The sequence below is a fragment of the Sphingomonas sp. P4_G2 genome, from assembly GCF_056401155.1.
Map to the genome: position 1 here is coordinate 963,265 of NZ_JBFUJY010000001.1, position 115,343 is coordinate 1,078,607.

Annotated in this window: 100 protein-coding genes, 1 tRNA gene and 1 pseudogene (2 of these 102 only partly in view); 49 read left to right on the forward strand and 53 right to left on the reverse strand. The window is 64.8% G+C overall.

What is annotated here, in order from left to right:
* Positions 1-867 carry the 5' portion of a sigma-54 interaction domain-containing protein gene (locus AC1DRD_RS04465; RefSeq protein ID WP_478028434.1) on the reverse strand. It extends 108 nt beyond the left edge of the window, so the window shows 867 of its 975 coding nt (coding positions 1-867); it begins with the start codon at positions 865-867; its stop codon lies off the left edge, out of view.
* Positions 868-1,454: 587 nt separating this feature from the next.
* Positions 1,455-2,612 carry an aldose epimerase family protein gene (locus AC1DRD_RS04470; RefSeq protein WP_478040462.1) on the reverse strand — a complete coding sequence of 386 codons (1,158 nt, stop codon included), beginning with the start codon at positions 2,610-2,612 and terminating at the stop codon, positions 1,455-1,457.
* Between the two features lie 319 nt (positions 2,613-2,931).
* Here AC1DRD_RS04470 and araD1 point away from each other — a divergent pair, with 319 nt between their 5' ends.
* Positions 2,932-3,912, forward strand: a complete 981-nt coding sequence (gene araD1 / locus AC1DRD_RS04475; protein ID WP_478040463.1) for an AraD1 family protein — start codon at positions 2,932-2,934, stop codon at positions 3,910-3,912.
* Between the two features lie 128 nt (positions 3,913-4,040).
* Here araD1 and AC1DRD_RS04480 read toward each other — a convergent pair whose 3' ends face one another.
* The gene (locus tag AC1DRD_RS04480; RefSeq protein WP_478028439.1) at positions 4,041-4,790 is read right to left on the reverse strand and encodes a FadR/GntR family transcriptional regulator; all 750 of its coding nucleotides are present in this window, start codon (positions 4,788-4,790) and stop codon (positions 4,041-4,043) included.
* Between the two features lie 153 nt (positions 4,791-4,943).
* Between AC1DRD_RS04480 and AC1DRD_RS04485 the strand changes: the two genes are divergently transcribed.
* The 4 genes and pseudogenes from AC1DRD_RS04485 (at position 4,944) to AC1DRD_RS04500 (ending at position 11,358) form a co-directional block, all read left to right on the forward strand.
* On the forward strand, positions 4,944-6,131 hold the full coding sequence (locus AC1DRD_RS04485; RefSeq protein ID WP_478040464.1) for an arabinan endo-1,5-alpha-L-arabinosidase: 1,188 nt from the start codon (positions 4,944-4,946) through the stop codon (positions 6,129-6,131).
* A 4-nt stretch (positions 6,132-6,135) separates the two neighbouring features.
* Positions 6,136-7,173: pseudogene (locus tag AC1DRD_RS04490) on the forward strand (glycoside hydrolase family 43 protein); the annotation flags it as partial.
* Positions 7,174-7,593: 420 nt separating this feature from the next.
* Positions 7,594-10,308, forward strand: coding sequence for a TonB-dependent receptor (locus AC1DRD_RS04495; protein ID WP_478040465.1), 2,715 nt, complete (start codon positions 7,594-7,596; stop codon positions 10,306-10,308).
* A 135-nt stretch (positions 10,309-10,443) separates the two neighbouring features.
* Positions 10,444-11,358: an arabinan endo-1,5-alpha-L-arabinosidase gene (locus AC1DRD_RS04500; protein WP_478040466.1), complete on the forward strand. Its 915-nt coding sequence runs from the start codon at positions 10,444-10,446 to the stop codon at positions 11,356-11,358.
* 195 nt (positions 11,359-11,553) lie between these two features.
* Here the strand turns inward: AC1DRD_RS04500 and trmB are convergent, their stop codons facing one another.
* The 3 genes from trmB to lnt form a co-directional block, all read right to left on the reverse strand.
* Complete coding sequence (trmB, locus tag AC1DRD_RS04505; RefSeq protein WP_478040467.1) at positions 11,554-12,234, reverse strand: tRNA (guanine(46)-N(7))-methyltransferase TrmB; 681 nt, start codon at positions 12,232-12,234, stop codon at positions 11,554-11,556.
* Positions 12,235-12,342: 108 nt separating this feature from the next.
* Positions 12,343-13,554, reverse strand: a complete 1,212-nt coding sequence (gene metK / locus AC1DRD_RS04510) for a methionine adenosyltransferase (protein ID WP_478028446.1) — start codon at positions 13,552-13,554, stop codon at positions 12,343-12,345.
* A gap of 80 nt (positions 13,555-13,634) precedes the next feature.
* Entirely contained in the window at positions 13,635-15,185 is a 1,551-nt protein-coding gene (gene lnt / locus AC1DRD_RS04515; RefSeq protein WP_478040468.1) for an apolipoprotein N-acyltransferase, read from the reverse strand.
* Between the two features lie 94 nt (positions 15,186-15,279).
* Between lnt and AC1DRD_RS04520 the strand changes: the two genes are divergently transcribed.
* Together AC1DRD_RS04520 and AC1DRD_RS04525 are read left to right on the forward strand one after the other, a co-directional pair.
* Positions 15,280-15,696 carry a VOC family protein gene (locus AC1DRD_RS04520; RefSeq protein WP_478040469.1) on the forward strand — a complete coding sequence of 139 codons (417 nt, stop codon included), beginning with the start codon at positions 15,280-15,282 and terminating at the stop codon, positions 15,694-15,696.
* Between the two features lie 22 nt (positions 15,697-15,718).
* On the forward strand, positions 15,719-16,021 hold the full coding sequence (locus tag AC1DRD_RS04525; RefSeq protein WP_478040470.1) for a polyhydroxyalkanoic acid system family protein: 303 nt from the start codon (positions 15,719-15,721) through the stop codon (positions 16,019-16,021).
* 9 nt (positions 16,022-16,030) lie between these two features.
* Here AC1DRD_RS04525 and AC1DRD_RS04530 read toward each other — a convergent pair whose 3' ends face one another.
* Together AC1DRD_RS04530 and AC1DRD_RS04535 are read right to left on the reverse strand one after the other, a co-directional pair.
* Complete coding sequence (locus AC1DRD_RS04530; RefSeq protein ID WP_478028452.1) at positions 16,031-16,522, reverse strand: hypothetical protein; 492 nt, start codon at positions 16,520-16,522, stop codon at positions 16,031-16,033.
* A 195-nt stretch (positions 16,523-16,717) separates the two neighbouring features.
* Positions 16,718-18,097, reverse strand: coding sequence for a PQQ-dependent sugar dehydrogenase (locus AC1DRD_RS04535; RefSeq protein WP_478040471.1), 1,380 nt, complete (start codon positions 18,095-18,097; stop codon positions 16,718-16,720).
* Between the two features lie 227 nt (positions 18,098-18,324).
* Between AC1DRD_RS04535 and epsC the strand changes: the two genes are divergently transcribed.
* Both epsC and AC1DRD_RS04545 read left to right on the forward strand, forming a co-directional pair.
* Positions 18,325-19,302, forward strand: coding sequence for a serine O-acetyltransferase EpsC (epsC, locus tag AC1DRD_RS04540; protein WP_478040472.1), 978 nt, complete (start codon positions 18,325-18,327; stop codon positions 19,300-19,302).
* A complete protein-coding gene (locus AC1DRD_RS04545; protein ID WP_478040473.1) occupies positions 19,299-20,600 on the forward strand; it encodes a dicarboxylate/amino acid:cation symporter in 1,302 nt (433 codons plus the stop codon). The genes epsC and AC1DRD_RS04545 overlap by 4 nt, the downstream gene beginning before the upstream one ends.
* A gap of 101 nt (positions 20,601-20,701) precedes the next feature.
* Here the strand turns inward: AC1DRD_RS04545 and katG are convergent, their stop codons facing one another.
* Positions 20,702-22,912, reverse strand: a complete 2,211-nt coding sequence (gene katG / locus AC1DRD_RS04550; RefSeq protein ID WP_478040474.1) for a catalase/peroxidase HPI — start codon at positions 22,910-22,912, stop codon at positions 20,702-20,704.
* A gap of 283 nt (positions 22,913-23,195) precedes the next feature.
* Here katG and nagZ point away from each other — a divergent pair, with 283 nt between their 5' ends.
* The 6 genes from nagZ to tatC all read left to right on the forward strand — a co-directional run bounded on the left by nagZ (position 23,196) and on the right by tatC (position 27,226).
* The gene (gene nagZ, locus AC1DRD_RS04555) at positions 23,196-24,203 is read left to right on the forward strand and encodes a beta-N-acetylhexosaminidase (protein ID WP_478040475.1); all 1,008 of its coding nucleotides are present in this window, start codon (positions 23,196-23,198) and stop codon (positions 24,201-24,203) included.
* Between the two features lie 96 nt (positions 24,204-24,299).
* Positions 24,300-25,046, forward strand: coding sequence for a segregation and condensation protein A (locus AC1DRD_RS04560; RefSeq protein WP_478040476.1), 747 nt, complete (start codon positions 24,300-24,302; stop codon positions 25,044-25,046).
* A complete protein-coding gene (scpB, locus tag AC1DRD_RS04565; RefSeq protein WP_478040477.1) occupies positions 25,043-25,648 on the forward strand; it encodes an SMC-Scp complex subunit ScpB in 606 nt (201 codons plus the stop codon). Before AC1DRD_RS04560 ends, scpB begins: the two co-directional genes overlap by 4 nt.
* 30 nt (positions 25,649-25,678) lie before the next feature.
* Complete coding sequence (locus tag AC1DRD_RS04570) at positions 25,679-25,912, forward strand: twin-arginine translocase TatA/TatE family subunit (protein WP_478040478.1); 234 nt, start codon at positions 25,679-25,681, stop codon at positions 25,910-25,912.
* 24 nt (positions 25,913-25,936) lie between these two features.
* Positions 25,937-26,446, forward strand: a complete 510-nt coding sequence (locus AC1DRD_RS04575) for a twin-arginine translocase TatA/TatE family subunit (protein WP_478040479.1) — start codon at positions 25,937-25,939, stop codon at positions 26,444-26,446.
* Between the two features lie 3 nt (positions 26,447-26,449).
* On the forward strand, positions 26,450-27,226 hold the full coding sequence (gene tatC, locus AC1DRD_RS04580; RefSeq protein ID WP_478040480.1) for a twin-arginine translocase subunit TatC: 777 nt from the start codon (positions 26,450-26,452) through the stop codon (positions 27,224-27,226).
* Between the two features lie 21 nt (positions 27,227-27,247).
* On the opposite strand, the gene AC1DRD_RS04585 is transcribed toward tatC, so the two are convergent.
* From AC1DRD_RS04585 to AC1DRD_RS04595, 3 genes are all read right to left on the reverse strand, one after another.
* Complete coding sequence (locus AC1DRD_RS04585; RefSeq protein WP_478028469.1) at positions 27,248-27,382, reverse strand: entericidin A/B family lipoprotein; 135 nt, start codon at positions 27,380-27,382, stop codon at positions 27,248-27,250.
* Positions 27,383-27,680: 298 nt separating this feature from the next.
* Positions 27,681-29,267 (reverse strand): sensor histidine kinase, encoded by a 1,587-nt coding sequence (locus AC1DRD_RS04590; RefSeq protein ID WP_478040481.1) that lies wholly within the window; start codon positions 29,265-29,267, stop codon positions 27,681-27,683.
* 3 nt (positions 29,268-29,270) lie between these two features.
* On the reverse strand, positions 29,271-29,360 hold the full coding sequence (locus AC1DRD_RS04595) for a NepR family anti-sigma factor (RefSeq protein ID WP_478028472.1): 90 nt from the start codon (positions 29,358-29,360) through the stop codon (positions 29,271-29,273).
* A 297-nt stretch (positions 29,361-29,657) separates the two neighbouring features.
* Here AC1DRD_RS04595 and AC1DRD_RS04600 point away from each other — a divergent pair, with 297 nt between their 5' ends.
* The 3 genes from AC1DRD_RS04600 (at position 29,658) to AC1DRD_RS04610 (ending at position 31,556) form a co-directional block, all read left to right on the forward strand.
* The gene (locus AC1DRD_RS04600; protein ID WP_478028473.1) at positions 29,658-30,458 is read left to right on the forward strand and encodes a response regulator; all 801 of its coding nucleotides are present in this window, start codon (positions 29,658-29,660) and stop codon (positions 30,456-30,458) included.
* Between the two features lie 188 nt (positions 30,459-30,646).
* Positions 30,647-30,781 carry a hypothetical protein gene (locus AC1DRD_RS04605; RefSeq protein ID WP_478040482.1) on the forward strand — a complete coding sequence of 45 codons (135 nt, stop codon included), beginning with the start codon at positions 30,647-30,649 and terminating at the stop codon, positions 30,779-30,781.
* 88 nt (positions 30,782-30,869) lie between these two features.
* Positions 30,870-31,556 (forward strand): sigma-70 family RNA polymerase sigma factor, encoded by a 687-nt coding sequence (locus tag AC1DRD_RS04610; RefSeq protein WP_478028477.1) that lies wholly within the window; start codon positions 30,870-30,872, stop codon positions 31,554-31,556.
* Between the two features lie 139 nt (positions 31,557-31,695).
* On the opposite strand, the gene AC1DRD_RS04615 is transcribed toward AC1DRD_RS04610, so the two are convergent.
* Positions 31,696-31,893: a hypothetical protein gene (locus AC1DRD_RS04615; protein ID WP_478040483.1), complete on the reverse strand. Its 198-nt coding sequence runs from the start codon at positions 31,891-31,893 to the stop codon at positions 31,696-31,698.
* Positions 31,894-32,031: 138 nt separating this feature from the next.
* On the opposite strand from AC1DRD_RS04615, the gene AC1DRD_RS04620 reads away from it, so the two are divergent.
* The 9 genes from AC1DRD_RS04620 to AC1DRD_RS04660 all read left to right on the forward strand — a co-directional run bounded on the left by AC1DRD_RS04620 (position 32,032) and on the right by AC1DRD_RS04660 (position 40,184).
* Positions 32,032-34,716 (forward strand): bifunctional [glutamine synthetase] adenylyltransferase/[glutamine synthetase]-adenylyl-L-tyrosine phosphorylase, encoded by a 2,685-nt coding sequence (locus AC1DRD_RS04620; RefSeq protein ID WP_478040484.1) that lies wholly within the window; start codon positions 32,032-32,034, stop codon positions 34,714-34,716.
* Entirely contained in the window at positions 34,703-35,170 is a 468-nt protein-coding gene (locus AC1DRD_RS04625) for a peroxiredoxin (RefSeq protein ID WP_478028481.1), read from the forward strand. Before AC1DRD_RS04620 ends, AC1DRD_RS04625 begins: the two co-directional genes overlap by 14 nt.
* A gap of 47 nt (positions 35,171-35,217) precedes the next feature.
* On the forward strand, positions 35,218-36,024 hold the full coding sequence (locus AC1DRD_RS04630; protein ID WP_478040485.1) for a ferritin-like domain-containing protein: 807 nt from the start codon (positions 35,218-35,220) through the stop codon (positions 36,022-36,024).
* A gap of 118 nt (positions 36,025-36,142) precedes the next feature.
* On the forward strand, positions 36,143-37,327 hold the full coding sequence (locus tag AC1DRD_RS04635) for a M23 family metallopeptidase (protein WP_478028484.1): 1,185 nt from the start codon (positions 36,143-36,145) through the stop codon (positions 37,325-37,327).
* Positions 37,328-37,440: 113 nt separating this feature from the next.
* Entirely contained in the window at positions 37,441-37,779 is a 339-nt protein-coding gene (gene erpA, locus AC1DRD_RS04640) for an iron-sulfur cluster insertion protein ErpA (protein WP_478028485.1), read from the forward strand.
* A 69-nt stretch (positions 37,780-37,848) separates the two neighbouring features.
* A complete protein-coding gene (gene xth / locus AC1DRD_RS04645; RefSeq protein WP_478028487.1) occupies positions 37,849-38,619 on the forward strand; it encodes an exodeoxyribonuclease III in 771 nt (256 codons plus the stop codon).
* A 40-nt stretch (positions 38,620-38,659) separates the two neighbouring features.
* Positions 38,660-39,442, forward strand: a complete 783-nt coding sequence (locus AC1DRD_RS04650) for a transporter (RefSeq protein ID WP_478040486.1) — start codon at positions 38,660-38,662, stop codon at positions 39,440-39,442.
* 190 nt (positions 39,443-39,632) lie between these two features.
* Complete coding sequence (locus AC1DRD_RS04655; RefSeq protein ID WP_478040487.1) at positions 39,633-39,881, forward strand: hypothetical protein; 249 nt, start codon at positions 39,633-39,635, stop codon at positions 39,879-39,881.
* A gap of 48 nt (positions 39,882-39,929) precedes the next feature.
* Positions 39,930-40,184, forward strand: coding sequence for a hypothetical protein (locus tag AC1DRD_RS04660; RefSeq protein ID WP_478028492.1), 255 nt, complete (start codon positions 39,930-39,932; stop codon positions 40,182-40,184).
* 90 nt (positions 40,185-40,274) lie between these two features.
* On the opposite strand, the gene AC1DRD_RS04665 is transcribed toward AC1DRD_RS04660, so the two are convergent.
* Complete coding sequence (locus tag AC1DRD_RS04665; protein WP_478040488.1) at positions 40,275-41,429, reverse strand: N-acetyltransferase; 1,155 nt, start codon at positions 41,427-41,429, stop codon at positions 40,275-40,277.
* A gap of 172 nt (positions 41,430-41,601) precedes the next feature.
* Between AC1DRD_RS04665 and AC1DRD_RS04670 the strand changes: the two genes are divergently transcribed.
* Complete coding sequence (locus AC1DRD_RS04670; RefSeq protein WP_478040489.1) at positions 41,602-42,693, forward strand: fatty acid desaturase family protein; 1,092 nt, start codon at positions 41,602-41,604, stop codon at positions 42,691-42,693.
* 123 nt (positions 42,694-42,816) lie between these two features.
* Here the strand turns inward: AC1DRD_RS04670 and lptG are convergent, their stop codons facing one another.
* The 8 genes from lptG to obgE form a co-directional block, all read right to left on the reverse strand.
* A complete protein-coding gene (lptG, locus tag AC1DRD_RS04675) occupies positions 42,817-43,917 on the reverse strand; it encodes an LPS export ABC transporter permease LptG (RefSeq protein ID WP_478028496.1) in 1,101 nt (366 codons plus the stop codon).
* Entirely contained in the window at positions 43,914-45,143 is a 1,230-nt protein-coding gene (gene lptF, locus AC1DRD_RS04680) for an LPS export ABC transporter permease LptF (protein WP_478040490.1), read from the reverse strand. The genes lptG and lptF overlap by 4 nt, the downstream gene beginning before the upstream one ends.
* 100 nt (positions 45,144-45,243) lie before the next feature.
* Entirely contained in the window at positions 45,244-47,190 is a 1,947-nt protein-coding gene (locus tag AC1DRD_RS04685) for an ATP-binding protein (protein ID WP_478040491.1), read from the reverse strand.
* A 49-nt stretch (positions 47,191-47,239) separates the two neighbouring features.
* A complete protein-coding gene (gene spt, locus AC1DRD_RS04690) occupies positions 47,240-48,502 on the reverse strand; it encodes a serine palmitoyltransferase (RefSeq protein WP_478040492.1) in 1,263 nt (420 codons plus the stop codon).
* A 23-nt stretch (positions 48,503-48,525) separates the two neighbouring features.
* Positions 48,526-48,771 (reverse strand): acyl carrier protein, encoded by a 246-nt coding sequence (locus AC1DRD_RS04695; protein WP_066809585.1) that lies wholly within the window; start codon positions 48,769-48,771, stop codon positions 48,526-48,528.
* A 60-nt stretch (positions 48,772-48,831) separates the two neighbouring features.
* Positions 48,832-49,737 carry an SDR family oxidoreductase gene (locus AC1DRD_RS04700; RefSeq protein WP_478040493.1) on the reverse strand — a complete coding sequence of 302 codons (906 nt, stop codon included), beginning with the start codon at positions 49,735-49,737 and terminating at the stop codon, positions 48,832-48,834.
* On the reverse strand, positions 49,734-50,852 hold the full coding sequence (gene proB / locus AC1DRD_RS04705) for a glutamate 5-kinase (RefSeq protein WP_478040494.1): 1,119 nt from the start codon (positions 50,850-50,852) through the stop codon (positions 49,734-49,736). The genes AC1DRD_RS04700 and proB overlap by 4 nt, the downstream gene beginning before the upstream one ends.
* Before the next feature lie 49 nt (positions 50,853-50,901).
* On the reverse strand, positions 50,902-51,948 hold the full coding sequence (obgE, locus tag AC1DRD_RS04710; RefSeq protein ID WP_478040495.1) for a GTPase ObgE: 1,047 nt from the start codon (positions 51,946-51,948) through the stop codon (positions 50,902-50,904).
* Positions 51,949-52,078: 130 nt separating this feature from the next.
* Here obgE and AC1DRD_RS04715 point away from each other — a divergent pair, with 130 nt between their 5' ends.
* The gene (locus AC1DRD_RS04715) at positions 52,079-53,086 is read left to right on the forward strand and encodes a helix-turn-helix domain-containing protein (RefSeq protein WP_478040496.1); all 1,008 of its coding nucleotides are present in this window, start codon (positions 52,079-52,081) and stop codon (positions 53,084-53,086) included.
* Positions 53,087-53,295: 209 nt separating this feature from the next.
* On the opposite strand, the gene AC1DRD_RS04720 is transcribed toward AC1DRD_RS04715, so the two are convergent.
* From AC1DRD_RS04720 to rplU, 4 genes are all read right to left on the reverse strand, one after another.
* The gene (locus tag AC1DRD_RS04720) at positions 53,296-53,892 is read right to left on the reverse strand and encodes a TetR/AcrR family transcriptional regulator (RefSeq protein WP_066809548.1); all 597 of its coding nucleotides are present in this window, start codon (positions 53,890-53,892) and stop codon (positions 53,296-53,298) included.
* A 105-nt stretch (positions 53,893-53,997) separates the two neighbouring features.
* A complete protein-coding gene (locus AC1DRD_RS04725; protein ID WP_478040497.1) occupies positions 53,998-54,543 on the reverse strand; it encodes a GNAT family N-acetyltransferase in 546 nt (181 codons plus the stop codon).
* A 169-nt stretch (positions 54,544-54,712) separates the two neighbouring features.
* On the reverse strand, positions 54,713-54,982 hold the full coding sequence (rpmA, locus tag AC1DRD_RS04730; RefSeq protein ID WP_066585833.1) for a 50S ribosomal protein L27: 270 nt from the start codon (positions 54,980-54,982) through the stop codon (positions 54,713-54,715).
* A gap of 17 nt (positions 54,983-54,999) precedes the next feature.
* Positions 55,000-55,380: a 50S ribosomal protein L21 gene (rplU, locus tag AC1DRD_RS04735; protein ID WP_478028512.1), complete on the reverse strand. Its 381-nt coding sequence runs from the start codon at positions 55,378-55,380 to the stop codon at positions 55,000-55,002.
* Between the two features lie 276 nt (positions 55,381-55,656).
* Here rplU and AC1DRD_RS04740 point away from each other — a divergent pair, with 276 nt between their 5' ends.
* Positions 55,657-58,251, forward strand: coding sequence for a TonB-dependent receptor plug domain-containing protein (locus tag AC1DRD_RS04740; RefSeq protein ID WP_478040498.1), 2,595 nt, complete (start codon positions 55,657-55,659; stop codon positions 58,249-58,251).
* 79 nt (positions 58,252-58,330) lie between these two features.
* Here AC1DRD_RS04740 and hspQ read toward each other — a convergent pair whose 3' ends face one another.
* A complete protein-coding gene (gene hspQ / locus AC1DRD_RS04745; protein ID WP_478028515.1) occupies positions 58,331-58,711 on the reverse strand; it encodes a heat shock protein HspQ in 381 nt (126 codons plus the stop codon).
* Between the two features lie 135 nt (positions 58,712-58,846).
* Between hspQ and AC1DRD_RS04750 the strand changes: the two genes are divergently transcribed.
* Positions 58,847-58,934: transfer RNA gene (locus AC1DRD_RS04750), tRNA-Ser, on the forward strand.
* A 598-nt stretch (positions 58,935-59,532) separates the two neighbouring features.
* On the opposite strand, the gene AC1DRD_RS04755 is transcribed toward AC1DRD_RS04750, so the two are convergent.
* The 3 genes from AC1DRD_RS04755 to AC1DRD_RS04765 all read right to left on the reverse strand — a co-directional run bounded on the left by AC1DRD_RS04755 (position 59,533) and on the right by AC1DRD_RS04765 (position 64,010).
* The gene (locus AC1DRD_RS04755; RefSeq protein ID WP_478028517.1) at positions 59,533-60,639 is read right to left on the reverse strand and encodes a Gfo/Idh/MocA family protein; all 1,107 of its coding nucleotides are present in this window, start codon (positions 60,637-60,639) and stop codon (positions 59,533-59,535) included.
* Positions 60,640-60,701: 62 nt separating this feature from the next.
* Positions 60,702-63,710, reverse strand: coding sequence for a glycosyl hydrolase family 28-related protein (locus AC1DRD_RS04760; protein ID WP_478028518.1), 3,009 nt, complete (start codon positions 63,708-63,710; stop codon positions 60,702-60,704).
* Between the two features lie 60 nt (positions 63,711-63,770).
* Positions 63,771-64,010 (reverse strand): helix-turn-helix domain-containing protein, encoded by a 240-nt coding sequence (locus tag AC1DRD_RS04765; RefSeq protein ID WP_478028520.1) that lies wholly within the window; start codon positions 64,008-64,010, stop codon positions 63,771-63,773.
* 217 nt (positions 64,011-64,227) lie between these two features.
* Between AC1DRD_RS04765 and AC1DRD_RS04770 the strand changes: the two genes are divergently transcribed.
* Positions 64,228-65,568 carry a GntP family permease gene (locus AC1DRD_RS04770; protein ID WP_478028521.1) on the forward strand — a complete coding sequence of 447 codons (1,341 nt, stop codon included), beginning with the start codon at positions 64,228-64,230 and terminating at the stop codon, positions 65,566-65,568.
* A gap of 18 nt (positions 65,569-65,586) precedes the next feature.
* A complete protein-coding gene (locus AC1DRD_RS04775; protein WP_478028522.1) occupies positions 65,587-66,264 on the forward strand; it encodes a FadR/GntR family transcriptional regulator in 678 nt (225 codons plus the stop codon).
* 1 nt (position 66,265) lies between these two features.
* On the opposite strand, the gene AC1DRD_RS04780 is transcribed toward AC1DRD_RS04775, so the two are convergent.
* Positions 66,266-66,829 carry a gluconokinase gene (locus tag AC1DRD_RS04780; RefSeq protein ID WP_478040499.1) on the reverse strand — a complete coding sequence of 188 codons (564 nt, stop codon included), beginning with the start codon at positions 66,827-66,829 and terminating at the stop codon, positions 66,266-66,268.
* A gap of 149 nt (positions 66,830-66,978) precedes the next feature.
* On the opposite strand from AC1DRD_RS04780, the gene AC1DRD_RS04785 reads away from it, so the two are divergent.
* Both AC1DRD_RS04785 and AC1DRD_RS04790 read left to right on the forward strand, forming a co-directional pair.
* Positions 66,979-70,026: a glycosyl hydrolase family 28-related protein gene (locus AC1DRD_RS04785; protein WP_478040500.1), complete on the forward strand. Its 3,048-nt coding sequence runs from the start codon at positions 66,979-66,981 to the stop codon at positions 70,024-70,026.
* 138 nt (positions 70,027-70,164) lie between these two features.
* Positions 70,165-73,173, forward strand: a complete 3,009-nt coding sequence (locus AC1DRD_RS04790) for a TonB-dependent receptor plug domain-containing protein (protein ID WP_478040501.1) — start codon at positions 70,165-70,167, stop codon at positions 73,171-73,173.
* Positions 73,174-73,585: 412 nt separating this feature from the next.
* Here AC1DRD_RS04790 and AC1DRD_RS04795 read toward each other — a convergent pair whose 3' ends face one another.
* Positions 73,586-73,882 (reverse strand): hypothetical protein, encoded by a 297-nt coding sequence (locus AC1DRD_RS04795; RefSeq protein WP_478040502.1) that lies wholly within the window; start codon positions 73,880-73,882, stop codon positions 73,586-73,588.
* A gap of 230 nt (positions 73,883-74,112) precedes the next feature.
* Between AC1DRD_RS04795 and AC1DRD_RS04800 the strand changes: the two genes are divergently transcribed.
* On the forward strand, positions 74,113-74,331 hold the full coding sequence (locus AC1DRD_RS04800; protein ID WP_478040503.1) for a helix-turn-helix transcriptional regulator: 219 nt from the start codon (positions 74,113-74,115) through the stop codon (positions 74,329-74,331).
* Between the two features lie 64 nt (positions 74,332-74,395).
* Here the strand turns inward: AC1DRD_RS04800 and AC1DRD_RS04805 are convergent, their stop codons facing one another.
* The 12 genes from AC1DRD_RS04805 to AC1DRD_RS04860 form a co-directional block, all read right to left on the reverse strand.
* Positions 74,396-75,001, reverse strand: a complete 606-nt coding sequence (locus AC1DRD_RS04805; RefSeq protein WP_478040504.1) for a hypothetical protein — start codon at positions 74,999-75,001, stop codon at positions 74,396-74,398.
* Between the two features lie 124 nt (positions 75,002-75,125).
* Positions 75,126-76,109: a sterol desaturase family protein gene (locus AC1DRD_RS04810; RefSeq protein ID WP_478040505.1), complete on the reverse strand. Its 984-nt coding sequence runs from the start codon at positions 76,107-76,109 to the stop codon at positions 75,126-75,128.
* A gap of 62 nt (positions 76,110-76,171) precedes the next feature.
* Positions 76,172-77,143: a biotin synthase BioB gene (gene bioB, locus AC1DRD_RS04815; protein WP_478040613.1), complete on the reverse strand. Its 972-nt coding sequence runs from the start codon at positions 77,141-77,143 to the stop codon at positions 76,172-76,174.
* 178 nt (positions 77,144-77,321) lie between these two features.
* A complete protein-coding gene (locus AC1DRD_RS04820) occupies positions 77,322-77,663 on the reverse strand; it encodes a 2Fe-2S iron-sulfur cluster-binding protein (protein WP_478040506.1) in 342 nt (113 codons plus the stop codon).
* 122 nt (positions 77,664-77,785) lie between these two features.
* Positions 77,786-79,537 carry an allophanate hydrolase gene (gene atzF / locus AC1DRD_RS04825; protein ID WP_478028537.1) on the reverse strand — a complete coding sequence of 584 codons (1,752 nt, stop codon included), beginning with the start codon at positions 79,535-79,537 and terminating at the stop codon, positions 77,786-77,788.
* The gene (gene uca / locus AC1DRD_RS04830) at positions 79,534-83,133 is read right to left on the reverse strand and encodes an urea carboxylase (RefSeq protein WP_478028539.1); all 3,600 of its coding nucleotides are present in this window, start codon (positions 83,131-83,133) and stop codon (positions 79,534-79,536) included. The genes atzF and uca overlap by 4 nt, the downstream gene beginning before the upstream one ends.
* A complete protein-coding gene (locus AC1DRD_RS04835) occupies positions 83,130-83,765 on the reverse strand; it encodes an urea amidolyase associated protein UAAP2 (protein ID WP_478028540.1) in 636 nt (211 codons plus the stop codon). The genes uca and AC1DRD_RS04835 overlap by 4 nt, the downstream gene beginning before the upstream one ends.
* A complete protein-coding gene (locus tag AC1DRD_RS04840) occupies positions 83,765-84,586 on the reverse strand; it encodes an urea amidolyase associated protein UAAP1 (RefSeq protein ID WP_478028542.1) in 822 nt (273 codons plus the stop codon). Before AC1DRD_RS04840 ends, AC1DRD_RS04835 begins: the two co-directional genes overlap by 1 nt.
* Positions 84,583-85,026, reverse strand: coding sequence for a CopG family ribbon-helix-helix protein (locus AC1DRD_RS04845; protein WP_478029014.1), 444 nt, complete (start codon positions 85,024-85,026; stop codon positions 84,583-84,585). The genes AC1DRD_RS04840 and AC1DRD_RS04845 overlap by 4 nt, the downstream gene beginning before the upstream one ends.
* Before the next feature lie 43 nt (positions 85,027-85,069).
* A complete protein-coding gene (locus AC1DRD_RS04850; protein ID WP_478028543.1) occupies positions 85,070-85,867 on the reverse strand; it encodes an ATP-binding cassette domain-containing protein in 798 nt (265 codons plus the stop codon).
* A complete protein-coding gene (locus tag AC1DRD_RS04855; RefSeq protein ID WP_478028544.1) occupies positions 85,864-86,679 on the reverse strand; it encodes an ABC transporter permease in 816 nt (271 codons plus the stop codon). Before AC1DRD_RS04855 ends, AC1DRD_RS04850 begins: the two co-directional genes overlap by 4 nt.
* A gap of 13 nt (positions 86,680-86,692) precedes the next feature.
* A complete protein-coding gene (locus AC1DRD_RS04860; protein WP_478028545.1) occupies positions 86,693-87,778 on the reverse strand; it encodes a putative urea ABC transporter substrate-binding protein in 1,086 nt (361 codons plus the stop codon).
* 236 nt (positions 87,779-88,014) lie between these two features.
* Here AC1DRD_RS04860 and AC1DRD_RS04865 point away from each other — a divergent pair, with 236 nt between their 5' ends.
* Genes AC1DRD_RS04865 through AC1DRD_RS04875 form a run of 3 tightly spaced genes read left to right on the forward strand, consistent with a single transcriptional unit; the run spans position 88,015 to position 92,083 of the window.
* On the forward strand, positions 88,015-89,574 hold the full coding sequence (locus tag AC1DRD_RS04865) for an ATP-binding response regulator (RefSeq protein WP_478028546.1): 1,560 nt from the start codon (positions 88,015-88,017) through the stop codon (positions 89,572-89,574).
* Positions 89,564-90,490 carry a response regulator gene (locus AC1DRD_RS04870; RefSeq protein WP_478040507.1) on the forward strand — a complete coding sequence of 309 codons (927 nt, stop codon included), beginning with the start codon at positions 89,564-89,566 and terminating at the stop codon, positions 90,488-90,490. Before AC1DRD_RS04865 ends, AC1DRD_RS04870 begins: the two co-directional genes overlap by 11 nt.
* Positions 90,491-90,547: 57 nt before the next feature.
* On the forward strand, positions 90,548-92,083 hold the full coding sequence (locus AC1DRD_RS04875; RefSeq protein WP_478040508.1) for a tetratricopeptide repeat-containing sulfotransferase family protein: 1,536 nt from the start codon (positions 90,548-90,550) through the stop codon (positions 92,081-92,083).
* 66 nt (positions 92,084-92,149) lie between these two features.
* Here the strand turns inward: AC1DRD_RS04875 and AC1DRD_RS04880 are convergent, their stop codons facing one another.
* Positions 92,150-92,479 carry a UrcA family protein gene (locus AC1DRD_RS04880; protein ID WP_478040509.1) on the reverse strand — a complete coding sequence of 110 codons (330 nt, stop codon included), beginning with the start codon at positions 92,477-92,479 and terminating at the stop codon, positions 92,150-92,152.
* Positions 92,480-92,591: 112 nt separating this feature from the next.
* Positions 92,592-92,927, reverse strand: coding sequence for a hypothetical protein (locus AC1DRD_RS04885; protein ID WP_478040510.1), 336 nt, complete (start codon positions 92,925-92,927; stop codon positions 92,592-92,594).
* A gap of 290 nt (positions 92,928-93,217) precedes the next feature.
* Here AC1DRD_RS04885 and AC1DRD_RS04890 point away from each other — a divergent pair, with 290 nt between their 5' ends.
* From AC1DRD_RS04890 to AC1DRD_RS04905, 4 genes are all read left to right on the forward strand, one after another.
* Positions 93,218-95,653 (forward strand): TonB-dependent receptor, encoded by a 2,436-nt coding sequence (locus AC1DRD_RS04890; RefSeq protein WP_478040511.1) that lies wholly within the window; start codon positions 93,218-93,220, stop codon positions 95,651-95,653.
* 240 nt (positions 95,654-95,893) lie between these two features.
* Positions 95,894-96,760, forward strand: a complete 867-nt coding sequence (locus AC1DRD_RS04895; protein WP_478040512.1) for a sterol desaturase family protein — start codon at positions 95,894-95,896, stop codon at positions 96,758-96,760.
* Between the two features lie 84 nt (positions 96,761-96,844).
* Positions 96,845-97,753, forward strand: a complete 909-nt coding sequence (locus AC1DRD_RS04900) for a Vgb family protein (protein ID WP_478040513.1) — start codon at positions 96,845-96,847, stop codon at positions 97,751-97,753.
* 134 nt (positions 97,754-97,887) lie between these two features.
* Positions 97,888-98,223 (forward strand): hypothetical protein, encoded by a 336-nt coding sequence (locus AC1DRD_RS04905; protein WP_478040514.1) that lies wholly within the window; start codon positions 97,888-97,890, stop codon positions 98,221-98,223.
* Between the two features lie 53 nt (positions 98,224-98,276).
* On the opposite strand, the gene AC1DRD_RS04910 is transcribed toward AC1DRD_RS04905, so the two are convergent.
* On the reverse strand, positions 98,277-98,465 hold the full coding sequence (locus tag AC1DRD_RS04910; protein WP_478040515.1) for a hypothetical protein: 189 nt from the start codon (positions 98,463-98,465) through the stop codon (positions 98,277-98,279).
* Positions 98,466-98,638: 173 nt separating this feature from the next.
* Complete coding sequence (locus tag AC1DRD_RS04915; protein WP_478040516.1) at positions 98,639-100,768, reverse strand: AsmA family protein; 2,130 nt, start codon at positions 100,766-100,768, stop codon at positions 98,639-98,641.
* Between the two features lie 161 nt (positions 100,769-100,929).
* On the opposite strand from AC1DRD_RS04915, the gene AC1DRD_RS04920 reads away from it, so the two are divergent.
* From AC1DRD_RS04920 to AC1DRD_RS04945, 6 genes are all read left to right on the forward strand, one after another.
* A complete protein-coding gene (locus AC1DRD_RS04920; RefSeq protein ID WP_478040517.1) occupies positions 100,930-101,664 on the forward strand; it encodes a copper homeostasis protein CutC in 735 nt (244 codons plus the stop codon).
* Positions 101,661-102,665: a glycosylasparaginase gene (locus AC1DRD_RS04925; protein WP_478040518.1), complete on the forward strand. Its 1,005-nt coding sequence runs from the start codon at positions 101,661-101,663 to the stop codon at positions 102,663-102,665. The genes AC1DRD_RS04920 and AC1DRD_RS04925 overlap by 4 nt, the downstream gene beginning before the upstream one ends.
* A 139-nt stretch (positions 102,666-102,804) precedes the next feature.
* Positions 102,805-103,329 (forward strand): RNA polymerase sigma factor, encoded by a 525-nt coding sequence (locus tag AC1DRD_RS04930; RefSeq protein WP_478040519.1) that lies wholly within the window; start codon positions 102,805-102,807, stop codon positions 103,327-103,329.
* Positions 103,330-103,365: 36 nt separating this feature from the next.
* Positions 103,366-104,307, forward strand: coding sequence for a FecR family protein (locus tag AC1DRD_RS04935; protein WP_478040520.1), 942 nt, complete (start codon positions 103,366-103,368; stop codon positions 104,305-104,307).
* Positions 104,304-106,748 (forward strand): TonB-dependent receptor, encoded by a 2,445-nt coding sequence (locus AC1DRD_RS04940; RefSeq protein ID WP_478040521.1) that lies wholly within the window; start codon positions 104,304-104,306, stop codon positions 106,746-106,748. The genes AC1DRD_RS04935 and AC1DRD_RS04940 overlap by 4 nt, the downstream gene beginning before the upstream one ends.
* Before the next feature lie 103 nt (positions 106,749-106,851).
* Positions 106,852-110,061: an autotransporter outer membrane beta-barrel domain-containing protein gene (locus AC1DRD_RS04945; protein ID WP_478040522.1), complete on the forward strand. Its 3,210-nt coding sequence runs from the start codon at positions 106,852-106,854 to the stop codon at positions 110,059-110,061.
* A 181-nt stretch (positions 110,062-110,242) separates the two neighbouring features.
* On the opposite strand, the gene AC1DRD_RS04950 is transcribed toward AC1DRD_RS04945, so the two are convergent.
* The 5 genes from AC1DRD_RS04950 to AC1DRD_RS04970 all read right to left on the reverse strand — a co-directional run.
* The gene (locus AC1DRD_RS04950) at positions 110,243-112,297 is read right to left on the reverse strand and encodes an NAD(+) synthase (protein ID WP_478040523.1); all 2,055 of its coding nucleotides are present in this window, start codon (positions 112,295-112,297) and stop codon (positions 110,243-110,245) included.
* Positions 112,298-112,388: 91 nt separating this feature from the next.
* Entirely contained in the window at positions 112,389-114,224 is a 1,836-nt protein-coding gene (locus AC1DRD_RS04955) for an acetyl/propionyl/methylcrotonyl-CoA carboxylase subunit alpha (RefSeq protein WP_478040524.1), read from the reverse strand.
* Between the two features lies 1 nt (position 114,225).
* Positions 114,226-114,678, reverse strand: a complete 453-nt coding sequence (locus AC1DRD_RS04960) for a nuclear transport factor 2 family protein (protein ID WP_478028576.1) — start codon at positions 114,676-114,678, stop codon at positions 114,226-114,228.
* Positions 114,678-115,154 (reverse strand): nuclear transport factor 2 family protein, encoded by a 477-nt coding sequence (locus tag AC1DRD_RS04965; RefSeq protein WP_478028577.1) that lies wholly within the window; start codon positions 115,152-115,154, stop codon positions 114,678-114,680. Before AC1DRD_RS04965 ends, AC1DRD_RS04960 begins: the two co-directional genes overlap by 1 nt.
* A 31-nt stretch (positions 115,155-115,185) precedes the next feature.
* Positions 115,186-115,343, reverse strand: the end of a protein-coding gene (locus AC1DRD_RS04970; protein WP_478040525.1) for a nuclear transport factor 2 family protein. The gene runs 331 nt beyond the window's last position; only the last 158 of its 489 coding nucleotides appear in the window; its start codon lies beyond the right edge, outside the window; it ends in the stop codon at positions 115,186-115,188.

Genomic DNA, 115,343 nt, shown 5'->3' on the forward strand with positions numbered 1-115,343 from the left:
GACCTTGTTCCAGTTGGTCTGGCGTAGCGCATTGACCAACCGCTCGCGCTCGGGCTCACCCGCCGAGCGATTCTGCTCGAACAGGCGGCGGAAGGCGGGGGGCAAATCACCGACCCCGACCGCGCGACCGTCGGGCGGATCGATGAACAATGCCTCGACCATATTGCGCAATTCGCGGACGTTCCCCGGCCAATCATAGCGCCGCATGTGATCGAGCAATGCCGTGTCGGGTCGTCCGACGTGCAGCGACCGGCGGCGGTTCTGCTCGGCGATGAACTGGTCGACGATCGGGCCGATGTCTTCAGGCCGCGCACGCAACGGGGGCATCTCGATCCGCGCGACGTTGAGCCGATAGAAAAGGTCGGCGCGAAAGCGGCGCTCGGCGACGAGCTCCTCCAGCCGCTCGTTGCTCGCCGCGACAATCCGGACGTTCACCGCTTGACGGCGGAGCGATCCGACCGGGGTGACGGTGCGATCTTCCAGCACGCGCAGCAGCTTTGCCTGCGCAGGCGGCGTCATCTCACCGATCTCATCGAGAAACAGGGTCCCTCCGTCCGCCTCGACGAAGCGACCGGGGAAGCTGGACTGCGCGCCGGTAAAGGCGCCCCGTTCGTGGCCGAACATCTCGGATTCGAACAGGCTGTCGGGAATCGCCGCGCAATTGACCGCGACGAACGGCCGGGCCGCGCGCGGGCCCAACCGATGCACCGCACTGGCCACCCGCTCCTTGCCGGTACCCGTCTCACCAGTCACCAGCACCGTGGCGTCGCTTAGCGCAACCTTGGCGAGATAGCCGCGCAATTGGGAGATTGCCGTGCTCGCGCCAAACAGGCCGTCCCGCGCCGCAATGTCCCCCCCCTGAGTCAAGACCAGCCCCATGTTCGGCTGCGCGCTCTTGAGCGCGGCCGTTCCAGAGAAAGCTGCCCTTACCGTCAGGTAAACCTGCGGCGTCGGGTTCTTCCAATGTTCGTGACGATCGGCGTTTTCGCCCTGACAGTCGTGGCTGCGACCTGTCGCTGCATGTTACGGCAAGATCCGCCGAGTCGACAAATCAAATCCGCCCCGAAACGGACGGTTCACCGCCGCATAAACTCGGCCTATCTCAATATTATGGTTACAGGTGAGCCAAGCAAAAACGCAGCGACCGCGACCAGAAAACAAGTGCCGACGCCCGTGCGATCCTCATCCAGCGGCCCGGTCAGGATTTGATTCAGGTCCGACCAGTCTTGCGAACTTGGCGACGGCAAAGGCGAACCTCCGGTCGCCGCTTGGCAGAAGCTGCAACGGGGCAGTTCGGCGTCCTCGGTAATTGACCACCGTTTTCCCACCGAGAAAGCTCCCAGCAGCTTCTCAAGCGAAGGAATGGCAGCTTCGGGGCGCCCCTTCAACGGGTTGAACGCCTGAAATCAGGGCGCAAGCCAGCCTCGGCCGTTATAGTCGGGTCTCTCTGGAACTCAGCGGGCCACGGACACGCGGTAAATCATGCGGTGGTGATAGGGTTGCCCCGGCGCGACGCGCGCCGAACCGAATGAAGGTTGATTGGGCGTGTCGGGGAACAGCTGCGGTTCCATCGCAATGCCGTCACCCATCCGATAGAGATGCCCGCCTTTGCCCACGAGCGTCCCGTCGAGGAAGTTGCCGGTGTAGATCTGCACGCCGGGTTGATCCGACAATAGCTCGAGCACGCGGCCAGAGGCCGGGTCTTCCAGCCGCGCCGCCAGCTTGGGCTCCGCGGTTTTGCCGGCGTCGAGCACAAAATTATGGTCGTAGCCGCGCCCCATCACGATCTGCGGGTCGCGCCCGTCCCGGATCCCGTCCTCGATGATGCGCCCCTTCTCGAAATCGAACACGGTGCCCGCGACCGCCTTCAATTCGCCGGTCGGGATCAAAAGGGCATTGACCGGCGTGTAGCGGCTTGCGGGGATCGTCAGCCGATGGCGATAGATACCCCCGGGAGCGCCTTCGCCGGCCATGTTGAAGATCGCGTGGTTGGTGAGATTGACGATCGTCGGCGCGTCGCTCTTCGCGTCGAAATCGATGGTGAGACTACCCTTGTCGTCGAGGGTGTAGGTCGTCGTCACCTGCAATGTGCCGGGATAGCCCTGGTCGCCCGCAGGGCTGGTGAGCGCCAGGGTGACGCTGGCGACCGGGCCGTTCTTGACCGAGACGATTCGCCACACGCGCTTGTCGAAGCCGACGGTGCCGCCGTGAAGCGAATTGGCCTTGTCGTTCTGGGTCAGCTGGTAGCTTTTGCCGTCGAGCGTGAACTTCCCACCTGCAATCCGGTTCGCATAGCGCCCGATCGTCTGACCCCAGTAATTCGGATGCTCGACATAGCTCCTGGCATCGTCATAGCCGAGCGTCACGTCCGCGATCTTTCCCGCGCGGTCGGGCGCGTCGAGCGCCTGAAGCGTTGCGCCGAGCGTGATGATTCGGGCTTTCACCCCATTCGCGCCGGTCAGCGTCACGGCCTCGATCGCCTGGCCGTCGGGAAGCGTGCCGAACGCCGAACGCTCGGCCGTCGCGGCGAAAGCGCAAGTGGACGCGAGCAGCCCGGACAGTGCCGATAGAATGCCGGCAAGCCGAGTTACCGCGGATGGCGCAATTGCCATGTTCCCCTCCTGATTTGACCTGTAGGTTCTATAGTTTAAACTCAGACAAATTGTAAAGCGGCGGGCGCGCGATTTGCTTTCGGCAACGCCGCCGCTCGAGGAGGGGTTTTTCGGATGCTTTCGGTTCCGGTTTCCATCGCAGCGCCTTCGGGTGGGGCGCCGGCGATCGCGGATCTCCTGCGACCGGCGTGTTTTCCAGAACCTACCCGACCGGCCGCTGCCGCCCGCCCTCCGCAGCGACAATCCCTCTGACGCCGCGCGCCGCATCGATGGCGCGCTGGTGCTGACCTGAACCGCGGGCTGACTTGGAGACGACCTGATGACCCTATCCTTGATTCAGTATCGCGGCGCCGATGGCCTGCGGGGCGTGGCGGCGCTGCGCGACGGCGGTGCGCCGCATATCGTACCGGGCGCCGAGACGACACTGGCATTGGCACGGCGGGCGATTGCCGAAGGCGCCACGCTGGCCGCGCTCGTCGATGCCGCCGGGGAGGGCGAAGCGCTCGACCTCGGCACGGTGGAGCTGCTTGCGCCGATCGACCATGCCGATCCTGCGCATCTGCTGATGACCGGGACCGGCCTCACCCATCTCGGCTCGGCCGAGGGCCGCGACAAAATGCACCGCGCGATCAGCGACGCCGCCCAGCAAACCGATTCGATGAAGATGTTCCTGATGGGCGTCGAAGGCGGCAAGCCGGAGAACGGAGCCGGCGTGCAGCCTGAATGGTTCTACAAGGGCGATGGCTCACAGATCGTCGCGCCGGGCAGCCCGCTGCGGTCTCCCGCCTTTGCCCTCGACGCGGGTGAGGAGCCGGAAGTCACGGGAGTCTATCTGATCGCCGATGACGGTATGCCCGTCCGGCTCGGCTATGCGCTCGCCAACGAATTTTCCGATCACGTCACCGAGCGTGGCAATTATCTGTGGCTCGCGCATTCCAAGCTGCGCCCCGCGGCGCTCGGCCCCGAGCTGCTGCTGGGCGACCTACCCGCGCATGTCGAGGGCACCAGCCGCATCGTTCGCGACGGTGAGACGATTTGGGAGAAGCCGTTCGTCTCCGGCGAGGCCAACATGTCGCACAGCCTGGCCAATCTGGAACATCATCACTTCAAATACGACCTGTTCTGCCGACCGGGCGACGTCCATGTCCATTTCTTCGGCACGGCGACCCTGTCATTCAGTGACGAGATCAAGACGCAGGCCGGGGACGTGTTCGAGATTTCCGCGGCACCCTTTGTGCTCCCGGTCCGCAACCCGATTGCCGCCGCCGAGCCGCGCACCGTGGCCGTCCGCGCACTATAACGGCCATTCGCTGGCCGATCAGCCGAGTCGAGATCGTCTGGCGATCGCGCGCTGCTCGAGTTGGTCGCCAATACGCTCATGCGCTGCCGGCAGATTTCGGTCGAACCATTGGTAGAAAAATCGCCGGCTCAGGCCTGCATCGCGCTCCGGGTGTCCTCGAGCGCGAGGTCGACAAGCACGCGCATCGCGTCGCGGGCGGCGTCGGCGTCCTGCGCGGCGATGGCGTCGTAAACGCGGGCATGGTCGGGTATCGGGTTGCGCGGTAGGGCGCGCTGGCGTTGCTTGAACTGGGTCGTCCACTTGACCGCCGCTCCGACGGTGGCGGAGAGCGCGACGAGGGCGTCATTGTGGGTCGCGCGCAGGATGGCGTTATGAAAGTCGCGGTCGGCCGCGCACCCCTCCTCGGTCGCGAGCGTATGCCGGCGCATCGCAGCCACAGCATCCTTCATCGTCTTGAGCTCGACGCGGTCGCGGCGTTCGGCCGCGAGTGCGGCAGCGGCGGGCTCGACGATTGCGCGCAGCTCGAACAGGGAGCGGACATAGTGGGTGTCGGGCTCCCCCGCGAACGCCCAGGCGAGGACATCTGGATCGAGCAGGTTCCAGCGGTCACGCGGGAGGATGCGGGTTCCCGCCTTGGGTCGGCTCTCCACCAGCCCCTTGGAGACCAGCACCTGCACGGCCTCCCGATAAGCGCTGCGCGAGACATCGAGCGCTTCGGAGAAGGCGACCTCGCCAGACAAAATGTCCCCCGGCACATATTCGCCGGAGACGATCGCGGTGCCGAGCTTGCGGGCGATGGCGCCGTGCAGCCGGCGGCCCGTGCCGCGAGGTTGCCGCGCTCCATCGGGGCGACGCCGCGCTGAATCGAGCGCGGACATTTCATCCGTCATTCTTATCTCCCCTCGCTCCCTTATCAGTTCGACGCTTGCGATCAAACGACGATTGCATTGGCCGTACTACGCTAATATGTCGGAGTAGTTGCCGCAATGGTGACGGTGGAAAGCCGGCGCAGCGGTGATGGGGAGGACAAGTTGACGGTACGGGTCACGACGATGCTGGGTGCACTCGCGATTGTCGTCGTGACGGCGTCCACCGCGACGGCGCGAGACAGCGCCACCGCGACCGTCCGTGCGGATATGTCCCGGCCGATCTACGGCACGCGCACCTTCACCCAATTCGTCGAGCATCCCGGCGATGGCCTTGATGAAGGTCCAAGGGTCGGCCCGGATTCGTCTGCGCGCGCGGCCGCGGTCGCTGCGTCCGCGCCGCCGGGTACGCCGCTCAATGCCCAGTTGACGGGCGACCTTGTGCCGACGCACGATCCGGTCATCATCCGCGAGGGCGATACCTATTATGTCTTCAGCACGGGCAGCGACAATGGGCGCTTCGTTCGCGCAAAGACGTCCAAGGATCTCGTTCACTGGACAGCGGCGGGCGCGCTGATCGATCGCCTGCCCGACTGGGCGACCCGGGCCGTGCCCGGCACGCAGGACATGTGGGCGCCTGACATCTCCTATGTGAACGGACGCTACCGGCTTTATTACGCGGTCTCCACTTTCGGGTCGAACCGCTCGGCGATCGGCCTGTTCACTAGCCCGACACTAGACCCCAAGGCGCAAGGCTATGGTTGGCGCGACGAGGGGCTGGTCGTGATGTCGACCGAGCGGAGCGATTTCAACGCGATCGACCCCAATTTCGTGATCGATCGGAAGGGGCGCCACTGGCTCGCGCTCGGCAGCTTCTGGACCGGGCTGAAGCTTTTTGCGCTCGACCCGAAGACGGGCAAGTTGGCCAAGGAGGGTGAGGCGCCCCGTGCGATCGCGCGCCGCCCGGTGCCGGCCGGCGCGCCCGATCCGGTCGAAGCGCCGTTCATCATCGATCACGGCGGCTTCTACTGGCTGATCGCCAGCTACGACTATTGCTGCAAGGGCGTCGCGAGCACTTATTATACCGTCGTCGGCCGTGCGCGCGCGATCATCGGGCCATATCTTGGCAAGGACGGCAGCGCGATGATGCGGGGTGGGGGCACCATATTGCTGCGCGCCGACCTGCCCGAAAAGGAACGCTTTCGTGGGCCGGGCCATGTTGGGGTGCTGCGCGACCGCGGCACCGATTATCTCGCCTACCATGCTTATGATCGCGAAAAGAATGGCGCGCCGACACTCAGGATCGCACGGATCCACTGGGGTGCGGACGGCTGGCCGCAAGCGGAGGATTGATGTGATGCAAGAGCTTTCCCGGCGTAATTTCCTGGCGGCGGCCGCCGCCACTTCCGCCGTACCCGCCTTCGCCCGAACCTCATCCGCGCCGACGATCGTCAATCCGGTCGTCAGGCAGCGGGCTGACGCCCAGGTGTTTCGCCACCACGATGGCTGGTATTACATGACCGGGTCAGTTCCCGAATATGACCGGCTCGTCCTGCGCCGGTCGCGGACGTTGGAGGGCCTCTCCACGGCACGTGAAGCGGTGCTGTGGCGGCATCTCGCCAGCGGACCGATGTCCGGCTTCATCTGGGCGCCGGAATTACACCTGATCGACGGTAAGTGGGTCATGTATTTCGCCGCAGGACCCAGCGGTGGCGGCGAGGACGTGTTCCGCATCCGCACCTACGCGATCGAATGCGACGGCGCGGACCCGATGACGGGCAAATGGTCGGTGCTCGGCCAACTGCAAACGGCGTGGGATACCTTCACGCTCGATTCGACGAGCTTCGTCCACCGCGGCAGGCGCTATCTCGCCTGGGCGCAGCGCGAGCCGGGGATCGAGACCAATTCCAACCTCTATATCGCGCCCCTCGCAACCCCGCTGACGCTTGCGGCCAAGCCTGCACGGCTATCGGTGCCGACGCTCGACTGGGAAGTGCAGGGGTTCAAAGTCAACGAGGCGCCGGCGGTGCTCGCGCGAAACGGCCGGCTGTTCATGACCTATTCCGCGAGCGCGACCGACGCGCGCTATTGCATGGGGATGCTCTCCTGCCGCGACGCCGCCGACATCATGGACCCGGCGAACTGGACCAAGTCGCCCGTGCCGGTCTTCAAGACCTCGCGCGAGAACAAGGTGTTCGGCCCCGGGCATAACAGTTTCACCGTTGATGAGCGCGGACGCGACGTCCTCGTCTATCACGGGCGCGATTATGAGAAGATCACGGGCGACCCGCTGTTCGACCCCAATCGCCATACGCGGATGCAATATTTCCGGTACCACGCCGACGGCACACCCGATTTCGGCGTGCCGGTCGCCAATGGCCCGTTGCGATCGCGGCGATGATCCTCTCCTCTCGCCCGGCGAGACCCCGGTCGCTTGCGCTGCCCATTTTGCGCTCGGGCGAAGATGTGGCGGATGTCCGACGATTTCTGGGATGAATGGCCGCTGATCGAGGCGCAACTAGCCCTGCGTGGAGAAGTGCAGCGCCTATAGGCCGCTGGCTCGACGCCGACATGCTGCCGCTCGGGCGCCTGGTCCTGCCGAGCGCGACACGCTCTTCACCGCGAATAGCCGAAATGCGCCCATTCGCAGCGCGCTCTAGTCGGAGCGATTAACGTGCGGCGATTCGGCGGTCCGCTCGTGAAACACCGAAAGCCGCAACATTCCGCTTGCGAACCGGCGCGACTCGACTTATTTATGTCGGAGTAATTAGCGTCGTCAGAACGCATCCCATTGCCATCTCTGGGGGAGGATCACGTGGCACCCAAGCCTTTCATCTTAGCATCGGTTTCCATCTTCGCGTTGTTCGCGGCGGCGAATGCCTCGGCGCAAGCGCAATCCCAGCAGCCCGGCCAGGCAGGCACGACCGAAGATCAGACCGGAACCCCACAGGGTGGCGCGGCCCCCGGCGATGCCGCCGCCGCCAACGGCGCTGACAAGGATATCGTCGTCACCGGCGTCCGCGCCAGCCTTCAGGGTGCGCAGGCGATCAAGCGCAACGCTTCGCAGGTGGTCGACTCGATCGTCGCCGAGGATATCGGCAAATTGCCTGACAATACCGTGTCCGACGCCTTGCAGCGCGTGACTGGTATCCAGGTTTCGCGCAGCGGCGGCGAGGTCGGAACGGTGTTGGTCCGCGGCCTGCCCGACATCGAGACGCTGATCAACGGACGTGAGACGTTTACCGGCACCGGCCGGGGCGTCGCGTTGCAGGACATTCCGGCGGAGCTGGTTGCTGGTGTCGATGTCTACAAGACCAACCTGCCCGAACAGATCGAGGGCAGCGTTTCGGGCACGATCGACATCCGGTTGCGGCGGCCGTTCGACTTTGACGGATTGCAGATCGCCGGCGGCGCGCGCGGGATCTATTCGGACCAGCGCGGCAAGGGCAGCTACATCCTCAGCGGCCTGATCAGCGACCGTTGGACGACCGGAATCGGGGAGTTCGGTATCCTGGTTGCGGCCTCGTACAACAATCGCAAGTACGAGGATCAGACCGCTTTCAACTTCGGCTTCAATCCGCTGTCAGGGACGGATCCGACCCGGATTCCCGACACGGTGGGCGGCCTTGTCACCGACGGCAATCGCACCCGCCCGTCCGTCAGCGTCGCGCTGCAGTGGCGGCCGACCCCCAACCTCGAATTCTACCTGGATGGTCTCTATACGGGGTATCGCCAGGACTATGACGTCGACTTCTTCGTCGGGCTGCCCAAGGCCGGGGGCGTGACGGTCACCAGCGTTCAGGATGGTTCGGCCGGAAGCGATACCGGTGGCCCCGTTGCGCACACGATCACCACGGTCAACAACTTTACGATCACCAGCAAGCAGACCTTTCATCAGGTCACCGATGGATATCAGGCGAACTTCGGGACGCGCTACACGACCGGCGACACGGTGCTGTCGGGCGAGATCACCTACAACAAGAGCAAGGTGACCAGTCGGCAATATGTCGTCGATACCGCCTTTGTGGTTCCCCGGATCGACTATAATTTCGACAGCGACCGGACGCCGAGCGTCAATTTCAACGGGTTCGACATCAGGAACCCGGCAAACCTCAACTTCTTCACACTATTCGATAACGCCAATGTCGCGACCAGCGAGCAATATGCGGCGCATGCGGACGTTCTCCACACCTTCAACGGCGGTTTCCTCAAGAACTTCAAGATCGGCGCGCGCTACGCCGAACGCACTGGCAATTCGGCCGGCACGCCGACGGGCGGCTACGGGCTGGGCTTCACGCCGACGGCGAATTACGCGAACTTTTCGACAAATTCGTCGGACAACATCATTGACGGCCGGGTGGGCATCGACGGCTTCGCGTTGACCTCCAGCAGCTGGATCCGCGGCAATATCGACACGTTGCGGGCGCTTGCCGGCCGGCCGGCCGGAGCACCCGCGTTCGACCCCGCGCAGGTCTTCTCGCTGAAGGAACGTGTGTTCGCCGCCTACGCCCAAGCCCAGTTCGGGGCCGATCTCGGATCGATGCCGTTCGAGGGAACGATTGGTGTCCGCGCCGTCAATACGGCGACCGACTTGAACGCAATCCGGGTGACGAACCTGGCCGCCACGCCGACCTCGCCGGCGCAAACCGTGCTGTCCCCGATCAACGGCAAGCGCAACCAATTGGACTGGTTGCCCAGCTTGACGCTCAAGCTGCGCCCGACCGACCAAATCGTTCTGCGGGCGGTCGCTGGAAAGGCGATCCTTCGGCCGCAATTCGCGGCGCTCAATCCAGCGATCAGCCAGGTCGAAACGGGAGCGACGGGCAACCAAGGATTCTACGGCACGGCCTCGGGCGGGAATGCCGACCTTCGCGACGTCAAGTCGACCAATATCGACCTGACCGCGGAATGGTACTTTTCGCGCACGGGCTCGTTCACGGTCGCCGGCTTCTACAAGAAGCTCGATGGCTACATCCAGAGCGACTCCGCGGCGGAGCAGCTGGTCGCCTCGAACGGCACGCTTCAGACCTTTCTGGTGACCCGCCCGCGCAATACCAGCGGTGGTCAGTTGAAGGGTGTCGAAATATCCTACACGCAATTCTATGATTTCCTGCCCGGGCCGTTGAGCGGCTTCGGCGCGCAGGCCAGCTTCACTTATTCGGACGGGCACGTGAACGATCCGGTCACGGGCGTGCGCCGCGACATCGTGCCGCTGTCGAAATATTCCTACAACCTCGTTGCGATCTACGAAAAGTACGGACTCTCGGCCCGCCTCGCCTACAATTGGCGCAGCCGCTATACCGATAGCTATTCGGACGCTTTCGCAGGCGGGCGTGTGGTTGTCTCGCCGGTCGCCTTTCTCGATTTCTCTGCCAGCTACGCGATCAACAAGAACATCACCATCACGGTCGATGCGACCAACCTGCTGGGCGAAACCTACCACGACAATTTCGGGACCACGACCTTCGAGCCCCGCGACACTCGCCAATATGATCGCACTTTCGGCGGCGGGCTGCGCTTCAAGTTCTGACGCGAGAGGTTGGCAATGAGGCGCCTGTCGATCCGGTCGGGCCTGTCATTGGCAACCGTCGCGTTGCTGTCGGTGGGGGCGTCCGCAGCTTTCAGCGCGCAAAAACCCGCGCCGGCTGGCATAATCGCGGACCACATGACCGGCGATATCACTGGCGTACATGATCCGGCGATCATCAAGGCCGGCGACACCTTTTACGTATTCAGCACCACCCGGCCCGATGACGGGGGACAGATTCCGATCCGCACCTCCAAGGATTTGCTCAGCTGGCGGCGGGCAGGAACCGTGTTCGACGCGGTGCCGGATTGGGCGAGGCGGATGATCCCGTCCGCGCGCGGGCTTTGGGCGCCGGACATCTCCTATAGCGGCGGCCAGTATCGGTTATACTACGCCGTGTCGTCGTTCGGCAGTAACGTCTCGGCGATTGGCCTTGCCACTTCGCCGGCACTTGATCCTGCCGCGCCGGGCAAGGGCTGGACCGATCGGGGACTGGTGGTCCGCTCGACCCGCGCCGACGATTTCAACGCGATCGACCCCAACGTTTTCACCGACGGCGATGGCCGATCGTGGCTGACGTTCGGCAGCTTCTGGACGGGGATCAAGATGGTGCGGCTCGATCCTGCAACGGGACTGGCGTCGGTCGAAGACAAGACGGTATATTCCTTGATCCGGCGGCCGAATCCGGACGCGGTGGAAGCACCCTTCCTAATTGCCCGCGGCGGCTATCATTACCTGTTCGCATCCTACGATTTCTGCTGCCGAGGGTCCGACAGCAGCTATTACACCGTGGTCGGTCGATCGAAAGACGTGACGGGGCCGTATCTGGACTATGACGGCAAGCCGATGAGCAAGGGATATGGTCAGATCGTGCTTCACGCCAAGCTCGATCCGAGTGGCCGGTGGCGAGGACCGGGGCACGTCGCCATCCTGGCTGACGGTGGACGCGACTTTCTCGTCTATCACGCCTACGACGCGCGGAATAAAGGTGTCCCGACGTTGAGAATCCAGGCGCTTGGATGGACGGCTGACGGTTGGCCCGTGGCGCACTAGCGTCGGCTGGTCGACTGAGCGACGACGGCTTTCAAGGACGTTTCATGCGGCATCGAAGACCGCGACTGAGGCGCATTGCGGACGGTTAGGTCGACACCCGAGCGATGAAGGGTACTGGCGCCAATCGCGGTGTCGGCTTGCTCGGTTCAACTTTCCCCCTGCTGACAGTCTTCAACCCGCGGTTCTGACAAAATATTACACTCTGATGTACGTGAAATACCAGACCTCATGTCCTTGCCGTCGCGCCTTGCGTTCGTAGCGCGTCTCGGGCCAGTCGTCGGGGCGGGTCAGAAAATCGCGCGGCGCCTGCGCGGTCCAGACGAAGTCGTGGCGGCGGTTCATCACCATCATCGCCCAGCGGCAATAGGTCGGATCGTCGGTACCCAACCGGAATTCATGGCCAGGTTTGAGCTTGGCGGCGATCAGGTCGAGCGGGCCGTCATTGACCATCCGGCGCTTGGCGTGACGCGCCTTGGGCCAGGGATCGGGATGGAGGAGGTAGACGCGGGTCAGACTGGCGTCGGGCAGCCGCTCGAGCACATCGAGCGCGTCGCCCATGTGCAGGCGGACATTCTCCAGGCCCTGATCGCGGATATGGCCGAGCGCGCCGACCACGCCGTTGAGGAAGGGCTCGCAGCCGATGAAACCGTGATCGCGCCGCGCCGCTGCCTGGCCCGCGAGATGCTCGCCGGCGCCAAACCCGATCTCCAGCTCGAGCGGGCGATCATCACCGAACAAGGTGCGCGCGTCGAGCGGACCGGTTTCCGGGACCTCGACGGCGGGCAGCAGCTGTTCAACCAAGGCCGACTGGCCCTGGCGCAATTTATGTCCCTGGCGCCGGCCGTAGAGGCGCCGGATGGTGGTCGGATCGTTCATTGTGGGCCCGCCTAGAACCAGATGTGTCGAAAGCCAATCGGCGCCGCCAACGAAGAAGGGCCGGGGATCGCTCCCCGGCCCTTGCGTGATCCGTTGATCGGATCAGGATCAGGCCAGTGCGGCCTTGAGGTCGTCGACCAGGTCGGTGCGCTCCCACGGGAAGAAGTCACCTTCGGGCTTGCGGCCGAAGTGACCGTACGCCGCGGTGCGCGCATAGATCGGCTTGTTGAGGCCGAGATGCGTGCGGATGCCGCGCGGGGTCAGGCCGCCCAGCTTCTCGATCTTGCCGATCGCCGCTTCCAGCTTGTCGTCCTCGACCGTGCCGGTGCCATGCGTATCGACATAGAGCGATAGCGGCTTCGACACGCCGATCGCATAGGCCAGCTGGATCGTCACGCGCTGGGCGAGGCCGGCCGCGACGATGTTCTTCGCCAGATAGCGGGTGATATAGGCCGCCGAACGATCGACCTTGGTCGGATCCTTGCCGCTGAACGCGCCGCCGCCGTGCGGCGAGGCGCCGCCATAGGTGTCGACGATGATCTTGCGGCCGGTCAGGCCGGCGTCGCCATCGGGGCCGCCGATCTCGAAGCTACCGGTCGGGTTGATGTGATAGACGGTCTCGTCGCTGAGCAGGCCTGCGGGGATCACGTCGGCGACGACCTGCTTCACATAAGCGTGAAGCTCGGCTTCCTTCTCGCCTTCGTCATAGCCCTTGCCATGCTGGGTCGAGACGACGATCGCGGTGGCGGCGACGGGCTTGCTGCCTTCATAGCGCAGCGTGACCTGGCTCTTGGCGTCAGGCTCGAGGAACGGCGCCTTGCCGGAGTGGCGGTCGGCCGCCATCTGCTCGAGAATCTTGTGGCTGTAATAGAGCGTCGCCGGCATCAGGTCCGGCGTATCGTTGGCGGCATAGCCGAACATGATACCCTGGTCGCCGGCGCCTTCGTCCTTGTTGCCGCTGGCGTCCACGCCCTGCGCGATATGCGCCGATTGCGGGTGGAGGTTGTTCTCGAAGCGGAAGGTTTCCCAGTGGAAGCCGTCCTGTTCGTAGCCGATCCGCTTCACGGTATCGCGGACCGCCTTCTCGACCTCGTCGCGAACGCCGGGTGCCCAGTTACCGGCCTCGTCCATGATGCCCTTGCCGCGGATTTCACCGGCCAGCACGACCAGCTGCGTGGTGGTCAGCGTCTCGCAAGCGATGCGCGCTTCGGGGTCTTTCGACAGGAACAGGTCGACGATGGCGTCGGAAATCTGGTCGGCGACCTTGTCGGGATGGCCCTCGGAGACCGATTCGGACGTGAAGAGATAATTGGAACGCATTGAGTTTCCTCTGGGGTCTGGCGGAAAGCCGGGCCGTTGCCATGCCCATATAAAGCTTTCCTTATATGAGGCTGCGGGTCCTAGCGAGCGAGCCGCCGGATGGCAATCGCGCAAATGAGCAGAATCGCCGAGACGATCAGCGCCATCCAATTGCCGAGGCGCGAGAAGAGGGTGGGGGAGCCGCGCATGACGCTGCCCTCGATCGCGCCGGCCTGGCCCATCGGGATGCTCTGGCGGACGGCGCCATCGGGGTCGATGATCGCCGAGATACCGGTCGGCGTCGCGCGGACGATCGACAGGCCTTCCTCAATCGCGCGCAAGCGCGCCTGGGCGAGGTGCGCGGGCGGGCCCAGCGTACCGAACCAGGCGTCGTTGGATGGGTTGAAGATGAAGTCGGGTCGATTGGCCGGGTCGACGATATGGCCGGAGAAGATCACTTCATAGCAGATCAGCATGCCGACTTTGCCGAAGCCGGGGATAGTCATGGTCCGCGGGCCCGGTCCGGGAATGAAATCGACATCGCCGGGGACGAGCCGCGACAAGCCGATCGCCTCGAGCACAGGGCGCATCGGCAGATATTCGCCATAGGGCACCAGATGCGCCTTGTCGTAGCGGCCGTGGAGTTGGGCGTCGGGTCCGATCACCGCGATCGAATTGGTCGCAGCGATCATATTCTCGGTACGCTTGTCGAAATACATGCCCTGCGTACCCGTCAGGATGGCGTCATGGTCGCCAAGTAGCGAGGCCATCCGGATGCGCGCGGTCTGCGCGCTTCCCATCAGGTCGTAGACATAGCGTGGATAACCGTCCTCGACGGGGAAGCGGATTGCGCCTTCGGGCCACAGGATCAGGCGTGGATGGTCGGGATTGGGTTTTCCGGACAGGCGGGCGAGTGCCTGGAAATTTGCTTCGGCGTAATCGGCGGTCGGTTTCGCTTCCTCGGGCAAGTCCGGCTGCACGATGCGGACATTTGCTACGACGGGCGGATCACCTCCAACGAAGGCTGGCGCACAGAATATCAGCGCAAGCAGGATTAACATCGGAAGGTAAGCACGTCGGTCGACGATGACGACCAGCAGACAGCCGCTGGCGACCACCACCAGCCCCGAGAGCGCATAGGTGCCGACATAGGCTGCCAGGTTCGCCAAATGTCCGGCTGACATCCAGGTCGCCGCCAGCGGATCCCACGGATAGCCGGTGAACATGGTCCCGCGCAGATATTCGGTCGCGATCCAGGCAACGCCCGCGACCAGCACGAATGCCGTGTCGACGCGCGGCGCCTGATCGCCTTTCGCCGCCGGGCTCGCGAGCCGCCAGGCGAGGCCGGCGGCAAGCATTGGGAAGAGAGCGAGATAGGCCGCGACCAGGACCACCGCGAGATAGCCGAGCCAAGGCGGCATCGCGTCCTGAAATTCGAACGGCTGTTGAATCCACAAATTGGCGACGGCGAAATGGCCGAGCCCGAACAGCCAGCCCATTCCCAAGACCTGTCTAATCGAGCCGGCACCATGGATGAGGAGCAACCAGACCGCAAACCCGGCCAAGGTCAGCGGCCACCAGTTCCACGGCGCGACGCCGAACGCGGATACGGCGCCGAGCGCGAGTGGCAGGAACGGGAGGAGACGACGCATCGCCTCGCGCTATGGCTGCGAAATGACGAAGCGCGCTAGCCCCAATCGACAAGTCCGGGGTGACGTTTGGCTCTGCGGGCGGTAGCTAGAAGACATGCTCCGACCCTTCCACCTCGCTTTTCCCGTTCACGATCTCGCCGCCGCGCGCGCCTTTTACGGCGGGACGCTGGGCTGTCCCGAGGGGCGCAGTTCGGACAGCTGGATCGACTTCGACTTGTTCGGACACCAGATCGTGGCGCATCTGGATCCCACGGCGAAACCCGTCGTGGTGTCCAACCCCGTGGACGGTCACGACGTGCCGGTGCCGCATTTCGGCGTCGTGCTGACGATGGACGCGTGGCGGACATTGGCCGACCGGGTAAAGGCGGCCGGAATCACCTTCGGAATCGAGCCGCATATTCGCTTCGTCGGCCAGCCCGGCGAACAGGCGACGATGTTCTTCCTCGACCCGTCGGGGAACGCGCTGGAGTTCAAGGCGTTCGCCGATGACGCGCAATTGTTTGCCACATGAACACGGCGGGATTCTTCGCGACATGAGCGATCCGATCGTTGTCGAGGTATCGCACAAATTGGGGCTGGCAGAGGCGCGGCGGCGAGTCGATGCGGGCATCGGCAAATTGTCGGGCTGGTTTCCCGGCGGGGCCGAGGTCGAGCATCACTGGACGGCTGACGTGCTCCATTTCACCGTCGCGGCGATGGGGCAGCGCGTCGTCTCCAGTCTGGACGTGCGCGGCGACCGAGTGATCGCGGCCGTGGACCTGCCGCCGTTCCTGGCGCTGTTCGCCGACCGCATCCGCGCGAAGCTCGCCAAGGAAGCGCCTAAATTGCTTGAATAAACTTGCTCGTCAGGACGTCTGAACCTCGATCACCCCGGCGCGCAGCAGCGCGTCCGCGGTGCGCGAGAATTCGGTGACTAAAGTTTCCAGCAACGGCTCGAGCGCGCGGGTCTGGATGGCGCCGGGCACCACCGTCACGCCGCCGCGCGGATCCTCGATCAACAGGCCCGACTCGATCATTTGCGCGACGTGGCGGCGCACCGTCTCCCTCGCCAGGCCGGTCGCGGCGGCGATCGCGCTGCGCGACATCGGCACGACCCATTCGCGCGGCAGTATTGCGGTTGCCGTATACTCGCGTGGCACGCTGCGTTCGCGCATCAATTTCTGGATGTTACCGACCGATACCGTGCAGTAAATCAGCACGGCCGTGGGACTTTCGCCGTCATGCCCGGTGAAGGTGTGGTGCATCGACAAGAACAAATTGGTCAGCGCGAACATGGCGGTGCGCCAGTGATCGCTCATGCCCTCGGGAACCGTAGCAACGCGGTCGCCAGCAGCCATATGACTCACTCCCGCCCCCGCAGTGACCCATTTTGGGCAGTTAAGATACAATCGTCAACGCATGAATCGGGCAAGTTGGTGTAAAGCAACGGAATCGAGGGAAAAGATACGCGTCGAAGCGTGGACCCTTCGGTGTCGTACGGGTGTGCGGGCTGCGCGGTCGGGGGGCCAGTTGCAGCCCGCCCCTTATAAAACTTAGCGAGACGCTTTCGGAGTCGCCGCCGCGCTCGGCGAAGGCGCCGGAACGGGCGTCGCCGAGCTCACCCGCCAGATGACGTTGCCGACATCGTCCGCCACCAGCAATGAACCCGTCGCATCGAAGGTCACGCCGACCGGACGACCGCGCGCCTGACCCTTGGCGTCGAGGAAACCCGACAACACGTCGACCGCTTTCGCTCCCTTGGTGGGAAAGCCATTATCGCCGAACGGCACATAGATGACGCGGTAACCCGACACCGGCTGGCGGTTCCACGATCCATGTTCGCCGATAAAGGCGCCGTCGGCGAATTGCGGGCCAAGCCGCGCCTCGTCGGCGAAGGCCAGCCCCAGCGCCGCCACATGGGGCCCCAAAGCGTAATCGGGACGCTTCACATATTCTTGCAGCCCGGGATTTTCCGGCTTCACGCGGTGGTCGGGATAGCCGCCCCAATAGAACCATGGCCAGCCGAAATTGTCGCCGGCTTCCACCGCGCTCAAATAATCGGGCGGGCTGTCGGAGCCGAGCAAGTCGCGTTCGTTGACCGCCGCCCACAACGCCTTGGTTCTGGGCTCGAGCGCCATGCCGTTGGCGTTGCGAATGCCGGCGGCATAGATGCGGAAGGTCTTAGTGTCGGGATAGACCTGAAGGATGTTGGCGCGAAATTTCTCCGCGTCCAGGCCATTATCGGCGATGTTGCTCGACGATCCCACCGCCAGGTACAACGTCTTGCCGTCTTCGGCGACGATGACGTTGCGCGCCCAATGATTGCCGCCGCCCGGATATTTGATCACCGTCTCGGGCTTGGCGTCGATCCTGGTCTGGCCCGGGGTGAAGGGATAGCGCACCAGCGCATCGGTATTGGCGACGTAGAGATACGGGCCGAGTAGCGCCATGCCGTAGGGCGAGTTGAGCCCGGTCAGGAACGGTTGCTTGATCTCGGCTACGCCGTCGCCATTCGCGTCGCGCAGCAAGGTGATGCGGTTGGCCGAGGGCACGCCGGCGCCGCCTTTGTCGAGCAGATAGTTCATCACCCAGCCGGCGATCCCGCCGCCCTTGCGTGGCGGCGAATTGGTCTCGGCGACCAGCACATCGCCATTGGGCAGGCGGTAGAGCCAGCGAGGATGGTCGAGCCCGGAGGCGAAGGGGTTGACCTTGAGCCCGGCCGCTGCCGTCGGCATCTCCCCCTGTTTCCACCCCACCGCGTCGGCGACCTTGATCGTCGGCCAGATCTGTGCCCGCGCCGGCGTGATGTCGGGCCGGCTGCCGCTGACCGCCGCGATGCTGAGCCGCGCTTCATCGGGTTGGGCAAAATAGAGATAGAGGCCGCCCACCAGGATGAGGACGAGGGCAAGACCGATCAGGATTCGCTGGCGCATAACGGCAGGATAATGACGGCTGGGGGCGGGGGCAATGTTATCCCATCGCGCGGCGGGACAATCCCCCCACCGCACAAGCGATCCTTGGGCTATGGCAAGCAGAGCTGTATTTCCCATCAAAATACTATGGATTAGGTAGAGGCGGTCCGCTCCCTGGACACAAACTGCGGCCCGGCCGTCCCCTAGCAGCCGGGCCGCTTCCCTTGTTGAACAGTGGTGGCGTTGCGATGGTGGCCGGAAATTTGATCGACGACGTGTCGGCGGAATTCATCCAGGGCGTCGTTGCCGACTTGCGCGATGCGCGGCTCAAATCGCGTGCGCGCCGCCAACCGCCGGCCGTGCGGTTTCCGTCACCCGAAGCATTGGCGCAGGTAATCCGCGATCTGTCCGCAGCCCTGTACCCGCGCCGTCTCGGCGGGTTTCGCGGCGGGCCTGAGCAGGAGGACGCCTTCGTCGCCGCGCGCCTGACGGACGGGCTCGATATCCTGCGACAGGAGATCGACGCCGAAATCGCTTATTGGCAGTTGGAGAGCGCGGCGCCGTTCGACGACGATCATGCCTCCACGCTCATCCGGCATTTCGCGGCGACCCTGGCCGACATCCGGGCATTGATCGACAGCGATATCGACGCCGCCTTTATCGGCGATCCCGCCGCGCGCAGCGTGGACGAGATCCTGGTGAGCTATCCCGGCGCGATTGCGACGCTGCATCACCGTATCGCGCACGAACTCCACACATTGGGCGCGGCGATCGTCGCGCGGTCGATTTCGGAACTCGCCAATGCGCGGACCGGCATCGATATCCATCCTGGCGCCGCGATCGGACCGCGCTTCTTCATCGACCATGGAACCGGCGTGGTGATCGGCGAGACGTCGATCATCGGATCGAATGTCCGGCTCTATCAGCATGTCACGCTGGGCGCGCGCAGCCCGTTATGGGACGCGAGCACGGCGCCGCGCGAACGTTATGCGCGGCACCCGATCGTCGAGGACGATGTCGTCATCTACGCCGGCGCGACGATCCTCGGCCGCGTGACGATCGGCCGCGGCTCGACCATCGGCGGCAATGTCTGGCTGCTCGACGATGTCCCGCCCGAAAGCGTGATCGTCCAGCCGGGCGCCATTCGGCTGCACGGCGCGGAGGCCGATGCGCTCGGCGACGCGCTGGCCCGCGCCCGGCCGCCGGCGCGGAGGGTGGCATCGTGAGCACGCGGATCAAACTCACGTTCGGCGCGCAAGTGCTGATCGGCATGGCTGCCGGCGTGGCGGTCGGCCTACTTGCGCGCTGGCTGGGTAGTGCGGCGATCGGCGAGACGGCGCACACGATCGGCCAGATCTTCGTCCAATTGCTCAAGGCGCTGGTGCCGCCATTGGTGTTCACCGCGATCGTCGCCTCGGTCGCGGCGTTGCGCACGCTGGAAAATGCCGCTGCGCTGGTTTCCCGGACCTTATTGTGGTTCGCGGTCACCGCGCTGATCGCGGTCGCGATCGGCATCCTTCTCGGGCTGGCGATCCAGCCGGGGCTGCATGCATCGGTCGCCGCCGGCGCTGCCAAGGCGCCCGGCACGACCGGATCCTGGCTCGATTTCCTCAAAGGGCTGGTCCCCGCCAACGCGCTGGGGCTGGGCGCATCGACCACGGTGACCGATGGCGTCGCCTCGACTGCGGTGTCGTTCAACGTGCTGCAAGTGATCGTCGCCGCGCTCGCGGTCGGCGCGGCCGCGGTCAGGATCGGCGAGACCGGCGAGGCGTTTCTAGCGTTCAACGCGTCCGCACTGGCGATCTTCCGTCGGTTGCTGCGCTGGGTGATCGCGCTCACGCCGATCGGCAGCGCGGCGCTGATCGCCGATGCACTGGTTCGCTATGGCTGGGATGCGCTATCGTCGCTCGGGGCATTCGCGATCGCGGTCTATGCCGGTCTCGCGATCGTCCTGCTGCTGGTCTATCCGACGATCCTGGTGGCCAACGGGCTCAATCCGCTGCGCTTTTTCGCGGCTGCTTGGCCGGCGATCCAGCTCGGTTTCCTGTCGCGCTCGTCGGTCGGAACCTTGCCGGTGACCGAGGACGTGACGGAGCGGCGGCTGGGCGTGCCGCAAGCTTATGCCGCCTTCGCGGTACCGCTGGGCGCCACCACCAAGATGGACGGGTGCGCGGCGATCTATCCTGCGGTCTCGGCGATCTTCGTGGCGCAATTCTACGGCATTCCGCTGCACCTTGGCGACTATGGCTTAATCGCCTTTGTCTCGGTGATCGGATCCGCGGCGACCGCCGGGCTCACCGGAGCGACGGTGATGCTGACGTTGACGCTCTCGACCCTGGGCCTCCCGCTCGAGGGCGCGGGTCTGTTGCTGGCGATCGATCCTATCCTCGACATGGGCCGCACCGCGGTCAACGTGGCGGGCCAGGCATTGGTGCCGACCATCGTGGCGAAGCGTGCGGGTATATTGGACGAGGCAGCCTTTCGCGGTTTGCCCCTGCCGATCGGCACTGAGGCGGTCGCGTAGGAGCGGCATGTCGTCAAAACAAAAGCCGCCGGCGCCAAGGGGGAGGGGGCACCGGCGGCTCTGTTCGCCCGGCCGATACGGCCAGGCGGGACTGTTTGACCTTAGATAAGGTCGTAGCGATCGGCGTTCATCACCTTGGCCCAGGCCTTGACGAATTCGTCGACGAACTGGTCGCCGGCATCGGCCGAGGCATAGACTTCGGACAGAGCGCGCAGCTGCGAGTTCGAGCCGAACACCAAATCGGTCCGCGTGCCGGTCCATTTGCGCTGGCCGGTATGGCGGTCATTGCCCTCGAACTCTTCGTCGGCGCTGTCGTCGATCTGTCGCCAAGCGGTCGCCATATCGAGCAAGTTGACGAAGAAGTCATTGGTCAGCTGGCCCGGCCGGTCGGTGAACACGCCATGCTTCGAGCCACCATGATTAGTGCCGAGCACACGCAGGCCGCCGACCAGCACGGTCATTTCCGGCGCGCTCAGCCCGAGCAACTGGGCGCGATCGACCAGCAATTCCTCGGTGGGCACGTTGAACCGGACCTGCAGATAATTGCGGAAGCCGTCGACGCGCGGCTCGAGTACCGCGAAGCCTTCCGCATCGGTCTGTTCGGCGGTCGCGTCGCCGCGGCCGCTGGTGAATGGCACCGTCACGCTGCGGCCGGCAGCCCTTGCGGCCTGCTCGACGCCGACATTACCACCGAGCACGATCAGGTCGGCGATGCTGACCTTGGCCGCGCCGCCGAAATCGGCCTGGATGCGCTGATAGACCTGGAGCACCTTGGCGAGCTCGGCCGGCTCGTTGACCTCCCAGTCCTTTTGCGGCGCGAAGCGAATACGCGCGCCGTTGGCGCCACCACGATGATCCGACCCGCGCCAGGTCGAGGCGGAGGCCCAGGCGGTCTTCACGAGCTGCGCGACGCTTAGACCCGAATCGGCGATCTTGCCCTTGAGCGTTGCGACGTCGCCATCGCTCAGCCGCGGACCGGCGGGGATCGGGTCCTGCCAGATCAGATTCTCGGCGGGAACGTCGGGGCCGAGGTAGCGCGCCTTGGGCCCCATGTCGCGATGACACAATTTGAACCAGGCGCGGGCGAAGGCGTCCGCGAAATAGGCCGGGTCGGCGCGGAATTTCTCCATCACCTTGCGGTATTCGGGATCCATCTTGAGCGCCATGTCGGCGGTGGTCATCATCGTCGGCACGCGGACGCCGGGCGTATGCGCCTTGGGCGCCAGCGTCTCTTCGGGATTGCCGACCGGCTGCCACTGTTTCGCGCCGGCGGGGCTCTTCACCAGCTCGTAGTCATGGTCGAGCAGCATGTCGAAGAACGACATGTCCCAGGTCGTAGGCGTCGGCGTCCAGGCGCCCTCGATACCCGAGGTGATGGTATGGTCACCGATCCCGCTCTCATGCCCCGACTGCCAGCCGAGACCCTGTTGCGCGATGTCGGCGCCTTCCGGCTCGGCACCGACCAGGCTGGCATCGCCCGCGCCATGCGCCTTGCCGAAGGTGTGGCCGCCGGCGGTCAGCGCTGCGGTCTCCTCGTCGTTCATGCCCATGCGGTAAAAGGTTTCGCGGATGTCGCGGGCCGACTTGAGCGGATCGGGCACGCCGCCCGGTCCTTCCGGATTGACGTAGATCAGGCCCATCTGGATCGCGGCGAGCGGGCTTTCCAGCGCGCGGCCTTCTTCCTCGTCGATGCGGGTTTTGCTGTTGGCGCTGCCGACCCATTCCTCCTCGGTGCCCCAATAGATGTCGCGTTCGGGTTCCCACACGTCCGCGCGGCCGCCGCCAAAGCCGAACACCGGGCCGCCCATCGATTCGATCGCGACGTTGCCGGCCAGGATCATCAGGTCGGCCCAGCTGAGCTTGCGGCCATATTTCTGCTTGATCGGCCACAGCAGGCGGCGTGCCTTGTCGAGATTTCCGTTGTCCGGCCAGGAATTGAGCGGAGCGAAGCGCTGCTGTCCGGCATTGGCGCCGCCGCGGCCGTCGCCGGTGCGATACGTGCCCGCCGAATGCCATGCCATGCGGATGAAGAACGGACCGTAATGCCCGTAATCGGCCGGCCACCAGGGCTGGCTGTCGGTCATCAGCGCGGTCAGGTCGCGCTTGACTGCGGCGAGGTCGAGCGACTTGAATTCCTTCGCATAATCGAAGTCGTCGCCCATCGGATTGCCACTGATCCCCTTCTGGTGAAGGATGTCGAGCGAGAGATGATTGGGCCACCAGTCGCGGTTGGTTCGGCCGAGCAAGCTGCGCAGCGCCGCGGGTTCCTTGTTCGGATCGCTCAGCGGGCTACCTTCGGTTACAGCATCCATCTCGTTCTTCCTCTCGTTCGCGCCGGTGCGACCGGCGCTGGGACTCTATCGGATCGGGTGCGCAGCCGGCTCGCGGCTCGCTCGGCGGTTGTGGCTTGTGTGGCGAAGCGCTGCAATCATTTATGCGATGAGTTAATCTGATCTCCGCGAGCGGAAAAATCGATCAGTGGAGTCTCGTCACGTCGGCGAAAGCTGCAAGACGGCCTACAATCGGGTTCGGGCATATGGTTGAGCCAGCCTGACCAGCCTTGAACCCCAGGCGCGCGCGAGTAGAAGCACCGCCATGAAGCCCGTGATCTTCGGCCTGTCCGGCCTGACCCTTACCGACGACGAACGCGCCTTCTACAAGGACGCTGACGCCGCCGGGTACATATTGTTCAAGCGCAACATCGAGAATCGCGAGCAGGTCCGCGCGTTGACCCACAGTTTGCGCGAGCTGACCGGCCGCGACGAGCTGCCGATCCTGATCGACCAGGAAGGCGGCAGGGTCCAACGGATGCAGCCGCCCGAATGGCCGCAATTTCCCGCCGGCCCCGATTTCGACCGGCTCTACGACGTCGCGCCGATGAGCGCGATCGAGGCGGCGCGGGTCAATGCTCAGGCGACCGCGCTGATGCTGTCCGAAGTCGGCGTCAACGTCGATTGCTGGCCATTGCTCGACGTCAGCCAGCGCGACACGACCGAGGCGATCACCATCCGTGCGTTGGGACACGAGCCGATGCGCGTCGCGGCGATGGGCAAGGCGATCATGGAAGGACTGCGCGCCGGCGGCGTGGTCGGCGTGGTCAAACATATGCCCGGCCATGGCCGCGCGGTGGTCGACACGCATTTCCACCTGCCGACGGTGACCGCGTCGGAGGAGGAATTGGAGATCGATCTCGAGCCCTTCCGCCGCCTGGCGGACGCGCCGATGGGGATGACCAGTCATATCGTGTTCCAGATCTGGGACCCCGAACGCCCCGCGACCATGTCGCCGGTGATCGTCGAGCAGGTGATCCGCGGCAAGATCGGCTTCGACGGGCTGCTGATGACCGACGATATCGACATGAAGGCGTTGTCGGGGACGGCAGGGGAGAAGGCCGCGGGGGCGATCGCCGCCGGTTGCGATATCGTGCTCGATTGCTGGGGACGGATGGACGAGATGCGCGAGATCGCCTCGCTGCTCAACGACATGCCGGCCAAGTCGCTCGAACGGCTCGACCGTGCGATGGCCTCGGTGCGGGGAGTCGCGCCGCAGGGCGATTTCGCGGAACTGATCGCCAAGCGGGATGAGTTGTTGGCTCTGGCCTAGCACCGGGATGACGATGTGTGGCTTGGCGGGCGTTATCCACAACAGCGCTGACCTCCGGCTTTGGTATCGCGAAAGTCTATGCCTAAAAGCGTGCCTATGGACGCCGCCGACGACACGCTGACGCTCGACATCGAGGGATGGGAAGGCCCACTCGACCTCCTGCTAGCGCTCGCCCGATCGCAAAAGGTCGACCTCAAGCAGATTTCGATCCTGCAACTGGTCGAGCAATATCTCTCCTATATCGAGCATGCCCGCACGCTGAAGCTCGAAGTCGCGGCCGATTATCTCGTGATGGCGGCGTGGCTGGCCTATCTCAAATCGGCGCTGCTGCTGCCGCGCGATCCGGAGATCGAACCGAGTCCCGAGGAACTGGCGCTGCGGCTGCAGATGCGGCTCGAGCGGCTCAACGCGATGCGCAATGCCGGCGCTCGGCTGCTCGCACGCGACCGGATCGGCCGCGATGTTTTCCGCCGCGCCGCGCCCGAAGGATTGCGGACGGTGCGCAAGGCACAATGGCAGGCCGAGATCTATGACCTGATCGCCGCTTATGGCCAGATCAACGCACGCAATCGCCCGGTCTTCCACGTTGTCCATGATCGCCTGGTGATGACCTTGGATGCCGCGCTCGAGCGCGTATCGCGGCTGCTCGGCGAGCATATCGACTGGGCGACGATCGAAAGCTTCCTGCCCGACAGCCTGGACGGTGCGTTTCGCAAGTCGGCGCTCGCCTCCAGTTTCGTCGCGGCGCTCGAACTCGCGCGGATGGGCAAGGCCGAATTGCGCCAGAAATCGGCCTTCGCGCCGCTCTATCTCAAGGCGACCGGCGAAAGGGCGGAGGCATGACGATCGATCCTGACGATCCGGTCCGCGCGGTCGAAGCGGTGCTGTTCGCCGCCGAGGAGCCGCTGACCATCGACTCGATCCGCGCGCATGTCGGCGAGGACATCGACGTTCGCGGCGCGCTGGAGCGGATCGCCGAAGATTATGCCGGCCGCGGGATCGAACTGGTCCGGCGCGGCGATCGCTGGCATTTCCAGACCGCGGGCGATCTTGCGCATTTGCTGCGTCGCGACCGCGAGGAGCCGCGCAAGCTGTCGCGTGCGGCGATCGAGACCTTGGCGATCACCGCCTATCACGAGCCGGTGACTCGCGCCGAGATCGAGGCGATTCGCGGCGTTCAGATCAGCAAGGGGACGCTCGATGTGCTGATGGAGGCGGGATGGGTGCGACCTGCTGGCCGGCGTGAGACGCCAGGGCGGCCGTTAATGTACGCGACGACCGCGGAATTCCTCACCCATTTCGGGCTCGCCAGCCGCCGCGACCTCCCCGGGATCGACGATTTGCGGGCTGCCGGGCTGCTCGATCCGATCGATCTTGCCATGGCCGAGTTATCCATTGCCGGCGAGAGCGAGGAAGAAGTGGAAAATGATGGCGATGCAGACTAGATAGATGTCACGCCTTTGGGAGATTTTGTGATGGGTAGTTTCAGCCTGGTTCATTGGCTGATCTTTGGTGTGATCGCGATCCTGGTCCTTGGTGGTGGCCGGTTCTCGAACATGATGGGTGACGTGGCCAAGGGCATCAAGCAGTTCAAGAAGGGTATGGCGGAAGATGACGATGCCGTCCCGCCCAGCCGGATCGAGGCCAAGCGGCAGACCGATCCAACGGTCGAGGCGACCGCCGAACGCGTCCGCGACGCCGAACGCTAAGCGCCGCCGGAGAGGCATCCGGCCGTGATCCTGGATATAGCCCCAACCGAATTGTTGGTATTGGGGGCGGTGGCGTTGCTCGTCATTCCGCCCAAGGACTTGCCGCGCGCGATGCGCTTCGCCGGGCAATGGGTCGGCAAGGCGCGCGGGCTGGCGCGCCAGTTCCGCTCCGGCTTCGACGACATGATCCGCGAGTCGGAATTCGCGGAGATGGAAAAGAAGTGGAAGGCGGAGAATGAGCGCATCATGCGCGAATTCCCGCAGACCGTGGACATGGCGGCACTGATGGCGCCCAAGCCACAGGACGTGTCGGATGCCGATCCCGCGCCGGTGATGGTCGAGCAGCCGGTGATTGCTCCGGAGCCGGCACCAATCCATGCCGCGCCGGAAACCGACCCGGCCCCGGCACCGCGCAAACCCCGCGCTAAGACGGCCAAGAAGGCGATGTCGCTGGATACCGTCGAGCCAACCGCGCCCAAACCGCGTGCGCGCAAGCCCAAGGCGGCTGCCCCAGTCGAAACGCCGGGCGATTAGGCGATGAGTGACGAGGACGATATCGACGCCAGCCGCGCGCCGTTGATGGATCACCTGATCGAGCTACGCAAACGCCTGCTCATCAGTATCGGCACGTTGGCGCTATTGTTCGGCGCTTGCCTCTATTTCTTCGAACCGATTTTCGCGGTGCTGGTGCATCCGCTGGTCAAGGCCGGGTTTCCGAAGCTCATCTACACGTCTCCCTATGAGATGTTCTTCGTGCAACTGAAGGTCGCGTTCTTCGCGGCAATCATGCTGGCCTTTCCGGTGATCGCCAATCAGCTGTGGCAGTTCGTGGCGCCCGGGCTCTATCGCAAGGAAAAGCGCGCGCTGCTGCCGTTCCTGCTGGCGACGCCGGTGCTGTTCGGGCTGGGGGCGAGCTTCGCGTATTTCTTTGCGGTGCCGGGCGCGCTGCACTTCCTGCTCGGCTATCAGGGCAATGTCGGCGGCGTACAGCAGGAAGCGCTGCCGGCCGCGGACAACTACCTGAAGTTCATCATGCAGTTCCTGTTCGGTTTCGGCGTCTCATTCCTGATGCCGGTGCTGCTGATGCTGGTCGAGCGTGCGGGGATCGTGACGCTGGAGCAGCTCGTCCGCGCGTGGCGCTACGCGATCCTGGGATGTTTTGCGGTGGCGCTGTTCCTGGCCCCGCCGGATGCCGGGTCGATGATCATGCTCGCGCTGCCGCTGGTCGGCCTGTACGTGCTGACGCTTGGCGTGATCTGGCTGACGCATCGCCGTCGCGATCGCCAGCCAGCCCCCGACACCGAAACGGCCTGAACCAGCCTATTTGTGCCCGTCTTATTTGTGTTTGTCGGCGGTCTTCGAGACCGTGCTGCCGACCGAGCTGACATCCCGGCCCACACCCGAAATCGTGTTGCAGCCGGCGAGCAAAAGTGCCGTCGCTGCGAGCGACAGACCGATAATCTTGTTCATCATGAATTCTCCCGAACTTTCTGACTCTGAGTTTTTGCCGATCCCTGGCGGGAATCCCCGGCACGCCAATGATCGAGCCGCCGAATTCGTTCCGGCGGCGTTTCATCTTGGCTATTTGGCTATCCCACTGGACTTTGACGAATTTAGGCCCGGAAGCGCCACCGGGGGGGGAGGGGTTGACGCTTCCGGGCCTATGTCGTGGATAGCGAGAGCGGGGGGGCATAAGGTCGCTATCCGAAAAGCCAAACGCACCTTTTTCGAGGTTGTTCCCAAAAAAAATGCACCGGCCAAAATTTTTTTAATCGCGGCCCGTCACGGCGACCGCGATCTCATAGGATCCGGTCAGCGGGTCATGGTGGAGCGGCGCGCGAAGCTGGCGCGACAGGCCCTCGATCACCCTGGCGTAACGCTGCCCCAACGCCCCGACCAGCGCGTCGCCATCGACTAGCGAGGGGGATGTGACGCGCAGGATCGCGGTGCCGGGCGTTTCCCCCTCGCGTACCGAGATATGGATCTGTGCGTTGGGAATGACGCTGATCGCGAGTTCGATAATCTCGGTGAGCAGGAAGGCGATTGCGATCGCGATGTCCTGGGTGACCAGCCAGGGTTCAACGTCGAGCAGGATCGACAGCCCCGAATGTTCGGGACTGGTCGCGCGGATGTTGGACGCGAGCTCGCCGATCACGGAGCGCAGGCTGAGGCCGCGATTATCCTCCATCTCGGCGAAATGGTGGCGATGGACCACCGCCAGCGCGTCGACGCGTCGTTGGATCGAGGCATAAGCGCGCGCCGCTTCGGCCGCCTGGGCGCCGCGCGCGTGAAGATTGATCAGGCTGGAGATGACTTGCAGATTGTTCTTCACGCGATGGTGGACCTCCCGCGTCAGCCGCGTCTGGCGCACCAGTCCTTCGGCCAGCCCGGCCTCATGCAGGATCAGCGTCCGGCTCAGCGACCGGAACGTCTCGCCGAGTTCGCGGATTTCCTGCGCCGGCAGCGATCGTACGACCGCCGGATCGATCACTTCGCCCGGACGATAGGCGGCGACGCTGGCGCGCAACGTCCGCAAAGGCTTGATCAACAGGCGATCGACGACGAACCAGGCGAAGCCGGCAGCCGCGATCCACATCAGGATCGGAAAGATCAGCGCGATCAGGATCGGAGAGGTCAGCACCTTGGTCCGCATCCGCATTTCAACCGACAGGTCGCCGATTCCCAGTGCCGCGCGGACCGGTACGTACAGATCGAGCGGGTTGTCGCCGCCCAACGACCGCAGCACCAGCCGGTCGGAGCTGCCAGGGCTGCTCAGCGATTCCTCATAATCGGACGCGAAGCCGGACGGTTTGGCGATTTCCGAGAGAAACGCCGCAGGGAAGAAAGCGGCGCCACGCACCTCGCCACCCGGAGCGGCGATCGCCAGCACGATCCCCTTGTCGGGGACGATCCGCGCGGTCGATCCACTGGCGCGCATCTGTTCGGGCATCGCCACCGGCAGGCGCGAACCGCAGAGCAGGCGGTTCTGGCCATCGACGATCATGAACCCGGCGCCGGTGGTCGATGACTGTGCGAACACACCCTGCACGCGCGCGCAGCTCGGCGTATCGCCGTGATCGATCGCCAGCGCCTTCATCGCGGAGGTCAGCGCGGTCATGTCGCCGACCAGCTCGATCGAGAGATTGCGCGAGCTTTCCTGCGCGGCGACGCGCAATTGCGAGGCGGCTTCCTGGCCGGCCTGGCGCGTGGTCGACAGGGTCGCGAAGAAAGCGATCACGGCGAACGGCAACAGCGCCACGCCGAGGATCATGAAAATCTTGGCGCCGGTCGGCATGCGCGCGACGCGTGCGCCCAGCGTACCCGCCGCCCGCTCACCAGCCGTCAGGCCGCCCATGGGCTATCCCAGCTTGTTCAGCAGATCGAGCATCTGATCGGGAACGGGTTCGCTGGCGGCGGCATGATAGACCGAGCGAAGGGCGGCACCCATCGCTTCGTCCCTACCCTTTTTGCCCTTGTCATCCTTGTCGTCGGACTTCTTGTCCCGCTTTGACGACGGCCGGCCAGGCTGCAACGCAATCCCCCTCATATACATGCCGGCCATGCCGGAACAGAAAACGACCCGCAAGAGGGGGTCCCGACACGACGCTTAGAATGCGCCATCATGTCTGTGAAACCAAAAACGATCTCGATTGTTCCACTAGCGAACAGAAAATTTGCCGCGTTGCATTCACCAAGCCGGGCCCCCACTAAAGGCCGGCATCCTATCGGGGAGATTGAAATCGTCATGTCGCTCGGTCAGCAGCTAGCCCCTCATCTACCGTTCCTGCGTCGTTATGGGCGGGCGTTGACGGGAAGCCAGGAACATGGCGACCGCTATGTCCGGGCCACGCTCGAGGCGATCGTCGCCGCACCGGAGGAGTTTCCGCGCGACGTCGAGCCGCGACTCGGCCTGTACCGCACGTTCCAGGCGATCTGGCAGAGCGCCAATCCCGGCGAGACCGAAACGCCCAGCGGCGACAATGTCAGCGGGCAGGAAGCGATTGCGCGAGCCCGGCTGGCGCGCATGACGCCATTGTCACGACAGGCGCTGCTGTTGACGGCGATGGAAGGCTTCACCACCGAGGACGCGGCCTATCTGATCGACGTCGAGAATGACGAGGTCGAAAAGCTCGTCACCGAAGCGCTCGCCGAGATCGAGCAGCAGACGCGTGCGCGGGTGCTGATCATCGAGGACGAGCCGATCATCGCGATGGATATCGAGACGATTGTCCGCGATTTGGGGCATGACGTCACCGGTGTGGCGGTTACCCGCGACGAAGCCGTCGCCGCAGCGATGGCCGATCGCCCCGGCCTGGTGCTCGCCGATATCCAACTGGCGGATGACAGTTCGGGGATCGACGCGGTGAAGGACATCCTCGCGGAATTCCAGGTTCCCGTCATCTTCATCACCGCTTTCCCCGAACGCCTGCTGACCGGCGAGCGGCCCGAGCCGACCTTCCTCATCACCAAGCCGTTCCAGCGGTCGACCGTGAAGGCGGCGATCAGCCAGGCGCTGTTTTTCGACGAGTCGACCGTGCCCGCTTGACCCATGGGTCTCGCTTAACATGCGCTCGGCCGCCGGCGATATCCGACAGGATGCCGCCGGCGGCCGCATTTTGTCGAGCCAAGGTTCGGGAATTCTGTCTAAATACTCAAAGTTCCATCAGTTACGGAGCCAAAACGGGATTTGTGCGTTTTGACATGATGGCTGAACCCACTCCCTCAGAGGCTTCGGTGCACACCGATGCCGAGCATGCACGGGCCGGCGCGACGCCCGGCGTCATGCGCTACGTCCTCGGTATTTCGTTGGTGCTGGCGGTGGTAATCCTGTCGGCGATCGTTTGGGGCCCGGTGCTGTTCCACCAATAATGGAGCGGTCCGGCTTGGCCCTGGCGCCCATGTCACCCTATGTATCCTCTCGGTCGCTCGTTGGCGGCCCCACGTTCGACGGAGTTCCATGAGCAGCACAGCGACCGGCAATGTGGATGACAATGGGGAGGCGATCGAGCACGTCGCTTTGTCGGATCCGGAGTTCAAGGAACAGCTGGGGCAAGTGATCCCGCATCTCCGTGCGTTCGGCCGTTCCTTGTCAGGCAGCCGGGACCTCGCTGACGACCTGGTGCAGGAAACCTTGCTCAAAGCATGGGCAGCGCGGCAACGCTTTCAGGCCGGCACCAACATGCGCGCCTGGACCTTCATCATCCTGCGCAATCTGTATCTGAGCCAGATGCGTCGCGCGCGATTTAAGGGCGAGTGGGACGATCTGGTCGCCGACCGCATCCTCGCCGCGCCCGCCAGTCAGGACAAGCATGTCGAGCTGGGCGACATGCAGCGTGCGCTGCTGCTCTTGCCGCAGCCGCAACGCGAGGCGCTCATTCTGGTCGGCGCGGGCGGTTTTGCCTATGAAGAGGCCGCCGAAATCTGTCAGGTCGCGGTCGGCACGATCAAGAGCCGCGTCGCGCGCGGGCGCGTCGCGCTCGAGGCGATCCTGAGCGGTGGGCAACTCACGTCGCGCCGCAACGCCCCCGATCATCCCGGCCGCACCGCGCTCGATACGATCATGGACGAGGTCGACGACCTGAGCGGTGACCATAGCCCGGCGCCTGATCAGGGCGACGACGATATCGACGAGGACGAGGAATAGAGCGGCTTCGACTTAGGTCGAGGTGCCTCAAATCCATCCTGCTTTTTCGAAGGCCGTCGCAACTGTCGCTCGGAAACTAGGCACCCTGCTGGCTAGTTTGAACTATATTCCGTGTCGGATCGACGCGTGATCAGAGACCCTAATTGTCTTTCGACAGTCGCCTCAGCAATGACGTCAGGTCGTTCGGAAGGCTCGGCGCGCCGGTAAAAATCTGGCGCAGCGCAATGCCCACGCCATCGCTCTCGCGCGGGCGATGCACGACATGGTGGCTGTCGGAATGCGTCGCCTGACTGTGCGGATTGGGCGGGCTCATGCGACGTAGAACGTCGTTTGCCACGATTTGTTGCCACTTTGTCGTCAGTTTAATTGATCTGGATCAAATTGTGCTTTTCGCGCAACGATTGGCGCGCGCGAATGAGTGCTCTAGGGTGTCATCCGCAACCGTTTCAGCCTTTGCTGAAACCATTGGGCCAATATGGTGACTGCGCAGAATTTCGTCGATGCCGTCGCCAGGGCCGAAGCGCACGCGCCGTTCCTACGTCTCGCGCTCGAACAGCAGCCCGACCTCGCCGCCCAATTGGCGCAAGGTGTGGTGCCCGATCCGGCGCCGTTCGATCCTGATCTGCCCGTCAGTGTGGCACTGCGTCGGGCGCGCCGGCGCGAAGCGTTGATTGTCGCGATCGCCGATCTGGCCGGAGCGCTCGACCTGGTCGGCGTGACGCGGCGGCTGACCGACTTCGCCGATCGCGCGCTCGACCTCGCCATCCGCACGGCGATCCACGAGCGGGCGCCCGATGCCGACGTGAGCGGTTTCGCCGGGATCGCGCTCGGCAAACAGGGCAGCCACGAGCTCAATTATTCGTCGGACATCGATCCGATCCTGCTGTTCGACCCGACGACCTTGCCGCATCGCGTGCGCGAGGAGCCGGTGGAAGCGGCGGTGCGGATCGCGCGCCGCGTCGTCGAACTGCTCCAGGCGCGCGATGGCGAGGGCTATGTGCTCCGCGTCGACCTTCGCCTGCGGCCGTCGCCGGAGGTGACGCCGATCGCGTTGCCGGTCGACGCGGCGATTTCCTATTATGAAAGCCAGGCGCTGCCCTGGGAACGCGCCGCCTTCATTCGCGCGCGTGCCTGCGCCGGCGATGTGGCGCTCGGTCAACGTTTTCTCGACGCGATCCGGCCTTTCGTCTGGCGCCGGGCGGTCGATTTCGGCGCGGTTGGGGAGATTCGCGAGATCACGCGGCGGATTCGCGATCACCACGCGCAAGGCCAGGCCTTTGGACCGGGCTATGATCTCAAACGCGGGCGAGGCGGCATCCGCGAGGTGGAGTTCTTCACCCAGATTCATCAGCTGATCCATGGTGGCCGCGATCCATCGCTCCGCGCCCCGGCGACGATGGACGCGCTCGACCGGCTGTGCGCCGGCGGTCGCATCACGAGCGAAGAGGCCAGTGCGCTGAAGTCCGCTTATGTCGCGCTGCGCACGGTCGAACATCGATTGCAGATGGTCGACGATCGCCAGACTCATGCGTTGCCGCGCACGGGAGAAGCGCTTGAGGGCGTAAGCCGGTTGGCGGGGTTCGAGGATAGCGCGGGTCTGATCGCGATGCTGCGGCCGCATGTCGAACGGGTCGGGCAAATCTATGATTCGCTCGATGCGCGCGACGAGGCGGCGCTGGCCAGCGACGCCGACAGCCTGTCGGCGCAACTGGGCGCGATCGGCTTCGACGACGGCGCCAGCGCTGTCCAGATGATCGAGCGATGGCGTGGCGGCTCGTATCCTGCGTTGCGCAGCCCGGCTGCGCGCCAGGCGCTTGAGGCGGTGCTGCCGGGGCTGATGACGGCGCTCGGCCAGGCACCCGATCCGCGCGCTGCTTTGGTCCAGCTCGACACGATGTTGTCGCGGCTGCCGAGCGCGATCAATTTTTTTCGTCTGATCGAGGCGCGGCCGCAATTGGGGCAATTGATGGCGACGATCCTCAGCCACGCACCGCCGCTTGCGGGCGCGTTGAGCCGTCGGCCGGCGTTGCTCGACGGGTTGATCGACGCGACCGCGCTGGAGCCGGTCGGTGATGTCGCCGCGCTTGCCGAGGAGATGCGCTCGGGTGAGGCGGGGGACGATTACGAAGCCGCGTTGCAGCGGGTTCGCCTCGTGGTCGGCGAAAAACGCTTCGCGCTCGGCGCGCAACTGGTTGCCGGGACCAGCGACCCGCTGGAGGTCGCGCATGGCTATGCGCGCGTCGCCGAAGCCGCGATCGAGGTTCTCGGCGCGGCCACAGTGGCCGAGTTCGCGCGTGCGCACGGCCATGTACCCGACAGCGAATTGCTCATCCTCGCGCTAGGGCGGCTCGGGGGCGGAGCGCTGACGCATGCTTCCGACCTCGACCTTATCTATCTCTTCACCGGCGATTTCTCCGCCGAATCCGATGGCCCCAAGCCGCTGGGCGCAGTTCATTACTATAACCGCCTCGCGCAACGCCTGAGCGCCGCTCTGTCGGTGCCGACCGCTGCCGGCGCGCTGTACGAGATCGATACCCGGTTGCGGCCATCGGGGGCGCAGGGCCCGTTGGTCGTGTCGCTCGCCGGCTTCGCCAAATATCAGCAAGAGGACGCCTGGACCTGGGAGCATATGGCGCTGACCCGCGCGCGCGCCGTGTTCGGGTCGCAGCGTGCGCGTCAGGATGTAGCCGCGGTGATCGACGCGGTGCTGACTGCGCCGCGTGACACGGCGAAGCTCATCGCGGACGCGGTCGACATGCGGGCCGAAATGGCGCGGCACAAGCCGCCGCAGGGATCGCTCGACGCCAAACTGTTGCCCGGCGGGCTGGTCGATCTCGAATTCGCCGTCCATGTCGCTCAGCTCTCGCATCCGGGCGTTGCGATCGACCCCGACCTCGACCCGGCGATCGACATGCTTGCGCAGGAAAGGATCGTTCCCGCGTCGCTCGGTGAGGATTACCGCTTCCTGACGCGCATGCTGGTGTTGCTGCGGCTGGTCGCACCGGACAACGAGCCGCCATCGGCCCCGACCCGCGAACTGATCCTGCGCGCGCTCGGCGCCGACAATTGGGACGCGCTGGTTGCGCGTTTCAACGCGACCCGGCAGGAAGTCGCGCGGGTCTGGCAATCGGTGAGTGGAGAGACAAATGGCGGGACTTGATGTCGGCGATACGCTGCCCGACGCGGTGCTGACGGCGCCTGACGGCGCGACGATCAACCTGCGCGATTACGCCGGCAAGCCGCTGGTGCTCTATTTCTATCCCAAGGACGATACTGCCGGTTGCACTCGCGAAGCACAGGATTTCACCGCGCTGTTGGCCGACTTCCACAAGGCCGGCGCGACCGTGCTGGCGGTGTCGAAGGACACGCCGGCAAAGCATCGCAAATTTGCCGACAAATATGCGCTGACCGTGCCGCTCGCGAGCGATGAGACCGGCGTGATCGAAGCGTTCGGCGCCTGGGTGTCGAAGAAGCTCTATGGCCGTGAGTATATGGGGATCGACCGCTCGACCTGGCTGTTCGATGCCTCGGGCAAGTTGACGAAAGTCTGGCGCAAGGTGAAGGTTCCGGGGCATGCCGAACAGGTGCTGGCCGCGGTGCGGGAACTAGGGTGAGCGAGCGGGAAGTTGGCGTGAGTTCACCAACAGGGTAGGCCGCCCGCATGACTTCGGTCGAAACCAGCATCACTATCGCCGCCGCCTGTCGCTCGGTGCTCGAAACCTGCGATCCCGCCGCCAAGGTCAAACGCGCTCGATCAGTCGTGCGCGCCTGGCGCCGGGGCAATCTGGCGCACCAATTCGACGTCGCGATGCCCGATCGGCCGACGCGGCCCGCCGAACCCCAGCTGCTCCCGCCCAATCGCATGCCTCGGCGTGGCAAGGGAGGATCGCAACGCGGCAGGATCGCGCTGATCCACGCGCTCGCGCATATCGAGTTCGTCGCAATCGACTTGGCGTTCGATCTCGCGGGGCGATTCGGCGGCCATTTTCCGCGCGATTTCGTCGACGACTGGCTGTCGGTCGGCGCCGATGAGGCGATGCACTTCGCGCTGCTCGACCGGCGGCTGCGCGCATTGGGTAGCCATTATGGCGCGCTCGCGGCGCATGACGGCTTGTGGGAAGCGGCCGAAGCGACCGCGCACGACCCGCTTGCGCGGCTCGCCGTGGTGCCGATGGTGCTCGAAGCGCGAGGCCTCGACGTCACGCCGGCGACGATCGATCGCTTCCTCGCCGCGGGCGACGAGGGAACCGCTCTTATCCTCAAGCGTATTCTCGCCGACGAGATACGTCATGTTGCGTATGGCGCGACGTGGTTTCGCGCTGCGTGCGAATCAACTGGAATCGCGCCGGAAACGCATTGGCGCGACTTGGTGCGGCGCCATTTTCGCGGCATGATTAAGCCGCCATTCAACGACTCAGCCCGCGAAGCTGCCGGTCTGCCCCGCGAATATTACGCGCCTCTTGCATGAAAACGACATGCTGGCACTTGTCACCGGTAACAACCGGGCGCGGAGGGGCTGGGTCCGGATTAACCATCTTCATGATCGCCGTTAATGCGGGGATCGTCGCCAGGGTCGCCGGGGACGCATGATCAAACTTACGAATTTGCAGGAGGCGTTCGCTCGCTGCCGCCAATTCTTCAAAACACGCGATTTCATTTTCCATGATGGCCGCGATCTTCGTCGTTTCTCGATCGCGGGACGTACGCAGGCCGCGGTTGCTGTCGCGGGTGCCATCACGCTGAGCTTCTCGGCGTATGGCGTTGCACAGGCAGGCGTGAACGCCGTGGCGCTGTCGGGCCTCACCGGAACGCCGCTCACCTCCGAGGCGAAAGTCGCCAAGATGGAGGCGCAGGTCGCCGGCATGCAGGCCAAGATCCAGCAGATCAAATATGTCGCCGATGCCCGCGCCAAGCGCGTCGAGGCACGCCAGGCGATGCTTGCCGCCGCGATCAGCGGGCAGGGCGAGGTCCAGCCGGTCGCCTATCAGCCGATCGATCCCGAGGCTGCTGCCGCTGCCGCCGACGTCGTCGCGCCGCTGGCGCAGGTCGAGCACGATCAGGTGACGCTGGCGATCAAGGCGCGGATCACCACCGAGAAAAAATATATCGCCGCGCTTCAGCGGGCGAAGGCGTTGGGGATCAACCCCAGCCGCTTCCAGACCAAAAGCGCCGCGATGGGCGGCCCGTACGAAGCCGCCGACAGCGCAGAAGCCGCCGCCGACATGGCCGCCGACGCCCAATTCCGTGCTCTGTTCCAGACCTGGAAGAAGCTTGATACGCTCCAGGACGGCCTGATCTCGATCCCGTCGGTTCAGCCGGTCAGCAATCTCAAATTCACCAGCAATTTCGGCATCCGCAGCGACCCGTTCCGCGGCACCGCGGCGTTCCACCCGGGCGTCGACATTCCGTGCGGGACCGGTACCGCGGTCTATGCCACCGCCGACGGCACGGTCGACCGTGCGGAGCGCGCGGGCGGCTACGGCAATCTGGTCGAGCTCGACCATGGCCGTGGCATCCAGACCCGTTATGGTCACTTGTCGAAGATCCTGGTCACCGCCGGGCAGAAAGTGAAGCGCGGCCAGCTGATCGCGATGTCGGGCTCGACCGGCCGCTCGACCGGTCCGCATCTCCATTATGAGGTCCGCATCGACGGCCGCGCGGTGAATCCGATGCCGTTCCTGCAGACCGCCGATTATCTCCAGGCGATCAAGAGCCCGCAGCTCAACGCCGTTCCGGTCAGCACCGCTCCGGCGGCGGACTCGGCCGACTGATTTCTCGAGGGACGCGAGAGGAGGGGCCGTTCCGGGGCAACCGGGGCGGCCCTTTTCGTATCTTGCCGTCCGCATGTGTTGCTGAGCGGGCGGCGAGCGCCTATCTCCCCACCATGGCTACCCTCGCCGACAACATTGCGCTGACTCCCGCCGCCGCCAAGCGCGTGGCGTGGATCGCCGAGCGCCAAAGCAAGCCTGCCATCCTTCGCCTCTCGGTAGAAGGCGGCGGCTGTTCTGGTTTCCAGTATAAATTCGGCCTCGCCGAGGGGCTGGAGGACGGCGACACCGTGGTCGAGACCGATGGCGTCAAGCTGGCGGTCGACGATATGAGCCTCGATCTGGTGCGCGGCTGTTCGGTCGATTTCGTCGACACGCTCGGCGGCGCGCATTTCACCGTGGAAAATCCCAACGCAGCCTCGGGCTGTGGTTGCGGTTCGTCCTTCTCGGTGTAAGCTTTTGCTGATCACCGAACCGCCCTCCGCACGGGGAGCGGGCCGGCCGCAATCGAACGAAAGCACCGCGTGAAGATCGTCAGCTACAACGTCAACGGCATCAGGGCGCGGCTCGAGCGGCTGGTCGAATATCTGTCCGAGCAACAGCCCGATGTGGTTTGCCTGCAGGAACTGAAAGCGGCCGATGACGGATTCCCGATCGATGACATTCGCGCGGCCGGCTACGGCGCGGTGTGGCACGGGCAAAAGGGCTTCAACGGCGTCGCGGTGCTGGCCAAGGGCAGAGACCCGGTCGAGCGGCAGCGGGGCCTAGCCGGCGATCCTGAGGACGCGCACAGCCGCTATCTCGAATGCGATGTCGAGGGGCTCGTGGTTGCCTCGATCTATCTGCCGAACGGTAATCCGCAGCCGGGTCCCAAGTTCGATTACAAGCTGAAATGGATGGAACGGCTGGCCGATCGCGCGCGCGATCTGCTCGCCGAGGAAGTGCCGGTGGTACTCGCCGGCGACTATAACGTCATTCCCAATAATGACGACACCTTCTCGGTTCGCGCGATGGCCGATGACGCGCTGATGCAGCCGGAAAGCCGCGAGCGTTATCGTACGCTGCTTGCCCAGGGGTGGACCGACAGCCTGCGCACGCGCCACCCCAAGGGCGGGGTGTGGACCTATTGGGATTATCAAGCCGGTGCATGGCAGCGCGATGCCGGCTTTCGCATCGACCATTTGCTGCTCAGCCCGGTCGCCGCCGACCGCCTGGCCGATGCCGGCGTCGACAGGGAGTATCGCGGTCGCGAAAAGGCGAGCGATCACGCCCCCACCTGGGTTCGGCTGCGCTAGGCCGATGGCCTTCCATTCCCGGCTAGCTGGCGCAACACTCGTGCTGTTCGCAACGGCTTTGTTCGCTCCCACCGTCGCGCATGCCGGCGATCAGGACCGCGATTATTGCCCCGCGCGGCCGGGGCTCGGCACGCCGGCTTGCACCATGGCGCCGGGCCAGGTGTCGGTCGAAACCTCGCTCGGCGACTGGACGCTCGACAAACAAGGCGGCGACCGCACCGATACGGTGCTGATCGGCGATACATCAGTGCGGATCGGGTTGACCGATACGGTCGAAGCGCAGGTTGGCTGGACTCCCTTGGGGATCGTTCGCGAAAGGGCTGGGGACGCAGTAGATCGTACGACCCGCACCGGCGACGCGACGTTCGGCATCAAGGCCAATCTGCACAATCCAGACGGCAGCGGACTGTCGGTGGCAGTCCAGCCGTTCGTGACGCTGCCGGTCGGCCGCGCGCCGATAGGGGCCGGCGATTGGGGAGCGGGGCTGGTCGTGCCGGTAACCTATGATCTCTCCAAGACCGTGAACCTAGAAATCACGCCCGGAGTCGACGCCGCGGTCGACCAGGGCGGCCGCGGGCGGCATCTCGCCTTTAGCGGCGTGGTCGGCGTCGGTGTCGCGCTGAACGATGCGTTGACCTTCACGCTGGAAAACCAACTGGTTCGCGATGACGATCCGTCGGGATCGACCACGCAGGATCTTGCGTCGGCATCGCTGGCCTGGATGCCGCGCAAGACGCTGCAACTGGATGTCGGCGCCGTCGCCGGGCTCGATCGCAATGCCCCGGATGTCGAGCTTTATGCGGGGATCGCGCGCCGCTTCTGACGTCTGCGTAAACCGCGCCGCGCGTTCCGCCGATCTTTGGTGCGAATTCCCGCGCTTTGGTTCCCTGCGCCAATGTCTACAACTGTAGTCGTCACACAAACCATTGATCTATAACGTTTCTAGTGTTTGGCATACTTAATGCACCAATACACGTGCTGGTCACCCCCGCCAGCTAGTTAGGAGCAGGAAGATGGTCAAATACACGATCGCTGCCGTCGCGGTGTTGGGTGTCCTTGTGGGCGGCCCCGCGCTCGCCTCGGGCAAGGTCAAGAGCGACGCTGGGACCGCGAAGGGTCAGCAAACCGCCGCCAATGGGTCGACGCGCTATTGCTACCTCGTCCCCGCGACGACCGGCACGATCATCGACCGCAAGGTGTGCAAGACGCTCGATCAATGGCGCGTCGAAGGCGTCGACCCGACCAAGCCGCAAAACAACTGAGCAACGTAGAAGCGCGGCATCCGCCGCGTCGTTCCAAAGGATGAAGCTATGATCAAGACCATGATGACAGGGTTCGCCACCGCTGCGGCACTGACGATGATTGCCGGTTCCGCGCAAGCCGCCGAGCCGCGGACCGCTAGCGATGCGACACCCGCAGCGCGCGCTACGCCGACCGCCGAGTCCACGGCGCAACCGAAATATTGCGTGGTCGGCGCCATTACAGGATCCCGCATTGAGCGAAAGATCTGCAAGACTCGCGAAGCCTGGATGCGCGAAGACAATTTCGATCCGCTCAACCGTTGAGCGGTTTTCGGCCCTGGTCGTACACCAATGGCCCCGTGCGGCCAGGGTCGGAATATTGTTGGGACCTGCCGCTAATAGATCGCGGCCAGCTCAAATTCGTTTCTCGTAGATCTGATAGACCTTGTTGACCTTGCTATCGATCGCGTCGGCAATGGCGTTCATGCCCTGATTGTCGTCGAGCACCCAGCCGATCTCTCCTCGCGTCGCACCGTATTTCGAAATGGCGGCGCGGCGGATATATTCGATCATCATGAAGGCCAGCTGGCTCGCCATCCGCGACGCCTGCAATTCCTTGATCACCCCCATCAGCGGGACGCGCATCGTCCTCGCCTGGGGCTTGCGCAGCCACAATAACAGCTTCGCCCAGCCGAACGGCAGCAAATTGCCGTTCAACGGCTTGATCGCTTCGTTGAGGTCGGGGAGCGTGATCATGAACGCGACCGGCTTGCCGTCGAGCTCGGCGATACGGATCAGGTCGTTATAGACGATCGGCTTCAGCATGACGCCGATATCGTCGATCTCGGGCGGGGTGAACGGCACGAACCCCCAATTGTCCGACCAGGCATCGTTGAGGATGTAGAGGATGATCGCCGCTTCCTCGTCGAACTTCGACTTGTCGACCTCGCGAATGCGGATGCGCTCGTTGCGCTCGCCCATCTGGACGATGCGCTGGACGATCGGCGGGAAGTCCTTGGAGATGTCGAGATCATAAGTCATGACCTGCTTGACCGGTTGATAACCGGCGCGCTCGATCCAGCCCTGATATTCGGGTTTGTTGTGCCCCATCATGATCGTCGGCGGATGGTCGAAGCCCTGGATCAGCAAGCCGGGCTCTTCCCAGATCGACGCGCTCAACGGCCCGAGCACGCGGTCCATGCCCTGATCCTTCAGCCACGCTTCGGCGGCGGCGATCAGCGCCTGCGCGATCGCCTCGTCCTCTGCGTCGAAATAGCCGAATTGGCCGCAGCCGGGTCCGAAACCCTGGTCGGCCGGCATTTCGAGCGCCAAGGTGTCGATATGCGCTGAGATGCGCCCGACGACCTTGCCGTCGCGCTCGGCCAGGAACAATTGCTGCTTGGCGTGGCTCAGCCAGCCGTTCTTGCCCGGGATCAGCTTTTTCAGCGCGTCGCCCTTCAGCGGCGGCACCCAATTGGGATCGTCCTTGTACAGACGATAGGGCAGGGCGACGAACTTCTTCAGGTCGCCCTTGCTGTCGATCGGGCGGATGGTCACTTGACCGGGCATCGGCACCTCATGCGCTGGAACAGTCCGCGCGTTAGGCTTTGTCCGTTGCTTCGACAATCCCGGCGGCGTGCCGTTTTACGCATGATGAGGAATTGCGATCACCCTGATCAGCGGCGGCTTCGTCGTTGGAATGCCACCGTGTCGCCACTATGTTCGGCCAATGGCGCTCCCCATGGATACAATTGTGACTCTCGACCGCCGCACCGCCGGCGCGGCCAGCGCCGCGCCCGTGCGCGCGCGGATCGACGACGACAGGGCAATGCTGAAGGCGGCGGCGGATCTGACCCGCGACCTCAACGTGCCCAATCCGCGCATCTACTGGTCCGACATGCTGCTGTCGGCGGCGATCGGCTACGCGGCATTGGCCGGCGCGATCCTAGCGCCGTCGACCGGCTGGGCGATCGCGGCGGGCGCCGTCGCGGTTCTCGCCCTGTATCGCGCCGAAAGCTTCATCCACGAACTCACCCACATCAAGCATTCGGCGGTGCCGGGTTTCCGGCTGGTTTGGAATCTGCTGGTCGGCATTCCGCTGCTGACGCCGAGCTTCATGTACGAAGGCGTGCACAATCTTCACCACGCCCGGACGCGCTACGGCACGGTGGAAGACCCCGAATATCTGCCGCTGGCGCTGATGAAGCCCTGGACGCTGCCGGTGTTCCTGCTGGTGTCGGCGCTGGCGCCGGTCGCCTTGCTGGTCCGCTACGCCATTCTCACGCCGCTCTCTTTGGCCGTGCCGGCGCTGCGCCGTGTCATCGTCGCGCGTTATTCGGGCCTGCAGATCAACCCGTCATTCCAGCGCAGGCCGCCCGAGGGAGAGGCGCGTCGGCTGTGGCACCGGCTGGAGGCTGCCGCCAGCCTGTGGTCGATCGCGCTGATCGCGCTGACCGCGACTGGGGTCATCCCGCTCAAAGCCTTCGTGACCTTCCTGATCGTCGCCTCGGCGGTCGCGGTCATCAATCAGGTGCGGACGCTAGTCGCGCATCTCTGGGAGAATGAGGGCGAAGCGATGACGGTGACCGCGCAATATCTCGATTCGGTCAACGTGCCGCCGCCGGCGGTGCTGCCGATGCTATGGGCACCGGTTGGGCTGCGCTATCACGCGCTGCATCATCTGCTGCCGGGGCTGCCTTATCATGCGCTAGGCACCGCGCATCGCCGGATCACCGCGGCGCTCGAGCCGGACTCGCCTTATCACAAGGGCAATTACAAGGGCCTGCCGCACCTCGCGACGCGGCTGGTGAAGAGCACGTTTCAACCGCGTTGAATTATTGCCCTCCCGCTGGCGGGAGGGGTTAGGGGAGGGCGTGTCGCCTTCCCGAGAATCCCTTTTGGGTAGAGCGGACAACAGGCCCTCCCCCAGCCCCTCCCGCCAGCGAGAGGGGAGCGGCTATTCCTCAGTCCTGATCAGGACTGCCTCGCCGATCATCAGGAACAGCACGAACGGCGCCCAGGCCGCGAGCATTGGCGGATAGGCGCCGAGATTGCCCATCGCGAGCGCGAAATTGTCGACCACGAAATAGGTGAAGCCCAGTGCCATGCCGACCACGGCGCGGATGAAGAGCTTGCCCGATCGCGCGATGCCGAACGCCGCGATCGCGCCCAGCAACGGCATCAGGATCGAGGATAGCGGCCCGGACAGTTTATGCCACAGATCGCCTTCGAGTGCCTTGGTCGGGCGGCCCGCTGCCTTGAGGTCGCCGATCGCCGACCATAATTCGGTGAACGACAGGCCATCGGCATCGACCGTCGCCAGCGTGAACTGGTCCGGGCGCACGCCTTCACCAACCACTACAGCGCCCAGGTTGGTCGCCACACCGCTGGTGACGTCGAACTTCTGGGCCGGCCAGATCCGCCAGCCTTTGCCTTCGCGCCGACCATGCGGAGCGGAAATCGTCGCCTGCAGCTCGCCGGCCTTGTCGCGGTCGTAGAATGTGACGTCGGTCAGGGTTGCCGCGTCGCCGCGACCCTTGACCAGCTTGACGTTGATCAGATCGTCCCCTGACCGCGTCCATATGTTGACGCGATCGCCGCGGTCGATAGGGATCGGTGCATAATCGACCTTTTGCCAGCGGTTGAGCGTGGCAGTCGCCCGGCTCACGATCCGGTCGTTGAACGCGAAGCTGAGAGCCGCGACGCCGATCGCCGCGATGATCATCGGCGCCAGCACCTGATGCGCCGACAGGCCCGACGCCTTCATCGCGATCACTTCCGAATTTTGATTGAGCGTCGAATAGGTGATGATCGCGCCGAGCAGCACCGAATAGGGCAGGAAGCGGGCGATGATCTCTGGCGTGCGCAGGCTGATATAATGCCAGACTTCGGCCTGCCCGTTGCCGGCATGGGCGAGAATCCGTCCCGATTCGCTCAGCGCGTCGAGGAACTGGAGGACGATGACCAGCGCCGCGAGCACCGCGAAGGTGCGCACGAGGAAGCTCTTCGCCATGTACATCGTCACCGTTCGCGACGGGAAGAACTGCATCGAGATCATGCCGGTTGGGCCTCCGGCTCGTCGTCATCGCCGTTGCGGCGTGGCCGCCGGAATGGAAGCCAGCGCACGACTACCTTGCTGATCTTGGCGAAGACGCGTTCCAGCGCGCCGATCGGCTGGCCGCCGGGAACGAACGCGATGGTGTGAAACATCCACAGCACCAGTCCGGCGAAGATCGCGAACGGCACCCACAAGGCGATGAATGGGTCGACCCGACCCAGTCCGCCGATCCCCTCGCCATATTCGTTGACCTTGAAATAGGTCACGATGATCACGATCGACAGGAACACGCCCAGCGCGGACGACGATCTCTTGGGCGGGACCCCGAGCGCCAGCGCCAGCATCGGCAACAGGAACATCGACACCACCTCGGTGATGCGGAAATGGAACGCGGCGCGGCTGGTATCGCGCAGCGGTTCGGGTTGCGTTCGATCGCGGCCGATCTGGGCAAGTTCGGGCAGCGTGAATTCCAGATTGCGCCCGCCGCGCGCGCGGAACGCGCTGGTCGGGGGCAAGCGGATCGGGAAGTTCCATATGTTGAAGCGCAGCACGCGCGGCACCGCGACCTTCGCCTCCTTGCTGACAAGCGTACCGTTGGTCAGCTGGAAGATGATCTCGTCGGGATTGGGCGCGGCGTAGAATTTGCCCTTTTCCGCGGTGACTGCAAACGAGCCGCCTTTGTCGTCGTTGCGCTGGACGAAGATGCCCTTCAGCTCGCGCCCTTCATCCTTGCTTTCCTCGATCCGCACGGTCGGGCCGTTATTCGGGAAAGTGGTGAACTCGCCAACCTTGATCGAGGCGCCGAGCGCGCCGGTGCGCAGTTCGTAGCGCAGATTCTCATAGGCGTATCGCGCCTTGGGCTGGACATAGCCGACGATGAACAGGTTCAGGATCGCGAGGACAATCGTGTACATGTACGGCACGCGCAGCAGCCGCCAATAGCTCATCCCCACCGCGCGCAGGATGTCGAGCTCCGACGAGGTCGCCAGCCGCCGAAAGGCGAGCAAGCAGCCCAGCATCAGCCCGATCGGGATGCCCAGGCCGAAATATTCGGGCAGCAAATTGGCCAGCATCTGCCACACGACGCTGATCGGCCCGCCTTCGGTCGCGACGAAGTCGAACAGCCGCAGCATGCGGTCGAGCACGAGCAGCATCGCCGCGATCACCAGAGTGGAGAATAGCGGCAACGCGATCAGCCGGGCCATGTAGCGGTCGATGGACTTCATGGCTGACGGAAAACGGATCCTTCTCGGCCGGGAGCGGCTAGGGAGATGATCGAACGGCTATAGGGCGGCATTCGGTCCGCGTCAGCCGGAAAAACTGCCTTTATTCGGCGGCCAATTGGTCCGTCGGCGTGGGTCGATCCGCGATCGCATCGGCAATCGCCCGTTCCAGCCCGGCGATAGTGAACGGTTTGCGCAGGACCGGTCGTCCGCCGAAATCGGCCGCCGACCCCTCGCCGGCATAACCGGTGACGAATAGCACAGCGAGATCGGGGCGGCGTCCCAACAATCCGGTGATCATCTCCGGCCCGGTCTGGCCGGGCATCAGCACGTCGGTGATGACCAGATCGAATGGCCCAAGATCGTCGAGGATGCGCGGCGCGTCGAGCGGGTCGGGGCACGGAACGGCACGATGTTTCAGTTCCTCCAGCGCGCCGATCGTGGCGTTGAGGACGCGCGGATCGTCCTCGACCACCAGCACGCCGAGGCCGCGTATCGACGGCACCGCGGAGGGCATCGCCGTATCTGTTTTCGCCGCCACGTCTCCGACGCCAACGTGACGGGGGAGATACAGCGTCACCGTGGTCCCTTTGCCCTCAACCGAGGTGATCGCGATCTCGCCGCCCGATTGACGAACAAAGGCGAAGATCTGGCTGAGCCCTAGGCCGGTGCCCTTGCCGACCGGTTTCGTCGTGAAGAACGGCTCGAACACCCGCTCCAGAACTTCCGGCGCCATGCCGCAGCCGCTATCGCTGACCGCGATCGCGACGTGGTCGCCCGCCAGGCAATGGCCGATCTCATTGGCCGCGAGCGTCCTGGCGCTGGCTCGGATCGTCAGCCGCCCGCGACCGTCCATCGCGTCGCGCGCGTTGACCGCGAGATTGAGGATGGTGTTTTCAAGCTCGTGGCGGTCGGCCCAGATATGCCAGGCCGATCCGTCGTCGCTCGTCTCCACCGTGATCGCGTCCCCCAGCGTGCGGTCGAGCAGATCGGACATGCCCTCGATCGCGGCGATCGGCGTGAGCGGTTCGGGGTTGAGCGCCTCCTCGCGCGAAAAAGCGAGCAGGCGCCGGGTCAGCGCGGCGGCGCGATGCGCGCCCTCGGTGGCGTTGTCGAGATGACGGCCGACGCCTTGCGGATCGCTCTTCAGCGTGCGCCGGGCGAGCTCCAACCCACCCAGAACGACTGCCAGCATATTGTTGAAATCGTGGGCGATTCCACCCGTCAGCTGGCCGACCGCTTCCATCTTCTGCACCTGGCGCAGCTTGGCTTCCTGCGCGCGCAATGCCTGGGTGGCTTCGTTCACCGCATCTTCGAGCACCGCCGACCGTTCGCGTTCGACATCGGCATCGGCTCGCGCCGCGGCGCGCTCGCGCATCACGCCGATCGTCAACCAGCCGAGCACGACCGCCGCGCTCAGGATCAGCATGCCGAACAGCGCAAGGATCATCGCAACGGTGTTGGAGCGCTGGATCGATGCCGCCGCTGCCGCGACGCGCTGGTCAAGCAATCCGTGTTCGGAATCGATGATCGCGTCGAGCTGACGGTCGATATCACGCAACGTTGCCGACTTCCCCGCGGCGTAGAAGCGCGAATAGGCCTGGCTGTCCTTCTTGTACGAGGTGCTGAGCGCGGTGACCGCCAATTCCTTGCCGCGTTCCGCATAGGTGGCGCGCAACTGGTCGATCAAATGCTGCTGCATCGGATTGTCATTGGTCAGCGCATCGAGCCGGTCGATCTGGTTTCCCGCCGAACTCCATTCGTCATAATATTCGCGACCGACCAATTGGTCGCGGCTCATGACGTATCGTCCCAGCGCCGCTTCGGCGTGCGCTATCGTGCCCGACAGCGTGCGCGCCAGGATCATGACGTCATAGCTATGGCTCTGCGCCTTGAGCGCGCGATCACGCTGCGCGGTCGTATCCGACAGGATGACGATCAGCGCGACGACGATGCCGGTGCCGAGTAACGCCATGACCGCCAGGGCAATGCCCCGCCAGACCGTGCGTGCCTGATCGACGAGCCCCGGCTCGGCGTCGTTCCCGCTCATGGCCGTCTTGTACCGAATCGGTTGAATCTAGGAAACCCCGTAGGTTCCCTCAATTTATCGCGCGCGCTGCTCGGCCTGCCGCTTCGAAGCGCTCCAGCACCGTGGCGATCTGGTCGGCCGTGTGTTCCGCGCACAGCGAACAGCGCAGCAGGTAGGTGCCGGCCGGAGTCGCCGGGGGCCGCGCCATGTTCACATAGACGCCGCTGTCGAGCAGCCCTTGCCACATCATCACTGCCTGGGTCTGGTCGTCCAGGATCACCGCGATGATCGCGCTGTCGGGGTTCTCGGTGCCCAGTTTGAAGCCCATCCGGGTCAGTCCGCCATGCAATTGCCTGGCGTTTTCCCACAGATGCGCGCGCTTGTTGTGCGCGTGTTGAAGCTTGCGGATCGACATTGCCGCGGTGGCGACGACCGACGGCGGCAGGCTGGCGGTGAAGATATAGGGACGGCAGGCCAGGCGGATCGCCTCGAACTTGGGGTGGTTGGAGACGCAGAAGCCGCCGACCGTACCAACCGACTTGGAGAAAGTGCCGACGATGAAGTCGACATCGTCTTCGCAACCTTGGGCCTCGTACACGCCGCGGCCATTGGGCCCGTAAAAGCCCATCGAATGTGCTTCGTCGGACAGCACCATCGCATTGTGCTTCTTGGCGACCGCGACCATCTCCTTGAGCGGCGCGACGTCGCCCAGCATCGAATAGACGCCTTCGAGCACGACTAACTTGCCTGGCTCCTTGGGCAGGCGGCCGAGCCGCTTGTCGAGGTCCTCGACATCGTTGTGGCGGAAGCGGACGATCTCGGCATAGCCCTGTTTGCAACCGTCATAGATCGAGGCGTGGCTGTCGGCGTCGAGAATGACGTACTCGCCCTTGCCGGCGAGCGTCGAGATCATGCCGAGATTGGCCATATAGCCGGTCGAAAACACGATCGCCCCGGTCGTCCCGTAGAAATCGCGCAACGCCTGCTCGACTTCCATATGGTCGCGGAAGGTGCCGTTGAGCATGCGGCTGCCATTGGTGCCCGATCCGAACTGGTCGAGCGCGTCCTTGCCCGCCTGGATGACGTCGGGGTCGAAGGTCATGCCCATATAATTGTAGGTGCCGAGCAGGATCGTCTCCTTGCCCTTGATCACCGCCTCGGTCGGTGACTTCACCTGCTCCATCACGATCGCGAACGGATCGGTCACACCGCTGTCGAGCAACGCCTGGCGCTCGGCAATCAGGCCGTCGAACTTCGACATCAGATCGCTTTCGGGGGCGACCGTGGCGGGATGCTCGGGCAGCGCCTCGGCAGTGTCGATAGCGTCGGTCATCGTGTCTTCCTTGTCCACCGTGGTCAGGCGTTCTTCAGCTTCTGGACGGCATCGACCAGTTGGCCGACGGTCTCGATCTCGGCCTGCATGTTCATGGTGATGATGATGTCGAACTCATCCTCGATCGCCGCGACGAAATCCATGACGGTCAGGCTGTCCCACTCCAGATCGTGCTGGAAGGTGGTCGCGTCGGACAGAGCGACGCCCTTCTTGTTGAACGGCTGGATCAGGCCGGTGACGGTCTCGAATATTGCTGCGCGGTCGCTCATTGTCATGTCCTTGTGGTCGCGAAGGCGTTGCCCGCCAAATGCGGCGGCTTTCCGGCAGGGTTATAGCGACCCTTGGGCGCGATACCATTGCGCGGTGGCAGTCAGCGCGGTTGGCGTTTCCTCTTGCGGCGCCCAGACGTCGGTCGGCGGCCGAGCATGGCTGACCCAATCGCGATGGCAGAAATAAGCGACGCGGTCAGGTGTCAGCTTCGCGTTCTTGCCGCGGAACAGGCCGTCGAGCGCGGCGATCGCGTCGAGGATCGGGCGGGGCAGGGGCAACGGCAACACCTTGCTGCCCATCGCAACGCCGATCGCGCGGGCAAAATCGCGATGGTCCCAGCCATCGGGCCTGCCGTCGTCGGGTTCGACGATCTCGCGGATCAGCGCGTTGCTGGTCGGGAGCGCCAGCAACAGCCGGATGAGTTCGCCGACAGCAATCACCGACATTCGTCCGCCGACCGGGGGCAATGGCACGACATGGCGCTTGGCGAGCTTGAACAGCTCGAGCATCTCCTGATCGCGCGGGCCGAAGATTGCCGGCGGGCGGACGATCGTCCAGTCGAGATTGCTGGCGATCAGCAATTTGTCGGCTTCCGCTTTGGACCAGCCATAGAGCGACAAGTCCGGCTCGCGCGCGGTCAGCGACGATACCTGCACGAAGCGGCGGACGCCGGCTGCTTCGGTCGCGGCGATCAGCGCGCGCGTCCCCTCGATATTGCCCGCGGCGAAGCCCGCGCGGTCGGGCGCGTTGATCACGCCGGCAATGTGCAGCACCGCGTCGGCGCCCTGGACCAACGCCGTCAGACTGTCCGGCTTGTCGAGCGCGCCTTCGATCCAGGTGATTCCGGCGCGCTCCGGCTGCGGCCGCCGCGTCAGCGCGCGCAATTGATGGCCCTGGGCCAAAGCAAGTTCGATGAAATGACTGCCGACGAACCCGGTGCCGCCGGTGACCGCGATAACGGTCATGCCAGCACCATGTGGTTGCGATGGACGAGCGCGGCGCGCGGCGCATAGCCCAGAATCGCGGCGGCCTCGTCGCTGCGCTTGCCCGCGATCCGCACGGCGTCGGCCACGTCATATTCGGCGAGCCCGCTCGCGATCACGCCGCTAGGACCGGCGATCACGATCAGGTCGCCACGCGCAAAGTCGCCCTCGATCCGAACGGCGCCGGCGGGCAACAGGCTCTTGCCCTGGTTGAGCGCGGCAACCGCGCCGGCATCGACATGGACCGTCCCGCGCACCGTGAGCCGCCCGCCCAGCCACGCCTTGCGTGCGGGCGCGGCGCGCTGCGCCGGGAACAGCGTGCCATGACCGGTCTCGACATAACGTGCGAAGGGATGATCCACCCGGCCGGAGGCGATCGCCAGCGCGATGCCGGCGCGGGTCGCGATCTTGGCGGCCTGGATTTTCGAGGTCATGCCGCCCGACCCCATGCCGGACGTCGACCCGCCCGCCATCGCCTCGATCGTCGCGTCGATGCGCGGTACGCGATCGATCAGCGTCGCGCCGGGCAGGGTTGGCGCGCGGTCATAGAGCCCATCAATGTCGGACAGTAACAGCACACCTTGTGCGCCCGCCGCCTGCGCGACCCGCGCCGCCAGCCGATCATTGTCGCCGAAGCGGATTTCCTCGGTCGCGACCGAATCGTTCTCGTTGATCACGGGCACCACGCCGAGCCCGAGCAGTCGGCCCAGGGTCGCCGCGGCGTTGAGATAGCGGCGGCGATCCTCTAGATCGTCGAGCGTCACCAGCATCTGCGCGGCGGTCAACCCCTCGGCGCCGAGGCACTCGGCCCAGACCTGGCTCAGCGCGATCTGGCCAGTGGCGGCGGCGGCCTGCGCATCTTCCAGGCTCGCCCGTCCGCCCTTGGTGAGCTTGAGTCGTCGGGCGCCGAGCGCGATCGCGCCCGATGAGACGATCGCGACCTGCTGTCCGCCCCGTGCCGCTGCGGCGATATCGGCGGCGAGTCCCGCCAGCCAGTCGCGCCGCACTTCGCCTTCCGGCGTCACGAGCAGCGACGACCCGACCTTGACGATCAAGCGCGGGCAGCCTGCCGCGGCAAAGGGCGAGGTTTCGGGCATCGCGCTTGCGCTTAGCGGGCGTCGCGCCGTCCCGCTACCGGCGAAACGATTACAGCGGCGACCATTGCACCTCATCCTCGGCGCCGTCGTCGTCCACGGGCGAGTCGTTGGTCGGGATCGCTTCGAGCAATTTGTCGAGCACCCAATCGACCCCGACGCCGCTCGCGCCGGAAATCGGGATTACCTCGGCGCCGGTCGCTTCCTCGAGTTCGGCGGACAAGGCAGCGATCAGCTCGTCGTCGAGCGTGTCGATCTTGTTGAGTGCGACCACTACCGGTTTGTCGACCAGCCCGCCGCCATAGGCTTCGAGTTCGTCGCGCACGATGCGATAGCTTTCGGCCACGTTGGGATCATTGGCGTCGACAAGGTGGAGCAACACGCGGCAGCGCTCGATATGCCCCAGGAAGCGGTCGCCGACTCCGGCGCCTTCGGCTGCGCCTTCGATTAGCCCGGGAATGTCGGCCACGACGAATTCGCGCCCTTTGTGCCGCACTACACCCAATTGGGGCCGCGTCGTGGTGAAGGCATATTCGCCGACCTTGGCCTGCGCGTTGGTCACCTGGTTGATGAAGGTCGACTTGCCGGCATTGGGCAATCCGACCAGCCCGGCATCGGCGAGTAGCTTGAGCCTGAGCCACACCCAGGCTTCTTCGTACGGCCAGCCGGTACCGTGCTGGCGCGGCGCGCGATTGGTCGACGTCTTGTAGCTGGCATTGCCGCGACCGCCGTCGCCGCCGCGCAGGAAGACGATGCGCTGGCCTACCTTGGTGAGGTCGAAGAGCAGCGAGCGCTCTTCGTCATCGGCCAGGATCTGGGTGCCGACCGGCACCTTGATGACGAGATCGTCGCCGCCGGCACCGGTGCGGTTCGACCCCGCGCCGCCGGTCCCGCGCGGCGCACGGAAATGCTGGGTGTAGCGGAAGTCGATCAACGTATTGAGCCCGGCGACGGCTTCGAACACGATGTCGCCGCCCTTGCCGCCATCGCCGCCATCGGGGCCGCCATATTCGACGAATTTCTCGCGCCGAAAGCCGACCGCGCCGGGGCCGCCGGCGCCCGAACGGACGAAAATCTTGGCTTGATCGAGGAAGTGCATTGAACCGCCTTAGCCGCGGAACGCCGCGCTGCTAACCCCCGACCGTCATTCCCATATTCGAACGCCGCTTGATCCAAGGCAATTGCCTTTCTTGCTGTGGCGCACATAACGGAGACGCGGGGGTATCAAGATGGTCGTTGATGTGTCTCATGTCGGCGCGTCGCTTTTCGGCGGACGGTTCGCAACGGGCGATTTGCCCGAGCGCGATCGGCACGAAGCGTGGTGCAGTCGTTCGCCATCGACCGTGGGGCGGTTGTACGAAACACGTCCGCACGAGCCGTTCGACGTCGCCACCGATCTGGTGATGCTGGGGCCGCTCAAGATCCATTTCTCGACAATCTCGGGGCAGTCGTTCGAGCGGACCCGGGCAATGGCCGTTGCCGACGGCGTCGACGATCTGGTCGTCAACGTGCGGTTTCGCGGCAGGGCGCAGGGGGACATGAACGGCGCCGCGCTCGATGCACTCGGCGAATCGACGTTGCTCACCGATATGGCACAGCCGCAGCACCACGTCTCGGAGGCGAGCTCCACCGCCTATTTTCACGTCCCGCGCGCGCTGGCCGAACGATATCTGCCGAGCGTTCGCTCGCTCCATGGCCTGGCAATCCCGCCCTCCACCGCGGTATTGCTACGCGAGCATTTACAGCAGATCTGGCGTCACGCCGATCGCCTGCCGGTCGAACAGGGCGCGCGTCTGGCGGGGACCGTCATGGATTTGCTCGCGGTCGCGGTGGCCCAGGAACGCGGCGGCCGTGCGACACCTGAAGCAGTGGCAGGCGCCGCCATGACGCGTGCACGGGCGGAGATAGAGGCGCGGCTGGGCTCGGCGACGCTGACGGTTGCGACCTTGTGCCGCGCATTGGGCATGTCGCGTTCCGCGCTTTATCGTCTGTTCGAGGACGAGGGCGGCGTGCATGCCTATGTGACGCGGCGCCGGCTGGAGAGTGTCGCAGCGGCGCTCGGCGACTCCAGCGAGCGCGACCGTATCGCGGACGTCGCCGAGCGATGGGGGTTTTGCGATGCCGCGTATCTTGGCCGGCTGTTTCGCGAACGGTTTGGCATGACGCCGTCCGATTATCGCGCCTTTAGTCGCTCTCGGACCGCGACGCAGTCCAGTGAGACGCCCCGCGCGGCCTGACCATGCCGGTGCCGCAACGTTTGCATTGCGCGCGGTAGCCGTTGCCCTCGTGCCAGACTCGTTGCGAGCGGCGGTGGCCGATAATCCGGCAGATCAAGGCATTGGTATCGGGGCTGAAAGGCATGAGCGCGATCTAGGGCAGCGCGGGCCGGCTTGAAGCCGACCAGCGTCCCGCGCACTATTGGCCTTGTCCCAAATCGGGTGGATCGTCAGCGATCGGGCGAATTGCCGTCGCGCAGCGCCTGATAAGCGAGCTGGCGTGCGCGGTCGCGCGGCAGGCCGAGCGCACGGGCGAGCGGCGCGCCGAACAAGGCGTCGCCCAGCGCCATGATGACGAGCTGCAGCGTTTCGTCCTCGATCGGACGATCCTGCTTTGAATGGCCCTCGGTCAGTTCGTCGACCAGATCGTGGATCGCGTTGAGGATCGGGTCGAGCGCATCCTCGTTGCCCGACAGGATCATCCAACTCGCTAGCGCACCGGCGCCACCCGTGTCGAACGCATCGAACGCCAGATCGACGACCTCGCGCGGGTTCTGGTCTTCGGCGCGCTGGCGAATCACGGTTTCGCGGATGGTGGTCGAGATGAACTCCGCCATCCGTTCGATCAGTGCCTTTTGCAGCCCCGCGGCCGAGCCGAAATGGTGGAGCAGATTGGCGTGTGTCCGTCCGATGCGAGCGGCCACCGCCTTCAGCGTCACCGCCTGCGGGCCGAATTCCACCAACAGGCTGCGTGCCGCATCGAGCGCGGCATCGCGCGATTCCTCGGGACTCAGGCGACGGCGGACGGGGAGGGGACTTACGGACATGGACGACCTGTCGGCGCTTTGGGGTGTGAAATCAATCTGTCGGGTACCTGCCCGTCGCACGGGAGGCGAGGCCGAGACTCCTCCCCCGTCACGGGGGAGGAGGTATTATGCGGCCATTCGGCATGCGGGTTCGTCAGCATCGAAGTCGAGCGCGAGCGTCACGCTTTCGACCTCTCGGCCGCGTGCAAGGCAATAGGTGGCGGTGCGGCCGGTCGGCCGGAAACCCAGCTTGGTCAGCACGTTGCCCGAGGCGGGATTGTCGACGAAATAGCGCGAGCGCAGGCTCTTCAGGCCCAACGCGAATTGCGCGATGCCCAGAACCGCCTTGCCCGCCTCGGTCGCATAGCCGCGGCCCCAGGCGTCGGGCGTCAGCCAATAGCCTATTTCGTAGCCACCGAGATCCTCGGCGGGGTGGATGCCGATCCCGCCGACCAGCCGCGGCGTCGCCTCCTCGTGCGCGAGGATCGACAACGACACATTGTCCTTCGCCCGTGGCGTCGCCAGCCATTCGGCGGCATTGGCCTCGGTATAGGGCCAGGGCACCCGCGACAGCTTGGTCACGACTTCCTCATGCCCGATCGCCCGAGCGATCGCGGCGGCGTCCTCGGGCCAGCCGGGACGTAATGTCAGTCTCTTGGTCCGCGCGAACATCTCACTCTCCGTATCGTGCCGGGCCGCTCGCACGTCGATGTGACGTTTCCGCGACCCGGAAGTGGAGGGAGCATGAAAAAAGGGAGCCGGGGCGACCCGTCTCCCTTGTTCGGTCTCTGGTTAGCCCGAGACCCGGGTCGCCCTGGTGGGCAACCCGTGCGGTTGCCCGTTATTCTGCGGCTTGCGCCATAATGTCTACCGAGCAGAACTTTCGGCCGAGCTTGCCCTCGTGGAAGGTCACGCGACCGTCGGTAAGCGCAAAAAGGGTATGGTCCTTGCCCATGCCGACGTTGCGGCCGGCATAGAATTTGGTCCCGCGCTGACGCACGATGATGTTGCCGGCGACGACTTCCTGTCCGCCGAACTTCTTTACACCGAGGCGACGGCCAGCCGAATCGCGACCGTTGCGCGACGAACCGCCTGCTTTCTTATGTGCCATCTCTACTCTTCCCGATCTTAAGCTTCGGCAGCCGGGGCTTCAGCGCCGGCTTCTTCGGTCTTCTTGGCGGCGGCCTTCTTGGGCGCAGCCTTCTTCTCGGCGGCGCCGATCGACACGATCTTCAGGATCGTGTGGTTCTGGCGATGGCCGTTGCGACGACGATAGTTGTGACGACGACGCTTCTTGAAGACGATAACCTTCTCGCCCTTCGCCTGCGCGATGATCTCGGCGGCGACGGTCAGGCCGTCGGTCGACTGCAGCTCCGAGCCTTCGCCGGCGAGCAGGACGTCGCCCAGCGTGACCGAGCTACCGGCTTCTCCGTCGATCTTCTCGACGACGATCTTGTCTCCGGCGGCGACGCGATATTGCTTGCCGCCCGTGCGCACGACTGCGAACATGGTCCTCATCACTTCCAAATAAGTAGGCCGCGCCGGACGCATCCAGCACGGGAAAGACCGGCCGACTAAGCGAAGGGCCGCGCCCTGTCAACCTGCGCCGGATAGCGGAAACGTTCGGATAGCGTGTTGCCCATGTGCCACACCAATAATGCGTATTCTGCGCGTGCAACATAACTTTGTTGTGACATCGGCGTGACGGAATAAGGTCGCCATAGGAAGCGTCGGAGAAGGGGCCGTCGCCGCCAGGGTAAGCATAACAAAAATGGGGAATCAGCGATGAATCGCGCAATCGTCATCAAATCCATGATCACTGTCTCCGCACTCGCGTTGGCCATGCCTGCCTTTGCGCAGGAGGCTCCAGCCGATGCGGGCGCCGATGCTGCGCCCGCGCGGGACATTGTCGTGACGGGATCGCGCATCCCTGGCCGGACCATCGCCGAATCGCCGGTGCCGATCGACGTGATCGGTGGCGACCAGCTTGCCGCGTCAGGCCAGACCGAAACGAACAAGGTGCTCAATCAACTCGTCCCCTCGTTCAACTTCCCGCAACCGTCGCTGACCGACGGCACCGATTCGCTTCGTCCGGCGACGCTGCGGGGTCTTGCGCCCGACCAGACGCTGGTCCTTATCAACGGCAAGCGCCGCCACACCGCCGCCTTACTCAACCTGAATGGATCGGTGGGCCGTGGGTCGAGCGCAGTCGACCTCAACGAGATTCCGCCGATCGCGATTGACCGGATTGAGGTGCTGCGCGACGGTGCTTCGTCGCAATACGGATCGGACGCGATCGCCGGCGTGATCAACATCCAGCTGTCGAAGAAGGTCGGGGTCAGCGGCTCGGTGACCTATGGCCAGTACGACACGACGATGGACGGGGTTTACGACGTCGCCGGGGTTGCGACGACGGGCGGCGTGCCGACCGTCGCCGTGCCCGGGTCGAACGCTCAGGGCGACATCCTCAAGCTCAACGACGGCAACGAGCGCACACGGCACGACGGCGATACGCTGACACTTGCTACCCGGGTCGGCCTACCGGTCGGCGACGGCGGCTATCTCACCTTCTCCGCACAGTTCCGCGATCGCGATCCGACCAATCGATCCGGTCCCGACCCGCGGCGGCAATATTTCGCGGTGGGGGATCCGCGCGAGCTGACCATCGATCGCTTCACGCACGGTTATGGCGACGGCAAGGCGACCGACTATAATCTATTCGTCAACGCGGGAATCGACCTCGGGCCGAATTTCGAGCTCTATACCTTCGGAAGCTACGGCATTCGCGACGGCATCGGCGCCGGCTTTTATCGCCGCTCCGACGACCCCAGAAACCGCGACTATGCTGCGTCGACCACTGTGTTCGTCCCTTATTATCCCGACGGCTTCCTGCCCAAGATTCAGAGCCAGATCGAGGATGTGTCTGGCGCGGTCGGCGTCAAGGGCAACCTCGGCTCGTGGAACACCGACCTATCGGTCGTCTATGGGTCGAACCAGCTCGATTACCAGACGATCAACAGCTTCAACACGTCGTTGGGAGGTATTGCATCGCCACGCCGGTTCGACGCGGGTGGGATCGCGTTCGGTCAGACCACGGCAAACCTCGACGTCAACCGGAAGTTCGACGTCAGTTGGCTGTCGAGCTTGGGCATCGCCTTCGGCGCGGAATATCGCAACGAGAACTTCAAGATCCGCGCGGGCGAGGTCGACAGCTATATCAACGGCCCTTATTCGGCCAACGGCGCCGGCGGGGGCGCGCAAGTGTTCCCCGGTTTCCGTCCGAATAACGCGATCGACGTTTCGCGCGACAGCGTGGCCGGCTATGGCGAAATCGACGCCGATATCTCCAAGGCGTTCACGCTCCAGGCGGCCGGCCGTTACGAACATTTCAGCGACTTCGGCGATACGGTGAACGGCAAGCTTGCTGCCCGGTTCGAGCCGATCAAGGGTATCGCAATCCGCGGGTCGGTCTCGACCGGCTTCCGCGCGCCGAGCCTGGCGCAGCAATATTTCGCCACAACCTCGACCAACAATACCGTTGTAGGGGGCGTTTCCCAGCTGATCGAGGTCGGCACTTTCCCGGCTACCAGCCCCGTCGCGACCGCGCTCGGCGGCAAGCAGCTCAAGCCTGAAAAGGCCCTCAACCTGGCAGGCGGCGTGGCGCTCACGCCGTTCAGCGGGTTCAGTCTGACCGCGGATTATTACAATATCCGCATCAAGGACCGCGTGGTGCTGACCGAGAACCTGACCGGCGCGGCCGTCGTCAACTTGTTGACTGCGGCTGGCATCACGAACGTCACCTCGGCACGCTTCTTCGTCAATGGCGTCGACACGCGGACCCAGGGTCTCGATATCGTCGCGACGTATCGCGTGCCCGATTTCGGTGCGGGCAAATTCGTGCTCACGGCTGGATACAATTACAACGAAACCAAGATCATCAAGCGGGCAGTCTTGCCGTCGCTCCCGGGTCTGGTTCTGTTCGGGCGCCAGGAATCGTTCCGCCTGACGGACGGTCAGCCGCGGACCAAGCTCAACCTGTCGGTCGACTGGGATCTGGGCCTCGTCGGGGCGACGGTGCGCACCAACCGCTATGGAACGGTATGGAGCGCGGCCGGTGGCGCGCTGTCCGCTCCGCTCGGCACGGTCGCGGGCGACTTCAAGATGACGCCGAAATGGGTCACCGACGTCGAACTGCGCGTTCATCCGATCAAGGAGATCACGCTGGCGGTGGGCGCCGACAACGTGTTCGACGTTTACCCCGATCGATTGCCGCTTGGCGGAGCGTTCTCGCCCAACAGCTATTTCCTGCCCTATTCGTCACTGTCGCCGTTCGGCTTCAACGGACGTTTCCTTTATGGCCGCGTGGCGTTCAATTTCTGATCGGCGCGAAGACATCGCAAAAGGGAAGGGGGCCGAAAGGCCCCCTTTTTCATTTCCAGCGTGGCACGTCGGCCAATCTCTAGTGTCGATGCTCGCGGCGGAGATTGTAACGGCCATCGGCAAAGCCGGTGAACAGCCCGTCGATCGCCGGATGATCGACCGGTTCCTCGCTATCGTCGTGCAGCAGGTTCTGCTGGCTGACATAAGCCACGTAGCTCGATTCCCCGTTCTCGGCGAGCAGGTGATAGAACGGCTGCTCCTTGGACGGGCGCAGTTCCTCGGGGATCGATTCATACCATTCGTCGGTGTTGGCGAAGACCGGGTCGATATCGAAAATCACCCCGCGAAAGTCGAACATCCGGTGGCGCACGACATCGCCGATCGTGAACCGCGCGGTCGCCACCGCAGGCATCGGCACGCCGGATTGCGAAAGCACGTCATGGGGTTCGGAACGAGTCATAATCATAATGTAGAGTTTCTTCGGCGCTGCACAAGCGGACCGCTTGCGCGCGCGGACCGCGTGCGTTAGAGGCGCCGCCTTCGACCAGCACCCGCACCGTCCAGGCAGTGCATAAAGGTGCGGAACTCCCAGTGCGGAGAGGTGCCAGAGTGGTCGATTGGGACGGTCTCGAAAACCGTTGTGCCGCAAGGTACCGTGGGTTCGAATCCCACCCTCTCCGCCACGGGGCCCTCCACAGGGGTCCCCGCTGGTCCACTGGGATCGACTTTTTTCTCCTGAAAACCGACGCTTAGTCGATCAGCTCGGCCACGGCCGTCCGTACCCGTTCGCGCCCATCCGGCGAAATTCGGGGACTCAAACGTGGTATGCGCGGTCGAAAAACGTGGTACTTTTCGGGAGACCGACATTGCTGACCGATGCCAAGGTTCGCGCCGCCCAACCGCGCGACCAGATTGATCCGAGGTCATCCGATTCCGAGATTAGAACGATCGGAGATTTGTCGCAGGGTCAGTGACCCGTCCAGGTTCAGTGCCTGCCGACATGCCCAACGGACGGCGTGCGATACTCCCTTCACCTCGAGTGCGGCGCCCAAGCGCAATCCTTCCCAGCCATGGTCCCCGGACCAGCGCAACATTGCCTGACGAATACCGCTGGGCTTGGGGAAACCCGGGTCAGGGCAGCCGCTGGCGTTCGACATTGCGCCGCAGATGACGACAGCCGGCGGACAGAGGACTTCGGCTGGGTGCCGAACGCCGCGGTCGTGGCGAACGCTCCGGCCGCCGTCAGGACGGAGCGACGATTCATGATGGGCAGGGTACGATTCATGCCTGACCGGCCAGCCTGATCGTCCGACCCTCGCGCGCCGATCGATAGATCGCCTCGATGATACGCATGTCGCGCAGGCCTTCCTCGCCTGATACGATCGGCTCGCGCCCCGTGCGGATGCATTGCGCCAGATGGTCGAGTTGACCGGCAAACTGGGTTGCCGCCGGGCCGGGCGGCGGCGTTACCTCGCGCTCCCGTCCATCCTTGCCGAGCCACATGTGGTTGCCGTCGTACCGTGTGGCCGGCTCCAGCTCGATGCGCCCCTGATCCCCCATCAGCAGGATGTGGTTCTGGTTGGCGCTATACATCGATTGGCAGCTGGCGATTGCACCTGACGGAAACTCGAGCGTCCAGTCGATGATGTCCTCTACTTGCGTGAAGCGCGGATCGCGCCGGTCGGTCGACTCGCGCGCGGTCACCGCCACCGGCTCCTCACCGATCATGTAGCGCGCCGCCTGGAGGCTGTAGATGCCCATGTCCATCAGCGAGCCGCCTCCCGCCAGCGCGCGCTTCAGCCGCCATTCCGACGGATTGCGCTGCACGAACCCGTGCTCGGAGCGAACGTAGCGGGTATGACCCACGGCGCCGCTCCTCGCCAACCGCATTGCTTCGAGATTGTAGGCTTCGAAATGACAGCGATAGCCGATCATCAGCTTGCGGCCGGCCGCCTTGCACGCAGCGATCATGGTCTCGCATTCCGCCACCGACACCGCCATCGGCTTCTCGCACATGACGTGCTTGCCCGCCTTGGCGGCACGCACCGTATATTCCGCATGCATCGAGTTGGGCAGGCAGACATAGACGATATCGACGTCGGGATTGTCGCGGATCGAGTCGAAACTCGCATAAGAATAGATCGACCGGGCCGGCAGTCCGTGTTCGGCCGCCACGCGCTGCGCCTTGGCCGGATCGCCGCTGACCACCGCGGCAAGGCGGCTTTGCGCGCAGTTGGCGAATTGCGGGATAATGACGCCGAGACCATAGCGGCCGAGCCCGACGATCGCATAGCCCAGTGGCCGCGCCGGTACTGCGCGCGCTACCGAGCTCGACATCGCGAGGAGCGACGTCGCTGCTCCCAGCACTTCACGACGTCCCCAGCCCATTCGCGGCCTCCTCGTTCCGAAACCTCCTCAACCGGGCTTCCTGTGGTGATGATGGTACCCGCTCATAGGTCCAGCGTGTACAGCGAATGGTGAGTCAGGATGAACAACGTGCGTCGATCGCGGCCGCCAAGCACCAGTTGCAGCGGACGTTCGGGGATATCGATCCGCCGCGTCCGCGTCCCGTCCTTCGCATAGACATAGACCTGCCCGTTGGCGACGTAGAGGTTGCCGGCGGCATCGCGGGCGACGCTTTCTCCGCCACGGTCGGCAACGATGTGGAGATCGGTGACGGCGCCGCCCGGGCCGACCAGCCCGCTATAGGTACGGTTCTCCGATGCGTTGGTCAGGTACACGCGCTCGCCAGGTCGGGCGCTGACCAGGCCATAGGCGTCGAGCGAGTCGGACCAGCGCCATCCGCGATGATCGTCGGGACCCTGGTTCCATACGCGGAACGCCGGCAAGGCCAGCGATCCATCGGACGAAACATATTCGAGCGGCTTGGCTTGGCCCATCTTGGCGACGAAGAAGTCGGCCAGCGGCGGGAAGCGGTACGTGACGGGGTCGATCCGGTCGGCGAATTCGCCGTTCGCCCAGACGTTGACCGGCAACAATGTCGCTCTGTCACCGTGCGACTGGACAGGGGTCGGCTCGATTACCCGCACCGTCGCGGGCTTTGCCGGATCGATGCTGTACACCGTGCCATCGCGTCCGGCGGAGGATAACACCAACAGCTTGCCCGACCGATCGACCGCCAGGTTGACCGGATCGAGCGGCGCGTCGGCGACGAGCGACAGACCGTTTTCGCCCGACCAGCCGTAGATGCGCTGGAAAGTACGGTCGATGAAGAACAGGTTTCCCGACCGGTCGACCGCCGCGCCGGCGATCGAATGGAACCCGCCGGCGCGCTTGATGACGCCTGCGGTGACCGGGATCGCAGTCTGGGGGACAGCCGATGCGGATGGGGCAGCGGGCGAGACGTCGAGCCGGGCGAACTCGCGCTCGCGGACCTCCGTACCGCGAGTCAGGTCGCGGATTGCGTTTTCGAACGGATATTTGCTTGCCCTGGTGAAGGTTCCGCATCCTTTCGCATCGCAACTGGCAAAGCCGCTTTCCGCGTTTATGTGGACGTTGCGGAAGCGGATGCCGCCCGAATTGTACAGCTTCACCGCCGCGTCCATCGGCCCGAGCGACCGCGCCACGCGATAGCCGTGATAATTGGCGAACAGAATGTTGCGCGAATTGCGCATCTCGGTGGAGATCGCGTTGACCCCGTCGGCTATTTCCTGCTCGGTTTGCGGCGCCAGGAATTCCCAGTTCTCGACATGGTCGAGCACGATCTCTGCTCGGTAATGATGTTCGGCCGACAATTCGTAGACATGCCCCGGCGTCGTCGTGTCGGAAACGTAAAACCCGGCCTGGGCGATCGTATCGGGCGACCAGATCGCGGCAAAGGTGCCGCCGCCGCCATCGGTCACCCAGATGCTCGGACGCCGACCGTCGAAGCGCGGCGTTGGCGAGGCGGTGGGGTTGCCCGACGCGGGCAGGGCGCCGGGGTTGAAGCGGACGCTAAGATCATTGACCAGCGACGCCTCGCCCGCCTTCCACAGCAGGGCCGTTGCGCGAGGGTTGGCGACGCCCGCCCATAGCCCCAGGCTGGAGACCATCGCCGGCCCGCCGCGCGCGCTTTCGACCATCGCCTTCGCCCCGCCGACGCCGCCGAAAGCGGGCGAGGCATCGGGTAGGAACAATTGGGTTAATCCCGGATGCAGCGCGATCAGCACGGTGTCGGGACGGAGCCGGAGCGTGTCGGTGATCCGATACCGGCCGATCGGCAGATACAGGACCCGACGTGCGTCGATCGCGCGCTGCAACGCCGCGGTGTCGTCGGTGGTGCCGTCGCCGGTCGCGCCGAAGGTACGGACATTTGTCCAGTCGCTCACCGGCGGCAGCGCGGGAATGGCGGGGCTGGGGCGGGCGGGCATGCGGGCGAGCGGGACGATATCCGCCACCGTCGCATAATCGCCGTCACCACCGCCACCGGGGGAAGGCAGGGAAAGACCATAGCCGAAATCGCGGACCCGATAGCGCGCGCCTTGCCCCTTCACCGTCCTGCCGCTGTCGCGGAATCGCGCGAAGACGGGCGTTTCGTCTGCGATCGCGTCGTCGAATCCAATCTGCGTGAAGACGCTGCGTTCGTTGCTGACGACGATCGCCGCGTCGCGGATGCGCTCGAACCGGACCCGCTTGCCCCATAGCGAATCCGAATAGCCGCGGTCGATCTCGATCCCGATCGGCGTGTCGCGGATCGCGACATTGACCAATGTCAGGTCGACCTCGTGCTCTCGGATCGCGGCGTCGCGCTGCCCCTCAAAGCTCGAATCGATCAGCGTGAATTGCCAGGCAGGGGACGTCTTCTCGGTGACGATTCCATAACGTCCGCCAAAGAAACGCAAATCCTCCGCTTCATTGCCCGCCTGATAGAGGCCGGCAAATCCGGAGCCGATATGGAAGTCGATATGGCGGAGGTAACCGTGCTGCGCGACACGCGCGCGCACCGCAACCGCGCCGGCATTTTGCGCGCCGATCTCGAAATCGACGTTGGACAGCGCTGAATAGAAAGTGCTGGAGGTCGCATCGAAGACCGACGGATCGAACGGGACGCTGGTCGGCGGCGGCTCGGCGACCTTGCCCACGCGATACTGGTCGTCGCCGGTGAAGCTGACCATCGCCGCGATGCCTGAACCGAAACCTGGTGTGCCGTCGCCAAGCACGATCACCGGCCGGGTCGGCCCGACACCGAACACGCGCACGCCGGACCGGATCAAGATCGTCCGGCTGATCCGGTAGCGGCCCGACGGCAGGAAAACGATGCCGCCGCTGCGGCCGTCGGTCGCGGCATCGATCGCGCGCTGGATCGCGGCGCTGTCATCGGCTCGCCCGTCGCCGACTCCGTGCGCAACGACGGCGCGAGGGTCGGCGGGCATCGACCGATAGACCGATATGGATTGCGCCGCGGCGGGCGAGGCCATGAACAAGCAGGCCACGGAGGCCAGCCAGGCTTTCTTGGTCATAGCCGGTCTTTCGTCAGCTGCGTGGGATGTGAAATGAGCCGGGGCAGATCCGGCGCCGCATCAATAAGCTCGCAGCGCCAGCGACTGCGTGGCTATCGCCACCTGGGTACGGTTGCGCACGTTCAGCTTGCGCATCAGCGCCGTCATGTGCGCCTTTACCGTCGCCTCCGCGATACCAAGATCATAGGCGATCTGCTTGTTCAGTTGACCCGAACGAACGCCTTGTAGCACTTTGATCTGGGTAGGTGTCAGGCGCGCGATCGCGTCCGCCTGCGTGGTTTCTGATTCGGGGTCCGCCATTCGATCCTCCCTAAGCCCGTTTGCGCCGGTATTTTCCGGAATCAGTTGGACAGATTTTTACTATTTCAGCATTTACGCGGCGTTTTCAAGCTCAATTTGATTGAGATGACCAAAAACCTGTTCTACAGGTTGTCCGCATTGGACGTGGGCCACAGAGCCGCGCAGATCGTAAGGGGAGGGGCATGACAGGCGATCCGACCATTTTGGTACGCAGCCGATGAACGCCGCCGATATCCGGCTTTTGGTGGCTGCGGTCGCCGGTATCGCGCTGGCGGTGGCGATGATCGTTCGCGGGCGGCTTCATCCTTTCATCGGCTTGCTGTGCGGCGCCTTCGCCGTGGGATTGCTTGCCGGCATGCCGCTCGCCGACATCGCCAAGGCGGTGCAGAAAGGGGTCGGCGATATCGTCGGCGGTACCGGCCTGGTCGTCGCGCTGGGCCTGTCGCTCGGCGCGATGCTCCACCTTTCCGGCGCGGCCGCATCATTGGCCAATGGGGCGCTGAGGATAACGGGGCCGCGCGCCGCGCCCTGGGCGACGCTCGGAGTCGCGATGCTCATCGGCCTGCCCTTGTTCTTCGAGACCGGGCTCGTGTTGCTGTTGCCGATCGTCGTTGCGGCGGCCGAAGCGATGCCGGGGGAGGGCGATCGTGACGCGGCCCGGCTGCGGCTCATCCTGCCAGCTCTTGCCGGGCTCGGCGTGGTTCACGCGCTGGTGCCGCCGCATCCTGGCCCGCTGCTCGCGGTGGAAGCGCTCCACGCCGATCTGGGACGAACGATGCTGTACGGCATCCTGATCGCGATTCCTGTCGCGATCCTCGCCGGTCCCGTCCTGGCATCGGTGACCGCGCGTGGCGTCCGGTTGGCGCCGCCGGTACTCGGCGATCGCCCGCTTGCGGTCGCGACGCCGCGACGCGACGCTGCGCTGTTCATCGTGATGCTGCCCGTGCTGCTGATTGCCGCCGGCGAACTGGGCCAGATGATCCCCGGGCAGAAGGGTTCGGGATGGCTGGTGGCGGCGAGCAACCCGGTGCTCGCGTTGCTGATCACCAACCTGTTGGCCTTGCCGCTGCTGTTCGGGCGGCGGCTGGCCGATACGCAAGTGCAGGACGCGATCTGGCACGAGACGATGGGCGCGGCGGGAGCGATCCTGCTGGCGATCGGCGCGGGCGGCGCGTTGAAACAGGTGCTGGTATCCGCGGGATTGTCCGATTTGCTTGCGCGACTGGTGCTGGCGCACGCTATCTCGCCGCTATTGCTCGGCTGGCTGATCGCGGTCGGCATTCGGCTGGCGGCCGGGTCGGCGACGGTGGCGACGATCACCGCCGTCGGCGTGATGCCAGGGGTGGCGGCCGCTTCCGGCGTTCCGCCCGAACTGATCGTGCTGGCGATCGGCGCCGGATCGGTGTTCTTCAGCCACGTCAACGATCCAGGCTTTTGGCTGGTCAAGAGCTATGTCGGCACGTCGATGCCAGACACGTTCCGAACATGGTCGATGCTGGAAACGGCGATCTCGGTGCTGGGTCTCGCGTTCGTCGTGGCGCTCAGCTACGTCGTCTGACCGGTGGAAAGGGCATCCATGAACGAGAGCAGGCTTGCCGATCGGGCCTATACGTCGATCGTGCGCATCATCACCGACGAGGCATTGGCGTCGGGCGACCGGTTGCCGTCGGAGGCACGGCTGGCGGAGATGTTCGGCATGTCGCGCAACGTCGTGCGCGAGGCGCTGGTGCGGCTCTCAAGCGACGGCATTACCGAGTCGAGGCGCGGCGCGGGCTCCTATGTCAAACGCCGGCCCTCCGAGCGGCTCGGCGCGCATATGGCGATGGATGATCTCGCCGCGACGCTCGGCACTTATGAGGTCCGGTTCGTGCTGGAGGCGGAGGCCGCGCGACTGGCGGCGCAACGCCGTTCGTCTGAGCAGATGGAGGCGATCGAGGCGGCGCTGACGGCGTTGCGCGCGGCCTTGTTGTCGAGCGCACCGGCCCATGACGAGGACTGGGCGCTGCACCGCGCTATAGCAGAAGCGACCGCGAACGGCGCCTTTCTGTCGCTGTTCGACCATCTGCACGACGAAGTGTTGCGGATTTTGAAGGCGGGCGTCGAAATTTCACGCGCTCGTCCGCCCGAAGTGATCGAGGCGATGATGGGCGAGCACGATGCGATCGTGGAGGCAATCCGAGTGCATGATGCCGACGGCGCCGCGCTGGCGATGCGCTGGCACCTATCGCAGGGACGAAAGCGGCTAATGCCCTAGATCAGGGCGCGCCGTGCATCCCTGCTTCGGCGGTCTGTAGGACCCGGGCGAGCGCTTCCGCGCACAAAGCGAGCGGCGGGCGGGCGGCGTCGAGCACGATCGCGGGTTCGTCGGCATCGGGTCGTTCGAGCGTAGCCAATTGGCTATCGAGCAGGGTTGTCGGCATGAAATGATGCGGACGATCAGCCAGCCGCCGCGACAGCAGGTCACGATGTGCGTCCAGCAGCACGAACAGCAAGGGAATGCCCGCCGCCATCGCCAGCCGCTCACGGTAACGCCGCTTGAGCGCGGAGCAGGCGGCGACTGCCATGCCCTCACGCGCGACGGCGGCGCCGACAGCGGCGCCCACCCTGTCGAGCCAGGGCCAGCGGTCCGCATCGTCCAGTGGATGGCTCGCGCGCATCTTGGCGACGGCATCGGCGGTGTGGAGATCGTCACCCTCGATGAACGTCGAATCGAGCTTTTCCGCCAGGCAGCGGCCCAGCATCGACTTGCCGCTGCCACTCACTCCCATCACGATGATTGCGCGGGCGCGCAGCGCTGTCGTCGGTCGTCGTGGCTGCATCGTTTCGTTCGACCCCTTGCGCCATCCCGAGCGGACGGATCACCCCCTATCGGGCAGCTGCCGAGTGAACGCCACTACGACCTTCGTCGCTATCAACGAGGTGACGATGGGCGTTTAATCCGGCACGCTTGAAGGCGAGGGCGGATGTGATGGCAAGAACCTGCGGTCTATCGATGCTAAGCGTCATCGCGTTGCTGGTCGCCGGCACCGCGCCGGGATGGGCCGCTCGCGCCCCGTCCGCATTCGCATCGGCGCCGATCGATCCGAGAGCGGTCGCCGTGGCTGGACAAGGGGACGGTGTCGCCGACGACAGCGCCGCAATCCAGGCGGCGATCGATGCCGCGGAGGCCAAGGGCGGGGGCGGCCTCGTCTTTCTTCCCGCGGGCCGCTACCGCATCACACGCACGATTTATGTTTGGCCCGGCGTGCGGATATTCGGCGTCGGCCGCGCGCGGCCAACCATCGTGCTGGCACCCAGTACACCCGGTTTCCAGCAAGGGATCGGCAGCATGGTGCTGTTTGCCGGCAATCGCCCCGGCGCCGCGCGGCCGGGCCTTTACGGCCCGATCGAGCGGGGGCCGGTGCCGGTGCCGCCGCCGACTAGCGTGCCGTTTGATCCCCAGGTCGCCGACGCCAATCCGGGCACCTTCTATTCGGCATTGTCGAATGTCGATTTCGAGATTGGCGAGGGCAATCCCGCAGCGACCGCGGTTCGCTTCCATGCCGCGCAGCATGCGTATCTGAGCCATATCGATTTTCGTCTGGGTTCGGCGCTCGCCGGCATCTACCAGGCCGGCAATCTGGGGATGGACTTAACCTTTCATGGCGGGCGCTATGGCATTCTGACCGAGAAGCCGTCGCCGGCCTGGCAATATACGTTGCTCGATTCGACCTTTGACGGGCAGCGCGACGCCGCGATCCGCGAACATGAGGCGTCGCTGACTCTCGTCAACGTCGCCATACGCAACGTGCCAGTGGGGATCGAGATCGATCGTGGCTATGGCGACCAATTGTGGGGCAGCGATGTGCGCTTCGAGAATGTCGCCCGCGCGGGCGTCGTCATCAGCAACGAAGCCAGCGCCTTCACCCAGATCGGATTCGAGAATGCGACCGCGAGCGGCACGCCGGTGTTCGCACGTTTTCGCGATAGCGGGCGGACCGTCGCAGGTCCTGCCGCGCGCTATCGCGTGGTGGCATTCTCGCACGGGCTGACGCTTGCCGGTCTCGGGCAGACGGGACGAGTCGAGACGCGGCTCGACGCCGCGCCATTGTCGGCTCTGCCGAGCCGGCCGAAGCCCGCTATCCGTGCGCTCCCGCCGGTCGCGGCCTGGAGCAACGTTCGTGATTTCGGTGCGAAAGGCGACGACGCGACCGACGACACCGCCGCGATCCAGCGTGCGATCGACGCGAAGCGCATCGTCTATTTTCCGACCGGTTTCTATCGCATCAGCGAGACGTTACGACTACGTCCCGACAGCGTGCTGATCGGCCTGCACCCCAGCCTTACGCAGATCGTGCTGACCGATGACAGTCCCGGCTATCGTGGGGTCGGCAGTCCCAAGGCACTGGTTGAGAGCGCGAAGGGAGGTGATGCGATCATCTCCGGGCTCGGGCTGTTCACCGGCGGCGTCAATCCGCGCGCGACGGCATTGCTATGGCGAGCAGGCGAGGAGTCGCTAGTCGACGATGTCAAGTTCCAGGGAGGCCACGGCACCAACCTCGCCGATGGCAGCCGGTTCAATCCCTATAACGCCAACCAGACCGCCGACGCCGATCCGAAGAAAAAGTGGGACGGGCAATATGCCAGCCTGTGGGTGACCGATGGCGGCGGCGGCACCTTCAACGGATTGTGGACGCCAGACACTTATGCCCAGGCTGGGCTGTACGTGTCGGATACGACGACCCCCGGTCGCGTCTATGAGATGTCGGCCGAGCACCATCGCCGCGCGGAGATCGTGCTCGATCGCGTCGCGAACTGGCGGTTCTTCGCGCCCCAGACCGAGGAGGAAGCGAATGAGAGCCGCGACGCCGTCGCGCTGGAGGTGCGCAACTCACGCAACATCCTGTTCGCCAATTTTCACGGCTATCGCGTCACCCGCTCGCTCCAACCCGCGGCGGAGGCGGTACGATTGTACCAGTCGACCGACATCCGCTTCCGCAACCTGCACGTCAACGCGGAGAGCGGTTTCGCGACCTGCGATGCGAACGGCTGCGGGACGTATCTTCGCGCGAGCAAATTCTCGTTCGAAAACGCGATCCGCGACGTCACGCGCGGCCTCGATGTGCGCGAGCGCGAGTTCGCGGTGCTGGACGTGACCGACGCAACGGCCGCGCCTTCGACCCCATCGATCGCGGCCGCGACCCTGCTCGCGGACGGTTTCTATTCGCTCGGCGGCGGCGCGGTAGACGCATCGGGCAAGCTCTATTTCGTCGACCGCGTCTTCCAGCGCATCCATGGCTGGTCCGACAAAGAGGGGTTGTCGGTCGTCACCGACGCACCGCTCGATGCGGTCAACCTCGCGGTTGACCGCTCCGGGAACCTGCTGGTGCTTTCATCCGCCGGACCCGAAGCGACCGTCTTCAGCATCGATCCCGCGCGCCCTCAGGCGGTTCGTGTCATCGCGCCGACGCCCGTCGCCGGCCGCCAGGATAGCCGGGTCGTTCTGCCTGGCAGCTTCTGGGTCAATGGCGAGTTCCGCGACCAATATGACCCGGCGAGCGACCGCTTCGTCACGCTTGCCGAGATGTTCGCGCGCGATGTGGCAGTGGCTAAACCGCGCGAATATGTCTCGCCCGACCACAGCCTTGTGCTGCCTGCCTATCGCGTATGGCAGCAGGGGCCGGTGTGGCGCTTTTCCGATACGCTCGACACCTATGGCTTCGTGACGGGCAAGGTCGGCGCACCGCTATACCTCGCCAATGCGTCGGAGGACCGCACCTATTCGGGCAGGCTCGGCGCGGGCGGAAGCATCACCGACCTCAAACCGTTCGCCGCGCGCGGCGGGGAAAGCGTCGCAGTCGGGGCGGATGGGCGCGTCTTTGTCGCCAATGGACAAGTGTTCGTCTACGCCGCCAATGGCGCGGAGATCGGCAGGATCGACGTGCCCGCGCGCCCGCTGCAATTGCTGTTCGGTGGAGCGGATGGACGGACCTTGTTCATCCTGACCCACCACGCGCTCTACGCCGCGCATCCCTGATCCTTGATCCCCGTTTCCGCCCGCTCTGCGACTTTGGTCGTAGATGATCGGCGCGCCGCCTTTCTGTAGGTAGCGCTAACTGAGATCGTTGCCCCGTCCCTCGGCCGGCGCGCTGCGACATAGGAAGGGGAGAAGAATATGGTCATAGTCAGCAGCTGCAGCGACTCGGCGTCGACCGCCCGCCGCGGAACGTTCGCCAGCCTGATCGCGCTGGCGGCCGCGCTGGCCGCGGTCCCCGGCGCGGCCCATGCGCAGGACAGTGCCGCCGCGGCGCCCGATCAACCCGCCAAATCGCAACCGGCTCCCGACGCTCCGGCCGCCCCCTCTTCCGGTCCGGGCGATATCATCGTCACCGGCTCGCGCATCACCACCAACGGCTTCAATGCGCCGACCCCGACGACCGTGATCGGCGAGGATCAGATCCTCAAGAACGCACAGCCAAACATCTTCAACACCATCGCCCAATTGCCGTCACTGCAAGGATCGACGGGCGCGGCGACCGGCACGTTCAGCACGTCGAGCGGGCAGCAGGGGTTGAGCTCTTTCTCGCTCCGCGGGCTCGGCGCGATTCGCACGCTGACCCTGTTGGACGGGCAGCGCGTCGGCGGCGCCAACGTCACCGGCGTCCCCGATATCAGCCTGTTTCCGCAACTGCTCATCAAGCGGGTCGACGTCGTGACCGGCGGCGCGTCGGCGTCCTACGGCTCGGACGCGGTCGGCGGCGTCGTCAACTTCATCACCGACACGCGGTTCGTCGGTTTCAAGGCGAACGTGCAGGGCGGCATCACCAATTATGGCGACGACAAGCAGGGCCTCGTCCAGGCGGCCTACGGAACGAAGTTGCTCGACGATCGCCTGCACCTGATCGTCAGCGGCGAATATGATCACGAAGATGGTGTCGGGGCGGGCGATTTCGGAACCGATCTCGCCGGCAGCCGCGACTGGTATCGCGCCAGCACCTTGGTCAATACCGGGCAGACCAACAACGGCCTGCCGCAATATCTCTATCGCGATTATGCCCAGCCTTACCAATATGCCCTGTATGGCCTGATCAACAACGGCCCGTTGCAGGGGATCGCGTTCGATCGGAACGGTGCGCCGTTCAACTTCAACTACGGGTCGGGCGGCCAGCCTACTGGCACCGGCGCCGTCACCGGCTGTTATCCCGGCAACAGTTTCTGCGTCGGCGGCGATTTGTCGGGAGCGCCTGGTAGCGGAGCGTCGCTGAAATCGTCGCTCGAGCGCATCAACGGCTTCGGCCGGATCGGCTACGACTTCGCCCCCGACAACGAGATTTACGCGACCGTCGACGTGGGTGTGGTGAAGACCAGCAACCAGCCGAGCCCCGGATATGGCCGCCCGAGCTTGACCGTTCAATGCGCCAACCCGTTCGTGCCGCAATTGGTGAAGGATCGCTGCGCCACCGCCGGGATTACGCAGTTCAGCTTCGGGACCAGCAACGGATCCTTCCCGGATCCCAAAGTCTATACCGACCGGCGCCAGTACCGCTTCGTCGGCGGGGCCAAGGGGAAATTCGATGTCCTCGGATCCAGCTGGTCCTACGATAGCTATTACCAGCATTCCATTACCATTTCGAACATCAAGGTTCACGACATCGTTCTGCAGAATCGCTACGCCGCCGCGGCCAACGCGATCACGCTCAACGGTGCGATTGTCTGCGCGGATCCAGCGGCGCGCTCGCTCGGTTGCCAGCCGATCAACGTGTTCGGCGGCGCGGCGCCGTCCTCGGCGGCACTCGCTTATGTCACGCCGGTCAACGGACCGTTTCAGCACACCAGGCTGACTCAGGATGTGGTCAGCGTGAACTTCTCCGGTGAGCCGCTCAAATTATGGGCGGGTCCGCTGTCGGTCGCCTTCGGTGGAGAATATCGTCGCGAATTCTATCGCGTGAACGCCGATCCCTATGGCGCCGGCGTTTCCAGCATCAGCCCGAACAGTCCCGCTTATCCGGCCGATCCGCTGCTCAATTCGCAGCTAGGCAGCAGCTGGGCGGCCGGCAACTATAAGAACGGCCACGGCAAATACGACGTCTACGAAGGATTTCTCGAACTCGATCTGCCGCTGTTCGACAGCAAGGCGATCGGCCGGGCCAATCTCAACGCCTCAGGCCGCGGAACGCATTACAGCACGTCGGGTACCGTCTGGGCGTGGAAGATCGGCGGCACCTGGACCACCCCGCTCGACGGCATCCGGCTGCGCGCGGTGACCTCGCGCGACGTGCGCGCGCCCAATTTGTCGGAACTGTTCGCGGCGCCGACGATCACGACCTTGCCGAATTTCACCGATCCGTTTCGCAACGTAGCGGTACAGGCTTTCCAGAACACGGTCGGCAACCCCAATCTCAAGCCAGAAATCGCCCGCAACACCGAACTCGGCATCGTGCTGTCGCGCCCGTCCTGGCTACCCGGGCTCAGCCTGTCGTTCGACTATTACAATATCAACCTGAAAGGCGTGGTCTCTACCCTGACGCCGCAGCAGATCGTCAATTTCTGCTTCTCCGGCAACCAGGCTTTCTGTGGCGGGTTCGTCCTCAACAGCCCCGTGCAGGGCGGCAATTTCATCAATGTTCAGCCGTTCAACCTCGCGTCATGGAAAACCAGTGGTTTCGATATCGAGGCGAGCTACCAATGGAAGCAGCCACTAGGCCTGCCGGGCAACTTCACGGTTCGGGCATTGGGCACGCACGTCACCAAGTTCCTGGTCGATGCGGGTATTGCCGGCGTGGCCGTGGTCGATCAGGCCGGCGCCAACTCGGGTAATACGCCCTATTGGAAATGGCTGGCTGTCCAGAGCTATTCAAATGATGCGTTCAGCCTCGACGTGCAGGAGCGCTGGTTCTCCGACGGCGTGTTTGGCCACCAGTACGTCGTCTGCACGACGGGGTGTCCCGTCTCCACCGCGAACAACCCCACGATCGACTACAACAAGATGAAGGGCGCGTTCTATATCGATATCGGTGGCTCGGTGAACATCGGCAAGAAGGCGACCCTGTATTTCAAGGTCGACAATGTGTTCGACCACGACCCTGCGCCGTCGCCGCAGACCAATACCGGACTCGACGTGAATCCGGCGCTCTACGACACGCTCGGCCGCATCTATCGGGTCGGGGTGCGGGCGCGCTTCTAATAGGGCGGGTGAGGGGCTCCGCCAATCTCCGTCTGGTCCCGGGGGGGGGGGGGGCGGAAGATCGGTGGCCGGCAACCTGCGATCACCGATCTTGTGCCTCTGCAGAAAATGATCGTGGCAGCGGAGGCGGATTATGCGTGCCCTATTACGCGCCTCGCGCTCCGCTTGCTGGCGCTCATCTGGGCGGACATGCTGAGCGCAGGTCTGCCCAAACCAGAAGGACTCGCCCTGCGCCCGGCAAATCCGACCGGGTTGCACTGCCGGCGGTTCAGGCCTGTGCCGGTGAACCGTGACTTCCGGTTCCCGGTCCGGCGGCGCGGAGCATATTCGATATAGCACGAACAGGAGCGGCGTTCCGGCCTAAGGTCGCGTTGCCGCCGACGTTTGATCCGGGAGTGGCCGACGGGACGAGCTATCCGTGCAGGATGGGCTTGTCGCCGAACGGACGATTGATAATCGCCAGCACTTCGGTTGCGACGAACACACGGTTACGGGCGTAGCCGGTCTTCTCCTGAAGGCGCCCACTTGCTCGAGTTGTTCGATCGCGGTGAGTGCCGCCGGGATCGAGACGTGCCGCGAGCCTTTTGGCAGTCACCACCGGGTAGCTGGCAAGTAGCTCAAGTGCGCGCAAGGCTGCCGAATGCTGACGAAAGCGGCGGCGCGCCCGCCATGCCTGGGCGAGTGACCGAAGAGCGTCGCGTGTGACCATTAGTTCGTCGACCGACCCGGTGATCGCGTCGGCCAGAAAAGCGACGGCCGCAGCTCAGTCCAGTTGCTGCTGCGCGGCTTTGAGTGATGCATAATATTCGGATTTATGCGCTTCAATATATTGCGAGAGGTAGAGCGGGAGTGCCTCGAGCTGGTCGGCGAGGGGATACACCTCGGCCGAGATCGAAGGGCTGCTGGGTATATCGAACGCCGGTCAAACTGCCGCCGGAAATGAGCGGTTCCGATCATCCTGACCGCTTGCTCAAGCTCGACGAGGTCAAACGCCGGGTCGAGCTTGGGAAGTCGATGATTTATCGCCGCATTCAGGAAGGGAAGTTCCCGTCGCCTTACAAGGTTTCTCCCTTCGCGTCGCGATGGAGCGACCGCGAGATCGTCGCGTGGATCGACGACGAGAAGGACGGATTCGAGGGCAAGAAGTGCAAGGTCTAGCGGATCAGGAATCGCGGGCCGAGGGGAGAAGGCATGACTACCGGGCGACGAAGTGGGTCCAGGGCTATGTGCCCAGCAATCTCTTTTTGAACTGCGCCTTGATCAGCCTGTCTTCGAGAATTCGCCCAGCGAGATAGAGAAAGGCGAAGATCGCCGCAAAGACATAGGCGGGCGTCGGCGAGGGTTTCTTGTTCTTGCCTTCGGCCTTGTCCGCGCCATCCTTTTTAGGCTTTTCGGGTGCGGGTGCGCCCAGGGCTTTGTCGATCGGGTTCATCGGCAGCACCTGCGCGTCTTTTTTTGCGGACTTTGCGGCGTCGGTTGAGGGTTTCTGGTGCTTGACCACGACGATGGTAAACTGGGCGATGCCCAGAAATAGCAGCGGCGCCAGAAAGCAGAACAGCAACGCCCGGCTGGTCAGATGATAGCGCAGCACGGCGCCGGCCGCGCCTCGTTCAATCCGCAGGACGCCACCATCGAAAACGGACATCTTGTCCTGGGCTGCCTGGTCCTTCTTGCGGAACGTCAGCGTGTCGCTGGTCCGTTCGTGGCTGGTCCCGGTCTGGCGGAACAGGGAATCGAGCCTGTCAAAGGCTTGATTGCCCGATTGCCCGGGAGCGAGCGCCAGGCTGCCCCTGATGTGCCAGATCCAGTCGATGAAACGCAGGTTCACGTGATGATCTCCATCGGGGAGAGCTTTTCCATACCGTCTCGGAGCAAGGCTCAACCCGGGCCGCTCATGGCGGCTCGGGCGTGACGAACGGGTAGCGGGAGGTTGTGCGGGCGGAGCAATGTCATCACTCGGCGGGCACCACGGCCGCCGGCCGGCCGAATCGTTCCTTGAGCGTCTTCCAGCCCTCGGTGAAGGGATGGGTCATCTGCTCGCGGATCGACATGCGGCGGCCGCCTTCCATCCCGAGCAGTTCCGCTTCGCCGTCCACGCACGTGCCGAACATGCGGTCGATGAAGATGTAGACACCGGAATAATTGCTGCGGGTGGCTTCGAAGTCCTGCGAATGGTGCAGGCTGTGATGTTCGGTGGTGTTGAACAGGAAGCGCCACCAACGCGGCGTGTTGAAGCGAACATTGATGTGCTGATAGGTCCCGACCGCCAGGCCGATGGCCCCGGCGAGGAGAGCGGCCCGCGGCAGGAAATCGAAGAATCCGCCGATCCCAAGGCCGATCAGGAACAGCTCGACGGGGTTGCCGACCGCGCCCTTGTTGATGTTCAACTGGGTGATGTAGTGATGCACCGAATGGGGCAGCCAGAGCGGGTACCAATTATGCATCCCGCGATGCATCCAATATTGTCCGAAATCGAAGATGAATGAGATCAGGAAGGCCTGCACCAGCAGCGGCAGTCCCGTGAACCACTTGAGTTTGTCCCAGTTGAAAGAATGCTGGACGGCTTCGATCATGGCGCCGTCGCCGATGTAGCTGTCGACAATGCGGAGCAGCGTATAGCCGAGCGAGACATAGAACAGGTCGGTGACCAGTTCCTTCCAGGTGAGGCGCCAGCTCTCGTAGCGCGGGTTCACCCATTCCAGCCCCAGCAGCAGCGCCTTGAAGCCGATGCCGATGCCGACGGCGGTTGATGCCTTGGCGATGGAATTCGGTGCGTAATACCAGAACGCGATCAGCGCGAAGAGCATCGTGGGCTGGAACCAGGTGAAGATGAACTGCTTCACCGGGCCGCCTTCCACCCTGGGGATGTTCTCCCAGCCCACGGTTACCGGCGCCTGTGCTCCGATCACCCTTTTGCCGACGCGAATTCCGTCCATCTTGTCCCCGCGATCCCGAGTGTCGACTCTGGATATCCGGAACCCCGCTGCGGCGGCATACGTCATCGGACGTATACGCTCGTCTCCGTCGATGGCTGGCTCGGCAGCTGTGCCGATGAGATGCCGAGTTTGGCGAACAATGCGGCATCGCGATCGTCGCCGGCGTTGCCGGTGGTGAGCAGCTTCTCGCCGGTGAAGATCGAATTGGCACCCGCAAGGAAGCACAGGGCCTGCGCCGCCTCGCTCATGCTCTCGCGTCCCGCCGACAGCCGCACCATGCTGCCCGGCATGGTGATCCGCGCGACCGCCACGGTGCGGACGAACTCGATGTCGTCGATCCTGGCGAGGGGCGTGTCCGCCAGCATGTCGCCGAGCACCGTGCCCTTGACCGGCACCAGTGCATTGATCGGCACGCTCTCGGGATGGACCGGCAGGCTGGCGAGCGCATGGATGAAGCCGACGCGGTCGGCGCGCGTCTCGCCCATCCCGACGATCCCGCCGCAGCACACGTTGATCCCCGCGCCGCGGACATTCTCGAGCGTCTCGATCCGGTCCTCGAAGCTGCGCGTTGAGATGACGTTGGCGTAATTCTCCGGCGAGGTGTCGATATTGTGGTTGTAATAATCAAGCCCTGCCTCCCCCAGCGCCTTCGCCTGATCCGGCGTCAGCATGCCGAGCGTCATGCAGGTTTCCATCCCCATCTCGCGCACGCCCTTCACCATCTCTGCGAGCGCGGGGATGTCCTTGTCCTTCGGATTGCGCCACGCCGCGCCCATGCAGAAGCGCGACGAGCCATTGTCCTTGGCCTGCGCGGCGGCCTGGAGCACGGCGCGGACGTCCATCAGCTTAGTCGCCTTGAGCCCGGTCTCATGGCTCGATGACTGCGAGCAATAGCCGCAATCCTCCGGGCAGCCGCCGGTCTTGATCGAGAGGAGCGTCGACAGCTGCACCTCGTTCGCCGCGTGATGCGCGCGATGCACCTCGGCGGCGCGGAACACGAGGTCGGTGAAGGGGAGATCGAACAACGCGGCGATCTCGTCGCGGGTGAACGTCTTCTCCCCTCCCGCTTGCGGGAGGGGCTGGGGGAGGACCTGTTGGTTAGTAGAGGACCACACGCCCTCCCCTAGCCCCTCCCGCAAGCGGGAGGGGGACTCTGTGGTCGTATCGTTCATGTCCTTCTCTCGCTCCCGGGCGGCAGTCATCGAGATGCGCTCATTCCTGCGGTGCGATCGTCAGCCTGATGCCGCTCAGTGCCGCCGACGCCGGGATCTGGCAGGACAAGCGCGAACCGGCCGAGCGATGCGCCGAGCTTTCCAGCAAATCATCTTCGTCCTGCGACATCGCGGGCAGCATCGCGGCGAAGGCCAGATCGACATGAACGTGGCAGCTCGCGCAGGAGCAGCAGCCACCGCAGAACGCCGGAATGTCATCGATCCCGGACGAGCGGATGATCTCCATCAGCGAATTGCCGATCGCACCCTCGATCAGGCGGGTCTCGCCCACCAGGTCCAGGACATGCAGTTGGATCGTCGTTCCCAGGGCGGCTTCGGTCATGCTCGTTTCACTCCGTGCATAGGGCGCGCGCTTCGGCCGGGAGCGCCACCGGTTGATCATTGTGGTCGTTTTGGATGTGTCCCCACGCTGCGCCGCCTGGCGCCGCATCGTCCGGACGGGGTCTATCGCTGGAGATAGCGCCGCCATCCGCCAAGCGAGGTGATGTCCTCGGCATTGACGGTCGCGCGCGGCTCCGCGACGAAACCCTTGACCAGGCTACCGTCCTCCAGCGTCACGGTGCCGATCGCGAGGGGAGGCGGAACCTCGGCGACGAAGCTGCCGAACGCCGCCATGTCGAGCTCGTAGATCTCGATCGCGATCGGGGCGCCGTCGCCGCTGTGGACCAGCGCCGGCTTGGGCGGCACGCTGTCCGCCATGGCGTAAAGCCGGTAGACGGGGGCGGTCCTGGCTTCACCAACGAAGCGTGCGTCACGGGAGGTCAGTTGCCAGTGCAATGGCATGTCCTTCAGATGCGCACCGACAACGGCCAGTTTTACGGTCTCCATGTGTCCCTCCAGGTCGAGCGGCGGCAGGTGCGCCGGCGCGGGGAAAAGTGTCTTCGCCAGGTCGATCAGGCTGCGGTCGCTGCCGGCGGGTCCCATCAGCGTGACGCCGAAGCCGACGCCGCTGTGATATTGACCCGTCGGGACCGCGATCGCGGCCATGTCGAGCAGATTGACGAAGTTGGTATAGGCGCCGAGGCTCGCGTTGAGCGCGATCGGTGCGGCGAGCATCTCGGCCACGCGATAGCTGGTCGGGGCGGTCGGCAAGGCGAGCAGATCGATTGTCGCCCACATCTCCTCCGCTGCCCGGGCGAGGTCGGCAAGACGGTAGCTTGCCGCGAAGGCATCGACCGCGCTGTAGGTATGGCCTTCCTCGACGATGCTGCGAACAACCGGATGGATCGCCTCCGGGTCGTCGCGAAGCAAATCCTGAAGCGCCGCGGTCCGCTCGGCGATCCAGGGGCCATTATACAACAGCCGGGCCGCCTCGTTGAGCGGAGTCATGTCGATCTCGACCAGCTCGGCATCGAGGCTGGCCAGTGCCGCGTCATAGAGGAAACCGGAGTCGATATCGCCGAACCAGGGGCGCTGGTCGACGCGCGGCACGCCGATCCGGCGATGCGCGCGCGGCGCGTCGTCGAGCGACCGCGAGAAACTGTCCTCGCGATCGAAGCCGGCGACGATGGCATCGACAAGTCCGGCCTCCGCCACCGTCCCGGCAAAGACCGTGATGCAATCGAGTGTCCGGCAGGCGGGGACGAGCCCGCGGCTGCTCCACCGTCCGCGCGTCGGCTTGAAGCCGATCAGGTGATTGAAGGCGGCCGGAACGCGGCCCGATCCCGCCGTGTCGGTGCCGAGCGCGAAGGCGACCAGCCCACCTGCCACCGCGACCGCTGAGCCCGAACTCGATCCCCCGCTCACCCAGGCCCGGTTATAGGCGTTGCGCGGAATGCCATAGGGGCTGCGGGTACCGTTGAGACCGGTGGCGAACTGGTCGAGGTTGGTCTTGCCGACGGGGATCGCCCCGGCGGCGACCAGCCGCTCTACCGCGGTCGCCGACCGCGACGGTACGTAGGAGAAAGCCGGGCATCCGGCGGTCGTAGCGAGACCAGCGACGTCGATATTGTCCTTCACCGCGAACGGCACGCCGGCAAGCGGCAGCGCGTCGCCGTCGGCGACCCGTTGGTCGACCGCGGCGGCGGCGGCGCGGAGCGCGGCGCCATCGAAGCGGGATATCCAGACCGCGGGCTGGACTGCGTCATAAAAGTCGAGGCGCCGGATGACCTCGTCCATCACGTCGGCGGCCGAGCGGCGACGCGACTGTACGTCGGCTGCAATGGCTTCGACGGACAGGCGGTCGAGCGCGGTCACGATCGGATCAGCGCCAGCATCGGCGCGCCGGGCGTAACGCTCTGCCGCTCGACGACATAGAGGGCCGCGACTGTCCCGGCGGCGGGACTGGTGAGCGGGAATTCGGTCTTCATCGCCTCCATCACCGCGATCGTCTCGCCGGCCGCGACCAGGTCGCCGGGTGCTTTCATCAACTTCCAGACGCTGCCGCCAAAGGGGGCCTCGACCAGCTCCGCGCCTTCGGGAAGCGTGATGGCGTCGGCGGGTTTGTCGTCGACTTCCTCGCTCAGGCTGGCGACGCGATCGAACTCGCCGCGCCGCTCCCATTCGGCACGCTCGGCAGCGAAGGCGGCGTTGCGGCTGGTTTCGAATGCGGTGATCGACTCGGCATTCTCGGCGAGAAAGGCGCGATAGTCGGCGAGGCGGAATTCGGTCTCCTCGATCTCGATCGTGCGGCGACCGAGCGGGAAGTCACGGCGCCACTCAGTGAGTTCGTCGTGGCTCACGGGGAAGAACCGGATCTGGTCGAAGAAGCGTAGCAACCAGGGCTTGCCTTCGGTGAAGGCGCCGCCTTGCCGATAGGTGTTCCACACCTGGATGGTGCGGCCGAACAGCTGATAGCCGCCCGGGCCCTCCATCCCATAGATGCACATATAGGCGCCGCCGATGCCGACGACATTGGGTGGCGTCCAGGTGCGCGCCGGGTTGTATTTGGTCGTGACCAGCCGATGCCGCGGATCGATCGGTGTCGCCACCGGCGCGCCCAGATAGACGTCGCCGAGTCCGTAGACGAGGTAGCGCGCATCGAAAACGGTGCGATAGACGTCATCCGCGCTCGCCAGCCCATTGGCGCGACGGATGAACTCGATATTGTCCGGACACCACGGCGCGTCGTCGCGCACCACGGCCATGTAGCGCTCGATCGTCTGATGAATGGCGGGATCATCCCAGCTCAACGGGAGATGCACGATGCGCGAGGGGATCGCGAAGTCGTCGAGCTCGCCGAGCTGTTCCTCTATCGCCATCAGTCGATCGAGAAGCTTGTCCTCCTTGATGCGGATGCCGTCGAGATGGACCTGGAAGGAACGGATGCCGGGGACGATGTCGAGGATGCCGGGCAGCTCCAGCGCGGCAAGCGCCGTCGTGGCCGCATGAACCCGCAACCGCAGCTCGAGATCCAGCGTGATCGGCCCATATTCGACGAGCAGATTGCGGTCGCCCTGGCGGCGATACAGGATACGCGGGCGACGACCCTGCGGCGGGATCTCGGCCAGGATCGCCTCCGATCCGCTGCCTGCGGTCGTCGTGACGGGGCGAGCGGGGCGCCCCTCGATCCATTCCTCTTCGGCCGCACTCGCCGCATCCGCATCGGCGAGGCTGACAGCCACGAACCGGATCCGGTCGCCCGGCGCGAGCTGGCCGACTTTCCAGAGATCGGCCGCGATCACCACGAACGGGCAGACGAACCCGCCGAGCGAGGGGCCGTCAGGGCCGAGAATGATCGGCATGTCGCCGGTAAAGTCGAGCGAGCCGATCGCATAGGGATTGTCGTGGATGTTGGACGGATGGAGCCCGGCCTCGCCACCGTCCTGGCGCGCCCAATGGGGTTTTGGCCCGACCAGCCTGACGCCGGTACGGTTGCTGTTGTAATGGACACGCCAGTCGGCCGTCAGGATCGTCTCGATATCCTCGGGGGCGAAGAAATCGGGCGCGCCATGCGGACCGTAGAGCACGCGGATCGTCCAGTCCGGACCGAAGGCCGGCTGCGCGATCACCCGTGGTCCGGGGATTACCGCGGGCGGGTGCGGTGCCAGGTGGAGCGTGTCGCCCGCGAGCAACCTGCGGCCGCCATGTCCGCCGAATTCCCCCAGGTCGAAGGTGCTGACGCTGCCGAGATAGGCGGGAATGTCGAGGCCGCCGGCGAACAGAATGTAGCCGCGCATGCCGCCACCATGGACGCGGCCAAGCGCCAGCAGCTGGTCCTTGTCGACCGTGATGGCCTGGTTGCGTGGCACCGGCCTGCCATCGAGCGTGGCCTCGAACTCGGCCCCGGTCAGGCAGATACGTGTCGGTGTGTTGAACTGGAGCGTTGGGCCCGTCACCGTCACCTCGAGCCCGGCCGCCGCCGCATCGTTCCCGAGCAGCGCGTTGCCCAGCCGGAAGGCGCGGGCGTCCATCGGTCCGGACGGCGGCACGCCGACATCCCACAGCCCGATCCGCCCCGGAAAGTCCTGCACGGCCGTGAGCGTGCCGGCCGCACGCACCGAGATACTGCGCGGCTGATGCACGACCCGCTCGAGCGAGCGCGTGGAGACGTCGCCCGAGGTGAAATCGTCGGCGCGCGCGACATCGCGTAGCCACCGCAAGTTCGTCTCGATGCCGGCCAGGCGCGTCGCGTCGAGCGCTGCCTGCATCGCCGTGACCGCGGCGTCGCGATCCTCCCCGCGCACGATCAGCTTGGCGATCATCGGGTCGTAAAAGGGCGAGACCTTGGCGCCGCTCTCGACCCAGGTCTCGATCCGCGCGTCGTCCGGGAAGGCGACGTCGGTGAGCGAACCCGCGGCGGGCCGGAAGTCGAGCGCCGGATCCTCGGCATAGAGCCGCGCCTGGATCGACCAGCCACGCGGACGCGGCACAGGCGCGTCGAGAAAGCCGTAATCGCCGGCTGCACCGCGCACCATCCACTGGACGAGGTCGATGCCGGTCACTTCCTCGGTGACGCCATGCTCGACCTGCAGCCGCGTATTCACTTCCAGGAAGAACCAGTCCTGCCGCTCGGCATCGTAGAGGAACTCGACGGTCCCGGCCGAGCGATAGCGGGCGGCCGCGCCCAATCGCACTGCCGCGTCGGTCAGCGCGGCGCGGACATGGTCGGGAAGGTTGGGGGCAGGGGCCTCCTCGATCACTTTCTGGTTGCGGCGCTGGAGCGAGCAGTCGCGTTCGCCGAGCGAGACGACGCGCCCCGTTCCATCACCGAAAATCTGCACCTCGACATGCCGGGCGCGGGGCACGAAGCGCTCGAGGAACAGACCGGCGTCGCCGAAATTGCCCGCGCCAAGCCGCGCCACCGCGGCATAGCCGTCGCGCACGGCGGCAGGATCGGCGCAGACGCGCATGCCGATGCCGCCACCGCCGGCGGTTGCCTTGAGCATGACCGGGTAGCCGATCCGCGCGGCGGCTTCGATCGCCGCCTCCGCATCCGCCAGCAGCCCGGTGCCGGGCGCCAGCGGCACCCCCTCGGCCTCGGCGAGCGCGCGGGCGCTGTGCTTCAGCCCGAAGGCGCGAATATTGTCCGGCTTCGGCCCGATGAAGACGATGCCGGCGGCGGCACAGGCTTCGGCAAAGTCGGCATTCTCCGACAGGAAGCCGTAGCCGGGGTGGATCGCGTCGGCGCCGGTTTCGCGGGCGGCGGCAAGAATGCGCGCGGTATCGAGATAACTTTCCGCGGCCGGGCCAGGGCCGATCCGTATGGCGATGTCGGCTTCGGCGACATGCCGCGACGCCTCGTCGGCGTCGGAGAACACCGCGACCGAGCGAATGCCCATGGTGCGCAGCGTGCGGATGATCCGGCAAGCGATCGCCCCGCGATTGGCGATCAGGACCGTGCCGAAGTTCATGCCGTCACGATCATGCGGACGGGCGTGGGATTGAAGCCGTTGCAGGGATTGTTGATCTGCGGACAGTTCGAAACGACGACGGTCACGTCCATCTCGGCCCGCAGGTCGACGGAAAGGCCCGGTGCCGAAATGCCGTCGACGATGCCGAGCGCACCGTCCGCTTCGACGGGCACGTTCATGAAGAAATTGACGTTCGAGACCATGTCGCGCTTGCCGCGGCCGTCGCGCAGATTGGCTTCGAGGAAATTGTCGACGCAGCTATGCTGCGCCTTGGTGTGATGGCCGTAGCGCAGGCTGTTGGACTCGATCGAGCAGGCGCCGCCGATCGTATCATGATACTCGACCGATGTGCCGGTGATCGTCATCATCGGCCGGCCTTCGTTGGACAGCAGGACGCTGCCGGTGCGCAGGAAGATGTTCGCCTGCGCCGCCACCGTGTCCTGCGCGCTGTAGCGCTCGGCGTCGTCGTCGGTCGCATAGAGCAGGAAATCGACCGCCTGATTGCCTTCGAGGTCGATGATACGGAGCGTTTTCCCGGCCTTCACGCGATGCATCCAGGGAGCGCGGGCAGCCACGATCTCGTCGTGGACGATCTGGCCGGTGAGGCCAGCGACATGCGGATCATTTTCCATCAGCGGCGATACAGATCTTCGGTGTTGAGAAAGGCGCGCCGCCGCTCGGGCGTCGCGGTGCGGATCGGATCGTCGGCAGCGGCTACCGCACCGCGCCAGGCAGTGGCGCGCAGTGGCGTGACGCTCCACGGCCGTCCGTCGAGAACATGCGGGCAATTGGCGATGACCAGGATCAGGTCCATCTCCGCGCGCAGGACGAGCGCGCGGCCCGGTGTGAAGGGGCCGAGCTCCGGCACGATCGCGCCGTCCGCGGCGATCCGCACGCCTTTGAACAGATTGATGCAGGGATGGACGTCGCGCCGGCCCAGCCCATGTTTCGCGGCGCCGAGCAGCAGCCGGTCGCGCGCATTGGGATGCGCGCCCGAATTGCGGCCGTCGCCATAATGGCGCTGGTTCGACGCTTCGCTGGAAGCGCCGCAAAAGGCATCGTGGGTGCCGGCATCGTCCTGTTCGATACTGGCAAGGACGCGGCCCATGTCGGACAGCAACAGGCTACCCGTCGACGGATAGGCGTCCCATTGCACCTTGACGGTGTCGGCGATGTTGAGCCGCTCGGTCGGCGTGGCGGCGTTGAACAGCAGCAACGACGCGCAGGCATCGCCTTCGAGATCGATCAGCCGCAGGCGCGTGCCCCGTGCGAGCGCTCGGGAGGCATAGCCGCCGCCCGCGATCGTCTCTTCCCACAGCAGGTCGTCGGACGAGATGCCCGCCGGCAGGTCGTCGGCCTGGGGCGGCAGGATCGGCATCGCCTCGACGACGATGCCGTCCATGGCACGGGCATGGGCGCGCGCGGCGTTGGGATCGGCAAGTGTTGCGCTCATGCCGCCTTGTCCCCTGCCTGAAGCGCGCCACGCTCCTGCTCGTGAAGCGGAGGCAGCAGTGCCGTGGTGGTGAAGAGCCGGAGCTGCTGCACGCCGCGTACCTTGCGCAGCGCATCGCACAGATCGCGCAGCCGGACGGCCGGGCCCTGTACCAGCAGCACCTCGAGCGACTGGTCGTCCTCGAGGAAGACGTGCTGCGAGGAGATCACTTCCTTGAGATATTCGGCCTGGGTTTGCGCGAGTTGATGGCGAACGCGCCCCATGTCGCCGCGATAGACCAGGGTGATCGTGCCGGCGAGCATGTCCTCCGGCCGCACGGTAGCGCCATGCTGGGCAAGCTCGTTGCGGATCAACTCCGCGATCAGCTGGGAACGCGATGGCAGGCCGCGCTCTTCCACCATCAGGTCAAGCTGGCGGGAGAGCTCGGCGGGTAGGCTCATGCTGAGCCGGGCCAGGCTGGAGGGGGTGGGGTCCTTCACGGAATTATCCCTCTTCATTATTACTGATTCTGTCAATCGTAATAATTGACACCGATACGTCGGGCGTGTCCAGCGGCAGTTTGTTCGTCAGTGGCAGGTCGTAGACCGCAGTCGCGCCGAAGCGGTGCGGTGCGTGCGGATCGATGCGTCGCTTGTCGAATGCCAGCACGCGTGTGCCCAGTTTGAAGGCCTCGATGATGTCATGCGTCACCATCAGGACGGTGAGCCCATGCTCCTCCCACAGCCGCAGGATGAGCCGGTGCATGTCCTGCCGGATGCCGGGATCGAGCGCGCCGAACGGCTCGTCGAGCAGCAGCACGCGCGGCCGCGCGATCAGTGCCTGGGCGATCGCCAGGCGTTGCTGCATGCCGCCGGAAAGCTGGGACGGATACAGATGGAGCGAATCGCCGAGACCCACTTCGATCAGCATCGCTTCGGCTTCCTCGGCCGCGCGCCGCCGGGCGGCACCGAACAGACGCGCGGTGAACGGCGCCTTGGTGCATTCCCGAGCAAACATCACGTTGCGCAGCGCATTCATGTGCGGGAACACCGAGTAGCGCTGAAAGACCACGCCGCGATCGGGTCCGCATTCGGGGGTGAGTAGCTTCCCGTCGAGCAGGATGTGGCCACGGCTCGGGGATTCCTGGCCCAGCGCAAGGCGCAGGAAACTGCTCTTGCCCGCGCCGGACGGCCCGACGATCGAGACGAAGCAGCGCTCGGCGATGCTGAGAGTCACGCGCTCGAGCACGATCTTGTCGCCATATTCGAGCCAGACATTGTCGAAAGCGAGGAGGTCGCTCATCGCTGATCCTGATGCGCCCAGGCGAAGGCGCGACGGCTCAGTTGCATGAGTGCAATATCCATCGCGATCGCGAGCAGCGAAATCCAGGCGACATAGGGGATGATGACGTCCATCGAAAGGTAGCGACGGACCAGGAAGATCCGGTAGCCGAGCCCGATGTCGGATGCGATCGCCTCGGCCGAGATAAGATAGACCCAGGCCGGCCCCAGCGACAGGCGAAGTCCGGCGATCAGGCGTGGGAGCGCTTGCGGCAGGGCGACACGCAGCGCGAGCTGCCAGCTACTCGCGCCCAGGGTCTGCGCCTTGACCAACTGCTCCTGCGGGAGGGCCGCGACATGGTCGGCGAGGTCGCGGATCAGGAAGGGAGCGACGCCGATCACGATCAGCGCGACCTTCGCCGTCTCGCCGAGCCCGAAGGCGATAAAGAGGACCGGCAGGAGTGCGATTGGCGGGATTACCGCAATGGTCGTGACGAAGGCGCCGAAGGTCGCGCGTGCCGCCGGCAGGACGCCCAGCACCATGCCGACGAGCAGCGCCGAGAGCGCGCAGATGCCGAGCCCGAGACAGAGCCGCTCGAGGCTCGCGGCGGTGTCCGCCCAGAAGATGATCCGACCGCTCAGCGGATCGGCATCGAACAACAGACCGCGCATCGCCTCCGCCATCGCCGCAGGCGTGGGCAGCACCTTGTCCGAGGCATTGGCCGCGTGACGGGTAGCGGACGCAATCAGATAGGCGACCAGGGCCACCAGCAGCGGCAAGGTTCCGAGTAAGACCGCGCTGCGTCGGTTCGGCTTGACGTTCACCCAGCGCATGGCTGCGATCTCTTCAGAGCTTGCCCGCCGCGGCCTGTTCCATATAGCTCGGATCGAAGCGCAGCTTCACGTTGTTCGGATTGCCGAGCGTCTTTCCGCCCGGCAGGCTGATGCCGACAGCGTCGGCCGATTTGGCGCCGGTGCCGAACAGGCCCTTGGCAAAGCTGAAGTCGCGCACCTTGATCATCGTGCTGGCGAGCGCAGGCGATTTGAGGGCGGCCACGGCATTTTGCGGCGTATTGTAGAGATGAGTGGTGACGAGCTGGGCATCGAACGCCTGCGGGGTCGATCCGGCCATCTTTGCCATCTCGGCGCGGGCGGCGGCGCCCGTGGCATCCTTGCGCTGCATTAGGGTGATCGTCTCGTACCAGATGCCGGCCAGTGCCTTGCCGAGATTGGGATTGGCCTTGAGCGTGGCGGTGTCGACCGCCAGCAGGTCGAGGATCTCGGCCGGCACCTGATGCGAATCGAACACCAGTTTCGCGTTCGGGACCTTGGTCAGCTCGGTGAGCTGCGGGTTCCAGGTGACTGCGGCGGTGGCGTTGGGATTGGCGAAGGCGCCGACAATGTCCGCGTCGGACGTGTTCACGGTCTTCACGTCGGAAAGCTGAAGCCCGGCCGTCGAGAGCGCGCGGGCCAGCAGATAATGCGAAACCGACAGTTCGACGAGATAGACGGTGCGGCCCTTGATGTCGGCAATGCTCGATGCATTCTTCAGAACGATTCCGTCATTACCGTCCGAATAATCGCCCAGGATGATCGCACTCGTATCCTTGCCGCCGGCGGCGGGAATGGTGAGCGCGTCCATATTGGTGACGGTGACGCCGTCGAGCTTGCCGGCGTTGAACTGGTTGACCGACTCGACATAGTCGTTGACCTGCACGAAGTCGATTTTGACGCCGTATTTGTCGGCCCACTTCTTCACGATGCCGGCTTTCTGGGCATAGGGCCACGGCATCCAGCCGGCATAGATCGACCAGCCGATCGAAAAGTCATGCCGCGGCGCAGCATCTTTTTGTGCACCGCCACTGCAAGAGGTGGTCAGAAGCATGGCTGCGGTCGCCATCGTCAAAAGCGTTTTTGACATCCAGTTCGCCATGTTCTTCCCCTTGTTTCGCGCCCTGCGCTCGGAAACCGGTGAGCGCATTCTGCAACCGATATTACGTTTGCGCAATCCGGTAATAAAATATATATCGAGTCCATGGGACGTGTCACCTCATTTTGCTATGCTGCAATGCGTCATTTATCCACTATCCCAGAGGGCCTTGCGGGCCGGCCGGCTCTCGATATCCAGTCGAGAGCCCAACGGCGACGGCGCTGGGTATAGGCGGCACGATGACGAACGCGTTCCGAGGGATGATATTGAGTGCGGCGGTGGTCGTCGCCGGTCTGATCGGGACAGTGTTCATCCTGGCGCGCAAGGCGCGCAGCAACGCGCGGCAGGAGCGTCTGCGGCAGACGCAGATTCTGCAGGACGAGATCGCCGCCCATCGGCTGACGCATGACGAACTCGCGCGCGCGAAGGAGGCCGCGGAGGCCGCCAATGCCGCCAAGACCCGCTACCTCGTCGCGGTAAGTCACGAAATCCGTTCGCCGCTCAATGCCATCTATGGCTATGCCCAGTTGCTCGAGCGCGAAGACGGCATCCCGCCAGTTGAAGCAGGCAGCGTAATCCGACGCTCCGCGGAGCATCTCACCAACCTCGTCGAAGGTCTGCTGGACATTTCGCGGATCGAGAGCGGTCTGCTCAAGCTGCGGCAGGATGTCGTTCGCCTGCCCGCGCTGCTCGATCATGTCGTCGACATGTTCCGGATGCAGGCGGCGGCCAAGGGACTTACGCTCGACTATGAAGTCGAAGGCCGGTTGCCGCCGTTCGTCCGCACCGACGAGAAACGGCTGCGGCAGATCCTCATCAACCTGCTGTCCAACGCCATCAAATATACCGACAAGGGCGGCGCGACGCTGACGATTCGGTATCGCAGTCAAATGGCGCAGGTCGATGTCACCGACACCGGCATCGGAATCGCGCCCGAGGATCTCGACAGGATTTTCGAGCCGTTCGAGCGCGGCGGGTCGCTCGACGCGGCGATGCAGCCGGGGATCGGCCTCGGCCTCGCCATTACCCGTGTGCTCGCGAGGATCCTCGGCGGGGAAGTGACGGTGACGAGCGAAGTCGGCCGCGGCAGCAGCTTTCGACTCCAATTATTATTGCCCGAACCGATGGTCGCGCCGACGGGCGCGCCGGCGTATGATCGCGTGACCGGCTATAATGGAGATCGCAAGACGATCCTGGTCATTGACGATAATCCCTCCCAACTCACCGTCGTGCAGCATTTGCTGCGCCCGCTGGACTTCGTCGTCTTCGCGGCGACCGGAGGAGCCGAGGGACTGGCTCTGGCCGAGCGTTGCACGCCGGATCTGGTGTTGCTCGACATCCAGATGCCGGGCTGCAGCGGATGGGACATCGCGGCGCAGTTGCGCGCGACTTTTGGCGAGGCGCTGCGGATCGTCATGGTTTCGGCCAACGCCCATGAATATCGTGCTGGCGGCGATGGCCAGAGCCATCACGACGCCTTCCTGTCCAAACCGGTCGCTCTCGATGCGCTGCTGGATATGATCGGTCGGCAGCTCGGGATCGATTGGATCGCTGCCGGCGACCGCCAGGCCGGGCGCGAGGCGAGTCGATCGATCGGCTCGCTTCCCCCGGCGGCGGAGCCCTATCTCGTGACCCTGCGGCGCCACGTCAAAACTGGCCATGTTCGCGCGATCGAAACGCTCCTGACCGACCTGGAAGCCGAGGTGCCGGACAGCGCCGGGGCGGTTGCCGAGATGCGACGACATCTGGACGATTTCGATCTGCGCGGGCTTGCCCGGAGGCTCGGCAATGGCGACTAGTCCGGGAAGCGGAACGCGCGCGACCATCCTTGTCGTCGACGACACGCCCGAATCGCTGCGCTTTCTGACCGCGACGCTCGAACAGGCCGGCATGACCGTATTGATTGCGGTCGACGGGCTCGCCGCGCTTGAGCTGCTCGAACATGTCACGCCCGATCTGGTGCTGATGGATGCCGTAATGCCCGGTCTGGATGGCTTCAAGACCACGCGCCGGATCAAGGCGGACAGCCGTTTCCATCATTTGCCGGTGATCTTCATGACCGGGCTGACCGAGACCGAGCATGTCGTGCACGGGCTGGAGGCGGGCGGGGTCGACTATGTCCACAAGCCGATCGTGGTCGACGAATTGCTGGCGCGCGTATCGGTGCACCTGGCCAATGCCCGCGTCGCACAGGGCAGCCAGCTCGCGCTCGACACCGCCGGGCGACCGTCCTTCGCGATCGACGATGCCGGCGCGACCATCTGGCTGACGCCGTTGGCCACCGCGATGATCGAGCGGTTGTTCGCCGGCTGGGCGCCGCGCGACGGCCGTTTGCCGGAACAACTTGCCGCGACAGTCAGGCATCTCCAGCAAGCCGACGTGCCGCCCGGGGCCCAGGCATCGATCAAGATCGATGAGACGACGGTGGAATGCACGTTCCTGCGCCAGAGCAGCGCCGACCAATGGCTGTTCCGGCTGACCGAGCGGCGCGAAGGGGACGCCGAGCGCCTGCTTGCCGAGCGTCATGGCCTGACGTCGCGCGAGGCAGAGGTTCTGGTCTGGATCAGCCGCGGCAAGCAGAATCGCGAGATCAGCGAAATCCTGCACATCAGCCCGCGTACCGTGAACAAGCATCTGGAGCAGGTCTTCGAGAAAATGGGCGTCGAGAATCGTGCTTCCGCCACCGCAATCGCGGTCAGCACGCTGTCGCAATAGGTCATGACCGGAGCGCCGCAGAGGATGGGAGAACCCCTGAGCGCTGCGGGGCGTGCCATGCTCGAGCGTGGTGATTTCGCCGGCGCGCGCCGCCTGGCGGCGGTCCGCCTGGCCGATCCATCCGGTCAGGCGGAAGCCTATTTCCTGCTCGGCATCGCCGATGCCGAGACCGGTCGGGTGCAGGATGGCATTCGGCAGATCGAACAGGCGGTCGCGATCGCGCCGCACGGTGAATATCGCGCCCAGCTCGCGCGTCTCTATGCGCTGGTCCGCCGTGATGGCGATGCCGCGGCCACGCTTCGCGCGGCCGAGGCGGCGCCTCCCGCGGATGCCCTCGGGCGCGACACAATGGCGTGCGTCTACGCGCGCCTGGGCGATCACCATGCGGCGCTTCCGCATTTCGTCGCCGCGGTCGATCTCGCGCCGGAAAACGACCAGTTCCGGTACAATCACGCGGCCACGCTAAGCTTCCTCGGCCGGACCGACGAAGCCGAAGCGGTGCTCGAACTGATCCTCGGCCGCGCGCCGCACGACGCGAGGGCCCATCATCTGTTGGCCGGGCTGCGGAAACAGACTCCCGCCCGCAACCATGTCGAGCGGCTTCGCACCGCGCATGGTCGCTCCCCGCCGGGACGCGATCGTCTGCTGACGGGCTATGCGCTGGTCAAGGAGCTCGAGGATATCGGTCGCGCGGAAGAAGCGCTCGAACACCTTGTGGCGATCAACACCGCGCATCGCGCCGCGCTCGCTTATGATTTCGCGAGCGACGCCGCGATCTTCGATGCGGTCGAAACGGCGTGGCCGCGTGTCATGCGGGCGCCGGACGGGGAGGGCGCTACCGACGCGCCGATCCTCGTGATCGGCATGCCCCGCACCGGCACGACGCTGGTCGATCGCATCCTTGCATCGCATCCCGGGGTCGAGAGCGTCGGCGAACTTCAGGCCATGCCGCTCGCCGTCAAGGCGGCGTCGCGAACGCGCAGCCGCACCGTTCTCGATCCAGAGACGGTCCTGGCGGCGGCGGTAGGGGACACGGGCGCGATGGGCCGCGACTATCTGGCCCGCGCGGCGCATCACCGGCGGATGCCGGCGCGGCGCTTCGTCGATAAGTTCCCGGGCAATTTCTTCTATGCGGGGATCGCTGCCCGCGCACTGCCGAACGCGGCGATCGTCTGCCTGCGGCGAAACCCGATGGATACCGTGCTGGCCAACTTCCGTAATTTGTTCGCCATCGGATCGCGTTACTATGACTATAGTTACGATCTTCTCGACATCGCCGCTTATTATGCGCGGTTCGATCGACTGATGGCGTTCTGGCGCGAGGTTTTGCCAGGCCGCATCCTCGAGCTCAGCTACGAAGCGCTGGTCGAGGATCAGGAAGGGGAGACTCGCCGGCTATTGGCCCATTGCGGGCTCGACTGGTCCGACCAATGCCTGAATTTTCACGCCCATTCCGGTGCGGTGTCGACACCGAGCGCCGCGCAGGTCCGTCGTCCGATCTATCGGGATTCGGTGGCGCGGTGGCGGCAACATGCTGCCGCGCTGGCGCCCGCGCGCGCCTGGCTGGAGGCGCAAGGGATCGCGATCGACTGATCCGTTCGCCGGCGATCGGGCTGGCGCCTGCCACCAGGCGCCGCGCCCGATTTGGCCGGGATTGCCTCAGCGCATCGCTAGCTGATCTGCCTTGGCAATGCTGGTGACCGCCGTCGCGGCGGTGATACGCGAGCGAATGTCGGCGATCACGTCCGCGTGGCAGGCACGCGCCTGGGCGCCGAGGGCGAGATGGATGGAGCTCATCCCTTCGCCGCAAACAATATTTGCCACCTTGTCCATCCGGATCGCGAGACGTTGCTGGCCTTCGACGCTGGCGAGATCGAGCCCACGCAAATCGAGCACTGCGCTATCCGCCGAAAAGGGATTGTCACGGGGCGCCGCAAAGGCCGGCGCGGCAACCATGAGCGCGGCGAGCGCCGCAATGCCGATCTTCATCATCATCTCCTGCGTCTGTTCTGCCCGGCGCTCTTCGGCGATCAGGTGTCGGTCAATTAGTGCCGGCCGACAGTTATTTCAAGTATAATGACGAGTATTACTAAATAGAAGATCAGTATGCGCTCACTATCAACGTGGCGAGTTCGATCCGCTTGCCGAGCGCACCCGGTGGCGGCGTGACAACTTCGGTGCTTTCGTCGCCGGTCCGTGCGTCGGCCAGGGTCACCATCAGCGTGCCGTCATGGGCGCTTGCCCAGTCGCGTGCCGTCGCCAGCGGCATTGTCGCGCGCCAGGAGCGGTTGCCCTCGACTACCAGGGGATGGCCCGAGACCCGGACCGCCACCGCGGCATGGGGACGACGGCCGGAGATGCGGAGGCAGGTCGCATCGCCGCAATGGACCAGGCGAGCCTTTGGTGCGGCGATTGCGGTCCCCGGAGTCGCACTCATGGCGAGGCCCAGGAAGAAGCAGAGGGGCCGCGATGCGGGCCTTGATACGGGCCGAGCCCGAGCGGGAGCAACCATCACGCCCGGATACGGCCCCTTGCTGCGCCGCAACATGGGCAGTTTGACGTAGGGCGTACGCCTTGCGGATCGGCTTACGTCAAACACCCCATGTCACAGGAATGTTATTATCGTTTAGCTGATTCGTAATACGCGAAGACTCGGAGAAGTCGACGCGCGGAGAGGGTGTGAGAGGAGGCGCTCGGGATCACATAAAACCCAAAGGGGGGTAGAAGATGGGACGACTTTCTCGCACGGGTTTGCTTTGCGCAACCGCGCTCGTGAGCGTTGCGGGCACGCCTGCGCTGGCGCAGGAAGCGCCCGCCTCGGGGCAGGATGCTTCTTCCGGTTCCACTCCCGACACGCCGAACGAGATCGTGGTCACGGGCAGCCGCCGGCGGACCACACTCCAGGATGCCCCGATCAACATCAGCGCGGTATCCGGCGCGACAATCGAGAACCAACGGCTCGACGACATCCGCGCGCTCGGCAACTTCACGCCTGGCGTCACGATAGCGGATACCGGCCCAGCCTCGACGGGCCAGATCATCCTGCGCGGCATTGCCTCCGGCGACACCAGCGTCGATGGCGCCAATTCCAACAATGCGGTCGGCGTCTATCTCGGCGAGGTTCCGCTCTATCTGGACTTCAAGCTGATCGACATCAGCCGGGTGGAAGTCCTGCAAGGGCCGCAAGGCACGCTCTATGGCCTCGGCACGCTCGCGGGCGCGGTGCGCTATATTCCCAATCGGCCCGATACGGATCGCTTCTCGGTCGACCTGCATGGCCGCGGCTATGCCGAATCGCATTCGGATGATTTCGGCGGCAGCGGCGATATCGCCGTCAACGTCCCGATCCTGAAGGACCATGTCGCGTTCCGGACCTCGACCGGTTATTACAGCAATGCCGGCTTCATCGATTACAATTATCTGCTGCAGCAACCGGGCGTCTCCGATCCCCAGCCGGTTCGTGCGTCGGGCGGATCGACCGGTTCCCTTGGCGGCACGGCGGACTATGCGGCCAATTTCAAGCGCGCCGAAGATGTGAACTATGAGCGCACGTTCACCACGCGCAACCAACTGCTGCTCGAATATAATCCCAATATCAGGGCCTATTTCACCTATGCCCATCAGAGCACCAAGACCGGCGGGCGCCAGGCCAACGGCGCCGGTGTGCTCGGAACGGGGAAATATGAGGGCCCCTGGCGCTATCTCGAGCCGTTCGTGCGCAAGTCGGACCTCTTCTCGGCCGAGGTCTACATCAATCTCTTCAATGTCGCGCAGCTTGTCAGCACGACAGCCTATACGAAGCAGCACATCCGCAACACGGACGACAATACCGATCTCCTGCTCGATCTGAACTACGGTTACGAAGCATTCCCGCAGTTTTCGTCCTACGCGAACAACGAACGGGAATATAAGCAGTTCGATCAGGAAGTGCGGCTCGTCTCGACCCATGGCGGCCCGATAAACTGGGTCATCGGTGGGTTCTACAACCGCCTGGAATTTGAGTCCCACCGGCACGAATACACGCCCGGTTTCGCGCAATGGTCCGGATATTGGGGCGTCAATCGTCCAGACAATCTCGAGTATATCTCGCAGGTGAACAGCAAGGACATCGAGAAGGCGGTTTATGGCGAGCTCACGCTGCACGTGACCAAGAAGTGGCAAGTGACAGGCGGGATTCGCTACTTCAAATATGATTCGGATGTCGCCGGCGGGTCGGCCTTGCCGCTTCTCGGCAGCGGCGTTGATCCTTATCCTTCGACGACGATCCTCCCGAAGCGGATCCGAACCGGATCGACTGGCAAGGACGGCATCGTCTGGAAGGCGAACACCTCGTACAAGTTCAGCGACGATCTGCTGGCCTATTTCACTTATTCGACCGGCTATCGCATCGGCGGCGTCAACCGGGTGGTGCCCTGCATCCTGCCGCTGCCGCCAGGCCAGAATCTATGCGCTTTGCCCAATGAGCTGGTCTATGGGCCGGACAAGACGCGCAACATCGAGCTCGGCGTGCGCGCCAGCCTGTTCGACAAGCGGCTCCAGCTGACGCTCGATGGCTATCGTATCGACTGGAAAGGTGTGCAGGTGCCGAGCCAGACGGTGAACGGCGCGATCGGGATCACGGTGAATGGCGCCAACGCCATCTCCCAGGGCTTCGATGTCCAGGGCGCGCTCAAGATCACCCCGAACCTCAACCTGATCGCCACTTATTCCTATGTCGATGCGCACCTGACCGAAGACGTCTCTGGGCTCGTGGTCAGCCAAGGCGTCCGCTACGACGCCTTCTCGGGAGACAGGCTGCCCGGATCGGCCAAGAATTCGGGCAGCGCCCAGCTTACCTACACCTATCCGCTCGGCGACGGGCGCAAGGTCGAGGCGACCTGGGCCACCATCTATCGCGGCGATATCTATTCGCGCGTCGGGCTTCGCGGCAACGGCGAGAAAATCCCGAGCTACGTCACTCATAGCCTGACGGTGAATTACATCAGCAAGCGCTTCGAGGTGGGTCTGTTCGCGGACAATATCTTCGACAAATATGCGGTGACCGCGATCAGCAATGACGTCTCGTCCTACAATCAGGTCCGCACCGATGTGGTCGAGCGCTATTACGCCCTCGGCGTGCTGACGCCCCGTCGCGTCGGCGTCGATTTGCGTATTCATTATTGAGCGAGAGGGGCCAGACTGTGCCTCTCCACAGCAAGCCGACGGCGCCGGTAAGGACCAGGCTGGCGCCGTCGCCGCAGGCGCGAGCCTACGTCATTCGGCCACCTGCGGCGTCGAGGCCATCATCTTACCGTGCGGGCATGCAGGGCAGGCATGGCTGATCGTGAACACTTGCGGGCCATCGGACCGGATGCCCGCGAGACCCGAAGACCTCCTTTCGCCGACCTACCGGAGCGAAGAGCTATGAAGAAGATCCTGTTCAGCTACGTGCAACCAGCGATGGTCGTGGCGATCGTGCTTTTCTGGATGCTCGGACCTAAAGCCTGGATCACAAACGCCTGGGCGCTCACCATCGCCACGTCCCTCACAACATTGCTGGTGCTGGGGCTCGAGTGGATCAATGAACGGCATGCCAGCTGGCGGTTGACGAAGAAGGAGTTCTTCACCGACCTTTTCTACATGGTCCTGGGCGCGACCGCGATATCCTGGGCTACCACCAAGCTGGCCGAGGAGCCGCTGAAGGCCGCCAAGCATTCACTGGGCATCACGACGCAATGGGCCATGCATCTGCCCTTTGTCGTCCAGGTCGCGCTGGTCATCTTCCTGATCGAGTTCGGCCAATATTGGATGCATCGGCTGATGCACAATTACGGGCCCTTCTGGCTGACGCATGCGCCGCACCATCACATCACCCAGTTGAATGCCATGAAGGGCGCGGTCGGCAATCCCATCGAGCTCTTCCTGATCAGCCTCAGCGTGGTGGCGCTGTTCGACCTGCCATTGGCTGCCGAACTCTGCGCCTTCAACGTCCTCTCCGTGGTGTCGACGTTTGCGCATGCCAATACGCGCTGTGATCCGCCGCGCTGGTATGGGTTCTTCTTCACGACCATCCAGAACCACAGCCTGCACCATTCGGTGGCCTATGAGGACACGCGCTGCAATTATGCGAACTCGCTGATCCTGATCGATCGCGTGTTCCGCACCTATCGCCACGGCGAATCCGAACTGGTCGGCCAGGACGACCGTCGGCGCCTGTCGATCGTGGAGCAGATGATCTTCCCGTTCCGGCCGCTGATCGACAAGATCAAGGCGAAACGGAATTACGCTTAGGCTGCCGTCCGTTCCTGTTTGATATCGATCGAGAGGCGTTTCTTCGTGATCCTGCATGCATGTTTGAACAGGGGCCGAATGGTCATGGCGATCGCGGGAGGTCTTGCGCTGGCGTCCGCCTCCGCCGCTTTCGCCCAGGAAGAGCGGGTGCTCACCGTTCCCGGGTTCGCCGATTTCCTGGCGGTCGACGGCTCGTCGGTCTGGGCTACCAACAAGGGCCGGGTCGAGCGTTGGTCGAAGAAGCGCAAGCTCGCGGAAGTCACCATGCCGCACCCCTGCGGCGCGATGGCGGTCGCGTTCGGCTCCTTGTGGGTCGCCGACTGTCAGGACCGCACTCTCAACCGGATCGACCTCAAGACGGCCGAGAAATCAGCCGTGATCGCGACGGGTATCGCCAATCCCAAGGGCGAACTGAACGTCGTGGCCGGAGCGGGATCGATCTGGGTAGCGAGCGACGACAAGGGCGTTATCGTCCGCGTCGACCCGGCCAGCAACAAGGTGACGGCCTCGATCCCGGTCGATCCCAGCACCTATTATCTGGCATTCGGTCTCGGATCTTTATGGGCCGTGAGCGCCGACCAGCAGAGCCTCCAGAAGATCGACCCGCAGACCAATGCTGTCGTCCACCGAACCGTGCTGGGCCGGGAGCCCGGCTTCCTCGTCGCGGGCGAGGGCGCGGTCTGGGTTCAGGAACAGGGGGACGGGACATTGGCCCGGATCGACCCCGAAACCGGCGATGTCTCCGGTCGCGTCAAGGTCGACGAGACCCTGAAATATGGAGATATCGACGCGGGTGGCGGCAAGATCTGGCTGCGCACGACCGCCAGCCAGACGTTCGTGGTGATCGATCCCGTAACGCTGACCATTCGCGCGCGGGTCGGAAAGGAAACCGGCAGCGGCGCCCTGCGATATACGCGGAAGGGCGTGTGGACGACGTCGCATGATGTTCACACGCTGTCCTGGTGGAAGAAGCCTGACCGTATCGGGAACTGACGCTCGAGCGATTACCCTGCAAATGATAGAATCTCAAAAAATGCAGGGCATCTTGAAAGGTGCCGTGGTCGCGTTTTCACGGCGGTGCGTCCCTCTCCCTCGCTGACAGATTGGATCGGGATAAGGAAAAGGTGTTGGCCGCGAACCCGCAGGTCGACAGCGATCGGCTGTCGCGAGAGTGGCGCGGAAGGCTGACGAAAGATGTCGCGCGCCAGGGCGCGATATTGAGAGCGAGCGGCATCGACACGGGATTCTATCGCTGGTTTGACGAAATGGCTGGTTTGCCGGCTTCCAGCCAGAGCCCCGATTGCGCAGCGAATCCGGAGGCGGAGGCGATCGTCTTTTCCGAAGACTTCCTTCTGAAAAGAGGGGTGTCGGTTGATTACAACGGAGGACCTCGATCTGCGGCGCACCTCCACCGCATCAACGAACAACGAGGCTGGGTGAAACGCTCCTGCTTCTGGCAGTAATATTGTGTCATCGGCCCAGCCGGTCGATGGGAGTTCGTCGACGGTCGTTTGCGTCACCACGCCCGTGGCGGAGATCCCACGCGCGCAGCGACCGCCGCTTCGATCTCGTTCAACTGCGCTTGCGATAAGACGCCGGCCAGCAGCAGCCCGCGCATCAATTCGTCGGCCAGCGCGGCCAGGAAATGCACCTCGGCACGCTCTGCATGCGTGTCTTCGCCATCCGCGTTCACGTCGCCATTCATGCGTCTCTCCTCCGGCACAGCTTCCACGCATGCGTGAACGATCGACCCGTCAAATTCGACGCAAAGGGGTAAAGTCGCGGCGGTCGCGACCGTCGACCGGCGGTCTGCGGCGGCGTCCGGAAAGGCCGCGCACCGCCTCAAGTCTCTTTCTATCGGCGCCGGTGTGTTCGCATTCAGAAGATCCCGAGAAATTTCTTCTTTTGTTTCTTGCGATCCGCGGCCGACTCTTTGCCGCTCTCCGATTTGGCGGTGGTGCCGTTGCCGACGTCGTCGCGCGGCTTGCCCTTCGTGGTCCGCATCGCCTGGGCGTGAGCGCCGGCCAGGATCGGCCCGCACGCGGCGCTTTTCGCGTCGCCGACGTCGATAAAAGCGAGAATGGCGGCGAGCGGACTGGCGACGGCGCCCAATCCTACGCCTCCGCCGGCGCGAGCGAGCAACTCCGGGCTGATCACCTGTATGCTCGGCTTGGCGAAATAGCCGTTGAGCCCGACCGGCGACTGAGCCGAGAACAAGGAAAATTGCTTGCCGTCGGCGCGAAAGGCGAGGTCGAGGCTCTCATTCTTGAAGCTCAGCCCGCCACGGCCGAGGATGACATTCTTCTTCGTGTCGATGATGATCGGGTCGGCGGCGGCAACCCCATCGCGCACGGTGAACGCGATGAGCCCGCAATTGATCTGCACCGGCTCCTTCAGTTTATGCTCGAACATCTTTTGAATGAACGTGCCGATGTCTAGTTCCGACAGCTGGGCGTTGCGCGTCCAGAAGCTGCCACTCGGCATGATGAATGCGACACGACCACTCGCGGTGGCGAGCGAATCGTGGATCGTGTCGCCGCGCCCCTTCAATTGAATGCGGCCCTTTATCGTACCGCTCGTGCCCGACTCGTCGACACCATAACCGGCGAGCAGTCGGCCCATCGGTGTGGGCGATAGACGAATGTCGTAAGTGTCGAGCGCCGGCCGCGATCGCGTATCGAAAATCAGGTCCGATGCGACGCTGCCCCGCGCCATCGCGAAGCTCAACGGCGACAGCGCCAGCCGTCCGCGATCGAGTGCCAGCGTCAGGTCGACATGGGAGATCGGCACGTTGCGCGACTTGATATCCTGGATCGTCCAGCGCAGCCCGGCGTCGAAACGCTGCAACCCCGTGACCGGCAACGCGGCGTCGGGCAGCACGCGTTGCGGCGCGGCTCCGGTTGCCGCGGCAGCGGCGACTGCGCCCTTGGCTGCGACGATATCGGGATTGTAGCCGATGAAGGGAGCGGCATCGACGATGTCGAGCTCGCGCGTGGCCAATACCGAATCGAGCCGCAGCCGTTCGTCATTGACGATCGTCAGCCGCCCGGCGAGGTCGCTGTCGCCGAACCGGCCGGCCATGTGCGTGAAGCGATATTCAGAACCGTCCTTCACCAGCTGCGCGCGCAACGCATAATCGCGAGTATTGGGCAGCACCACGCCGATAATGCCGAGCAGCTCGGCCAAGTTGCGGCCCCGCGCGCGGGTGCGCAATGGCACGTCCTCGATGTCGGTCGCCGACGGCAGCGTCCCCGCCACGTCGATTACATTGCCTGCGGCCCAGGCACGCGCGACCAGCTTGTTCTCGCCGCGATCGAGCGTCGCGTCGGGCGACATCATTTGCGCGACAAGACGAAACGGCGTGTCGCGAATTTGTCCGGTCCCGTGCAGCTCGACCGCCTTTCCGATCTGCTTGTTGGTGGCGGCAATCGGATCGATCCCCAGGTCGGCGAGCAGCCGCATCCGCGGATCGACATACCGCACCTTCGTGCCCACCACCGTCGCGAGATCGATCCGCGGCAGTTCGAACGGCTTGCCGCCCGTGTCGGCAAACGTCCAGGTGTTGGCGGTGTGCCCGGTATTCCATTCGAGGTCGGCCGAACCGCCGGTCAGGTCGAGCCGGTAGATGCGGCGCTTGCCGAAGATCAGGCTCAACGGCGAAACACGCATATCGATCTTTTGCGCCTGAAACAGATTGGGCTTGGTCGCCCATTTCGGATTGGCGATGCTCAACCCTTCCGCGTAGAATTTGATTTTCATCGGCGCGAAATAGAGCTGGAAGTCGCCTTCTATTTTTACGGCGCGACCCGCCATGCGGGTCGTGACGCTCTCGAACGGCTGTTTCAAAAATCGACCCTTGGTGATGAACAGGACCAACCAGATAATGAAGAGCGTCGCGAGCACGCCGACCAGGAGGTTGCGAATGGTCCGCCAGGTCCGACTGCCAAAAAAGCCCACCACCGGCTTTGCGTCGGTCACGTCCTTGGAAGCAGCCACGGTCGTATCCATCGCCGGCTGAATCGCGCGAACGCACTGAAAGGTTCACTCGCTGTCGCACTGCTCGCTCGCTAAGAGGCGGTCGAATGTCTCTTTCGCGAGCACCACGTCACAAGGCGCGCGCGCGTGCGCCACGCTGGCAAGATGCGGTGAAGCCGCTTAGGAATGAGTCTGTGAGCGCTATCCTGGAAATCTGTGTCGATGATGCGGCCGGGGTCGATGCAGCGGTCGCCGGTGGTGCGGATCGCATCGAGCTTTGCTCGGCACTCGAACTGGGCGGCCTGACGCCGTCCGCCGCCCTGCTCGATCACGCGTTGGGGACTGGCTGTCCGATCCACATGATGATTCGTCCGCGCGCGGGCGGCTTCGTTTATAGCGACGACGATGTGGCATTGATGGTCGAGGAGATCGGCCGGGCGGTCGCCGGCGGCGCGGCCGGTGTTGTCGTCGGTGCGTTGCGTCCCGACGGCGAGCTCGACCGAGAAGCGCTGGAGCGTTTTCGTGACGCCGCTTGGGATGCGACGATCGTCCTGCACCGCGCGATCGATCTTGTCCCCGATCCCGTTGCGGCTGTGAGCGAGGCGATCGCGCTAGGTTATGATAAGATCTTGAGTTCGGGCGGCGCGCCGACCGCGGTCGAAGGCATGACGACGCTTGCGGCGATGGTCGCGGCAGCCGGGGAGCGGCTATCGATCATCGCGGGATCGGGCGTCACGCCCGATACGGTCGCGCGGATCATCGCCGGTACCGGCGTGCGCGAAGTCCATGGATCGGCGAGTCGTCCTGGTGCCGAACCCGATGCCGCCACGTTGCGGCTCGGCTTTGCAACGGGGCCGCGACGTGCGACCGATCAGTCCATCGTGCAACGGTTGCGCACAATGCTAGCGGAAAAAGGGAGTAGTGCATGAACGACGGCATTTCACGGCGCGGGGCATTGGCAATCGGCGCGGCCGCCGTGTTCACGGCGGCCACGGCTGAAGCGGCCGAGACCGATCCGGTCGCCGTCCTTTCCACCTGGGATTTCGGCAAAGCAGCGAACGAGGCCGCGCTCGCGCGCCTCAAGGCCGGCGGCTCGGTGCTCGACGCGGTCGAGGCGGGAGCCAAGGTACCGGAGGCCGATCCGACCAATCATTCGGTGGGTTATGGCGGCTATCCCGATCGCGACGGCCATGTGACGCTCGACGCGATCATCATGGACGATCGCGGCGGTGTCGGTGCGGTCGCCGCGCTGGAAGATGTCGTCCACGCCATTTCGGTCGCACGGCTGGTGATGGAAAAGACGCCGCATACCTTGCTGGTGGGGGAGGGGGCGACTCGCTTCGCACTCGACCAGGGCATGAAGCGCACGAAGTTGCTTACGCCCGACGCCGAGAAGGCCTGGCGCGAATGGCTCAAGACCGCGAATTACCGGCCGATCGCCAATATCGAGAACCGCCTGCCGGGACCGCCGGGATCGAAGCTCAACCACGACACGATCGGGATCATGGCGCGCGGTCTGGACGGCGCGATGGCCGCGGCCTGCACGACATCGGGGATGGCATTCAAGATGCGCGGGCGGGTCGGGGATTCGCCCCAGGCCGGCTGCGGGCTGTTTCTCGAAAAGGGAGTAGGCGCGGCTGCGTCTACTGGAGTGGGCGAGGAAGTGACGCGGATCGCCGGAACCGCCCGGGTCGTCGCGTCGATGCGTGCCGGGCTGTCGCCCCAGGCGGCGTGCGAGGAAGCGGTCAAGCATATCGCGCAGTTACGCGGCGACGCGATCAAAGGGCTCCAGGTCGGTTTTCTCGCTTTGGGTCGGGATGGCCGGGTCGGCGCCTATGCGCTGCTTCCGGGATTCACCTATGCGGTGACGCGGCATTCGGGCGTAAGCGAGGTGCTGCCCTCGGCTAGCCTGTTCGGCCAGGCGCCGTAACAAATGGTTGCCTTCCGGCAGTCGCGACCGCGGATCGCGGATCGATCGGTTGCCGCCGCCGTCAATGGGGCTGGATAAGCGGCGCCGCACGCCGTACTGGGCGTCGCTTCCCTTTCGGGTTCATGCCTTTTCGCCGCCTATGGACGACGTTCCTCCCTCCGGCCTTCAGGCCGTCATCCTCGCGAACAGGGAGAAGCTGTTGCGATTCCTGATTGCGCGCGGCGCGGGGGACGCAGCGGAGGACGTGCTTCAGGACCTCTACGTGCGCGTTGCGACCGCGGATGCTGGACCAGTCGCCCAGCCTTTGTCCTATCTCTACCGCGCGGCTAACAATTTGATGGTCGATCGCTTCCGCTCGCGGCGCCAGACCGAACGGCGCGAACAGGATTGGAGTGAGGCCGCGGGGCCGACCCAGCCCGACCGCTCCGACGCGCCGCCGCCAGACCGCAGCCTGGTCGCGCGAGAGACGCTGGCCGGCGTACAGGCGGTGCTGGACGGATTGGGCGTGCGCACCGCGACGATCTTTCGCCGTCACCGCATCGACGGCGTCCAGCAACGCGACATTGCGCGCGAATTGGGGGTCAGTCTGAGCACCGTGGAGGCCGATCTCAGGCGCGCCTATCGCGCCTTGCTCGACTATCGGAGGTCGATCGATGAGGTTTGACCCGACCGAGTCCGTCTTCGCTAATAGGAGGCGGACATGACCGACTGGACGCGCGAGATGGAGGAGGAAGCCATCGCCTGGCTGATCCGCCAGCGCGATCCCTCGTTCGATGACTGGGAAACGTTCGAGACATGGCTCGCCGCGGACGTCGCGCATGCGCGCGCTTATTCCGAAACCGCCGCCGCCGACTGCGACCTGGATGCGCTGCTGACCGGGGTGCGTTGGCCGGCCGAGGCCGGGCCCAATCTCGACGAGCCGATCGTTCCGTCGCGTCGCCGCTGGCTGGGCGGCGCAATAGCGGCTTCGGTCGCACTCGCGGTCGCTGCCGGATCCTGGCTCGCCTGGCCGTCGCGCGATCTCTATTCGGTGCAGACCGCGGCAGGCGAACGCCGCACATTGGTCCTCGCGGACACCAAACTGGAGCTCAATGGCGAGACCAGGATCCAACTCGACCGCAAGGATCAGCGGTTCGCGCGGATGGAACACGGGCAGGCGCTGTTCACGGTCAAGCACGATCCCGCGCGCCCGTTCCGACTGGAGACCGCTGACGCGACATTGGTCGACGCCGGGACGACATTCGAAGTGACCACCGGCGGCGGGGCGCTCGATCTCGCCGTGAGCGAAGGCATGGTGATAGTGGATCCGGGCAAGGCCGGTATCGACGTGCCCGCCGGCCAGCGCTTCACGCTCGCCAAGGGGCAGCGCACCGGCCGTCTGAGCGCGGTGAGGCCGGCCGATGTCGGCGCGTGGCGCGGCGGCCAACTCTTCTATGACGGCGCGCCGCTGTCGCGCGTTGCCGCCGACCTGCAGCGCAATCTCGGCGTGCCGGTCAGCGTCAGCGACGCCGCCGCCGCGCGGCCGTTCCGTGGCGTCGTGCGGCTCGACGGTGGCGTCGAGCCGACCATGGCGCGGCTTGGTATCCTTCTCGGTGCGAATGTGCGCCGTTCAGGCAAAGGGTGGGTGATCGCCGGACCATGAGGGGTTTCGCCGGCCCCGCGGCGTTGGCGGGGCTCTGTCTGATCGTATCGCCGGCCGAGGCGAAGGATCAGGCGATCGACATTCCCGCTGGGACGCTCGGCCAAGCGATCGCGGCACTCGGTGCGCAGGCGCGCGTCAGCATCGTTGTGGCGGTGAACGATCCCGGCTTGCTTCGACGGCCCGTGCCCGCGGTGCGCGGCACGATGGGCGCCGGCCGCGCGCTTCAGCTGTTGCTGAAGGGGACGTCGGCTCGGGCGGTATCGCCGGCGCCCGGAGTCTGGCGGATCGTCCCGGCGCCGCCGCCCAGGGCAAAGCCAATCGCTCGCGCCATCGCCATCAAGCGTCCGACGTCGCCGACACCCGCGCCGCAGCCGCAAGCGGCGGACGACATCGTCGTGACGGCGAGCAAGCGCGACACGCGGCTGCAGAGCTTCCCCGGCGCGGTCACCGTGATCGGCGGCCTCGATCTGGGTCGCGACTCCGACAATGGCACCGATGCCATCATCTCGCGCGTCGCTACCGTGTCGTCGACCTATCTCGGTGCCGGCCGCAACAAGCTGTTCATCCGCGGCATTGCCGATTCGAGCTTCACCGGACCGACCCAGGCAACCGTCGGCCAATATTTCGGCGACGTGCGCCTGACCTACAATGCGCCCGATCCCGACCTCCGGCTCTACGATGTCGGCTCGGTTGAAGTGCTCGAGGGGCCGCAAGGAACGCTCTACGGCGCCGGATCGCTCGGTGGTATCATCCGCATCATCCGCAACACGCCTGATTTGACGACGATAGGCGGGTCGCTGACCGGCGGCGTCTCGGCGACCTGGCACGGTGCGCCCGGCGCCGATCTCGCCGGCGTGCTCAACCTGCCGATCGCCGAGGATGCGCTGGGCATTCGCGTGCTTGGCTATGGCATTACCGAGGGCGGTTATATCGACAACCCGCTGCTCGGAAAGAAGGACATCAACCGCTCCAACATTTTTGGCGGGCGCGCGACAGTGCGCGGCAAGGTCGGCGGCTGGATGATCGATCTAGGCGGCACGTTTCAGAAGACGCGCAATCTCGACAGCCAATATGCCGATCGTGACGCGCCGCCGCTGACTCGCAACAGCCGGCTGCCCCAGGGCAGCGACGCGACCTATGCACTGGGCGAACTGGTCGCGAGCCGCCGCTTCGACAGTGGCCTGCTGTTTGTCTCGTCGCTTGGCGTTGCGCGGCAACGGCTCGACGAGCGCTACGACGCCACCCAGCCCAACGGTCCCGAGCGTCTGTTCAAGCAGAACAACCATACCGACCTGTTCTCGTTCGAAAACCGCCTGTCGCGGCCGATGACCGATGGCCTGGGCTGGGTCTTCGGGATGAGCGTCGTGCGCAACACAACCAAGCTCAGTCGTGCCATGGGCGATCCCGACATGCCGCTCCCTGCCACCGGCGTAGTCAATCGCATCACCGAAGCGACCGGCTATGGAGAAGTGTCGGTAGAGTTGCTGCCCAAACTCACGCTGACCGGGGGCGGCCGTTACAGCCATGTCTGGCTGACGGGCGAGGGCGCAGACGTCGTGCCGTTGATCGCGCGGCTCAATGCCGACGTGACGGCCGAACGCGAGGAAAGCGCATTCCTGCCGTCGTTTGCGCTGTCGGCGACGCCGCTCGATCGGCTGACGCTCTACGCCCGCTATCAGGAGAGCTTCCGGCCCGGCGGGCTGGCGATCGAGGGCGACTTCGTCCGGCGGTTCCGCAATGATCGCGCCGCGACGTTCGAGTTCGGCATGCGGCATGGCGTGCCTGGGATCGACCCGATCGGCGTCTCGCTGAGCGTGTCGCGGACCTTGTGGCGCAACATCCAGGCGGATTTCATCGATGGGCGCGGATTGCCGAGCACGGCCAATATCGGCGACGGGCGGATCTGGACGGTATCGGCATCGGCCGATTGGCGCCCGGCGCCCGGGTTGAGCCTGGAGGCCGGCGTCTCGCTTAACGACAGCAAGGTGGTCAATCCCAGCCCGTTCTTCCTCAGCTTCGTCATTCCCGGCCCGAACAGCGAGCCGGCGACGTCGCACATCGTCAATGCGGTCGCCGCCGACGCCGTGACTTATGGTCGCGTCCCCAACATCGCCAATGTCGTCGCACGCGGGGCGGTGAAATACGAATTCGCGGTGTCCGATACGGCGCAGATCTCGCTCGCGGCATCGGCGCGATATACCGGCCACTCACGGCTGGGCGTCGGGCCGATCCTGGGGGCGGAACAGGGCGACTATCTCGACACGCGGATCTCGGCGCGATTGTCGTTTGATCGCTTCGCGCTGACCGCCAGCGTGACCAATCTGGCCGACGAAGTGGGCAACCGCTTCGCGCTGGGCACGCCGTTCGCGATACTCAGCGAACAGCAGATCACGCCGTTGCGTCCGCGCACGGTGCGGATCGGCTTCGACGCGGCGTTCTAGGAAAAATTTACCCTAACCCCCAAGGTTGCGCCGCGTCTGCGCCGTCATCGCCTTTGAACGGGTGCCACCCTCCCCAAACGGGCATCCGAAAAAGGGACTTCAGATGCGCGTATTGCTTGCTTCGACTTGCCTGACCCCCGTCATTCTGTTCGCCGCCACTCCCGCCGCGGCGCAAAGCACGATCTCCACCGCGATCACCACGCCGGTGAAGACATCGACCGCGAACAATGGCGCGCCGTCCGACGTCAGCATCACTTCGGCGGGATCGGTGACGGTCACCAGCGGCACGGCGGTCACCATCGACAGCAATAACGGCGTCAGCAATGCCGGCACGATCCAGATCACCAATTCGGACAATGCGACCGGCATCGGCGCCGCGGCCGGCGTGACCGGCTCGATCAACAATACCGGCAAGATCATTGTCGACGAGACCTATACGCCGACCGATACCGACAATGACGGCGACCTCGACGGCCCGTTCGCCGCCGGCACCGGGCGCGCCGGCATCCGCACCGCCGGCGCCTTCACCGGCGCGATCACCAACGCCAAGGGCTCGACGATCACTGTCGAGGGCAACAATTCCTACGGCATCGTGCTCGGCGGCGCGCTCAACGGCAATTTGTCGACCGACGGCACGATCGCGGTCACGGGCAACAATTCGGCCGGCGTCAAGACCGGGGACATCAACGGCAATGCGCGCATCGCCGGCACGGTCACCGCGCAAGGCGGCGGGTCAAGCGCGGTGCTGATCAACGGCAATGTCTCGGGCGCGCTGACCTTGCAGGGTGCGATTTCCAGCACGGGCTATCGCTACACCACCGTGCCGAGCGATCCGAGCAAACTCGACGCCGATGACCTGCTCCAGGGTGGTCCCGCGGTCTCGATCACCGGCAATGTCGGCGGTGGCGTCGTCCTCGCCGTCGCGCCGACGACCAGCACCACCGATCCCGATACCGACAAAGACGGCATCCCCGACGCCGACGAAGGCTCGGCGGCGATCACCTCCTACGGATCGGCTGCCGCGTTGCAGATCGGTGCGGTCGGCAATTCGGTCACCTTGGGTCCCGTCGCCAACACCGCCGGCTATGGTCTCGTCATCAACGGCACGGCGAGCGGCAACGGGCTTTATGCCGGCGTGAACGCCAATGGCGTCGTGATCGGCGGGCTGGGCGGAGCGGTCACCGTCACCAACGGCATGCAAGTCACTGGCACGGTCGCGGCGACCGCCAATGCGGCGAATGCGACGGCGCTGCGTATCGGTGCCGGCGCGACGGTCCCGACCATCGTCAATTCGGGCAAGATCACCGCTAGCGGCGCGTCCTCTGCTGGCCAGCTGTCGCAGGCCATCGTAGTCGATGCCGGCGCCAATGTGACCTCGATCCGCAACACCGGCACGATCTCGGCGGTTGCAGGAACCGCCGCCGGCGCGACTGCGATCGTCGACAAATCGGGCAGCGTGACCTCGGTCGAAAATGGCGGCGCGATCACCGCGAGCGGTGCCGACACGACATCGACCCGCAATATCGCGATCGACCTCAGCGCCAACACGAGCGGCGCGACGGTCAAGCAGATCGTCGTCGCCAGCGGCACCGCGCCGTCGATCGCCGGTGACGTCCGCCTCGGCAGCGGCAACGACACGCTCGATCTGGGCGACGGCTCGCTTGCCGGCAACGTCACGTTCGGCGCGGGCAACAACCTGCTCACCATGTCGGGCGACGCCACGATGACCGGCAATGCCACGTTCGGCGCCGGCAACGACACGATGACCCTGGCCGGCACGGCGGCCTATACCGGCGCGGTCGACTTTGGCGGCGGCGCGGACACGCTGACCATCGGCGGCACCTCGACCTTTGCGGGGACGCTCGCCAATGCCTCGGGCCTCGCGGTTACGGTCAATGGCGGCAAGTTCACCAACACGGGCACCACGCCGGTCTCGATCGGCTCGCTGGCGGTGACCGGGGGGGGCACGCTGGGCGTCACGGTCAACACCACGACCAACACCGCTACCCAGTATAACGTCGCCGGGACGGCAAGCTTCGACGCCAATTCGAAGCTGGCGATCAAGCTGACCGGTCTCGTCACCGGGACCGGGCATTACACCATCCTGACCGCCGGCACGGTCACCGGCGCGAGCAACCTGACGACTTCGGCGGTCTCGCTGCCTTATATGTACAAGACCAGCATCGCGACCGGCGGTCCCGCCAACCAGATCGCGATCGACATCGCGGCCAAGACGACGACCGAATTGGGCCTCAACCGCTCGGGATCCGCTGCTTATGGCGCGATCTATGCCGCGCTGAGCCAGGACAGCAAGGTCGCGAATTCGTTCCTCAACATCACCGACGGCACCGCGTTCCAGACCGCGATCCGCCAGATGCTGCCCGACCATGCCGGCGGCACCTTCGCGGCGGTCAGCGCCGGATCGCGCGCGATCGGTCGGATGCTGACCGATGGCGGCGCGCCCTATGTCGACAAGGGGCATTGGGGGTATTGGCTCGAGGAAGTCGCCTATGGCGGATCGAAAAGCTTCCTCAACACCGCGTCCTACGACATCAACGGCTGGGGCACGTCCGGCGGCGCCGAATACAAGACCAAGCTCGGCAATTTCGGCCTGTCGCTCGCCTATCTGCACGGTAACGATAACGACAACGGGACCGACAATACGGTGTCGTCGGACCAGTATGAAGTCGCCGCTTATTGGCGCGGCGACTGGAGCGGCCTGCGTCCGTTCGCTCGCGTGTCCGCGGCGCGCGTCAATTTCGCCAGCGAGCGCAGTTTCAGCGGCAATGACGGCACCAGCACGGCGGTTGCGCTGAGCAACAGTTCGAAGTGGAACGGCAAGATGCTCTCGGCCACCGGCGGCGCATCCTATGAAGGTGCGGTCGGGCATTTGACCTTCCGTCCGATCCTGTCGGTCGACTATTACCGCCTGGACGAAGACGCCCATACCGAGACCGGCGGCGGCAAGGCATTCGACTTGTCGATCGCCAAGCGCACCAGCGACGAATTCGCCGCCAACGCGACGATGGCGGTCGGTCTCACCTTCGGGTCGACCGAGGATGGCTGGTTCCACACCGAGATCGAAGGTGGCCGCCGCCAGATCCTCGGCGGCGAATTGGGCGCGACCACCGCGAACTTCGCGGGCGGGCAGGCCTTCACCTTGATCCCCGATAAGCGCACCGATGGCTGGGTCGGCCGCTTCCGCGCGTCGGGCGGTTCGCCCGGCTTCCGCATCGGCGGCGAAGTGGGTGCCGAGGAGCAACAGAGCCGCGCCGCGATCTCGCTGCGCGCGACGCTCCAGATCGGACTCTAATTTCGGTTGCGGTGCCGGCCCGCTCCCCCACCCGACCTCCCAATCAGAATATTCTATGGGAGGCCGGGTGGGGGAGCGGGCGGAGCAGCCCAAGGTTCAGGCGATGCGCAGCATTGTCGGAATGGCTGCGGAGGGCGGCACCGTTCCCGTTTCAGCTCGGCTGAAACGGCATAAATGCGCGTCAGGGCAGGTTCGCGGCCAATTCGTCCAGGAAGGGCTGGGCGGTGCCGTCCGATGGCGCGCGCCAGTCTCCGCGCGGGGACAGTGCTCCGCCCGCCGAAACCTTCGGCCCGTTCGGGATCGCCGAGCGCTTGAACTGGCTGATCGTGAAGAAGCGGTACAGAAACTTCTCCAGCCACAAGCGGATCGTCGGTAAGTCGTAAGCGTTCCGTGCGGCCGCCGGGAAATCGCGTGGCCAGCGACCCGCGCTCGTATCTTCCCACGCCTTCAGCGCCAGGAACGCGACCTTGGACGGCGCCATGCCGTGGCGCGCTATATAATGGACGAAGAAGTCGTTGAGCTCGTACGGCCCGATCTTGCTCTCGGTCGACTGGATCGCGCCGTCGGCGCCGGCGGGGACCAGCTCGGGGGAGATTTCCTGCGCCACGATCGCGTCGAGCACGCGGTCGGTCTCGGCATCATATTGGTCGGTGCGGATGCACCAGCGGATCAGGAACTGGATCAGCGTCTTGGGCACGCCGGCATTGACCGCGTAGTGGCTCATCTGGTCGCCGACGCCATAGGTGCACCAACCCAGCGCGAGTTCGGACAGGTCGCCGGTGCCGACCACCAGACCGTCATGCTGGTTGGCCAGGCGGAAGAGATAATCGGTTCGCAAGCCGGCTTGGACGTTCTCGAAGGTCACGTCATAGACCGGTTCGCCACTGGCGAACGGGTGGCGCATATCCTCGAGCATCTGTTTCGCGGCGGGTCGGATGTCGATCTCGTCGCCCGCCACGCCCAGCGCGCGCATCAGTGCCCAGGCGTTTGACTTGGTCCCCTCGCTGGTCGCGAAGCCGGGCATCGTATAACCCAGGATATGGTCGCGCGAGCGGCCCAGCCGGTCCATCGCCTTGGCCGCGACGATCAGCGCATGGGTCGAATCGAGCCCGCCCGACACGCCGATCACCAGCCGCTTGGCGCGCGCCGCCTCGACGCGGCGGATCAGCCCGGAGACCTGGATATTGAACGCCTCGTAGCAATCGGCGTCGAGTTTCTCCGGCGCGTTGGGAACGAACGGAAAGCGCCGCACGTCGCGCTTGAAACCGACATCGGCGAAATCGGGTTTCGCCTCGAAGCCGATGAAGCGATAGTCCGCGTCGTCGATACCGGCGAAGCGCGCGGCGTCGGCGAACGTGCTGTTGCGCATTCGCTCGTGCCGGACCCGTCCGCAATCGACGTCGGCGACCAACAGTCCCGATGAAGCCGGAAAGCGCTCGGACTCGGCGATCAACTCGCCTAATTCGTGCACCATTCCCTGGCCGTCCCAGGCGAGATCGGTCGTGCTTTCGCCTGGACCCGCGGCGGAGAAGACATAAGCGCACACTGCCCGGTCGGACTGCGACCCCGACAGAAGCATCCGCTGGCGTTCTTTGCCGATCAGGACGTTCGACGCCGACAGGTTGCAGCAGACCAGCGCACCGGCCAGCGCGGCCCAGGTTGAAGGCGGGACAGGCGCCCAATAATCCTCGCAGATCTCGGCATGGAAAATGAAATGCGGCAGGTCGCTGGCGGCGAAGATCAGATCGGTGCCGAACGGCACGCCGGCTTGCCCGGCAATGTCGATCTCTGTCCGCACCACGCCGTCGCCGCTGGCGAACCAGCGTTTCTCATAATATTCGCGATAATTGGGCAGGAAGGTCTTGGGCACGATGCCCAGAATCCGGCCGCGATGGATCGCCACCGCACAATTATAGAGTCGGCCATTGCGCGGGATTGCGGCGCCCACCAGCAGCACCGGCCGCAGCTTGGCGGTCGCCGCCGCGACTTCGGCTAAGGCCGCTTCGGTCGCGCGCTGGATCGTCTGCTGCAGATGCAGATCGTCGATCGCGTAGGAGGTGAGATTGAGCTCGGGATAGACGAGCAGATCGCACGCTTCCTTGTGTCCGCGCTTCGCCAGCGCGATCGTCTCGCGGACGTTGACGGCGATGTCGCCGACACTGGCCACCGGGGTGCAGGCGGCCACGCGCAGAAATTCGTGCGCGTGGTGCGAGAAGAAACGATGGGTCTTCGCCATGCCCGCCGCTTAGGCCTCACACCGACCTATCGCAAGGTCGCGGCGGTGCCGATCGTGCGTGTCCGGCCCGGGGCATCGCAGCGCGGGCTCATCAGGTTTTCTCGATTCTGACCAGCAAGGCATCGACCTGCACCTGCGATCCCACCGCCGCGTTCAACTCCGCCACTAGGCCATCGAATGGCGCGGTCAGGCCGTGCTCCATCTTCATCGCCTCGAGCGTCAGCAGCTTCTGGCCCTTGGCCACCGTATCGCCGGCTGCGACGTCAACCGCGATCACCCGACCCGGCATCGGCGCCAGGATCGCGCCGTCGCCGGCGGCGCCCGCGGTACCGCCCGCCGCACGCCAGATGGTCAATTGCCAGACCTGGCCGCCCTCGGCGATCAGTAAACTGTCGACTGCCTCGGATCCTGGCTCCGCCACATCATGCTCGATCGCGATCGTGGCGCCGTCGAGCAGAAAGGTGTCGGTACGCCGCACCTGAGCGTTGAGGCGGAACCCTGCCATCGGCAGCTCGCCGATCAGCGCGGCGGCGGCATCGGCCAAGGCTTCGTCAGACGGCCGAGCGGGCGGCATCAGCGCATCGCCCTCGCGCGCGATCAGGCCGGTGTCGACATGCCCCTCGGCGAAAGCCTCATGCTCGAGTGCTTCGACCAGGAAGCCCGCATTCGACCGCACCGGCCAGACGATCGCGTCGGACAAGGCGTCGGCCAGCAGCTCTCGCGCTTCCTCGCGATCCTCACCCCAGGCGATCACCTTGGCGATCATCGGATCGTAGAAAGGCGAGATGTCGGCGCCTTGCTCGACCCCGGTATCGACGCGAGCATCGTCGCCCAGATCGAACGCTTCGAGCCGGCCGATCGACGGCAGGAAGCCTTTGGCCGGGTCCTCGGCATAGAGCCGTGCTTCCATTGCCCAGCCGTTGATCTCGAGTTCGTCCTGCGTTCGCGGCAGCTCTTCGCCCGAGGCGACGCGCAACTGCCATTCGACCAGATCCTGGCCGGTAATCTCCTCGGTCACCGGATGCTCGACCTGGAGCCGGGTGTTCATTTCCATGAACCAGATGCGGTCGGCGCGCAGGCCTTCGCTGGCATCGGCGATGAACTCGATCGTGCCCGCGCCGACATAATCGACCGCTTTTGCTGCACGGACCGCTGCAGCACAGATCGCAGCACGCGTGTCTTCGTCCATGCCGGGGGCGGGGGCTTCCTCGATCACCTTCTGGTGGCGGCGCTGGAGCGAGCAGTCGCGCTCGAACAGGTGGACGACATTGCCATGGCTGTCGCCGAACACCTGCACTTCAATGTGGCGAGGCGAGAGGATGTATTTCTCGATCAGCACGCGATCGTCGCCGAACGACGAGGCGGCTTCGCGCTGGCATGAAAGCAAGGCGTCGGCGAACTCCTCCGACGCTTCGACCCGCCGCATTCCCTTGCCGCCGCCACCGGCAACCGCCTTGATCAGCACCGGATAGCCGATCGCGTCGGCCTCGGCCTTCAGATGATCGGGGCGCTGATCCTCGCCAAGATAACCCGGCGTCACCGGCACGCCGGCGGCGATCATGCGCTCCTTGGCGGCGTCTTTCAGCCCCATCGCGCGGATGCTGTCGGGCTTGGGCCCGACCCAGATCAGCCCGGCATCGATCACCGCCTGCGCGAAGTCCGCATTTTCCGACAGGAAGCCGTAGCCGGGGTGGATTGCCTCGGCGCCCGTCTCCTTCGCTGCGGCGAGAATCTTGTCGCCGACCAGATAGCTTTCGCGCGCGGGCGAGGGCCCGATATGCACCGCCTCATCCGCTTGGCGGACGTGGAGCGCTCTGGCGTCGGCGTCCGAATAGACCGCGACCGTGCGGATCCCCATCACCCGCGCGGTGCGGATGATGCGACAGGCGATCTCGCCGCGATTGGCGATGAGGAGGGAGGTCAGCAAATCATTGTCTCCGTGCGCGCGTCGCGCCGCATCCAAAGGTCCGGACCGACCAGGTGACGTTCTGAATTTTCCAGACGCCGGCGTCACGCACCAGATCGAAATGCTGGTAGCCGCAATGGCGTATGGTGCCATCGATCGCGAAAATGTAGCGCCCCGATACGGTCGCTATCGCGCCGTCAATCGCGATGGTCGGCGCGACCATCTGCTCGTTATAGCGCTCGGGGCCAGAATCTACGCTGGCCCACGCGGCGAGATCGACGCTGCGCACCGTACGGCTGCCATCGACCTTTTCCATGATGACCGTCGCGGTGCCGGTGGGGCGCAGTTGCGCGCGGATCGCCGCTTCGTCTTTGGCAGCGATTCCCGCGAACGCAGCGTCAACGACCGCGAGGACCTCCGCTCGTCCCGGATCGAGCATGGCCGGAGCAAGCCCGAGGAAAAATGCCGCGATCATCACGCCGCCGGGCATCCCGCCGTGCGCTGCGACCAGGTCACGTTCTGGACTTTCCACGCGCCATTCTCGCGCACCAGATCGAAATGATCGACGCCGCAGGTCGCGACCTTGCCGTCGACCGACAAGGTGAAGTCGCCCCACACCATCGCGATGTCGCCGTCGATCTGGATCATCGGGCTGGCGGTGAACTGCTCGTGATAGCGGTGCTCGCCCGGTTTGATCTTGGCCAGATAGTCTTCCCAGGTGACGTGGCGCACCAATTTGGTGCCGTCAGGGCGGCTGACGGCAATGGTCGCGCCGCCGCCGCCATCGATCCGGATCTGGTTGCGGATCGCGGTGGCGTCGGTCGCGTCGATCCCCGCGAACCACGCCTTGAGCGGCGCCATCACCGCGGCCGCGTCGCTCGCCGATACCGGAGCGGGCGCCTTGTCGGCTGTGGGCGCCGAGGCAGCGAGCAGCAGCGGAAGAAAGATCATCGTCGGCTCCTCCGGAAGCGATGCGGTCAGGCTATTGCGCGGCGCAGCCAGTGGTGCGGCTTGACCAGGTGACATTGGCGACCTTCCACGAACCGCTTTCGCGGACGAGGTCAAAATGGTCGACGCCGCAATGATGGACCTTGCCGTCGATCAGGAAGGTATAGGGGCTCCACACCATCGCGATGTCGC

Bases quoted from the DNA above. Each gene is read 5' to 3' on its own strand.
- AC1DRD_RS04470 (WP_478040462.1), bottom strand. From the start codon at position 2,612: ATGGCAATTGCGCCATCCGCGGTAACTCGGCTTGCCGGCATTCTATCG.
- araD1 (WP_478040463.1), top strand. From the start codon at position 2,932: ATGACCCTATCCTTGATTCAGTATCGCGGCGCCGATGGCCTGCGGGGC.
- AC1DRD_RS04480 (WP_478028439.1), bottom strand. From the start codon at position 4,790: ATGTCCGCGCTCGATTCAGCGCGGCGTCGCCCCGATGGAGCGCGGCAA.
- AC1DRD_RS04500 (WP_478040466.1), top strand. From the start codon at position 10,444: ATGACCGGCGATATCACTGGCGTACATGATCCGGCGATCATCAAGGCC.
- trmB (WP_478040467.1), bottom strand. From the start codon at position 12,234: ATGAACGATCCGACCACCATCCGGCGCCTCTACGGCCGGCGCCAGGGA.
- metK (WP_478028446.1), bottom strand. From the start codon at position 13,554: ATGCGTTCCAATTATCTCTTCACGTCCGAATCGGTCTCCGAGGGCCAT.
- lnt (WP_478040468.1), bottom strand. From the start codon at position 15,185: ATGCGTCGTCTCCTCCCGTTCCTGCCACTCGCGCTCGGCGCCGTATCC.
- AC1DRD_RS04520 (WP_478040469.1), top strand. From the start codon at position 15,280: ATGCTCCGACCCTTCCACCTCGCTTTTCCCGTTCACGATCTCGCCGCC.
- AC1DRD_RS04525 (WP_478040470.1), top strand. From the start codon at position 15,719: ATGAGCGATCCGATCGTTGTCGAGGTATCGCACAAATTGGGGCTGGCA.
- AC1DRD_RS04530 (WP_478028452.1), bottom strand. From the start codon at position 16,522: ATGGCTGCTGGCGACCGCGTTGCTACGGTTCCCGAGGGCATGAGCGAT.
- AC1DRD_RS04535 (WP_478040471.1), bottom strand. From the start codon at position 18,097: ATGCGCCAGCGAATCCTGATCGGTCTTGCCCTCGTCCTCATCCTGGTG.
- epsC (WP_478040472.1), top strand. From the start codon at position 18,325: ATGGTGGCCGGAAATTTGATCGACGACGTGTCGGCGGAATTCATCCAG.
- katG (WP_478040474.1), bottom strand. From the start codon at position 22,912: ATGGATGCTGTAACCGAAGGTAGCCCGCTGAGCGATCCGAACAAGGAA.
- nagZ (WP_478040475.1), top strand. From the start codon at position 23,196: ATGAAGCCCGTGATCTTCGGCCTGTCCGGCCTGACCCTTACCGACGAC.
- AC1DRD_RS04560 (WP_478040476.1), top strand. From the start codon at position 24,300: ATGGACGCCGCCGACGACACGCTGACGCTCGACATCGAGGGATGGGAA.
- scpB (WP_478040477.1), top strand. From the start codon at position 25,043: ATGACGATCGATCCTGACGATCCGGTCCGCGCGGTCGAAGCGGTGCTG.
- AC1DRD_RS04570 (WP_478040478.1), top strand. From the start codon at position 25,679: ATGGGTAGTTTCAGCCTGGTTCATTGGCTGATCTTTGGTGTGATCGCG.
- tatC (WP_478040480.1), top strand. From the start codon at position 26,450: ATGAGTGACGAGGACGATATCGACGCCAGCCGCGCGCCGTTGATGGAT.
- AC1DRD_RS04585 (WP_478028469.1), bottom strand. From the start codon at position 27,382: ATGAACAAGATTATCGGTCTGTCGCTCGCAGCGACGGCACTTTTGCTC.
- AC1DRD_RS04590 (WP_478040481.1), bottom strand. From the start codon at position 29,267: ATGGGCGGCCTGACGGCTGGTGAGCGGGCGGCGGGTACGCTGGGCGCA.
- AC1DRD_RS04595 (WP_478028472.1), bottom strand. From the start codon at position 29,360: ATGGGTGCCGCCCTTCGCTCGGTCTATCATGCCGCCGCCAGCGAACCC.
- AC1DRD_RS04600 (WP_478028473.1), top strand. From the start codon at position 29,658: ATGTCGCTCGGTCAGCAGCTAGCCCCTCATCTACCGTTCCTGCGTCGT.
- AC1DRD_RS04610 (WP_478028477.1), top strand. From the start codon at position 30,870: ATGAGCAGCACAGCGACCGGCAATGTGGATGACAATGGGGAGGCGATC.
- AC1DRD_RS04620 (WP_478040484.1), top strand. From the start codon at position 32,032: ATGGTGACTGCGCAGAATTTCGTCGATGCCGTCGCCAGGGCCGAAGCG.
- AC1DRD_RS04625 (WP_478028481.1), top strand. From the start codon at position 34,703: ATGGCGGGACTTGATGTCGGCGATACGCTGCCCGACGCGGTGCTGACG.
- AC1DRD_RS04630 (WP_478040485.1), top strand. From the start codon at position 35,218: ATGACTTCGGTCGAAACCAGCATCACTATCGCCGCCGCCTGTCGCTCG.
- AC1DRD_RS04635 (WP_478028484.1), top strand. From the start codon at position 36,143: ATGATCAAACTTACGAATTTGCAGGAGGCGTTCGCTCGCTGCCGCCAA.
- erpA (WP_478028485.1), top strand. From the start codon at position 37,441: ATGGCTACCCTCGCCGACAACATTGCGCTGACTCCCGCCGCCGCCAAG.
- AC1DRD_RS04655 (WP_478040487.1), top strand. From the start codon at position 39,633: ATGGTCAAATACACGATCGCTGCCGTCGCGGTGTTGGGTGTCCTTGTG.
- AC1DRD_RS04660 (WP_478028492.1), top strand. From the start codon at position 39,930: ATGATCAAGACCATGATGACAGGGTTCGCCACCGCTGCGGCACTGACG.
- AC1DRD_RS04665 (WP_478040488.1), bottom strand. From the start codon at position 41,429: ATGCCCGGTCAAGTGACCATCCGCCCGATCGACAGCAAGGGCGACCTG.
- AC1DRD_RS04670 (WP_478040489.1), top strand. From the start codon at position 41,602: ATGGATACAATTGTGACTCTCGACCGCCGCACCGCCGGCGCGGCCAGC.
- lptG (WP_478028496.1), bottom strand. From the start codon at position 43,917: ATGATCTCGATGCAGTTCTTCCCGTCGCGAACGGTGACGATGTACATG.
- lptF (WP_478040490.1), bottom strand. From the start codon at position 45,143: ATGAAGTCCATCGACCGCTACATGGCCCGGCTGATCGCGTTGCCGCTA.
- AC1DRD_RS04685 (WP_478040491.1), bottom strand. From the start codon at position 47,190: ATGAGCGGGAACGACGCCGAGCCGGGGCTCGTCGATCAGGCACGCACG.
- spt (WP_478040492.1), bottom strand. From the start codon at position 48,502: ATGACCGACGCTATCGACACTGCCGAGGCGCTGCCCGAGCATCCCGCC.
- AC1DRD_RS04695 (WP_066809585.1), bottom strand. From the start codon at position 48,771: ATGAGCGACCGCGCAGCAATATTCGAGACCGTCACCGGCCTGATCCAG.
- AC1DRD_RS04700 (WP_478040493.1), bottom strand. From the start codon at position 49,737: ATGACCGTTATCGCGGTCACCGGCGGCACCGGGTTCGTCGGCAGTCAT.
- proB (WP_478040494.1), bottom strand. From the start codon at position 50,852: ATGCCCGAAACCTCGCCCTTTGCCGCGGCAGGCTGCCCGCGCTTGATC.
- obgE (WP_478040495.1), bottom strand. From the start codon at position 51,948: ATGCACTTCCTCGATCAAGCCAAGATTTTCGTCCGTTCGGGCGCCGGC.
- AC1DRD_RS04715 (WP_478040496.1), top strand. From the start codon at position 52,079: ATGGTCGTTGATGTGTCTCATGTCGGCGCGTCGCTTTTCGGCGGACGG.
- AC1DRD_RS04720 (WP_066809548.1), bottom strand. From the start codon at position 53,892: ATGTCCGTAAGTCCCCTCCCCGTCCGCCGTCGCCTGAGTCCCGAGGAA.
- AC1DRD_RS04725 (WP_478040497.1), bottom strand. From the start codon at position 54,543: ATGTTCGCGCGGACCAAGAGACTGACATTACGTCCCGGCTGGCCCGAG.
- rpmA (WP_066585833.1), bottom strand. From the start codon at position 54,982: ATGGCACATAAGAAAGCAGGCGGTTCGTCGCGCAACGGTCGCGATTCG.
- rplU (WP_478028512.1), bottom strand. From the start codon at position 55,380: ATGTTCGCAGTCGTGCGCACGGGCGGCAAGCAATATCGCGTCGCCGCC.
- AC1DRD_RS04740 (WP_478040498.1), top strand. From the start codon at position 55,657: ATGAATCGCGCAATCGTCATCAAATCCATGATCACTGTCTCCGCACTC.
- hspQ (WP_478028515.1), bottom strand. From the start codon at position 58,711: ATGACTCGTTCCGAACCCCATGACGTGCTTTCGCAATCCGGCGTGCCG.
- AC1DRD_RS04755 (WP_478028517.1), bottom strand. From the start codon at position 60,639: ATGGGCTGGGGACGTCGTGAAGTGCTGGGAGCAGCGACGTCGCTCCTC.
- AC1DRD_RS04760 (WP_478028518.1), bottom strand. From the start codon at position 63,710: ATGACCAAGAAAGCCTGGCTGGCCTCCGTGGCCTGCTTGTTCATGGCC.
- AC1DRD_RS04765 (WP_478028520.1), bottom strand. From the start codon at position 64,010: ATGGCGGACCCCGAATCAGAAACCACGCAGGCGGACGCGATCGCGCGC.
- AC1DRD_RS04770 (WP_478028521.1), top strand. From the start codon at position 64,228: ATGAACGCCGCCGATATCCGGCTTTTGGTGGCTGCGGTCGCCGGTATC.
- AC1DRD_RS04775 (WP_478028522.1), top strand. From the start codon at position 65,587: ATGAACGAGAGCAGGCTTGCCGATCGGGCCTATACGTCGATCGTGCGC.
- AC1DRD_RS04780 (WP_478040499.1), bottom strand. From the start codon at position 66,829: ATGCAGCCACGACGACCGACGACAGCGCTGCGCGCCCGCGCAATCATC.
- AC1DRD_RS04785 (WP_478040500.1), top strand. From the start codon at position 66,979: ATGGCAAGAACCTGCGGTCTATCGATGCTAAGCGTCATCGCGTTGCTG.
- AC1DRD_RS04790 (WP_478040501.1), top strand. From the start codon at position 70,165: ATGGTCATAGTCAGCAGCTGCAGCGACTCGGCGTCGACCGCCCGCCGC.
- AC1DRD_RS04795 (WP_478040502.1), bottom strand. From the start codon at position 73,882: ATGGTCACACGCGACGCTCTTCGGTCACTCGCCCAGGCATGGCGGGCG.
- AC1DRD_RS04800 (WP_478040503.1), top strand. From the start codon at position 74,113: ATGAGCGGTTCCGATCATCCTGACCGCTTGCTCAAGCTCGACGAGGTC.
- AC1DRD_RS04810 (WP_478040505.1), bottom strand. From the start codon at position 76,109: ATGGACGGAATTCGCGTCGGCAAAAGGGTGATCGGAGCACAGGCGCCG.
- AC1DRD_RS04820 (WP_478040506.1), bottom strand. From the start codon at position 77,663: ATGACCGAAGCCGCCCTGGGAACGACGATCCAACTGCATGTCCTGGAC.
- uca (WP_478028539.1), bottom strand. From the start codon at position 83,133: ATGAACTTCGGCACGGTCCTGATCGCCAATCGCGGGGCGATCGCTTGC.
- AC1DRD_RS04835 (WP_478028540.1), bottom strand. From the start codon at position 83,765: ATGGAAAATGATCCGCATGTCGCTGGCCTCACCGGCCAGATCGTCCAC.
- AC1DRD_RS04840 (WP_478028542.1), bottom strand. From the start codon at position 84,586: ATGAGCGCAACACTTGCCGATCCCAACGCCGCGCGCGCCCATGCCCGT.
- AC1DRD_RS04845 (WP_478029014.1), bottom strand. From the start codon at position 85,026: ATGAGCCTACCCGCCGAGCTCTCCCGCCAGCTTGACCTGATGGTGGAA.
- AC1DRD_RS04850 (WP_478028543.1), bottom strand. From the start codon at position 85,867: ATGAGCGACCTCCTCGCTTTCGACAATGTCTGGCTCGAATATGGCGAC.
- AC1DRD_RS04855 (WP_478028544.1), bottom strand. From the start codon at position 86,679: ATGCGCTGGGTGAACGTCAAGCCGAACCGACGCAGCGCGGTCTTACTC.
- AC1DRD_RS04860 (WP_478028545.1), bottom strand. From the start codon at position 87,778: ATGGCGAACTGGATGTCAAAAACGCTTTTGACGATGGCGACCGCAGCC.
- AC1DRD_RS04865 (WP_478028546.1), top strand. From the start codon at position 88,015: ATGACGAACGCGTTCCGAGGGATGATATTGAGTGCGGCGGTGGTCGTC.
- AC1DRD_RS04870 (WP_478040507.1), top strand. From the start codon at position 89,564: ATGGCGACTAGTCCGGGAAGCGGAACGCGCGCGACCATCCTTGTCGTC.
- AC1DRD_RS04875 (WP_478040508.1), top strand. From the start codon at position 90,548: ATGCTCGAGCGTGGTGATTTCGCCGGCGCGCGCCGCCTGGCGGCGGTC.
- AC1DRD_RS04880 (WP_478040509.1), bottom strand. From the start codon at position 92,479: ATGAAGATCGGCATTGCGGCGCTCGCCGCGCTCATGGTTGCCGCGCCG.
- AC1DRD_RS04885 (WP_478040510.1), bottom strand. From the start codon at position 92,927: ATGAGTGCGACTCCGGGGACCGCAATCGCCGCACCAAAGGCTCGCCTG.
- AC1DRD_RS04890 (WP_478040511.1), top strand. From the start codon at position 93,218: ATGGGACGACTTTCTCGCACGGGTTTGCTTTGCGCAACCGCGCTCGTG.
- AC1DRD_RS04895 (WP_478040512.1), top strand. From the start codon at position 95,894: ATGAAGAAGATCCTGTTCAGCTACGTGCAACCAGCGATGGTCGTGGCG.
- AC1DRD_RS04900 (WP_478040513.1), top strand. From the start codon at position 96,845: ATGGCGATCGCGGGAGGTCTTGCGCTGGCGTCCGCCTCCGCCGCTTTC.
- AC1DRD_RS04910 (WP_478040515.1), bottom strand. From the start codon at position 98,465: ATGAATGGCGACGTGAACGCGGATGGCGAAGACACGCATGCAGAGCGT.
- AC1DRD_RS04915 (WP_478040516.1), bottom strand. From the start codon at position 100,768: ATGGATACGACCGTGGCTGCTTCCAAGGACGTGACCGACGCAAAGCCG.
- AC1DRD_RS04925 (WP_478040518.1), top strand. From the start codon at position 101,661: ATGAACGACGGCATTTCACGGCGCGGGGCATTGGCAATCGGCGCGGCC.
- AC1DRD_RS04930 (WP_478040519.1), top strand. From the start codon at position 102,805: ATGGACGACGTTCCTCCCTCCGGCCTTCAGGCCGTCATCCTCGCGAAC.
- AC1DRD_RS04935 (WP_478040520.1), top strand. From the start codon at position 103,366: ATGACCGACTGGACGCGCGAGATGGAGGAGGAAGCCATCGCCTGGCTG.
- AC1DRD_RS04940 (WP_478040521.1), top strand. From the start codon at position 104,304: ATGAGGGGTTTCGCCGGCCCCGCGGCGTTGGCGGGGCTCTGTCTGATC.
- AC1DRD_RS04945 (WP_478040522.1), top strand. From the start codon at position 106,852: ATGCGCGTATTGCTTGCTTCGACTTGCCTGACCCCCGTCATTCTGTTC.
- AC1DRD_RS04950 (WP_478040523.1), bottom strand. From the start codon at position 112,297: ATGGCGAAGACCCATCGTTTCTTCTCGCACCACGCGCACGAATTTCTG.
- AC1DRD_RS04960 (WP_478028576.1), bottom strand. From the start codon at position 114,678: ATGATCGCGGCATTTTTCCTCGGGCTTGCTCCGGCCATGCTCGATCCG.
- AC1DRD_RS04965 (WP_478028577.1), bottom strand. From the start codon at position 115,154: ATGATCTTTCTTCCGCTGCTGCTCGCTGCCTCGGCGCCCACAGCCGAC.